This is a genomic window from Streptomyces sp. NPDC050211, from assembly GCF_040656035.1.
Lineage (GTDB): Bacteria > Actinomycetota > Actinomycetes > Streptomycetales > Streptomycetaceae > Streptomyces.
Genome location: NZ_JBFALC010000009.1, coordinates 1 through 112230 on the forward strand (window position 1 = coordinate 1; position 112230 = coordinate 112230).

Annotated in this window: 106 protein-coding genes (1 of these 106 only partly in view); 62 read left to right on the top strand and 44 right to left on the bottom strand. The window is 69.6% G+C overall.

The features are described 5' to 3' along the window. Positions 1-84 precede the first annotated feature (84 nt). Positions 85-909, bottom strand: a complete 825-nt coding sequence (locus tag AB0I98_RS11695) for a purine-nucleoside phosphorylase (RefSeq protein WP_362938911.1) — start codon at positions 907-909, stop codon at positions 85-87. Between the two features lie 116 nt (positions 910-1025). Continuing rightward, positions 1026-1463, bottom strand: a complete 438-nt coding sequence (locus tag AB0I98_RS11700) for a gamma-glutamylcyclotransferase (protein WP_362938914.1) — start codon at positions 1461-1463, stop codon at positions 1026-1028. Between the two features lie 97 nt (positions 1464-1560). On the opposite strand from AB0I98_RS11700, the gene AB0I98_RS11705 reads away from it, so the two are divergent. Then, positions 1561-3009: an NAD(P)H-quinone dehydrogenase gene (locus tag AB0I98_RS11705; RefSeq protein ID WP_328501823.1), complete on the top strand. Its 1449-nt coding sequence runs from the start codon at positions 1561-1563 to the stop codon at positions 3007-3009. Between the two features lie 166 nt (positions 3010-3175). Beyond that, on the top strand, positions 3176-4129 hold the full coding sequence (locus AB0I98_RS11710; protein ID WP_362938917.1) for a DeoR/GlpR family DNA-binding transcription regulator: 954 nt from the start codon (positions 3176-3178) through the stop codon (positions 4127-4129). A gap of 81 nt (positions 4130-4210) precedes the next feature. Here the strand turns inward: AB0I98_RS11710 and AB0I98_RS11715 are convergent, their stop codons facing one another. Together AB0I98_RS11715 and AB0I98_RS11720 are read right to left on the bottom strand one after the other, a co-directional pair. Then, a complete protein-coding gene (locus tag AB0I98_RS11715) occupies positions 4211-4795 on the bottom strand; it encodes a TetR/AcrR family transcriptional regulator (protein ID WP_362938920.1) in 585 nt (194 codons plus the stop codon). Positions 4796-4917: 122 nt separating this feature from the next. Next, entirely contained in the window at positions 4918-6690 is a 1773-nt protein-coding gene (locus AB0I98_RS11720; RefSeq protein ID WP_362938923.1) for an acetyl/propionyl/methylcrotonyl-CoA carboxylase subunit alpha, read from the bottom strand. A gap of 364 nt (positions 6691-7054) precedes the next feature. On the opposite strand from AB0I98_RS11720, the gene AB0I98_RS11725 reads away from it, so the two are divergent. Continuing rightward, entirely contained in the window at positions 7055-7534 is a 480-nt protein-coding gene (locus tag AB0I98_RS11725; RefSeq protein ID WP_362938926.1) for a hypothetical protein, read from the top strand. Here AB0I98_RS11725 and AB0I98_RS11730 read toward each other — a convergent pair. From AB0I98_RS11730 to AB0I98_RS11745, 4 genes are all read right to left on the bottom strand, one after another. Beyond that, positions 7503-8123, bottom strand: a complete 621-nt coding sequence (locus AB0I98_RS11730) for a nucleoside triphosphate pyrophosphatase (protein WP_362938929.1) — start codon at positions 8121-8123, stop codon at positions 7503-7505. The two genes, AB0I98_RS11725 and AB0I98_RS11730, sit on opposite strands and share 32 nt — an antisense overlap. A 31-nt stretch (positions 8124-8154) precedes the next feature. After that, positions 8155-8283, bottom strand: a complete 129-nt coding sequence (locus tag AB0I98_RS11735; protein WP_362938932.1) for a hypothetical protein — start codon at positions 8281-8283, stop codon at positions 8155-8157. Between the two features lie 105 nt (positions 8284-8388). Then, on the bottom strand, positions 8389-8598 hold the full coding sequence (locus AB0I98_RS11740) for an acyl-CoA carboxylase epsilon subunit (protein WP_362938935.1): 210 nt from the start codon (positions 8596-8598) through the stop codon (positions 8389-8391). A gap of 8 nt (positions 8599-8606) precedes the next feature. Further along, positions 8607-10226 carry an acyl-CoA carboxylase subunit beta gene (locus AB0I98_RS11745; protein ID WP_362938938.1) on the bottom strand — a complete coding sequence of 540 codons (1620 nt, stop codon included), beginning with the start codon at positions 10224-10226 and terminating at the stop codon, positions 8607-8609. Positions 10227-10336: 110 nt separating this feature from the next. Between AB0I98_RS11745 and AB0I98_RS11750 the strand changes: the two genes are divergently transcribed. Both AB0I98_RS11750 and AB0I98_RS11755 read left to right on the top strand, forming a co-directional pair. Continuing rightward, on the top strand, positions 10337-11206 hold the full coding sequence (locus AB0I98_RS11750) for a biotin--[acetyl-CoA-carboxylase] ligase (RefSeq protein WP_362938941.1): 870 nt from the start codon (positions 10337-10339) through the stop codon (positions 11204-11206). A gap of 361 nt (positions 11207-11567) precedes the next feature. Beyond that, positions 11568-12740: an adenylate/guanylate cyclase domain-containing protein gene (locus tag AB0I98_RS11755; protein WP_210582815.1), complete on the top strand. Its 1173-nt coding sequence runs from the start codon at positions 11568-11570 to the stop codon at positions 12738-12740. A gap of 76 nt (positions 12741-12816) precedes the next feature. On the opposite strand, the gene AB0I98_RS11760 is transcribed toward AB0I98_RS11755, so the two are convergent. Continuing rightward, positions 12817-13329, bottom strand: coding sequence for a hypothetical protein (locus AB0I98_RS11760; RefSeq protein WP_362938944.1), 513 nt, complete (start codon positions 13327-13329; stop codon positions 12817-12819). Positions 13330-13548: 219 nt separating this feature from the next. Here AB0I98_RS11760 and AB0I98_RS11765 point away from each other — a divergent pair, with 219 nt between their 5' ends. The 3 genes from AB0I98_RS11765 (at position 13549) to hutH (ending at position 17540) form a co-directional block, all read left to right on the top strand. Continuing rightward, positions 13549-14349 carry an enoyl-CoA hydratase-related protein gene (locus AB0I98_RS11765; protein ID WP_362938946.1) on the top strand — a complete coding sequence of 267 codons (801 nt, stop codon included), beginning with the start codon at positions 13549-13551 and terminating at the stop codon, positions 14347-14349. Positions 14350-14763: 414 nt separating this feature from the next. Beyond that, complete coding sequence (locus AB0I98_RS11770; protein ID WP_362938948.1) at positions 14764-15906, top strand: GGDEF domain-containing protein; 1143 nt, start codon at positions 14764-14766, stop codon at positions 15904-15906. A gap of 95 nt (positions 15907-16001) precedes the next feature. Further along, entirely contained in the window at positions 16002-17540 is a 1539-nt protein-coding gene (gene hutH / locus AB0I98_RS11775) for a histidine ammonia-lyase (protein ID WP_362939507.1), read from the top strand. 45 nt (positions 17541-17585) lie between these two features. On the opposite strand, the gene AB0I98_RS11780 is transcribed toward hutH, so the two are convergent. Together AB0I98_RS11780 and AB0I98_RS11785 are read right to left on the bottom strand one after the other, a co-directional pair. Beyond that, positions 17586-18371, bottom strand: coding sequence for a hypothetical protein (locus AB0I98_RS11780; RefSeq protein ID WP_362938951.1), 786 nt, complete (start codon positions 18369-18371; stop codon positions 17586-17588). Positions 18372-18412: 41 nt separating this feature from the next. Beyond that, positions 18413-18697: an LPXTG cell wall anchor domain-containing protein gene (locus tag AB0I98_RS11785; protein WP_362939510.1), complete on the bottom strand. Its 285-nt coding sequence runs from the start codon at positions 18695-18697 to the stop codon at positions 18413-18415. Between the two features lie 169 nt (positions 18698-18866). Here AB0I98_RS11785 and AB0I98_RS11790 point away from each other — a divergent pair, with 169 nt between their 5' ends. Both AB0I98_RS11790 and AB0I98_RS11795 read left to right on the top strand, forming a co-directional pair. After that, entirely contained in the window at positions 18867-19187 is a 321-nt protein-coding gene (locus tag AB0I98_RS11790; RefSeq protein ID WP_362938954.1) for a hypothetical protein, read from the top strand. 231 nt (positions 19188-19418) lie between these two features. Continuing rightward, positions 19419-20666, top strand: coding sequence for an Ig-like domain-containing protein (locus AB0I98_RS11795; protein ID WP_362938957.1), 1248 nt, complete (start codon positions 19419-19421; stop codon positions 20664-20666). Positions 20667-20755: 89 nt separating this feature from the next. Here the strand turns inward: AB0I98_RS11795 and AB0I98_RS11800 are convergent, their stop codons facing one another. Then, positions 20756-24049 (bottom strand): S8 family serine peptidase, encoded by a 3294-nt coding sequence (locus AB0I98_RS11800; RefSeq protein WP_362938960.1) that lies wholly within the window; start codon positions 24047-24049, stop codon positions 20756-20758. Between the two features lie 225 nt (positions 24050-24274). Between AB0I98_RS11800 and AB0I98_RS11805 the strand changes: the two genes are divergently transcribed. Next, positions 24275-25024: an SDR family oxidoreductase gene (locus AB0I98_RS11805; RefSeq protein WP_362938963.1), complete on the top strand. Its 750-nt coding sequence runs from the start codon at positions 24275-24277 to the stop codon at positions 25022-25024. Positions 25025-25096: 72 nt separating this feature from the next. Here the strand turns inward: AB0I98_RS11805 and AB0I98_RS11810 are convergent, their stop codons facing one another. Together AB0I98_RS11810 and AB0I98_RS11815 are read right to left on the bottom strand one after the other, a co-directional pair. Then, positions 25097-25777: an ABC transporter ATP-binding protein gene (locus tag AB0I98_RS11810; protein WP_362938966.1), complete on the bottom strand. Its 681-nt coding sequence runs from the start codon at positions 25775-25777 to the stop codon at positions 25097-25099. Between the two features lie 265 nt (positions 25778-26042). After that, complete coding sequence (locus AB0I98_RS11815) at positions 26043-27497, bottom strand: ABC transporter permease (RefSeq protein WP_362938969.1); 1455 nt, start codon at positions 27495-27497, stop codon at positions 26043-26045. Between the two features lie 161 nt (positions 27498-27658). On the opposite strand from AB0I98_RS11815, the gene AB0I98_RS11820 reads away from it, so the two are divergent. Beyond that, entirely contained in the window at positions 27659-28429 is a 771-nt protein-coding gene (locus tag AB0I98_RS11820) for an antibiotic biosynthesis monooxygenase (protein ID WP_362938972.1), read from the top strand. A gap of 4 nt (positions 28430-28433) precedes the next feature. On the opposite strand, the gene AB0I98_RS11825 is transcribed toward AB0I98_RS11820, so the two are convergent. Next, positions 28434-29348, bottom strand: coding sequence for a helix-turn-helix transcriptional regulator (locus AB0I98_RS11825; protein ID WP_362938975.1), 915 nt, complete (start codon positions 29346-29348; stop codon positions 28434-28436). A gap of 176 nt (positions 29349-29524) precedes the next feature. On the opposite strand from AB0I98_RS11825, the gene AB0I98_RS11830 reads away from it, so the two are divergent. Beyond that, on the top strand, positions 29525-30568 hold the full coding sequence (locus AB0I98_RS11830; RefSeq protein ID WP_362938978.1) for an NAD(P)-dependent alcohol dehydrogenase: 1044 nt from the start codon (positions 29525-29527) through the stop codon (positions 30566-30568). A gap of 143 nt (positions 30569-30711) precedes the next feature. Further along, a complete protein-coding gene (locus AB0I98_RS11835; protein WP_362938981.1) occupies positions 30712-31095 on the top strand; it encodes a VOC family protein in 384 nt (127 codons plus the stop codon). A gap of 23 nt (positions 31096-31118) precedes the next feature. On the opposite strand, the gene AB0I98_RS11840 is transcribed toward AB0I98_RS11835, so the two are convergent. Continuing rightward, positions 31119-32033: a DUF5829 family protein gene (locus AB0I98_RS11840; RefSeq protein ID WP_362939513.1), complete on the bottom strand. Its 915-nt coding sequence runs from the start codon at positions 32031-32033 to the stop codon at positions 31119-31121. A 93-nt stretch (positions 32034-32126) separates the two neighbouring features. Continuing rightward, complete coding sequence (locus AB0I98_RS11845) at positions 32127-32717, bottom strand: DUF4291 domain-containing protein (RefSeq protein ID WP_362938984.1); 591 nt, start codon at positions 32715-32717, stop codon at positions 32127-32129. A gap of 187 nt (positions 32718-32904) precedes the next feature. Between AB0I98_RS11845 and msrA the strand changes: the two genes are divergently transcribed. Then, entirely contained in the window at positions 32905-33417 is a 513-nt protein-coding gene (gene msrA, locus AB0I98_RS11850) for a peptide-methionine (S)-S-oxide reductase MsrA (protein ID WP_210577032.1), read from the top strand. 44 nt (positions 33418-33461) lie between these two features. Here the strand turns inward: msrA and AB0I98_RS11855 are convergent, their stop codons facing one another. After that, positions 33462-34580, bottom strand: a complete 1119-nt coding sequence (locus tag AB0I98_RS11855) for a hypothetical protein (protein ID WP_362938987.1) — start codon at positions 34578-34580, stop codon at positions 33462-33464. Between the two features lie 169 nt (positions 34581-34749). On the opposite strand from AB0I98_RS11855, the gene AB0I98_RS11860 reads away from it, so the two are divergent. Then, positions 34750-35907: a cystathionine gamma-synthase gene (locus AB0I98_RS11860; protein WP_362938991.1), complete on the top strand. Its 1158-nt coding sequence runs from the start codon at positions 34750-34752 to the stop codon at positions 35905-35907. A 230-nt stretch (positions 35908-36137) separates the two neighbouring features. Here the strand turns inward: AB0I98_RS11860 and AB0I98_RS11865 are convergent, their stop codons facing one another. The 3 genes from AB0I98_RS11865 to AB0I98_RS11875 form a co-directional block, all read right to left on the bottom strand. Continuing rightward, positions 36138-36386 carry a hypothetical protein gene (locus AB0I98_RS11865; protein WP_362938994.1) on the bottom strand — a complete coding sequence of 83 codons (249 nt, stop codon included), beginning with the start codon at positions 36384-36386 and terminating at the stop codon, positions 36138-36140. Beyond that, the gene (locus AB0I98_RS11870; protein ID WP_362938997.1) at positions 36383-36886 is read right to left on the bottom strand and encodes a sigma factor-like helix-turn-helix DNA-binding protein; all 504 of its coding nucleotides are present in this window, start codon (positions 36884-36886) and stop codon (positions 36383-36385) included. Before AB0I98_RS11870 ends, AB0I98_RS11865 begins: the two co-directional genes overlap by 4 nt. Before the next feature lie 115 nt (positions 36887-37001). Beyond that, positions 37002-37508 carry a MarR family transcriptional regulator gene (locus tag AB0I98_RS11875; protein ID WP_362939516.1) on the bottom strand — a complete coding sequence of 169 codons (507 nt, stop codon included), beginning with the start codon at positions 37506-37508 and terminating at the stop codon, positions 37002-37004. A gap of 163 nt (positions 37509-37671) precedes the next feature. Here AB0I98_RS11875 and ilvA point away from each other — a divergent pair, with 163 nt between their 5' ends. From ilvA to AB0I98_RS11890, 3 genes are all read left to right on the top strand, one after another. After that, entirely contained in the window at positions 37672-38901 is a 1230-nt protein-coding gene (gene ilvA / locus AB0I98_RS11880; RefSeq protein ID WP_362939000.1) for a threonine ammonia-lyase, read from the top strand. 195 nt (positions 38902-39096) lie between these two features. Further along, positions 39097-40107: an ATP-binding cassette domain-containing protein gene (locus AB0I98_RS11885; RefSeq protein WP_362939003.1), complete on the top strand. Its 1011-nt coding sequence runs from the start codon at positions 39097-39099 to the stop codon at positions 40105-40107. Beyond that, a complete protein-coding gene (locus AB0I98_RS11890) occupies positions 40104-40949 on the top strand; it encodes an ABC transporter permease (protein WP_362939006.1) in 846 nt (281 codons plus the stop codon). The genes AB0I98_RS11885 and AB0I98_RS11890 overlap by 4 nt, the downstream gene beginning before the upstream one ends. 91 nt (positions 40950-41040) lie before the next feature. On the opposite strand, the gene greA is transcribed toward AB0I98_RS11890, so the two are convergent. Together greA and AB0I98_RS11900 are read right to left on the bottom strand one after the other, a co-directional pair. Then, the gene (gene greA, locus AB0I98_RS11895; RefSeq protein ID WP_210577039.1) at positions 41041-41541 is read right to left on the bottom strand and encodes a transcription elongation factor GreA; all 501 of its coding nucleotides are present in this window, start codon (positions 41539-41541) and stop codon (positions 41041-41043) included. A gap of 168 nt (positions 41542-41709) precedes the next feature. After that, positions 41710-42108, bottom strand: coding sequence for a DUF4307 domain-containing protein (locus tag AB0I98_RS11900; protein WP_362939009.1), 399 nt, complete (start codon positions 42106-42108; stop codon positions 41710-41712). A gap of 142 nt (positions 42109-42250) precedes the next feature. On the opposite strand from AB0I98_RS11900, the gene mca reads away from it, so the two are divergent. Together mca and AB0I98_RS11910 are read left to right on the top strand one after the other, a co-directional pair. Beyond that, positions 42251-43111 (top strand): mycothiol conjugate amidase Mca, encoded by an 861-nt coding sequence (mca, locus tag AB0I98_RS11905; protein WP_362939519.1) that lies wholly within the window; start codon positions 42251-42253, stop codon positions 43109-43111. Next, positions 43104-43352 (top strand): hypothetical protein, encoded by a 249-nt coding sequence (locus AB0I98_RS11910; RefSeq protein ID WP_362939012.1) that lies wholly within the window; start codon positions 43104-43106, stop codon positions 43350-43352. The genes mca and AB0I98_RS11910 overlap by 8 nt, the downstream gene beginning before the upstream one ends. 81 nt (positions 43353-43433) lie before the next feature. On the opposite strand, the gene AB0I98_RS11915 is transcribed toward AB0I98_RS11910, so the two are convergent. Beyond that, positions 43434-46634 (bottom strand): tetratricopeptide repeat protein, encoded by a 3201-nt coding sequence (locus AB0I98_RS11915; RefSeq protein WP_362939015.1) that lies wholly within the window; start codon positions 46632-46634, stop codon positions 43434-43436. 125 nt (positions 46635-46759) lie between these two features. On the opposite strand from AB0I98_RS11915, the gene AB0I98_RS11920 reads away from it, so the two are divergent. The 6 genes from AB0I98_RS11920 to AB0I98_RS11945 all read left to right on the top strand — a co-directional run bounded on the left by AB0I98_RS11920 (position 46760) and on the right by AB0I98_RS11945 (position 56824). Then, complete coding sequence (locus AB0I98_RS11920) at positions 46760-48124, top strand: recombinase family protein (RefSeq protein WP_362939018.1); 1365 nt, start codon at positions 46760-46762, stop codon at positions 48122-48124. Next, positions 48102-50132 carry a thioredoxin domain-containing protein gene (locus AB0I98_RS11925; protein WP_362939021.1) on the top strand — a complete coding sequence of 677 codons (2031 nt, stop codon included), beginning with the start codon at positions 48102-48104 and terminating at the stop codon, positions 50130-50132. The genes AB0I98_RS11920 and AB0I98_RS11925 overlap by 23 nt, the downstream gene beginning before the upstream one ends. 200 nt (positions 50133-50332) lie before the next feature. Next, the gene (locus AB0I98_RS11930) at positions 50333-51595 is read left to right on the top strand and encodes a glycosyltransferase (protein WP_362939024.1); all 1263 of its coding nucleotides are present in this window, start codon (positions 50333-50335) and stop codon (positions 51593-51595) included. Next, a complete protein-coding gene (locus tag AB0I98_RS11935; RefSeq protein WP_362939027.1) occupies positions 51592-53238 on the top strand; it encodes a phospholipid carrier-dependent glycosyltransferase in 1647 nt (548 codons plus the stop codon). The genes AB0I98_RS11930 and AB0I98_RS11935 overlap by 4 nt, the downstream gene beginning before the upstream one ends. Continuing rightward, positions 53235-54410 carry a glycosyltransferase family 2 protein gene (locus AB0I98_RS11940; protein WP_362939030.1) on the top strand — a complete coding sequence of 392 codons (1176 nt, stop codon included), beginning with the start codon at positions 53235-53237 and terminating at the stop codon, positions 54408-54410. Before AB0I98_RS11935 ends, AB0I98_RS11940 begins: the two co-directional genes overlap by 4 nt. Positions 54411-54421: 11 nt before the next feature. Beyond that, entirely contained in the window at positions 54422-56824 is a 2403-nt protein-coding gene (locus tag AB0I98_RS11945; protein WP_362939522.1) for a galactose oxidase-like domain-containing protein, read from the top strand. 96 nt (positions 56825-56920) lie between these two features. Here AB0I98_RS11945 and AB0I98_RS11950 read toward each other — a convergent pair whose 3' ends face one another. The 4 genes from AB0I98_RS11950 to AB0I98_RS11965 all read right to left on the bottom strand — a co-directional run bounded on the left by AB0I98_RS11950 (position 56921) and on the right by AB0I98_RS11965 (position 60706). Next, entirely contained in the window at positions 56921-57652 is a 732-nt protein-coding gene (locus AB0I98_RS11950) for a Mut7-C RNAse domain-containing protein (RefSeq protein ID WP_362939033.1), read from the bottom strand. Between the two features lie 33 nt (positions 57653-57685). Beyond that, on the bottom strand, positions 57686-58315 hold the full coding sequence (locus AB0I98_RS11955) for a TetR family transcriptional regulator (RefSeq protein ID WP_362939036.1): 630 nt from the start codon (positions 58313-58315) through the stop codon (positions 57686-57688). Positions 58316-58320: 5 nt separating this feature from the next. Continuing rightward, positions 58321-59868 carry an MFS transporter gene (locus AB0I98_RS11960; RefSeq protein ID WP_362939039.1) on the bottom strand — a complete coding sequence of 516 codons (1548 nt, stop codon included), beginning with the start codon at positions 59866-59868 and terminating at the stop codon, positions 58321-58323. A gap of 124 nt (positions 59869-59992) precedes the next feature. Then, positions 59993-60706, bottom strand: coding sequence for a hemolysin III family protein (locus tag AB0I98_RS11965; RefSeq protein WP_362939042.1), 714 nt, complete (start codon positions 60704-60706; stop codon positions 59993-59995). Positions 60707-61044: 338 nt separating this feature from the next. On the opposite strand from AB0I98_RS11965, the gene AB0I98_RS11970 reads away from it, so the two are divergent. Beyond that, the gene (locus AB0I98_RS11970) at positions 61045-62868 is read left to right on the top strand and encodes a phosphoenolpyruvate carboxykinase (GTP) (protein WP_362939045.1); all 1824 of its coding nucleotides are present in this window, start codon (positions 61045-61047) and stop codon (positions 62866-62868) included. A 99-nt stretch (positions 62869-62967) separates the two neighbouring features. On the opposite strand, the gene AB0I98_RS11975 is transcribed toward AB0I98_RS11970, so the two are convergent. From AB0I98_RS11975 to AB0I98_RS12000, 6 genes are all read right to left on the bottom strand, one after another. Continuing rightward, positions 62968-63570 (bottom strand): hypothetical protein, encoded by a 603-nt coding sequence (locus AB0I98_RS11975; RefSeq protein ID WP_362939048.1) that lies wholly within the window; start codon positions 63568-63570, stop codon positions 62968-62970. Continuing rightward, positions 63557-65107 (bottom strand): VWA domain-containing protein, encoded by a 1551-nt coding sequence (locus AB0I98_RS11980; RefSeq protein WP_362939051.1) that lies wholly within the window; start codon positions 65105-65107, stop codon positions 63557-63559. The genes AB0I98_RS11975 and AB0I98_RS11980 overlap by 14 nt, the downstream gene beginning before the upstream one ends. Continuing rightward, complete coding sequence (locus tag AB0I98_RS11985; protein ID WP_362939054.1) at positions 65104-66279, bottom strand: toxic anion resistance protein; 1176 nt, start codon at positions 66277-66279, stop codon at positions 65104-65106. The genes AB0I98_RS11980 and AB0I98_RS11985 overlap by 4 nt, the downstream gene beginning before the upstream one ends. Before the next feature lie 15 nt (positions 66280-66294). Beyond that, positions 66295-67359: a substrate-binding domain-containing protein gene (locus AB0I98_RS11990; protein ID WP_362939057.1), complete on the bottom strand. Its 1065-nt coding sequence runs from the start codon at positions 67357-67359 to the stop codon at positions 66295-66297. A 306-nt stretch (positions 67360-67665) separates the two neighbouring features. Next, positions 67666-68088, bottom strand: coding sequence for a hypothetical protein (locus AB0I98_RS11995; RefSeq protein ID WP_362939060.1), 423 nt, complete (start codon positions 68086-68088; stop codon positions 67666-67668). Positions 68089-68190: 102 nt separating this feature from the next. Further along, positions 68191-69402, bottom strand: a complete 1212-nt coding sequence (locus AB0I98_RS12000; RefSeq protein WP_328438812.1) for a pyridoxal phosphate-dependent aminotransferase — start codon at positions 69400-69402, stop codon at positions 68191-68193. 126 nt (positions 69403-69528) lie between these two features. On the opposite strand from AB0I98_RS12000, the gene AB0I98_RS12005 reads away from it, so the two are divergent. From AB0I98_RS12005 to AB0I98_RS12015, 3 genes are all read left to right on the top strand, one after another. Next, positions 69529-70167 (top strand): hypothetical protein, encoded by a 639-nt coding sequence (locus tag AB0I98_RS12005; RefSeq protein WP_362939063.1) that lies wholly within the window; start codon positions 69529-69531, stop codon positions 70165-70167. Between the two features lie 68 nt (positions 70168-70235). After that, positions 70236-71447 (top strand): sialidase family protein, encoded by a 1212-nt coding sequence (locus AB0I98_RS12010; RefSeq protein WP_362939066.1) that lies wholly within the window; start codon positions 70236-70238, stop codon positions 71445-71447. Between the two features lie 218 nt (positions 71448-71665). Then, a complete protein-coding gene (locus AB0I98_RS12015; protein ID WP_362939069.1) occupies positions 71666-72592 on the top strand; it encodes a serine protease in 927 nt (308 codons plus the stop codon). 29 nt (positions 72593-72621) lie between these two features. Here AB0I98_RS12015 and AB0I98_RS12020 read toward each other — a convergent pair whose 3' ends face one another. Both AB0I98_RS12020 and AB0I98_RS12025 read right to left on the bottom strand, forming a co-directional pair. Then, positions 72622-74241, bottom strand: coding sequence for a D-aminoacylase (locus AB0I98_RS12020; RefSeq protein WP_362939072.1), 1620 nt, complete (start codon positions 74239-74241; stop codon positions 72622-72624). Between the two features lie 11 nt (positions 74242-74252). Further along, positions 74253-75518: an amino acid deaminase gene (locus AB0I98_RS12025; RefSeq protein ID WP_362939076.1), complete on the bottom strand. Its 1266-nt coding sequence runs from the start codon at positions 75516-75518 to the stop codon at positions 74253-74255. A 200-nt stretch (positions 75519-75718) separates the two neighbouring features. On the opposite strand from AB0I98_RS12025, the gene AB0I98_RS12030 reads away from it, so the two are divergent. The 5 genes from AB0I98_RS12030 (at position 75719) to AB0I98_RS12050 (ending at position 80298) form a co-directional block, all read left to right on the top strand. Next, positions 75719-76963 carry a sugar kinase gene (locus AB0I98_RS12030; RefSeq protein WP_362939525.1) on the top strand — a complete coding sequence of 415 codons (1245 nt, stop codon included), beginning with the start codon at positions 75719-75721 and terminating at the stop codon, positions 76961-76963. Beyond that, entirely contained in the window at positions 76960-77721 is a 762-nt protein-coding gene (locus tag AB0I98_RS12035) for an IclR family transcriptional regulator (protein WP_362939079.1), read from the top strand. The genes AB0I98_RS12030 and AB0I98_RS12035 overlap by 4 nt, the downstream gene beginning before the upstream one ends. After that, positions 77718-78128: a RidA family protein gene (locus AB0I98_RS12040; protein WP_362939082.1), complete on the top strand. Its 411-nt coding sequence runs from the start codon at positions 77718-77720 to the stop codon at positions 78126-78128. Before AB0I98_RS12035 ends, AB0I98_RS12040 begins: the two co-directional genes overlap by 4 nt. 119 nt (positions 78129-78247) lie before the next feature. Further along, positions 78248-79726, top strand: a complete 1479-nt coding sequence (locus AB0I98_RS12045; RefSeq protein ID WP_362939085.1) for a gluconate:H+ symporter — start codon at positions 78248-78250, stop codon at positions 79724-79726. 65 nt (positions 79727-79791) lie between these two features. Further along, positions 79792-80298: a hypothetical protein gene (locus tag AB0I98_RS12050; protein ID WP_362939088.1), complete on the top strand. Its 507-nt coding sequence runs from the start codon at positions 79792-79794 to the stop codon at positions 80296-80298. A 20-nt stretch (positions 80299-80318) separates the two neighbouring features. On the opposite strand, the gene AB0I98_RS12055 is transcribed toward AB0I98_RS12050, so the two are convergent. Then, on the bottom strand, positions 80319-81674 hold the full coding sequence (locus AB0I98_RS12055; protein ID WP_362939091.1) for a M14 family metallopeptidase: 1356 nt from the start codon (positions 81672-81674) through the stop codon (positions 80319-80321). Positions 81675-81996: 322 nt separating this feature from the next. Between AB0I98_RS12055 and AB0I98_RS12060 the strand changes: the two genes are divergently transcribed. From AB0I98_RS12060 to AB0I98_RS12080, 5 genes are all read left to right on the top strand, one after another. Beyond that, positions 81997-84315, top strand: a complete 2319-nt coding sequence (locus AB0I98_RS12060) for a LuxR C-terminal-related transcriptional regulator (RefSeq protein ID WP_362939094.1) — start codon at positions 81997-81999, stop codon at positions 84313-84315. Between the two features lie 40 nt (positions 84316-84355). Continuing rightward, positions 84356-85264, top strand: a complete 909-nt coding sequence (locus AB0I98_RS12065) for an MEDS domain-containing protein (RefSeq protein ID WP_362939097.1) — start codon at positions 84356-84358, stop codon at positions 85262-85264. A gap of 76 nt (positions 85265-85340) precedes the next feature. Continuing rightward, positions 85341-85817: an ATP-binding protein gene (locus tag AB0I98_RS12070; RefSeq protein ID WP_362939100.1), complete on the top strand. Its 477-nt coding sequence runs from the start codon at positions 85341-85343 to the stop codon at positions 85815-85817. 73 nt (positions 85818-85890) lie between these two features. Beyond that, on the top strand, positions 85891-87201 hold the full coding sequence (locus AB0I98_RS12075) for an Nramp family divalent metal transporter (protein WP_362939103.1): 1311 nt from the start codon (positions 85891-85893) through the stop codon (positions 87199-87201). A gap of 27 nt (positions 87202-87228) precedes the next feature. Next, positions 87229-87636, top strand: a complete 408-nt coding sequence (locus AB0I98_RS12080; RefSeq protein WP_362939106.1) for a hypothetical protein — start codon at positions 87229-87231, stop codon at positions 87634-87636. Here the strand turns inward: AB0I98_RS12080 and AB0I98_RS12085 are convergent. Beyond that, positions 87618-88874: a hypothetical protein gene (locus AB0I98_RS12085; protein WP_362939109.1), complete on the bottom strand. Its 1257-nt coding sequence runs from the start codon at positions 88872-88874 to the stop codon at positions 87618-87620. The genes AB0I98_RS12080 and AB0I98_RS12085 overlap by 19 nt on opposite strands. 61 nt (positions 88875-88935) lie before the next feature. After that, positions 88936-89454 carry a SigE family RNA polymerase sigma factor gene (locus AB0I98_RS12090; protein ID WP_362939112.1) on the bottom strand — a complete coding sequence of 173 codons (519 nt, stop codon included), beginning with the start codon at positions 89452-89454 and terminating at the stop codon, positions 88936-88938. A 320-nt stretch (positions 89455-89774) separates the two neighbouring features. Between AB0I98_RS12090 and AB0I98_RS12095 the strand changes: the two genes are divergently transcribed. After that, positions 89775-90512: a peptidase E gene (locus AB0I98_RS12095; protein WP_362939115.1), complete on the top strand. Its 738-nt coding sequence runs from the start codon at positions 89775-89777 to the stop codon at positions 90510-90512. Positions 90513-90816: 304 nt separating this feature from the next. Here the strand turns inward: AB0I98_RS12095 and AB0I98_RS12100 are convergent, their stop codons facing one another. From AB0I98_RS12100 to AB0I98_RS12115, 4 genes are all read right to left on the bottom strand, one after another. Further along, positions 90817-91842 carry a hypothetical protein gene (locus tag AB0I98_RS12100; RefSeq protein ID WP_362939118.1) on the bottom strand — a complete coding sequence of 342 codons (1026 nt, stop codon included), beginning with the start codon at positions 91840-91842 and terminating at the stop codon, positions 90817-90819. A gap of 321 nt (positions 91843-92163) precedes the next feature. Further along, positions 92164-92559, bottom strand: a complete 396-nt coding sequence (locus AB0I98_RS12105) for a hypothetical protein (RefSeq protein WP_362939121.1) — start codon at positions 92557-92559, stop codon at positions 92164-92166. A gap of 490 nt (positions 92560-93049) precedes the next feature. Beyond that, complete coding sequence (locus AB0I98_RS12110; RefSeq protein ID WP_362939124.1) at positions 93050-93241, bottom strand: hypothetical protein; 192 nt, start codon at positions 93239-93241, stop codon at positions 93050-93052. A gap of 10 nt (positions 93242-93251) precedes the next feature. Further along, positions 93252-94103, bottom strand: a complete 852-nt coding sequence (locus AB0I98_RS12115; RefSeq protein WP_362939127.1) for a helix-turn-helix transcriptional regulator — start codon at positions 94101-94103, stop codon at positions 93252-93254. Between the two features lie 249 nt (positions 94104-94352). On the opposite strand from AB0I98_RS12115, the gene AB0I98_RS12120 reads away from it, so the two are divergent. From AB0I98_RS12120 to AB0I98_RS12140, 5 genes are all read left to right on the top strand, one after another. Beyond that, complete coding sequence (locus AB0I98_RS12120) at positions 94353-94847, top strand: ATP-binding protein (protein ID WP_362939130.1); 495 nt, start codon at positions 94353-94355, stop codon at positions 94845-94847. A 657-nt stretch (positions 94848-95504) separates the two neighbouring features. Next, positions 95505-95912, top strand: coding sequence for a hypothetical protein (locus AB0I98_RS12125; RefSeq protein ID WP_362939133.1), 408 nt, complete (start codon positions 95505-95507; stop codon positions 95910-95912). Between the two features lie 78 nt (positions 95913-95990). After that, entirely contained in the window at positions 95991-97274 is a 1284-nt protein-coding gene (locus AB0I98_RS12130; protein ID WP_362939136.1) for a hypothetical protein, read from the top strand. A 53-nt stretch (positions 97275-97327) separates the two neighbouring features. After that, positions 97328-97873 (top strand): hypothetical protein, encoded by a 546-nt coding sequence (locus AB0I98_RS12135; protein WP_362939139.1) that lies wholly within the window; start codon positions 97328-97330, stop codon positions 97871-97873. Beyond that, on the top strand, positions 97870-98601 hold the full coding sequence (locus AB0I98_RS12140; RefSeq protein WP_362939142.1) for an ATP-binding cassette domain-containing protein: 732 nt from the start codon (positions 97870-97872) through the stop codon (positions 98599-98601). Before AB0I98_RS12135 ends, AB0I98_RS12140 begins: the two co-directional genes overlap by 4 nt. Before the next feature lie 177 nt (positions 98602-98778). On the opposite strand, the gene AB0I98_RS12145 is transcribed toward AB0I98_RS12140, so the two are convergent. Next, positions 98779-100464, bottom strand: a complete 1686-nt coding sequence (locus AB0I98_RS12145) for a glycoside hydrolase family 18 protein (RefSeq protein ID WP_362939145.1) — start codon at positions 100462-100464, stop codon at positions 98779-98781. A 233-nt stretch (positions 100465-100697) separates the two neighbouring features. Here AB0I98_RS12145 and AB0I98_RS12150 point away from each other — a divergent pair, with 233 nt between their 5' ends. The 15 genes from AB0I98_RS12150 to AB0I98_RS12220 all read left to right on the top strand — a co-directional run. Continuing rightward, the gene (locus AB0I98_RS12150) at positions 100698-101600 is read left to right on the top strand and encodes a hypothetical protein (protein ID WP_362939148.1); all 903 of its coding nucleotides are present in this window, start codon (positions 100698-100700) and stop codon (positions 101598-101600) included. Positions 101601-101655: 55 nt separating this feature from the next. Then, positions 101656-102363 carry a Flp pilus assembly protein CpaB gene (gene cpaB, locus AB0I98_RS12155; RefSeq protein WP_362939150.1) on the top strand — a complete coding sequence of 236 codons (708 nt, stop codon included), beginning with the start codon at positions 101656-101658 and terminating at the stop codon, positions 102361-102363. A 9-nt stretch (positions 102364-102372) separates the two neighbouring features. Next, entirely contained in the window at positions 102373-103626 is a 1254-nt protein-coding gene (locus tag AB0I98_RS12160) for an AAA family ATPase (protein WP_362939153.1), read from the top strand. Between the two features lie 5 nt (positions 103627-103631). Further along, positions 103632-104018 carry a TadE family protein gene (locus tag AB0I98_RS12165; protein ID WP_362939156.1) on the top strand — a complete coding sequence of 129 codons (387 nt, stop codon included), beginning with the start codon at positions 103632-103634 and terminating at the stop codon, positions 104016-104018. A gap of 1 nt (position 104019) precedes the next feature. Further along, the gene (locus AB0I98_RS12170; protein ID WP_362939159.1) at positions 104020-104391 is read left to right on the top strand and encodes a TadE/TadG family type IV pilus assembly protein; all 372 of its coding nucleotides are present in this window, start codon (positions 104020-104022) and stop codon (positions 104389-104391) included. 12 nt (positions 104392-104403) lie between these two features. Further along, positions 104404-105741 (top strand): CpaF family protein, encoded by a 1338-nt coding sequence (locus tag AB0I98_RS12175; RefSeq protein ID WP_362939162.1) that lies wholly within the window; start codon positions 104404-104406, stop codon positions 105739-105741. Positions 105742-105751: 10 nt separating this feature from the next. Then, entirely contained in the window at positions 105752-106693 is a 942-nt protein-coding gene (locus tag AB0I98_RS12180; RefSeq protein ID WP_362939166.1) for a type II secretion system F family protein, read from the top strand. Positions 106694-106711: 18 nt separating this feature from the next. Beyond that, a complete protein-coding gene (locus AB0I98_RS12185; RefSeq protein ID WP_362939169.1) occupies positions 106712-107599 on the top strand; it encodes a DUF5936 domain-containing protein in 888 nt (295 codons plus the stop codon). Between the two features lie 181 nt (positions 107600-107780). After that, positions 107781-109007 carry an ATP-binding protein gene (locus AB0I98_RS12190; RefSeq protein ID WP_362939528.1) on the top strand — a complete coding sequence of 409 codons (1227 nt, stop codon included), beginning with the start codon at positions 107781-107783 and terminating at the stop codon, positions 109005-109007. Beyond that, positions 109007-109786 carry a response regulator transcription factor gene (locus tag AB0I98_RS12195; RefSeq protein ID WP_362939172.1) on the top strand — a complete coding sequence of 260 codons (780 nt, stop codon included), beginning with the start codon at positions 109007-109009 and terminating at the stop codon, positions 109784-109786. The genes AB0I98_RS12190 and AB0I98_RS12195 overlap by 1 nt, the downstream gene beginning before the upstream one ends. A 112-nt stretch (positions 109787-109898) precedes the next feature. Next, positions 109899-110087, top strand: a complete 189-nt coding sequence (locus AB0I98_RS12200; RefSeq protein ID WP_328372764.1) for a Flp family type IVb pilin — start codon at positions 109899-109901, stop codon at positions 110085-110087. A 56-nt stretch (positions 110088-110143) separates the two neighbouring features. Further along, positions 110144-110707, top strand: a complete 564-nt coding sequence (locus AB0I98_RS12205; RefSeq protein WP_362939175.1) for a pilus assembly protein TadG-related protein — start codon at positions 110144-110146, stop codon at positions 110705-110707. Between the two features lie 16 nt (positions 110708-110723). Next, positions 110724-111308: a hypothetical protein gene (locus AB0I98_RS12210; protein ID WP_362939178.1), complete on the top strand. Its 585-nt coding sequence runs from the start codon at positions 110724-110726 to the stop codon at positions 111306-111308. Positions 111309-111316: 8 nt separating this feature from the next. Continuing rightward, positions 111317-111964, top strand: coding sequence for an OmpA family protein (locus AB0I98_RS12215; protein ID WP_362939181.1), 648 nt, complete (start codon positions 111317-111319; stop codon positions 111962-111964). Positions 111965-112009: 45 nt separating this feature from the next. Beyond that, positions 112010-112230, top strand: partial view of an Arc family DNA-binding protein gene (locus tag AB0I98_RS12220; protein ID WP_362939184.1) — the 5' portion only. It continues 61 nt past the right edge of the window; the window shows 221 of its 282 coding nt (coding positions 1-221); its start codon is at positions 112010-112012; its stop codon lies beyond the right edge, outside the window.

Genomic DNA, 112230 nt, shown 5'->3' on the forward strand with positions numbered 1-112230 from the left:
CAGGGGGCAGAGCCCCCTGGCGGGGTCGAAGGGGCGGAGCCCCTTCAGGATGGGACGGGTAGGGGCGGCGGGGGCGAGAAACGCTTACAGCCGGCCCAGCACCTGGGCCAGCAGTGACCCCATCTGCGTCGCCGAGTCCCGCCCGGCCTGCAGAACCTCCTCGTGGTTCAGCGGCTCTCCCGTCATACCCGCCGCGAGGTTCGTCACCAGCGAGATGCCCAGGACCTCGGCGCCCGCCTCACGCGCCGCGATGGCTTCCAGCACGGTGGACATACCGACCAGGTCCGCGCCGATGACGCGGGCCATGCGGATCTCCGCCGGGGTCTCGTAGTGCGGGCCGGGGAACTGGGCGTAGACGCCCTCTTCCAGCGTGGGGTCGATCTCCTTGCACAGGGCGCGCAGGCGCGGCGAGTACAGATCGGTGAGGTCGACGAAGTTGGCGCCGATGATCGGGGAGGCCGCGGTGAGGTTGATGTGGTCGCTGATGAGGACCGGCTGCCCGGGGCGCATGCCCTCGCGCAGACCACCGCAGCCGTTGGTGAGGACGACCGTCTTGCTGCCGGCCGCCACCGCCGTACGGACGCCGTGCGCGACGGCGGCCACCCCGCGGCCCTCGTAGAAGTGCGTACGCCCAAGGAAGACCAGCGTCCGCTTGTGCCCGATCTTGTACGAGCGGACCGTGCCGCCGTGGCCCTCCACCGCCGGCGGCGGGAAACCGGGCAGCTCGGTGACCGGGAACTCGGCGTCGGGTACGCCGAGGGCATCCACGGCCGGTGCCCAGCCGGAGCCCATCACAAGGGCGACGTCGTGGGTCTCGGCGCCGGTGAGTTCGCGCAGGCGCGCGGCGGCGGCGTCGGCGGCGGCGTGGGGGTCGCGCTGGATGTCGTCCGGAAGAAGAGATGCGTTCACGCGCATGAGGGTAGCCGGTCCGGGCCTACGCGCGTAGATGACGGAGCTCACGAGATGGCGATCGTTGTCTTGTTGTTTCCGACGAAGCCGGTCGGCGGAGTCGGCCGGCGGAGCGCTCAGCAGGGCCGCTTGCGCAGCTCCATCACGTAGTCGTGCGGCGCCCCGGCCGACTCGGCGGCGTCGGCGATCTCACCCAGGTAGCGGGCCGACGGCAGGCCGCCCTCGTAACCGTTCAGGACGTACACCCAGGCCGGCTCCTCGCCGTCCAGCGTGACCACGCGCACGCGGGCCCGGCGGTAGATGCCGAGGCCGACGCCCACCCAGCGGTCCAGGGACTCCTCGTCCATCGGCGCGATCTCGTACAGCGCCACGAAGACCTGCTCCATCGGGTCCTCGACGATCGTCGCGAGCGCGCCCTCCCAGCCCAGCTGCTCGCCGCCGAAGGTCAGCCGCCACCCGTTCAGCCAGCCGGTGGCGCGCATCGGCGAGTACGGTGCGCGGCGGGTCATCAACCGCGCGTCGAGATTGCCGGCGTAGGCGGCGTAGAGCGACATGGGTCGAGCGTACGGCAGCCGCATCGGCCGCCTCTCCCGTAACAGTGGTATCTCGGGCGGGCCCCCAGGGCAGGACCACCCGCAAGCGTGCGGGACAATGGAGTACGTGACTCGGATCGTGATCATCGGTGGCGGACCCGGCGGATATGAAGCGGCGCTGGTGGCCGCGCAGCTCGGCGCGGAGGTGACCGTCGTCGACTGCGACGGTCTGGGCGGCGCGTCGGTGCTCACCGACTGCGTGCCGTCGAAGACCCTGATCGCCACGGCCGAGGTGATGACCACCTTCGACTCCTCGTACGAAGAGCTGGGCATCATCGTCGCCGACGACACCCCGCACATCGACACGCCCGCCCAGGTCGTCGGTGTCGACCTCGGCAAGGTCAACCGGCGTGTCAAGCGCCTCGCACTCGCCCAGTCGCACGACATCACCGCCTCCGTGACCCGGGCCGGCGCGCGCGTCCTGCGCGGGCGCGGACGGCTGGAGGGCATGCAGGCCCTCGACGGTTCGCGGAAGGTCGTCGTACGGGCCGCCGACGGGACCGAGGAGACGCTCACCGCCGACGCCGTCCTCATCGCCACCGGCGGTCACCCGCGCGAGCTGCCCGACGCCCAGCCCGACGGCGAGCGCATCCTCAACTGGACCCAGGTCTACGACCTCGACGAGCTGCCCGAGGAGCTCATCGTGGTCGGTTCCGGTGTCACCGGCGCCGAGTTCGCCGGCGCCTACCAGGCCCTCGGCTCCAAGGTCACCCTCGTCTCCTCCCGCGACCGCGTGCTGCCGGGTGAGGACCCGGACGCCGCCGTCGTCCTCGAGGACGTCTTCCGCCGCCGCGGCATGAACGTCATGGCCCGCTCCCGCGCCGCCTCCGCCAAGCGCGTCGGGGACCGGGTGGAGGTGACGCTCTCCGACGGCCGGGTGATCACCGGATCGCACTGCCTGATGGCCGTCGGCGCCATCCCCAACAGCGCGGGCATGGGCCTGGAGGAGGCGGGCGTGAGGGTGAAGGAGTCCGGTCACATCTGGACCGACAGGGTCTCCCGTACGACCGCCCCGGGCGTGTACGCCGCCGGTGACGTGACCGGCGTCTTCGCCCTCGCCTCCGTCGCCGCCATGCAGGGCCGCATCGCCATGTACCACTTCCTCGGCGACGCGGTGGCCCCGCTGAACCTGAAGACCGTCTCGTCGAACGTCTTCACCGACCCCGAGATCGCCACCGTCGGCTACTCCCAGTCCGACGTCGACGGCGGCAAGATCGACGCCGTCTCCGTCAAGCTGCCGCTGCTGCGCAACCCGCGCGCCAAGATGCAGGGCATCCGCGACGGCTTCGTCAAGCTCTTCTGCCGCCCGGGCACCGGCATCGTGGTGGGCGGTGTGGTCGTCGCGCCGCGCGCCTCGGAACTGATCCACCCCATCTCGATCGCCGTCGACAACAATCTGACGGTCGAACAGATCGCGAACGCGTTCACCGTGTACCCCTCCCTTTCGGGGTCGATCGCCGAGGTGGCCCGCCAGCTCCACACCCGCAAGACGAACGGCGACGCCTGACGGCTTGAACCGACTCCCCGCTGGTCACGGGGAGTTGTCGAGCATTCGTACGGCATAGTCGGGGGGACTAGGCCCTATACCACTTCCCGCCTTCCTGTGCGAACAACTTCTGTTATTCGGCGCAAACTGCTGAAAGCAGACGGTCGTTGGGGTTACTGTCAGTTTCGTGTTCGCTGCAGAACGTCGCCAATTGATCCTCGAAATGGTGCGAGCGAACGGGGCCGTGTCGCTCCGTGAGCTCGCCCGCGTCGTCCAGACCTCCGAAGTGACCGTACGGCGGGACGTGCGCGCACTGGAGGCAGAAGGACTCCTCGACCGCCGGCATGGCGGTGCGGTATTGCCGGGCGGGTTCACGCGAGAGTCCGGCTTTCCGCAGAAATCACATCTCGCGACCGCCGAGAAGACGGCCATCGCCGATCTCGCCGCGAACCTCGTCGAAGAAGGCGAGGCCATCGTGGTCGGGGCGGGTACCACCACACAGGAGCTGGCCCGCCGGCTCGCCCGGGTCCCCGGACTCACCGTCGTCACCAACTCCCTCCTGGTCGCCCAGGCGTTGGCCCATGCCAACCGGGTGGAGGTCGTGATGACCGGTGGGACCCTGCGCGGCTCCAACTACGCGTTGGTGGGCAGCGGCGCCGAGCAGTCCTTGCAGGGGCTGCGGGTGTCGCGGGCGTTCCTCTCCGGGAGCGGGCTCACCGCGGAGCGCGGGCTGTCCACGTCCAACATGCTGTCGGCGTCCGTGGACCGGGCGCTGGTGCAGGCGGCGGCGGAGGTCGTCGTCCTCGCCGATCACACGAAGCTCGGTACGGACACGATGTTCCAGACCGTGCCGACGGATGTGATCACCCGGCTGGTGACGGATGAGCCGCCCGCGCATGACGACCGTGCGGCCACGGAGTTGCAGGCGCTTGCCGACCAGGGTGTGCAGATCGCTGTCGCGGGGGCGTCGGGAAACGCGGGGGGCGGTGAGCCGGCGCCGCCGCGTCAGCAGCGTCGGGATGTGCCGCTCCCTGGGCCGCGCCGCGGCGTCCCTGCGGGGCAGGGGTTGCGTACGGCCACGGTGTTGGGTGAAGCGGGGGCCGAGCAGCGGGCGCGGGTTGCGGATATGCGGCGGCGTTAGGGGCGCCTGGTCGCCGTAGTGCTTGCGGTTGTTTCGCGGCTGCGGGTGTGTGGGGGTTGTTCGCGCAGTTCCCCGCGCCCCTTAGGTCAGTCCTCGCAACGTCAGTTTCAGCAATCGGTCGGCCAAGTCCGGGTCCGTCGGTGTCTCTTCCGCTGCCAGTGCGATCGCGTGGGTCAGTTGGAGTAGGTCGTCGATCGCTACGTCGTCGCGGACCGTGCCCGCCTGCTGGGCGCGGGTCAGCAAGGCCTGGCCTGCCTTTCGCATCGGGTCGCTGCACCGGGCCAGGGCCGAGGTGTGGTCGTGGGAGACGGACATCAGCGCCTTGGCCAGGCCGCGGTACTCGCCGGCGTGGGTGACGATCTCGCGTAGCCAGGTGACCAGGGCCGTACAGGGATCCGGGGCGCCCAGCAACTCGCGGGCCCGCGCCAGCAGATCGCTCACGCCGTCCTCGAAGACCGCGCTCAGCAGGGCGTGGCGGTTGGGGAAGTGGCGGTAGAGGGTGCCGATGCCGACGCCGGCGCGGCGGGCGACGTCTTCCAGGGAGGCGTCGGTGCCGTGGGCGGCGAAGGCGGAGCGGGCCTCGGTGAGCAGGCGGTCGTAGTTGCGGCGGGCGTCGGCGCGCATGGGGCGCTGCGGGGTCGTCTCCTGCGAGGTCGCGGCCGCCATGGCTTCCACCTGTCCTCTCGTCCGCCCGCCCGGGTGTCTCTCCAGAATGCCATCGGGACATGAGTGCGCCCGGCGGGGTGACCGCTGTGGTCCCCGCCGGGCGCTTCAGGATGTCGTACGACTCAGTCCTTGATCTCGCAGATCACGGCGCCCGAGGTGATGGAGGCGCCGACCTCGGCGGACAGGCCCTTGATGGTGCCGGCCCTGTGGGCGTTGAGGGGCTGTTCCATCTTCATGGCCTCCAGGACGACGACCAGGTCGCCCTCCTTGACCTCCTGGCCCTCCTCGACGGCGATCTTGACGATGGTGCCCTGCATCGGGGAGGCGAGGGTGTCGCCGGAGGCGGCTGGGCCGGACTTCTTGGCCGCCCGGCGCTTGGGCTTGGCGCCCGCGGCGAGACCGGTGCGGGCCAGCGACATGCCGAGCGAGACCGGGAGGGAGACCTCCAGGCGCTTGCCGCCGACCTCGACGACGACCGTCTCGCGGCCCGGCTCCTCGTCCGTGTCCGCGTCGGCGGGCGCGGCGAAGGGCTTGATCTCGTTGACGAACTCGGTCTCGATCCAGCGGGTGTGGACCGTGAAGGGGTCCTGGCTGCCGGTGAGTTCGGGGGCGAACGCCGGGTCTTGCACCACCGCGCGGTGGAACGGGATGGCGGTCGCCATGCCCTCGACCTGGAACTCCTCCAGCGCACGGGAGGCCCGCTGGAGGGCCTGCTGACGGGTGGCGCCGGTGACGATCAGCTTGGCGAGCAGCGAGTCCCAGGCCGGGCCGATGACCGAACCGGACTCGACGCCCGCGTCCAGGCGGACGCCCGGACCGGCCGGCGGGTCGAACCTGGTGACCGTGCCCGGCGCCGGGAGGAAGTTGCGGCCCGGGTCCTCGCCGTTGATGCGGAACTCGAAGGAGTGGCCGCGCAGCTGCGGGTCGTCGTAACCGAGGGCCTCGCCGTCGGCGATGCGGAACATCTCGCGCACCAGGTCGATGCCCGTGACCTCCTCGGTGACCGGGTGCTCGACCTGGAGCCGGGTGTTGACCTCCAGGAAGGAGATCGTGCCGTCCATGCCGACGAGGAACTCCACGGTGCCCGCGCCGACGTACCCGGCCTCCTTCAGGATGGCCTTGGAGGCGCGGTACAGCTCGGCGTTCTGCGCCTCGGAGAGGAACGGCGCCGGGGCCTCCTCGACGAGCTTCTGGTGCCGGCGCTGCAGCGAGCAGTCACGGGTCGATACGACGACCACGTTGCCGTGGGTGTCGGCGAGGCACTGTGTCTCCACGTGCCGCGGCTTGTCCAGGTACCGCTCGACGAAGCACTCGCCGCGCCCGAACGCGGCGACGGCCTCACGGACCGCCGAGTCGTACAGCTCGGGCACCTCTTCGAGCGTCCGCGCGACCTTCAGACCGCGGCCGCCGCCACCGAAGGCGGCCTTGATCGCGATGGGCAGGCCGTGCTCCCGGGCGAAGGCGACGACCTCGTCGGCGCCGGAGACCGGGTCGGACGTACCGGCGACCAGCGGGGCGCCGGCGCGCTGGGCGATGTGCCGGGCGGCGACCTTGTCGCCGAGGTCCCGGATGGCCTGCGGCGGCGGGCCGATCCAGATGAGGTCCGCGTCCAGGACCGCCTGAGCGAACTCGGCGTTCTCGGAAAGGAAGCCGTATCCGGGGTGGATCGCGTCCGCGCCGGACTCCCGGGCGGCGTTCAGGACCTTCTCGATGTCCAGGTAGCTGGTCGCCGGGGTGTCACCGCCCAGGGCGAACGCCTCATCCGCGGTGCGGACATGCAGAGCGTCCCGGTCCGGGTCGGCGTATACGGCCACGCTCGCGATACCGGCATCCCGGCAGGCCCGGGCCACGCGGACAGCGATTTCGCCACGGTTGGCGATGAGCACCTTGCGCACGATTGAGGCTCCCTCCTTGAAACAAGCCGAGTTTAGGGACTGCCGACACGGCACTTCGACCCGTCCCCAATGGTGAGCTTGCCCACACGGAGCGTGATTCGAGGCTCGCTCGACCTGCGAAATCCCTTGTCGCACCTCGGTACGCAGGACTCCTCCGGGAAACCCTAGCCCCCCGATGTGGTCAAGGTCTCTGTGAGAGCGTGCTGCGCCCCACTCTGTTTCTTTGTGGAGTCCCTACGAATGGCCCAATGATTCTTTGCCCTCCGTCGAACCCTTGTCCCGGGGTTTACCCGTTAGTAGCGTTCACCGTGTATCGAACGTACTTGGGGTAACCAGGGCTCGGCTTGAGAGTGGGTGGGGACCGGTGGTGCGCAGACCGGTGGCATGGGTCGTGGCGGTCGTGCTGTTCGTGGAGGCGCTGTTCATCGCCGGCCTGAACTGGTTCCTGGGGGTGGTCGTCGACCGCCAGGACATGTCGCTTGCGGGCCTCGACCCGGACATGATGTCGGTGTCCTCGAAGGCCGGCGGCGTGGTCTTCGGCCTCTACTTCGCGTTCTGCGGACTGGTCGCCCTGCTCGTGGCCCTGCGCGACCGCCGCCCCGCCGGCTTCGGCCGCGTCCTGCTCATCAGCGGCGCCGTGGTGCACGGCCTGCTGGGCGCCTTCGCCTGGGGCCTGGTGGGCTGGCCGGCGTTCCTGTTCATGGTCCTGGTGCTCGGCCTCATCGTGCTGCTGCTGATGACGTACGACGCGGAGGAGCGGCCCGCCGCCCAGGAACCCGAGGACAGCAGGCCCGGCAACGGCGGCGCCCCGGTCAGTCCTCCGCCGACGCCCACAACTCCGTGATCTGCACGCCGAGTTCGGCCAGCAGGCGGCGTACGAGGGGCAGGCTGATGCCGATCACATTGCCGTGGTCGCCGTCGATGCCGTCGATGAACGGCGCCGAGCGGCCGTCGAGCGTGAACGCCCCGGCGACATAGAGGGGTTCGCCGGAGGCGACGTATGCGGCGATCTCCTGGTCGGTCGGCTCGCCGAAGCGGACGACGGTGGAGGCGACGCCGGAGACGTACCGGCCGGTGGCCGTGTCGTAGATGCAGTGCCCGGTCTGCAGCGTGCCCGCACGGCCGCGCATCGACTTCCAGCGGGCGGTGGCCTCCTCCGCGTCCGCGGGCTTGCCGAGGGCCTGTCCGTCCAGCTCGAGCACCGAGTCGCAGCCGATCACCAGCGCGCCTTTGACCTCCGGTTTCGCGGCGACGACGGAGGCCTTGGCCTCGGCGAGGGCGAGGGCCAGCTCGGCGGGGGTGGGGGCGGTGACGGCGTCCTCGTCCACGCCGCTCACGATCACTTCGGGGTCCAGGCCTGCCTGCCGGAGGAGGTTCAGGCGGGCGGGGGACTGGGAGGCGAGGACGAGGTGGCGGCGGCGCTGATCGGTCATGCGGTCAGGGTATCGACGGCGGTTCGCTCCGCTAGGGCAGGCCGATCACGAGCATGGCCAGGAGCATGGCCAGGGCCATGAGAAAGCCGAGCCGCCGGAGCATTCGCTGCGTTTCGCGCAGTTCTTTGGGCGGCTCGTTCTCGGGGTCGGACCAGAGCATGCCACTAGCGTGGGGCTGGGCGGTGGAGGGGCGCCTGAGTACGGGTACTCAAGTTGTGCCCCGGGTTCCGGTACTGTGCGCGGTTCCCCGCGCCCCTGAAGACCTTCAGCTGGGCCAATACGTACGTGCCCAAGTTGTCGGCCCGGGCTGGGGCACGCGGCGAGCCGCGAGCCTTGCCGGGTCCGACCAGGAGTCTCTGTCTTTCGTCGCGCCGGGCGGCTCTGTGGTTGCTGCCGCGGCGCGGGCTCGGACTACCGCCAGGGCGGCGGCGAGTTCCTCCGGGGTGGGGTTGCCCCGTACGACCTTGATCGTCATGACGGCTCCTAGAGGGGGATGTTGCCGTGCTTCTTCGGGGGCAGGGATTCCCGCTTGGTGCGCAGCTGACGCAGGCCGCGTACGACGTGGCGACGGGTCTCGGACGGCATGATCACGGCGTCGACGTAGCCGCGCTCGGCCGCGATGTAGGGGTTGAGGAGGGCGTCCTCGTACTCCTGGATCACGCGGGCCCGGGTCGCCTCCGCGTCTCCGGTGGCCTCCGCCTCGGCGATCGTGCGGCGGTGCAGGATGTTGACGGCGCCCTGGGCGCCCATGACGGCGATCTGGGCGGTCGGCCAGGCGAGGTTGAGGTCGGCACCCAGGTGCTTGGAGCCCATGACGTCGTAGGCGCCGCCGAAGGCCTTGCGGGTGATGACCGTGATCAGGGGGACGGTGGCCTCGGCGTAGGCGTAGATCAGCTTGGCGCCGCGGCGGATGATGCCGTCGTGCTCCTGGTCGACGCCCGGGAGGAAGCCGGGGACGTCGACGAAGGTGATGACCGGGACGTTGAAGGCGTCGCAGGTGCGGACGAAGCGGGCGGCCTTTTCGGATGCCTTGATGTCCAGGCAGCCCGCGAACTGCATCGGCTGGTTGGCGACGATGCCGACGGGGCGGCCCTCGACGCGGCCGTATCCGGTGAGGATGTTGGGGGCGTAGAGGGGCTGGGTCTCGAAGAACTCGGCGTCGTCCAGGATGTGCTCGATCACCGTGTGCATGTCGTACGGCTGGTTCGCGCTGTCGGGGACGAGCGTGTCCAGCTCGCGGTCCTCGTCGGTGAGGACGAGGTCCGCCTCCTCCGGGAAGGCCGGGGGTTCGCTGAGGTTGTTGGACGGCAGGTACGACAGCAGCTGCTTGATGTACTCGATCGCGTCCTTCTCGTCCCCGGCCATGTGGTGGGCCACGCCCGAGGTCGAGTTGTGGGTGCGGGCGCCGCCCAGCTCCTCGAAGCCGACGTCCTCGCCGGTGACCGTCTTGATGACGTCCGGGCCGGTGATGAACATGTGCGAGGTCTGGTCGACCATGATCGTGAAGTCGGTGATCGCGGGGGAGTAGACCGCGCCGCCCGCGCAGGGCCCCACGACCAGGCTGATCTGCGGGATCACACCGGAGGCGTGCGTGTTCCGGCGGAAGATCTCGCCGTACGCGCCCAGCGAGGCCACGCCCTCCTGGATGCGGGCGCCGCCGGAGTCGTTGATGCCGATGACCGGGCAGCCGGTCTTCAGCGCGAAGTCCATGACCTTGACGATCTTCTGACCGTAGACCTCGCCGAGGGCGCCGCCGAAGACGGTGAAGTCCTGCGAGAAGACGGCGACCGGGCGGCCGTCGACGGTGCCGTATCCGGTGACGACACCGTCGCCGTACGGCCGGTTCTTGTCGAGGCCGAAGTTGGTGGAGCGGTGCCGGGCGAACTCGTCGAGTTCGACGAAGGACCCCTCGTCGAGCAGCAGCTCGATCCGCTCACGGGCCGTCAACTTGCCCTTGGCGTGCTGCTTTTCGACGGCGCGTGCGGAGCCGGCGTGCGTCGCTTCCTCGATACGGCGCTGGAGATCCGCGAGCTTGCCCGCGGTGGTGTGGATGTCGATCCCTGAGGACTCTTGGATCTCGTGACGCTCTTCCGGCTCGGACATCGGGATGTGGCTCCCTGCCTGCTCAAAAGGGGGGACGGTTACTCATCCGTAGAGTAGTGGGGTGCCTACCAATCGGCAGTGCGGCGTTTACCACACCTAGGGTGGGTTGCATGACGCCGCGAGATGCAGCAGAGCCGAACGACAGCAGCAGGTGGTCCGACCTGGAGCGGCCGCCCCTCAACGCCACCGCCCTGCGCAAGGGGCTCGTGCGGGAGGGCGGGCTGTGGTCGGAAGTGACCGTCGTGCCGAGCACCGGCTCCACCAACTCCGACCTTGTGGCCCTGGCGAATGCGGGCAAGGCGGCCGAGGGCGCGGTCCTCGTCGCCGAGGAGCAGACGTCCGGGCGCGGCCGCCTCGACCGCCAGTGGACCGCTCCGGCCCGCTCCGGACTCTTCTTCTCCGTGCTGCTCACGCCCACGGAGGTGCCCGTGGAGCGGTGGGGGTGGGTGCCGCTGCTCACCGGTGTCGCGGTGGCGGCCGGGCTGTCGCGGGCCGCGGGCGTCGATACGGCACTCAAGTGGCCCAATGACCTGCTGCTGAATGTCGGCGGCGAGGAACGCAAGTCCGGCGGAATCCTGGCGGAGCGTGCGGGCGGCGACGGCGTGGTGGTCGGCGTCGGCATCAACGTCACCCTGCGCGAGGACGAGCTTCCCGTACCCGGTGCGGGGTCGCTGGCGCTGGCGGGGGCCGTGACGACGGACCGGGACCCCTTGCTGCGGGCCGTGCTGCGGTCGCTGGAGGAGTGGTACAGGCGGTGGCGCGCGGCCGAGGGCGATCCGGGCGCGAGTGGCCTGCAGGAGACGTACGCGGCGGGCTGCGCGACCTTGGGGAGGAGGGTGCGGGCCGAGCTGCCGGGCGATCGGTCGATCATCGGAGAGGCGGTGGCGATCGACGGGGACGGGCGGCTGGTGCTGGCGACCGGGGAGGGTGTGCAGGAGCCGGTGGGGGCGGGGGACATCGTTCACTTGCGAACGGCGTAAACGCTTCGGTGTGTGCGGTGCGTGGTGCGTGTTGGTGCGCGGTGTTTCTCGATGCCGGTCTGGGCATTTCAGCCCGTCGGGCGGTCGAGGGCGAGCCGTCCCGAGCCCCCACCCACCCGCTGAGGGCTCCCTCTCCGACGCCGGTCTGCACAATCCAGCCCGTCCGGCGTTTGAGGACGAGGCCGAAGGCCGAAAGCGGGGGTCTGGGGGCGGCAGCCCCCAGCAGGGCGGCACCAACGCCAGTGCCATCCCGGCCGCCGGTCACGACCGCATCCGGCGCCACGGAGTGACCTGCCGCACATCTGCCGTAAAGTTGACCGCGGTCGATACCTGACCGCGGCAGATCGGAAGGGCAGCAGGCGTGACCGTCGACGACACGGGCTCCGGCAGGGACCCGGACGGCCGGGTGGATGCTCTCTCGGCTTCGATCGAGCGGGGCGACCCCGACGACCGCCGGGACCCAGACGCCACCGACCCCGGCGAGGACCCCCTCGCCCTCCGCCTCGAACAGCTCATCCTCGGCGCGGAACGGCGTTACACCCCCTTCCAGGCGGCCCGTAGCGCGGGTGTCTCCATGGAGCTGGCCTCCCGTTTCTGGCGGGCGATGGGTTTCGCCGACATCGGCCAGGCCAGGGCGCTCACGGAGGCGGACGTACTGGCGCTGCGGCGGCTCGCCGGTCTCGTGGAGGCGGGGCTGCTGAGCGAGGCGATGGCCGTGCAGGTGGCGCGTTCCACCGGGCAGACCACCGCCCGGCTGGCCGAGTGGCAGATCGACTCGTTCCTGGAGGGCCTGACCGAGCCGCCCGAGCCCGGCATGACGCGCACCGAGGTGACGTACCCGATCATCGAGCTGCTCCTGCCGGAACTGGAGGAGTTCCTCGTCTACGTCTGGCGGCGCCAGCTCGCCGCATCGGCCGGCCGGGTCGTCCAGGCCGCCGACGACGAGGAGATGGTCGACCGGCGCCTTGCTGTGGGCTTCGCGGACCTCGTCGGGTTCACGCGGCTGACCCGTCGTATGGAGGAAGAGGAACTCGGCGAACTGGTCGAGGCCTTCGAGACCACCGCCGCCGACCTGGTGGCCGCGCACGGGGGTCGGCTCGTCAAGACGCTCGGGGACGAGGTGCTGTACAGCGCCGACGATGCGGGTGTCGCCGCCGAGATCGCGCTGCGTCTGATCGAGACGATGGCGAACGACGAGACGATGCCGGAGCTGCGCGTGGGCATCGCGTTCGGCACGGTGACCACTCGTATGGGCGATGTCTTCGGTACGACCGTGAATCTGGCGTCCCGGCTGACGTCGATAGCTCCGCGTGATGCCGTGCTCGTCGACAGTGCCTTCGCGGAGGACCTGATCCGGACCGGGGACGCGCCCGCGTCCGAGGCGGAGGCTGCCGAGGCGGCTGCCGCTGCGGAGAAGGAGGGGGAGGAGCCGCCGACGTATCGCTTCGCGCTTCAGCCGATGTGGCAGCGGCCGGTGCGGGGGCTGGGTGTGGTGGAGCCGTGGTTGCTTACTCGGCGGGCGCCGTCGGGGTGACGGTTGTGGGTCGGCTGCGGGGTCGTTGTGGCTGGTCGCGCAGTTCCCCGCGCCCCCTTTCGGCGCTGTAGTTCTGTCAGTCGTTGGTGGCGAGTGGGTCCACGCAGAGGCCGATGACCGGGACGCAGATGCCGGGCTGACTCGGTGTGGGGGCCGGGGAATTGCTGGGCTGGGCGGGCGTCGGCTGCGGGGCTGTGCTTGTCGTCGGGGGCGGGTCGGGCGTCTCGGGGACGGTGGTGGGCGCTCCCGCGGGGGCCGGGGTTGTCGTCTTGGTCGGCGTGTGCACGTATGGCGTCTTCGTGGGGCCGGGCGGCGTGGTGGGTGCGCCCATCGCTGAAGCCGCTGTCGGGATCGCGGTGGGGGTGGCCGCCGTGGTTGCTGCTGTATTCGTCTTGCGAGCCTCGCCCGGATCCGGACGAGGCTCGGTCTCCGCGGTTTCGAGATGGCTGACGTCCGAGTCGGGGGTCAGGCGTACGAGGCTCAGTACGCCGGCGGCGACGGCGAGGCCTCCGGCGGCGAGGAGCAGCTTGCGGGGGCGGGGTTTGCGGTGGCGGCCTCGTTGACGTGCTGGTGTGTTCTGGTCCGTCACCGCGATCCTCCCCGTTGCGCGTGGCGCTGCGCACGTTATGCGCTGGTGTGGGCGGTCGGGTGGGAGTCGGGCGGGATGTCACTCGAAGGGGGAGTTCGGGGGCGTGCAGGGAACCGGCGTCGGCCTTTTCCCGGCCTTTCCCCGCCTTTTCCCGGCCCGGGATGGCTGCGATGATCGGGGCGCATGCTGTTGTTAACCCGCGTTAACCCGGAGGGTGTCATGAGCGAGGAACGGTTCGGGGAGTTCGTGCTGGTGCGGCGGCACGGGGAGGGGTATGTCGCCGAGCTGGCCCTCGACCGGCCCAAGGCCATGAACGCCGTGTCGACGGAGATGGCCCGCTCCATCGCGGCGGCGTGTACGGCGCTGGGGGGCGACAAGGGCGTACGGGTGGTCGTGCTGACGTCGACCCATGAGCGGGCGTTCTGTGTGGGGGCGGATCTGAAGGAGCGGAACTCCTTCACCGATGCCGAGCTGGTGCGGCAGCGGCCGGTGGCGCGGGGGGCGTACACCGGGGTGCTGGAGCTGCCGGTGCCGGTGATCGCGGCGGTGCATGGGTTTGCGCTGGGGGGTGGGTTCGAGCTGGCGCTCTCGTGCGACGTGATCGTGGCCGACCGGACGGCGGTGGTGGGGTTGCCGGAGGTGTCGGTGGGGGTGATTCCGGGGGGCGGGGGGACCCAGTTGCTGCCGCGGCGCGTGGGGGCGGCGCGGGCGGCCGAACTGATCTTCTCCGCGCGGCGGGTCGAGGCGGTTGAGGCGCGGGAGTTGGGGTTGGTCGATCAGCTGGTGGAGGCGGGGCGGGACCGGGAGGAGGCGCTGGAGTTGGCGTCCCGGATCGCGGCGAACTCTCCCGTTGGACTCCGGGCGGCCAAGCGAGCGCTGCGGGTGGGCTTCGGACTGGACCTGCGGGCCGGGCTGGAGGTCGAGGACTCGGCGTGGCGCGCGGTGGCGTTTTCCGGCGACCGGGCGGAGGGAGTAGCGGCGTTCAACGAGAAGCGCCGCCCTGAGTGGCCGGGAGAGTAACCCGCCCCCGCCGCCCCTACCCATCCCATCCCCAGGGGCTCCGCCCCTTCGACCCCGCCAGGGGGCTCCGCCCCCTGGACCCCCGCGGGGCTGCGCCCCTGCACCCCACCGGGGCTTCGCTTCCGGACCCCGGCAGGGCTGCGCCGCCGGACCCCCGCGGGGCTGCGCCCCTGCACCCCACCGGGGCTTCGCCTCCGGACCCCGGCAGGGCTGCGCCGCCGGATCCGTGCGGGGCTGTGCCCCTGGACCCCTGCGGGGGCTTCGTCCCTGCACCTCAGTGGAAGCTGCACCCCTGCACCCCACCGGGGCTGCGCCCCCAGGGGTCGTCACCCGCCACGCCCCGCAGGGACCCGGCGCCCACCTGTTCGCCGCAACAATGTCCCGGTTCGTCTATTTCCTCCCTAGCCTGGAGTGATGGGTGAGGACATCCGGCTCGCGGCGGTCGTGGCGTTGGCGCAGGGTATGGCGGCTGCGCATGGGTCGCGGGAGGCGTGGCGGGCGGCGGCTGGTGGGGCGTGTCGGGCCTTGGGGGGGAGTTTTGCGGCGCTGTCGGTGTGGGAGCGGGATCGGGGGCGGCTGAGGGTGCTGGTGAATGTGGGGGAGCGGGCCGCGGGGGAGGTGGAGTTTCCTGAGGATGAGGCTTATCCGGTGCATCAGTTCCCCGAGATCACCGAGTTCCTGCATGAGCGGTGGGCCGGGGGTGGTGAGCCAGATGCGTGGGTTGAGACCGCTGATGGGCCTACTACAGGGCGGCCCGGTTATGTCCATCAGCGCGTTGCCGCCCTGCGCCGCCGTGGCCGCGGCTGCTGTGTCGTCGCCCCGATCGTGCTGCACGGGCGGGCCTGGGGCGAGCTGTATGTCGCCCGGGCCGTCGGGGAGCCCGTGTTCGACCGGGCCGACGCCGACTTCGCCACCGTCCTCGCCGCCGTCGTCGCCGCCGGGATCGCCCAGGCCGAGCGGCTGGAGGAGGCGAGGAGGCTGGCGTACACCGACGCGCTCACCGGGCTCGCCAACCGCCGTGCCGTCGACGTACGTCTCGAAGAAGCCGTCGAGCGGCATCGCAGCCAAGGGGTTGTCGTCAGTCTGGTCGTCTGCGATCTCAATGGGCTCAAGCACGTCAATGACACACGCGGGCATGCCGTCGGCGATCGGCTGCTCGAGCGGTTCGGGTCGGTGTTGTCGTTGTGCGGGGCCATGCTGCCCGGCGCGCTTGCCGCCCGTCTCGGCGGTGACGAGTTCTGTCTGCTCGCGGTCGGGCCGCCCGCCGACGAGGTCGTCCGGGCCGCCGATGAGCTCTGCCGCCGGGCCGCCGAGTTGGAGCTGGGCGAGGGGGTCGCCTGCGGGGTCGCGTCGACGGGGGATCCGATCGGGCCCGTTCGCTCCGCCCGGCGGCTGTTCCGGCTCGCGGACGCCGCCCAGTACCGCGCCAAGGCCGTACGGGCCACCAAGCCGGTCGTCGCCGGACGCGAAGGGCCGGACGATCCCGTCGTACGGCTGGCCGACGAACCGTCCCGCGACACCGGTGCCGAGCGGCGCCGGTTCCGGGGGCGGCGCTGACGCCCGCGTGCCGGTGTGACCAAATCGGTAAGGGGTGAAACCTCCACCCACTCGTGACATCTTCGAATTCACTCACTACTCTCCTGAATATGGATATGCACACTGTGGTGGTGGGGACGTCCGGGGTGACCGCGTCCGACGTTCTCGCCGTGGCGCGCGACGGCGCCCGGGTCGAGCTCTCCGCGGAGGCCGTGGCCGCGCTCGCCGCGGCCCGCGAGATCGTGGAGGCGCTGGCCGCCAAGCCCGACCCCGTCTACGGCGTGAGCACCGGCTTCGGCGCCCTCGCGACCCGGCACATCAGCCAGGAGATGCGGGCCCAGCTGCAGCGCAACATCGTCCGCTCACACGCCGCCGGCATGGGCGAGAGGGTGGAGCGGGAGGTCGTACGAGGCCTGATGTTCCTGCGACTGAAGACGCTCTGCTCGGGGCACACCGGTGTCCGGCCCGAGGTCGCTCAGACCATGGCCGACCTGCTCAACGCCGGAATCACCCCGGTCGTGCACGAGTACGGCTCCCTCGGCTGCTCCGGCGACCTGGCCCCGCTGTCCCACTGCGCCCTTACGCTGATGGGCGAGGGCGAGGCGGAAGGCCCGGACGGGACCCTGAGGCCCGCCGCCGAGCTTCTCGCCGAGCACGGGATCCGGCCCGTCGAACTCCGTGAGAAGGAAGGCCTCGCCCTCCTCAACGGCACCGACGGCATGCTCGGCATGCTGGTGATGGCCCTCGCCGACCTCGACACCCTCTACAAGTCCGCCGACGTCACCGCCGCCCTCAGCCTCGAAGCCCTCCTCGGGACGGACAAGGTCCTCGCGCCCGAACTGCACGCCATCCGCCCGCACCCGGGCCAGAGCGCCTCCGCGGCCAACATGCTGGCCGTGCTGAAGGGTTCGGGCCTGACCGGGCATCACCAGGACGACGCACCCCGCGTCCAGGACGCGTATTCCGTGCGGTGCGCTCCGCAGGTCGCCGGCGCCGGACGCGACACCATGGCCCACGCCCGGCTGGTCGCCGAACGTGAACTCGCCTCCGCCGTCGACAATCCCGTCGTACTGCCCGACGGACGCGTCGAGTCCAACGGCAACTTCCATGGCGCGCCCGTGGGCTATGTCCTCGACTTCCTCGCCATCGCCGCCGCCGACCTCGCGTCGATCGCCGAGCGCCGTACCGACCGGCTGCTCGACAAGAACCGCAGCCACGGGCTGCCGCCCTTCCTCGCGGACGACCCGGGGGTGGACAGCGGGCTGATGATCGCTCAGTACACGCAGGCCGCGCTGGTGAGCGAGATGAAGCGGCTGGCCGTACCGGCGTCGGCCGACTCGATTCCGTCCTCCGCGATGCAGGAGGACCACGTCTCCATGGGCTGGTCGGCGGCTCGTAAGTTGCGTACGGCCGTCGACAATCTCACCCGGGTCGTCGCCATCGAGCTGTACGCCGCCACGCGCGCCGTCGAGTTGCGCGAGGGGCTGACCCCGGCGCCCGCGTCGCGGGCCGTCATCGAGGCCGCACGGGCGGCGGGTGTGGCGGGTCCCGGTCCGGACCGGTTCCTGGCGCCCGACCTCGCGGCGGCGGACGCGTTCGTGCGGGACGGGCGGCTGCTGGCGGCGGTGGAGGCCGTCACCGGGCCGCTCCAGTAGGACGGGTGAGGGGGCCCTGCCGTACGACCAGCAGGGCCCCGGCGGTCACTTGAGCTTGGCCGCCTGCGCGTCGACCACGGCCGACGGGACCTCGGCCGCCTTGCCGGTGCCCATCTGCGCGAAGTCCACCGTGTAGTACGTCGAGACGGTGCCGCCGTGGCGTACCACCTGGGTGTTGAAGGTGGCCGTGCCCTCGCCGTCCATGTCGGAGTCCACGGAGAACGCGACGGACTCGTCGCCGCCCGTGGGGGCCTGCTGGGAAGAGACCTTGGTGATCTTCTGGGTCTCGCCCTGGGCGGTGATGGTGAACCCGCCGGAGCAGGCCGCGATGCCGTCGGAGACGGCCTTGACCGCCTGCGCGGCGCCGTCGCCCTCGTACAAGGAGAGGCCCACGAAGGTCATGTTGACCGAGAAGGCGTTCTCGATGTCGGCCTCGGTGAGGTCCTCGGCGGGCTTGGAGGCGGCGTCCGACGACGGGTCCGCGGTGACCGTGTTGCTCGCGCTCGCGTCCGTGTCGCCCGGCGCGAGGCCGGCCATGGCCCAGGCGAGCGGCGCGCATGCGGCCTTGTCGGTCTTCACGACGCTCTTGGACTTCGGCAGGGTGTCGTCGCCGGCGGCGACCTTGTAGCCCTTGATCTCGCCCTCGGCGAGCAGCAGCTTCTCCAACTCGCCCGCGCTGCGCGCCTTGGCGGCCTGCGTCGGCGCGGCCGACTCGGAGCCGAGCGACTTGGAGCCGCCCGACTCCTCGGTGGAACAACCGGTGACAAGGGCGAGCGACAGCGTGCTCACGGCGACCGCGGCGGCTGTGCGCGCGCCCGATGATCTCTTCATGGGCGGACTATGCGGCCCAAGTCAAAGACGCGTCAAGTGGGTTAAAAACCCAGTCGCTCCCGCCGTACCGAATACACCACGAACCCGGCACCGAGGGCGAGGAAGAACGTCCCGCCGACGACATACGGCGTGGTGTCGAAGCTTCCGGTGTCGGCGAGTTGCGTGCCGTCGGAGGAAGCCTCCGTGGTGACCCGCGCCTGTGTGGTGACCTGCGACGTCGGGGTCGCCGAAGGCTCCGTTCTGGCCGGGCTTTCCATCGTCGCGTTGGCGGACGGGACGAACCACAGGGCACCCAGCAGGGTGCCCGCGGCAGCGGCGGTCAGCAACGGACGGCGAGCGGATGACACGGAATATCGATCCCCTTGTGGCGCTGGCGAATTGGCCGTGTGAGGCGATGTTAGTGAACAGCGCGGGTCACGGGAAAGTCACGGGAGCTGTGGGTCGTACGCTCCGGGCATGAGCACTCCAGAGACATCACGTTTTGTACGGCTTCGCGTGGAGCTGGTGATCGAGGTCGACGATGCCGGCGGCCTCACGAAAGCGGCACTTCAGCGCATCGCGGCTGACGCTGATATGCCGCAGGACGAACGGGTACACGCACAGAGCGCTGTGACGGAAGACACGGCGGAGGCCCTCGCGTATCTCGTGGACCCGTTCGACCTGGTCAGCGAGGTGCCGGGAATCGAGCTCCAGCAGGCCTCCTGGAGCAGTGAGCAGATCGAATACGACCCGGAGTCGCCCGAGTGGGACCTCGACGAGGATGATGGCGAGGACGGCGACGGCGACGAGGAAGACGCCGAGAAGGCGGTCGGCTGACGCTGCTTGGGAAATTGATGGCCCTGGGCGGCAACCGCCGTCCGGGGTTTCGTCGTCTCAGGGGGCGCACTGACCGACATGGACACCACCCGCCCCGCGGACGTGGTGTGCCCCACACATCCGACGGATGTGGAACGGGAGGAACCGGTCTGAGCGTTGAGGTTTCTTGCGGATGTTTGTTAACGGGGACACTCGGGGTTTGGGGATTCGGCAGCGATGGAGAAGCGTGTGATGACGGACAGTAAGCGGCGCAGGGGCCTGATGGCCGCGTCCGCACTGCTCGGTGGTGTCCTGGTGCTCTCGGCCTGTTCCGGCGGCGGCGACGACGCCTCCGGCGGGGGCAACGACACCTCGCAGGCGAAGGTCGACGAGGCGGCGGCCAAGAAGACCTCCGAGGCCCAGATCAAGATCACGCCGAAGGACGGCTCGGACAACGCCTCCATCAACAAGGGCACCGCCGTCACCGTGAGCAAGGGCACGCTCACCGAGGTGAAGATGACCACGGAGGACGGCACCGCGGTCGAGGGCGAGATATCCGCCGACAAGACCAGCTGGAAGCCCAGCGTCCAGCTGGAGCGGTCCACCACCTACAAGGTGACGGCTGAGGCCAAGGACTCCGAAGGCCGCGTCGCCCACGAGAACGCCTCGTTCTCCACGGTCTCCCCGGACAACAGCTTCCTCGGCTACTTCACGCCGGAGGACGGCTCCACGGTCGGTGTGGGCATGCCGGTGTCGATCAACTTCGACAAGGCGATCACCAACAAGGCGGACGTCCAGAAGGGCGTCACCGTCACCTCCAGCAGCGGCCAGGAAGTCGTCTGCCACTGGTTCAACGAGACCCGCATGGACTGCCGGCCGGACGAGTACTGGAAGGGCGGCTCGACCGTCACGCTGAAGCTCGCGCTCGACGGCGTCGAGGGCTCCGAGGGTGTCTACGGCGTCCAGCAGAAGACGGTCACCTTCAAGATCGGCCGCAACCAGGTCTCCTACGTCGACGCCAACTCCAAGCAGATGAAGGTCACGCAGGACGGCAAGACGATCAAGACGATCCCGATCTCCGCCGGTTCGCCCGAGAACAAGACGTACGAAGGCGTCATGGTGATGTCCGAGAAGTTCAAGGAGACGCGCATGAACGGCGCGACCGTGGGCTTCACCGACGACGACGGCAAGGGCGAGTACGACATCAAGGACGTCCCCCACGCCATCCGCCTGTCGACCTCCGGCACCTTCATCCACGGCAACTACTGGGGCGACGACTCGGTCTTCGGCAACAGCAACACCAGCCACGGCTGCGTCGGCCTGAACGACACCAAGGGCGCCAACGACAAGGGCACGGCGGGCTACTGGTTCTACAACAACTCGATCGTCGGCGACGTCGTCGTCGTCCAGAACACCGGCGACAAGACCATCGCCCCGGACAACGGCCTGAACGGCTGGAACATGGACTGGGCACAGTGGAAGGCGGGCTCGGCGCTCTGACGCCGGTCCTCACCTGACACAAAGGAAGCGGCCTGTCCGGGACTCGAGGTCCCGGACAGGCCGCTCACTTGTGCCGTGCTACTCGCGTGCTACTTGGCGTAGTACGCGTTGTAGATCGAGATCGTCGACTTGTTGTTCTTCTTGTCGGTGATCTTGGCGTGGAAAGAGATGGCCTTCCCCTTCGCCGGGTTCTTCACGGTGATCTTGCCGCCCGAGACGGTGACCTTCTTCCAGGTCTGGCCGTAGTCGTACGACACGTACACCGTCAGGGACTTGAGGTTGCTGCCCTTGGCCGCGCCCTGGACGGTGACCGGGATCTTGACCGTCTTGTCGGCCTCGACGCGGCTGTCCGGGCCCGTGGCCGCGCTGAAGCGGACCGAGGACGCCGGGAGCTTGGCGAGGTCGCCGGACGGCTTCTTGGAGCGGAAGGTCCAGCTCGCGTCGATCCGCGTGGACGCGGCCGCGACCTTGACGCTCCGCTTGACCGACGTCGTCAGCTTGTACTCGGCGTCGCCGGACGGGACCTTGAACGCCTTGTTGCCGAACAGCGGGTCGTCAATGGTGCCGACCTTGGTGCCGTTGCGGTAGAGCGAGGTGTTCACCGAGGTGAACAGCGACGAGCCCGCGTGTCCCACACTGTCCGCGAACAGCGGCAGGTACCCGTAGATCTGGTTGCCCTCGCGGAACAGCCCGAACTGGGAGTTCAGATGCGGGCCGAAGACCGCCCGGTTGAAGGTCTTCTTGTAGGTCTTGCCACCCTCGAACTTCAGGAAGTTGCCGAGCGTGTAGGACGCCTCCAGGATCGGGAAGCCGTCCGGGTCCGTGCCGCCGTACTGCTCGACGTCGTACGTCCACTCGATCTTGTCGGACGTCGACAGGTACAGCGTCCGTGTGCCGGGCAGCTTCTGCTCGACCGGGCTGCCGAGGACGACGTCCTCGGGGAAGGCGCCGACCGTGAGGATGCCGCCGGTCTTTCCGGCGGTGGCGGCGCCGATGTCGTTCTTCACCTTGGCGAGTTCGCCCGCCTTGAAGTGGCGGACCTTGTCGCCCTGGATCTTCTTTACCTTGGCGGTGGTGGCGACGTCGTACTCGGTGTCGTCGCCCTTGGTCCACTGGCCGTTCCAGGTCTGCGTGAGACCGTTGGTCTCCCCGCCGAGCGGCGCCATGCGCACGTTGGCGAAGGTGTCGAGGCCGACGCCGATGCCGATGCCCGCCGGGTCGTAGAAGTAGCCGATCATGCCGAAGGTCTGCTTCGCCGCGGCGTCCGGCACCGTGATGTCGGCCGCCTTGGTCTTACGGGCGTCGATCGTCACCGAGGTGTTCTTGGTGACGGTCAGCCTCGGCTGGACCAGCCAGTCGATGCCGCCCTCGAAGGTCGCGAAGTCCTCGGCGATCCAGGCGTCCAGCAGGTAAGTGCCCTTGGCCACGCGCATCGTGGTCGTGCCGGACGCGGCTGCCGGGACCGAGTAGACGCGGTTCTCGCCCAGGCCCGAGTAGCCGAGCAGCACGGTGTTGTACTCGGACGGCTGCCCGTCCTTGCCGATGTGCTTGACCGTGAGGTCGTACGACTCGACCTCACGCTGCACCGCCGCCGCCGTACGGACGCTCTGGCCGCCGCCCGTGGCCGTCACGTACGCCGAGTACGCACCGTCGACGGTGCCGCCCAGCTTGGTGTTGACGGTCATGTCGACGCTTGCCTTGCCGCCCGCCGGGACGGTCACCGTGGTGGCGCCCAGCTTGAAGAAGCCGGCCGGAGCGGCCTGCCCCTTCGGGTTGGTCCCCGTGGAGGTCAGCTTGAGCGTGACGTCCGTCGTACCGAGGTTGCGGTACGTCAGCTTCTTGGTGACCGGGGTGTCGTCGGTGTGCGGCCACTGCTGCGTACCGAAGCTCACCGACACCGGGTCGGCGATCACGGTCTGCTTGATGGCCTTGTCGACCTGGATGCGGCCCGAACCCTGCTGGAACGGCGTGTACTTGCCGCCCTTGGTGGAACCGGTCAGCGCGCCCTTGATCTCGGTGTAGGTCCACTCCGGGTGCTGCTGCTTCAGGATCGCCGCCGCGCCCGCGACATGCGGGGTCGCCATCGACGTACCGGAGATGGTCAGGTAGCCGGCCGGGTTCTCGCCGACTTCCTGCTCGATGATGCTGCCCTTGGCCGAGGCGGCCGTGGTGTCCACGCCCGGCGCGGTGACGTCCGGCTTGATGGCGCCGTCACCGATGCGCGGGCCGGTGCTGGAGAACGGGGCGAGGACATCCTTGTCATCGACGGCGCCGACGGTGAGGGCGGCGTCCGCGGAGCCGGGCGAACCGACCGACTCCGGGCCGGAGTTGCCCGCAGCGATGGCGAAGAGCGTGCCCGTCTCGGCGGAGATCTTGTTGACCGCCGCCTCCAGCGGGTCGATCTCCGGGGTGTCGCCGCCGCCCAGGCTCATGTTGATGACGTCGGCGCCCTGTGCGGCCGCCCACTCCATGCCGGCGAGGATGCCGGAGTCGTCACCGAAGCCGGTGTCGTCGAGGACCTTGCCGTTGAGGATCTTGGCGCCCGGAGCGACGCCCTTGTACTTGCCGCCCGACTTGGCGCCGGTGCCCGCCGCGATGGACGCGACGTGCGTGCCGTGGCCGTAGCGGTCGTGTGCGTCGGCGGCCGTGGTGAAGTTCTTGGACTCCACGACCTGGTTCTTCAGGTCGACGTGGGTGGCGTCCACGCCGGTGTCCAGGACGGCGATCTTGACGCCCTTGCCGTCGTAGCCGGCCGCCCATGCCTTGGGGGCGCCGATCTGCGGCACGGACTTGTCGAGGCTGGCCTTGCGGACCCCGTCGAGCCAGATGTGCGCGATGCCGGAGGCCGTCTTGTCGCCGTTGGTGACGGCGTCCCACAGCTCCGGCATGTCCTTCTGCGACGTCTGTACGGCGTCCGCGTTCAGGGTGGTGAGGGTCCTGCGGAGCGTGCCCGCGTCCCGGACGTCGGACTTGGCGGCGGTGGCGGCGCCCTTGTAGCCGACGATGACCTTCAGGCCGTTCTTCTGGGACGAACGGGTCGCGGTCTTGTTCAGCTCGGTGATGTCGAACAGCCGCTGGTCGAGCTTGCCGTCGGCGACCAGACGGGCCGCGTCGGCGGGTATGACGAGCGTGTGCCCGTCGGATTCACGGACCTGCACGGGTATGTGCTTGCGCCCCTCCGCCCGCTCCAGGCCCACGACTTGGCCCTTGGCGTCCACGGCGATCCGGTCACCCGTGATGAGGGTGATGCGGTGGGGCGCGGCGAGCTTCGCGGAGCCGGTGGCCCCGCTCTGCTCCGGTTCCGCCGACGCCGGGCTGGTCATGCCCGCGGCGAGGGCGACGGCGGCCGCTGTGGCGACGGCGGCCGCGCCTGCTCTTTTCACTTGTCTGCGCAAATTTCCCCCTGCCTGAGGTACCGGGTGAATTCCCCTTCACCCGGCGGGGGGTCATCTCGTACGCATGTGCGCGCTCCCCCCGGATGACGCAGTATGCCGGTGAGTGATCAGGCCCTCAATAGAGATCTCAAGAGGTCCCAATAGTTGTGTCGAATTCCGGCCGCCTGTCTCGACGTACCCGAGGAAGGACGTACCCAGGGAAGGGAGCGGGACATGCTGCTGGAGAACAAGGTGGCCGTGCTGTACGGGGCCGGGGGGCCGATCGGAGGCGCGGTGGCGCGCGCCTTCGCCCGCGAGGGCGCGCGGGTCCATCTCGCCGGACGCACCGCGAAGAAGCTCGACGAACTGGCCTACGAGATCCGTGCGGAGAACGGTGTGGCGGAGCCGGCCGTCGTCGACGCGCTCGACGAGCGGGCGGTGGACACGTACGCCGACGGCGTCGCCGCGCGTGAGGGGCGGATCGACATCTCGTTCAACGTCATCGGCTACGGCGACGTACAGCAGCCGCTGACCGAGATCACCGTCAGCGACTTCCTCCAGCCGATCACCAACGCGATGCGCAGCCAGTTCCTCACCACCAGGGCCGCGGCACGCCATATGACCCGGCGCGGGTCGGGCGTGATCCTCGCCTTCGGCGGCGGCGGTCCGCAGACCTTGCCCGGACTGGGCGGCTTCAAGATCGCCCTCGACGCACTCGAAGGGCTGCGGAGGCAGTGGGCCGTCGAACTCGGCCCGCACGGCATTCGCGTCGTGACCCTCAAGACGGGCGGCGTGCCGGAGACGCTGCCCGCGGGGTTCGACGGCGCCGAGGAGATCGTCGCCTCCATCGAGCGGGAGACGCTGCTCGGGCGTGCGGCGACGCTGAGGGACGTCGGGGACGTGGCGGCGTTCGTGGCCTCGGACAAGGCACGGACGCTGACGTCGACGGACGTGAACATCTCGTGCGGGGCGATGGTGGATTGAGGGCGCTGACGCAGTGAGCGGACCGCCGGGTCCCCCTCCGGGAAACGGCGGTCACACTCAGCCGTCGGGGCCCTAGAGCGCGTTCTCCTTGATCGTGATGCGGCCCTTCTTGATGGTGGCCAGGCGGGGGGCCTTCTTCGCGATCGCGGAGTCGTGGGTGACCATGATGAAGGTGAGCCCGAGGTCCTTCCACATGGATTCGAGTACGTCCATGATCTCGTCGCGCATCGACTCGTCGAGGTTGCCGGTGGGTTCGTCGGCGAGCAGCACCTTCGGTTGCTTCACCAGCGCGCGGGCGATCGCCACGCGTTGCTGCTGGCCGCCGGACATCTCGCCGGGCAGATGCGTGAGGCGTTCGCCGAGGCCGACGGAGTTCAGCGCGTCCGCCGCGCGGTCGCGCCGCTCGGCCGCCTTCACGCCGAGGGGGACGAGGGCGGTCTCGACGTTCTCCTGTGCGGTGAGGGTGGGGATCAGGTTGAACGCCTGGAAGACGAAGCCGATGTTTTCGCTGCGGACCTTTGTGAGGCGGGTTTCGGGGAGTTTGGCCAAGTCGGTGCCGTCCAGGACGACTTCACCTGCGGTGGGCCGGTCGAGGGCGCCGAGCATCTGGAGGAGGGTGGACTTGCCGCCGCCGGTGGGGCCCTGGATGACGAGGCGGTCGCCGTCGGGGATGGTGAGGTCCACGGCGTCGAGGGCGTTGATGGACTCCTTGCCGCGGGTGTAGCGCTTGGTGACGCCTCTGAGTTCGTACATGGGGTGGCTCCTGGGTGGGGTGGGGTTCGGGGGTGGTTCGAGTTGTGGTCGGCTGCGGGTGGGCGGGGGCTGGTCGCGCAGTTCCCCGCGCCCCTTAGGGGTTGCAGTCCCGTTGGCCGGTTTGGTCCGCCCGCTCAGCTGCGGGCACCGTCCCGCCCAAGCTGCGGGCATGCGTGCCGCCTGGGGCGGCACGGGTGGGCGCAGGCGGCGCCCCGTCAGCGCCGGGCTGCGCGACCCACCCCGCCTCAGCCACAGCCGGCGTCAGCTACTCGACGCGGCGCAGTGCGTCCGCCGGGCGGAGCCTGGACGCTCGCCAGCCGCCGAACGCTCCCGCGATCAGGCCGCCCGTCACGGCTAGGGCAACGGCGAGGGCGACGGTCGTAAGACTGACGGGTGCGGTCAGTGCGACGTCGAGTGTCGTGGACGATGTCTGCCGCGCGGGGCCGCCGCCCATACCGCCGCCGCCACCGCCGCCCATACCGCCGCCGCCACCGCCGCCCAACTGCGCCTGCAACGTAGGGCTGATGGCCGTCACCACATACGCCCCCGCCAAACCCAGCGCGATCCCCAGCGCACCGCCCAGCAGCCCGTTGACCATCGCCTCGCCGACGACCTGCCGGGTCACCCGCCCCGACTTCCACCCCAGCGCCTTGAGCGTGCCGAACTCCCGCACGCGCCGGGACACGGCCGACGATGTGAGCAGCCCGGCGACCAGGAACGCGGCCACCAGCACCGCGATCGACAGCCACTTGCCGACGCTGGCCGCGAGGTCCGACGCGGTGGACAGGGAGCCGGACACCGTGTCCGCGAGGTCCGCGGAGGTCGTCACCGTCGTACCGGAGATGTTCTTCTGGATCTCGGACTTGACGGCGTCGATCTGCTGGGAGTCGGTGGCCTGGACGTAGATCGTGGTGACCTTGTTCTTGGAGTCGCTGAGGGTCTGGGCCTGCTTCAGCGGGATGTAGAGGTTGGCCGCCGCGTCGCCGCTGTCGGCCGTGGCGATGCCGATGACCTTGAACTTGGTGCCCTTGATGGTGACCGTGGAGCCGACCTTCAGCGACTTCTCCTTGGCGTAGGCGGAGTCGGCGATGACGACCTTCGCGTTGGTCTCCGACGCCGTGAATGTACGACCGCTGGTGATTTTCGAGGAGGTCAGCGGACCGAGCGCCGGCTCGGTGACGTCCGTGCCGTAGACCGAGTAGCTGTCGACGTCGAAGTCGGCGCCGCCGCCGCGCACTTCGCCGCCCGGCGGCTGGCTGCCGCCGCCGCCGCCACCGCCGCCACCACCGCCGTCGCCCTGCTGGAACTGACCGGGGGTGAAGTTGCCGTTCACCTTGAGGACCTGGAGGCTGAGGCCGCCGACCGCGTCGGCGACACCGTCCTGGTCGGCGACCTTGGCGATGGTGGAGTCGGCCAGGGTCTCGAAGCCCTGCACCATGACGCGGTCGCTGCTCTGCTCCTCCTCGCCGTCCTGTGCGTCGAACCGGAAACGAGGCGCCTGTTGTGCACCATCCGATGATGCCGGGGCCGCCTTGGTGACGGTCATGTCCGTGCCGAGCCCGTACAGCGACTCGAGGACCTTGTCCTGCGCCTTCCCCATGCCGGACGACACGGAGTTGACCACGATGACCAGCGCGATACCCAGCGCGAGGCCGGAGGCGACGACGAGGGCCGCCTTTCTGCGGCGGCGCAGCTCGCGCCTCAGGTAGGTGAAGAACATGTGCCGCAAGCTAGGTACGCACCGTGATGAAGGGATAAGCCCGGGATAAGAGATGCATGAGAAGGCTGTACGTAGCCCAGGAACCAACTTTCGCTGAGCGCTGAGCCGACGCCCTGCCGGAGGAGCGGCGTCCGCTGTACCGCCGTGCTTGTGTGGGTTCCATGAGCGCACACAGCGTCGAATACATCCGGTACCGCATCCCCGAGCAGCAGTCGGCGGAGTTCCTCGCCGCCTACACCCGAGCCGCGGCCCAGCTGGCGGCGGCCCCGCAGTGCGTCGACTACGAACTCGCGCGCTGCGAGGAGGACTTCGAGCACTTCGTCCTGCGCATCACCTGGACCTCGACCGAGGACCATCTGGAAGGCTTCCGGAAGTCGGAGCTGTTCGCCGACTTCCTCGCCGAGATCCGCCCGTACATCGGCAGCATCGAGGAGATGCGCCATTACAAGCCGACGACGGTACGCGGCACGGGCGCGTCCGTCCCCACGCTGTACGCCTGGGCGGGCGGCACGGAGGCCTTCGCCCGGCTGACCGAGGTCTTCTACGACAAGGTCCTCAAGGACGACCTCCTCGCCCCGGTCTTCGCCGGTCTCGCGCCGGAGCACGCCGAGCACGTCGCCCTCTGGCTCGGCGAGGTCTTCGGCGGCCCGCCCGCCTACTCCGAGACCCAGGGCGGCCACGGCCACATGGTCGCCAAGCACTTCGGCCGGAACATCACCGAGCCGCAGCGCCGCCGCTGGGTGAACCTCATCCAGGACGCCGCGGACGAGGCGGGCCTGCCGACGGACGCCGAGTTCCGCTCGGCGTTCCTGGCGTATGTGGAGTGGGGGACGCGGCTGGCCGTGTACTTCTCCGGCCCGGACGCCAAGCCGCCCGCGGAACAGCCGGTGCCGAGGTGGACCTGGGGAGCGGCGCCGCCGTATCAGGGGTGAGCGGTCAGCCGGTCGCCGGCCGGCCCGTACCGGCCTTCGTCGCGTCGGCTCCCCAGCTGGCCAGCAGCCGCAGCGCCTCCGCCGACGGTGAACCCGGCTCCGCGTGGTACGTGATCAGGGTCTGCTCCGTGCCGTCGATGAGGCGGAACGACTCGAAGTTCAAGGTCAGCTCGCCGACCAGGGGATGCCGCAGGCGCTTGACGCCGTAGCTCTTCTCCTTGACGTCATGGGTGGCCCACAGCCGCCGGAACTCCTCGCTCTTGACGGAGAGTTCGCCGACCAGCGCGGACAGACGCGGGTCGTCCGGGTGGCAGCCCGCGTCCATGCGCAGATAGGCGACCATGTCGAACGCCTTCTGGTCCCACTCCACGAACAGATCGCGGTACTCCGGCCGCAGGAACACCAGCCGCGCCCAGTTCCGCTCCTGCGCCGGCAGCTCCGCCCAGTCGCCGAAGACCGCCGCCGCCATCCGGTTCCAGGCGAGGATGTCCGAACGCCGGCCCGTGATGTACGCGGGCACCCCGTCGATCGAGTCCAGCAGCTGCGCCAGCGCGGGCCGCACCTGCTCCGTCCGCGCGGCCTGCTTCTTCTTGTTCTGCTTGGGCTTCGCCAGGTGGGTCAGATGCGCATGCTCGGCGTCGCTCAGCCGCAGCGCCCGCGAGATCGCGTCCAATACCTCCGCCGACACGTTCCGCCCGTTGCCCTGCTCCAGGCGCGTGTAGTACGCCACGGACACCCCGGCCAGCTGCGCCAGCTCCTCGCGGCGCAGCCCCGGCACCCGGCGGTGCCGCCCGAAGTCCGGCAGCCCGACGTCCTCCGGCTTCAGCCGGGCACGCCGGGTGCGCAGAAACTCACTGAGCTCGGCGCGCTGGTCCAGGGCCCCCCGGGTCTCGGGCACGGGTTCGGGCTGTTCGTCCATGCCTCAAGTATTCACGGTCGTACGCACCGGAGCCTGACCCCAGCAGTAGTAGGACCAGTGAACGTACACAGAACGGTGGCCTGGGTGAATGTCGCCGCGTTCGGCACGCTGGACGACGTGCCCGGTCAGAACGAAGAAGGCAGCCGGGCACGCTATCCCCCTAGGAGAACCCCGGCATGACCACTGTTGCTGCATACGCCGCACCCGGCGCCAAGGCTCCGCTCGAGCGCACCACGATCGAGCGGCGCGCGGTCCGCGAATTCGATGTGCTGATCGACATCAAGTTCGCCGGAATCTGCCACTCGGACATCCACCAGGCGCGCGAGGGCTGGGGCGAGGCCATCTTCCCGATGGTGCCCGGCCACGAGATCGCCGGAGTCGTCTCCGAGGTGGGCCCCGGTGTCACCAAGTTCGCCGTCGGGGACCGCGTCGGCGTCGGCTGCATGGTCGACTCCTGCCGCGAGTGCGACAACTGCAAGGCCGGCCTGGAGCAGTACTGCACCGGGGGCGGCATGATCGGCACGTACAACGCCGTCGACAAGGACGGCGAGCCCACCTACGGCGGCTACTCCCAGCAGATCGTCGTGGACGAGAACTACGTCGTCCGCATCCCCGAGGGCCTGTCCCTCGACGAGGCCGCGCCGCTCCTCTGCGCCGGCATCACCACGTACTCCCCGCTCAAGCACTGGAACGCCGGCCCCGGCAAGAAGGTCGCGATCCTCGGCATGGGCGGCCTCGGCCACATGGGCGTCAAGATCGCGCACGCGCTCGGCGCCGAGGTGACGGTGCTGTCGCAGTCCCTGCGCAAGAAGGACGACGGCCTCAAGCTGGGCGCCGACCACTACTACGCCACCAGCGACCCGAAGACCTTCGAGGACCTCCAGGGCACCTTCGACCTGATCCTCTCCACGGTCTCGGCGCCGCTGAACCTGGACCAGTTCCTGTCCCTCCTCAAGACGGACGGCGCCTTCGTGAACGTGGGCGCCCCCGAGGAGCCCGTCGCGCTCAACCTGTTCTCGGTGATCATGGGCCGCAAGACCCTCGCCGGCTCCGGCATCGGCGGCATCCAGGAGACCCAGGAGATGCTGGACTTCTGCGCCGAGCACGGCTTCGGCGCCGAGATCGAGCTGATCGACGCGGACCAGATCAACGACGCGTACGAGCGGGTGCTGGCGAGCGACGTCCGGTACCGGTTCGTGATCGACACGGCGACGATCTGACGTCCGTCCGACGACTGAGGGCCCCGGAGCCGCACGGCTCCGGGGCCCTTGACGCACTCAGCCTTACCGCGAGTGACCTCGGAGTATGTTGATGGGTGCAGGTTGCGTGAGACTGCGTGAGGTGGCTTGAGGAGGCCCACACGATGACTGTCGAGCTGAACCACACCATCGTCGCCGCACACGACAAGAAGGCCTCGGCCCGGTTTCTTGCCGACATCTTGGGATTGGAAGTCGGCCCGCCGTACGGCCCGTTCATCCCCGTCGCGATCCCCAACGGCGTGACGCTCGACTACATGGACACGTCCGGAGAGATCACACCCCAGCACTACGCGTTCCTGGTCTCCGAGGACGACTTCGACACGATCTTCGCCCGCATCCAGAACGCCGGCCTGCCCCACTGGGCGGACCCGCACCACACCCGCCCCGGCGAGATCAACCACAACGACGGCGGCCGCGGCACCTACTTCGACGACCCGAACGGCCACAACCTGGAGATCATCACGCGGCCGTACGGGAGCGGGGGTTGAGGCGTACGGCAGCGCGGACGCCGCTACTCGGCGTCGCCGAAGTTCCACACGGCGCGGCCCCCCGGGCCGACGACGAGCGTCGACCGCCCGATGCGTTCTTCGTGCCGGTGACCCACGGGCCGGTTGAGTGACATCTCGACCTGCCGCAGTCCTACGTCCTCGCGCGGGACGGCGTCGAACCGGATCGTGGTCCCGCCGCCCTTGGCCAGGACACCGCCGCCGGTCACCGGCTTGACCACGAACCCGCCGGCCCGCAGCAACGGCACCGTGGCGGCGAGATCGCGTGCGGTGACCGCCAGCCGGACCGAGGTCACATCACGCATCAGACGGTCGCGGTAGCCGTCGGACAGATAGCGCTCACGGCCGACGTCACCGGGGTGCGCGGCCGGCTCGGTGTTGCTGCGCGGGTCGGCGAAGTACTCCGGCAGATACTCCATCCCCCAGGCGCCGAAGGCGTCGTACTCGGTCGTCGTGAAGACGGCGTCGAACCACGGCACCGGTACGCCGTCCCCGAAGTCACGCGTCTGCCGGAACTCGACCGGCTCGGCGACGCCCTGCTCCCGCAGCCGCTCGGTCACTGTCGGCAGATCCCCGGTCCGCTCGGTCGACACACCCATCCCGGCGGAGCCGAAGCTGCCGTCCTGGCCGGGCAGATCGCCCACCCCGAACAGCTCGAGATAGGTCTCGCGCCCCATCAGATAGCGACCGGTCCAGGTGACCCCGCCGGCACCGGTCGTCGTACGGACCTGGAAGTTGGCGAAGTCCCGCAGATAGGCCGAGTGCTCGATGGCGTCGGCGGTCTCCCGGTCGAGCACACCGTAGGCGTGGTTGTAGAACAGCAACTGTCGCTCTGCCCCTGGCCGGTCGTCCTCGGCCTGCGCCATCCCCGCACTCCCCTGGATCGCCGTCACAAGCGCCACGGCCAACACCATCACCATTCGCACCATACGGCGAAGCAGCATGCGAGCGATCGTAGGCCGGAGCCTCGGCGTCCGCTGCGACGCCGACAAAAATGCCGGAGCACGGTGCTCTCAGCGCAGGTGCCCCATGAGGTCGTCTCCCGCCGGATACGACCGCTCCTCGGGCAGCCGTCGTGCCGCGGAGTCCAGGTCGCCACTGCTGACAAGCGCGTGGATCTCACGGGCGAGCGGAGTCACGTCGCTGATGGAGACCGTCCACTCGTCCGCGTAACGTCGCACGGCCTCCCCGGAGAGCCCGAGTTGCAGCGAGCGGTGCGGCAGGGGCCGCAGGCGCAGATCACGCTCGGGGTCCCACTGGACGCGGGTCGGCGCATGCTTCAACTGGCGTTGCCAGGTGTCGCGGTCGGTGTGCAGGCCACGTGTGTAACTCGACAGGCACGCATGGCGCAGGGCCCACTCGAAGCCGTCGCGCGTGATCTCGACAGCAAGAACGGTTTCCTGCCCCGCCTTCGTGGCCCAGCCGCAGCGGTACATCATCCACAGGAACGACGGTTTGATCCACGTCATGCGGTCCCGCTTCCATGCGGCGGGGAAACGGCCCTGGCGAACCGCGGGCACGCCGATCTCGGGGGTGTACGCCTGGTAGACGGTGATCGTGGTTGCCGTGTGGAGCGCGCGGACGCTGTGCTGCGGTTCTTCCATGCAGCACAGGGTGAAGGGGATGGCCCCACGTCGGCCATTGATTTTCCGGCTGCCGCGAGGCCGGTCGGACGGGTACGGAATCGCTGGGAACTCTGCCGCGTTGAGGCGGGTGGGTAGGGGATGCCGGTGGTGTGCGCGCCGAGCTGCCGCCCGAGTGACCGAGCTGACCGATATGAGAGGGGTCGCAATGGCTTCGCAGACGCAGAGGGCCGTGCTGGCGGGCGGATGCTTCTGGGGGATGCAGGACCTGATCCGCCGGCTCCCGGGCGTGACGGCGACCCGGGTCGGATACACCGGGGGTGACGTGCCGAACGCGACGTACCGCAACCATGGCACGCACGCGGAGGCCATCGAGATCCTTTTCGACCCCGAGAAGACCGACTTCCGTGCGCTCCTGGAGTTCTTCTTCCAGATCCACGACCCGAGCACCAAGAACCGTCAGGGCAACGACATCGGCCTCAGCTACCGCTCGGCGATCTACTACGTGGACGACGAGCAGAAGCGGATCGCCGAGGACACGATCGCGGACGTGGACGCCTCCGGACTGTGGCCGGGCAAGGTCGTCACCGAGGTGGAGCCGGTCGGCCCCTTCTGGGAGGCCGAGCCCGAGCACCAGGACTACCTGGAGCGCTACCCCGACGGCTACACCTGCCACTTCCCGCGCCCGGGATGGCGGCTCCCCGCCCGCGCGGAGGGCTGACCGCGCGAGGCGGCCCGGAAGCGGCCCGGAAGCGGGCGGCGGCTTCAGTGCGGCAGCGTCGCCGGGCTGCCGCCGTTCGCCTCGTACCCCGCGACCGCCAGCGCGCGGTACACCGCGAACTCGGCCGCCGGGTCGGGGGACAGGGTCCAGGGCAGGGCGCCGACGTGGCCGTCGACGTGTATCAGCTGGTTCATCGCCTCGGCCCAGCGCTCGGAGCGGACCAGGAAGAAGACCAGAAGGTGGCGGACGTGGGCCAGCATCGGGTCGTCGGGGCGGGCCGCGTGGACGGCGAAGAGCGCGCCGTGGACCGCCTTCGTCACGACCTCGCTCTGGTAGAAGCCGCTGACCAGGTTCACCTCGGGCAGGTGCTCGAAGACCGCGAAGAGCGGCATCGCGGCGAGGAGAGATCCCCGCGGCGCCCGGGCCGCTGCCGCCTCCGCGAAGGACATCGCCAGCTCGCGCGAGCCGTGCCACTTCTCGCACCAGTAGTGCAGGGCGGCGAGATGCGCCCCCATGTGGGCCGGCGCGCGGTCCAGGATCTTCAGCCAGAGCTGCTCGAACTCCGCCCGGGGGTAGGCCAGTCCACGGGCCACCGACAGCTCGATGATGTACGGGATCGGATCACCGGGAGCCAGCAGCGCGGCCTCGCCGCACGCCGCCTTCGCCTCCTCCATGATGATCCGGAACTCGTCCGTGCCGGGCGCCGACGTCCGCCACGCCTGCTGCACCAGGAACTCCGCGTGCACCGCGGCGCCGCCCGCGTCCTTGGGGGCCTCGGTCCGCCACACCCGCAGCCACTGCCCGCCCGGCGTCTCGCTGACCCCGCCCGGCCGCCGGCTGAGCTCCAGCGACGCGGCGCCCGCGAAGGCCTGCACACGCTGCCAGCGCCGCTCGCCCTCCGCCTCCGTGCCCGCGAGGAGCTGCGCCGCCGCCCGGTAGTGCTGCGTGTGCTGCACCACGTCCAGGACATCCAGCAGGTCCTGGTCGGGGCCGGGCATACGGATGTCCAGCTCCTCCTGCAGTACGAACCCGTAGTTCGCGGGGTCCGCGGCGTCCGGGTGGCCCGGCGCCACCTGCTCGATCACGCCCCGCCTGCGCCGCAGGAAGGGCAGCAGCACGAAGCCGAGCAGCACCAGCGCCATCAGGACCCAGATAATCTCCATACCTCCAGCGTTCCAGACGCCGCCGACAATTGGCCAACGCGGTCCTTAGCGCCCCGCCAGGGGCGCGGGGCTGTATTCGATTTGCGGCTCCGCCGCGGGGCGCGACCAGCCACAGACGGACCCGCAGACAACACACGGCATTCCAGCGGAGCGCTTAGGCTCGGTGCCCATGAGCGACAGGCACATCAGTCAGCACTTCGAGACCCTCGCGATCCACGCGGGCAACACCGCCGATCCCCTCACCGGCGCGGTCGTCCCGCCGATCTACCAGGTCTCGACCTACAAGCAGGACGGCGTGGGCGGCCTGCGCGGCGGCTACGAGTACAGCCGCAGCGCCAATCCGACCAGGACCGCCCTGGAAGAGAACCTCGCCGCCCTGGAGGGCGGACGCCGAGGCCTCGCGTTCGCGTCCGGACTGGCGGCCGAGGACTGCCTGTTGCGTACGCTGCTCAGCCCCGGCGATCACGTGGTCATCCCCAACGACGCGTACGGCGGCACGTTCCGCCTCTTCGCCAAGGTCGTCTCCCGGTGGGGCGTGGAGTGGTCGGTCGCCGACACCAGCGACCCGGCCGCCGTACGGGCCGCGATCACCCCGAAGACCAAGGCCGTGTGGGTGGAGACCCCCTCCAACCCGCTGCTCGGCATCACCGACATCGCCGCCGTCGCCCAGATCGCCCATGACGCGGGCGCCCGGCTCGTCGTGGACAACACCTTCGCCACGCCCTATCTGCAGCAGCCGCTCTCGCTCGGCGCCGACGTCGTCGTGCACTCGCTGACCAAGTACATGGGCGGTCACTCGGACGTCGTCGGCGGCGCGCTGATCGTCGGCGACCCGGAGCTGGGCGAGGAGCTGGCGTACCACCAGAACGCGATGGGCGCGGTCGCCGGGCCCTTCGACGCGTGGCTGGTGCTGCGCGGCGCGAAGACGCTGCCGGTGCGCATGGACCGGCACAGCGAGAACGCCACCAAGGTCGCCGAGATGCTGACCCGGCACGCGCGCGTGACGCGCGTCCTCTACCCGGGCCTGGAGGACCACCCCGGTCATGAGGTCGCCGCCAAGCAGATGCGGGCGTTCGGCGGGATGGTCTCCTTCCAGGTCGAGGGCGGCGAGGAGGCGGCCGTAGAGGTCTGCAACCGCGCCAAGGTGTTCACGCTCGGCGAGTCCCTGGGCGGCGTCGAGTCGCTGATCGAGCACCCGGGCCGGATGACGCACGCGTCCGTCGCCGGCTCGGCCCTGGAGGTCCCCGCCGACCTCGTACGCCTCTCCGTGGGCATCGAGAACGTCGACGACCTCCTGGAGGACCTCCAGCAGGCGCTGGGCCGATAGGGCCTGTCCGGCGGATCATGCCGCCGTCGCGGGGTCTGGCACGCACATCTGCGGCGTTGTCGTCGGTCTCCCCCACTCTCGGCTTCGCTCGAGCGGGAGGGACCCCCACCGGCTCCGCCATGACTCCCTCCTCCGCCTTGCAGCTGCACGCACCAGACCCCGCTCACCCGTACTGACGAGGTGCCGTTCCTTGCAGCCAGCCTGATCCGCCGGACAGGCCCTAGGCCAGGTCACCAGCCCGTGAGCGGTGGGGTCGTCTCCGACGGCGGCTCCACCCACGGGCGGGCCGTCAGGGACCACACCAGGAAGGCCACCGACGCCGCGAACAGCAGCAGCCACAGCAGCCGGCGGGCCGCTGTTCTGCGGCGCAGCATGCGGCCGCCGCGGCGCACCGCATCCGCGTAGAGGTCGGGCGGGACGGGCGGCGGGGTCTGTTCCAGGAGCTGCCGTACGAGGGCTTCACGGTCGGGCCGGTTCATGACGGGGCCACCCCCGCCTCGACCACGGCCGGTGCCGGGCCCCGCGGCGGATGCAGCAGCGTCGTCGTCGCGCGGTTGCAGATCGCGCGGACCCGCTCGACGGACAGGCCGAGCAGGGCCGCCGTCTGCTCCTCGGCGACCCCCTCGTACAGCCTCAGCACCAGGATCAGCCGCTCCTGCGGCGAGAGCCGGGCCAGCGGGCTGCCGGGGTGCGGACGGGCACGGCCGAGTCCGCCGTACTGGTGCCAGGCGGCGCGGGCGAAGCGGCTGGCGAGGTACTGGCGGGTGTGGTCGTACGGGTCCTCGCCGCGCAGCCGGTCCCAGGAGGCGTAGGTGTGGGCGAGGGCCAGGGTGAGCAGGCGTCGCGCGCGGGGGTTGTCGCCCCGGGGCTCCGCCGTGAGGAGCGTGGCGGCATGCAGCAGCCGCCCTGCCGCGCCCGCCACGAACGCCTCGAACTCCCGGGCCCGGCGGGCGCCCTGGGACGCCTGCCGACTGCGCACCACGCCTCCCGCCCCTGAGGAATGACGGGGTCCGGACCGCGTACGGCGGACGAAACCGGGTACGACGACTGGCCCCGGTCTCATATGAGGCCAGGGGTGGCCCCACGGTCAAGACTCAGGAGGCCGTCGGGGGCTCCGCGCCCGGCAGGCCATGGGCGGCCATCCGCTCGGAGAGCGCGGTGTTGAAGCGGGTGAGGAGCGTGCAGAACGCCTCCCGCTCCTCCGGCGCCCAGTCGTGTGTCAGCTCGGCCATCAACTGACGCCGTGACGAGCGCACTTCCTCCAGCCGCGACAGCCCGCGCGGGGAGAGCTGGAGCACCACGGCCCGCCCGTCCTCCGGATGCGAGGTGCGCTTGACCAGCCCGGTGTCGACGAGCGGGGCCACCTGCCGGGTGACCGTGGACGAGTCGATCCCCATGCTCGCGGCGAGCGCCTTGACGCCCATCGGGCCTTCTTTGTCGAGGCGGTTGAGCAGCAGGTATGCGGCGCGGTCCATGGAGTTGCGCACCTGCCCGACGCCGCCGAGCCGGGTCTGTTCGGCACGGCGTGCGAACACCGCCACCTCGTGCTGCAGCGCGTCCAGGAGACCGCGGTCACCGACGGTCGTCATGTCCATCGACATTTCAGGTGTTGTGGGCATGGCCGGGGGCTCACTTCATGAAGGGGGTGCTGGGTTGGGGGACAGGGTACGCGGCCGGGAGGCAGGTCGTACCGGCGCTGCGCAAACCGGTCTCGGAGGTTGGTCACAGCGGTGTCCGACGGCTGTGAACTGCGATGCTTGAGTCATGAGCTACAGCACGGCTGACTCCTTGCGGCCCGTCACCCTCGACGACGTACGCGGCGCCCAGAAGATGCTCACGGGCGTGGCGCGGGTGACCGCGATGGAGGGCAGCAGGCATCTGACCCAGCTGGTCGGCGCTCCGGTGCACTTCAAGTGCGAGAACCTCCAGCGCACCGGGTCGTTCAAGCTGCGCGGCGCGTACGTCCGTATCGCCGGGCTGCTGCCGGAGGAGCGGGCCGCCGGTGTCGTCGCGGCGAGCGCGGGCAACCACGCCCAGGGAGTCGCCCTGGCCTCCTCGCTGCTCGGGGTGAGATCGACGGTGTTCATGCCGAAGGGCGCCCCGCTGCCGAAGATCAGCGCCACCCGGGAGTACGGCGCCGAGGTGCGGCTGCATGGTCAGGTGGTCGACGAGACGCTGGCCGCCGCGCAGCGCCACGCGGCCGAGACGGGCGCGGTGTTCATCCACCCCTTCGACCACCCGGACATCATCGCGGGCCAGGGCACGGTCGGGCTGGAGATCCTGGAGCAGTGCCCCGAGGTGCGCACGATCGTCGTCGGTATCGGCGGCGGCGGGCTCGCGGCCGGTATCGCGGTCGCGGTGAAGGCGCTCCGTCCCGACGTGCGGATCGTGGGCGTGCAGGCGGCGGGCGCGGCGGCGTACCCGCCCTCGCTGGCGGCGGGGCGGCCGGTGGCGGTGGAGAACCCGGCGACGATGGCCGACGGCATCAAGGTCGGGCGGCCCGGCGACGTGCCGTTCGGGATCATCGGAAATCTGGTGGACGAAGTCCGCACGGTCACCGAGGATGAGATCGCCACCGCGCTGCTGCTGTGCCTGGAGCGGGCCAAGCTGGTCGTCGAGCCGGCCGGGGCCAGCCCGGTCGCGGCGCTGCTGAGCGATCCCGGGGCCTTCGAGGGCCCGGTCGTCGCGGTGCTGTCCGGGGGGAATGTGGACCCGCTGCTGCTGCAGCGCGTGCTGCGGCACGGCATGGCGGCGCAGGGCCGCTACCTGGCTGTACGGCTGCGGTTGACGGACCGGCCGGGGGCGCTGGCAACGCTTCTGGGGGTGTTGTCAGTGGTGGACGCTAACGTCCTCGATGTGAGCCACGCACGGACCGATCCACGGCTCGGGCTCACGGAGGCGGAGGTCGAACTGCATCTGGAGACGAAGGGCACGGCGCACTGCGCCGAGGTCGGCCAGGCCCTGCGCGAGGCGGGCTACACGGTCATCGACTGAGGTCGCAGCGGTCGCTCACTCGGCCGAGTCAATCCTCTTGAGAGACGCGATACATCGCGTTATGGTGTGTCTCGGGTCACTCGCCGGGCGCCTGTCAGTCATCCAACAGGCGGAACGAAAGGCGCAAACCCCGTCTCCCCGAAGAACGTGAACTGACGATTTCCTGACCTGTCCCCAACGACGTGGAGAACTCACATGCCAGGCGCCATCTATGCCGAAGGCCTGGTGAAGACCTTCGGTGACGTAAGGGCACTGGACGGCGTCGACCTCGATGTCCCCGAGGGCACGGTGCTGGGCCTGCTCGGGCCGAACGGCGCGGGCAAGACGACGACCGTCCGCTGTCTGACGACCCTGCTGCGCCCCGACAGCGGTTCGGCGGTCGTCGCGGGCATCGACGTGCTCAAGCACCCCGACGCCGTGCGCCGCTCGATCGGCCTGTCCGGCCAGTTCGCGGCGGTCGACGAATACCTGACCGGCCGCGAGAACCTCCAGATGGTCGGCCAGCTCTACCAGATGAAGGCCAAGGCGGCGAAGGTCCGGGCCGCCGAGCTGCTCGAGCAGTTCAACCTCGCGGACGCCGCCGACCGGACCGCGAAGACCTACTCCGGAGGCATGCGCCGCCGCCTCGACCTCGCGGCCGCCCTGGTCGTCTCGCCGCCCGTGATGTTCATGGACGAGCCGACGACCGGCCTCGACCCGCGCAACCGCCAGCAGCTGTGGGAGGTCATCAAACAGCTCGTCTCCGGCGGTACGACGCTGCTGCTGACCACCCAGTATCTGGAGGAGGCCGACCACCTCGCGCACGAGATCGCGGTGGTCGACCACGGCCATGTCATCGCCCGCGGCACCGCCGACCAGCTCAAGGCCCGCACCGGCGGCGAGCGCGTCGAGGTCGTGGTGCACGAGCGCGACGACATCGCGACCGCCGTCCAGGTGCTCACCGGCTTCGGCAAGGGCGAGACCACCGTCGAGGAGCACACCCGCAAGCTCACCGTGCCCGTCACCGGCGGCGCCAAGCTGCTCGCCGAGATCATCCGCGAACTGGACACCCGCGGTGTCGAGATCGACGACATCGGCCTGCGCCGGCCCACCCTCGACGACGTGTTCCTGTCCCTCACCGGCCATGTGGCAGAGGTCAAGGACGAAGAGGATGGCACGGCGGCCAACCCCAAGGACCGCCGGCAGAAGAAGGAGACAGCCAAGTGAGCGCCGTCACCGACGCCGCGCCCGTCGCGGCGCCCACCCACCCCATCGGCCAGTCCATCCGGGACTCGCTGGTCGTCGGCAAACGCAATCTGATCCGGATGTCCCGGATCCCCGAGATGGTGATCTTCGGGCTGATCCAGCCGATCATGTTCGTGGTCATGTTCAGCTATGTGTTCGGCGGCTCCATGAACATCGGCGGCACCACGGACCCCGGTGTCTACCGCGAGTTCCTGATGGCCGGCATCTTCGCCCAGACCGTCACGTTCGCCACCGCGGGCGCGGGGGCGGGCATCGCCGACGACATGCACAAGGGGCTCATCGACCGCTTCCGCTCCCTGCCCATGGCGCGGGGCGCGGTGCTGACCGGGCGGACCTTCGCCGACCTGGTGCAGACGGCGCTCACGCTGCTCGTGCTCGCGGTCGTCGCCCTGCTGGTCGGCTGGCGTACCCACACCAACATCGGCGAGGTGCTCGGCGCCTTCGGGCTGCTGCTCCTGCTCGGCTACGCGTTCACCTGGATCGGCGCCTTGATCGGCCTCTCCGTGAGCACGCCCGAGGCGGCCACCTCCGGCGGACTGATCTGGCTCTTCCCGGTCACGTTCATCTCGAACGCGTTCGTGGACTCCAGCAGGCTGACGCCCTGGCTGCAGCACGTGGCCGACTGGAACCCCTTCAGCGCCACGGTCCAGGCCTGCCGGGAGCTCTTCGGCAACCCGGGGGTCTCCACCTCGGACGCCTGGCCCATGCAGCACCCGGTGTGGGCGTCGCTGATCTACTCGGTCCTGATCATCGTCGTCTTCCGGACGCTGGCGGTGCGCAAGTACCGCTCGGCCACCGCCTGATGACAAGGCCCCCGGCGCCGCAGGGCAGCCGGGGGCTCGTCGGACATCCGGTCCTGAAAGTATCCGGTCCTGAGGGGGCGATCCGGCCGGGTCAGCCGCTGTACGGCTCGGCCTTGAGGATCGTCACGGAGGCCTTCTTGCCGTTCGGCAGCTCGTACTCCGCGTCCTCGCCGACCTTGTGGCCGATCACGCCGGAACCCAGCGGGGACTGCGGGGAGTACGTCTCGATGTCGGAACTGGCGTACTCGCGCGAGGCAAGCAGGAAGGTCGTCGTGTCGTCCTCGTCGCCGTCGAAGGCGATCGTGACGACCATGCCGGGCGCCACCGCACCGTCCGCCGAGGTCGGTGCCTCGCCGACCTTGGCGTTCTCCAGGAGCTGGGTCAGCTGGCGCACACGGAGCTCCTGCTTGCCCTGCTCCTCCTTGGCCGCGTGGTACCCGCCGTTCTCACGCAGGTCGCCCTCCTCGCGCGCGGCGGCGATCTTGGCGGCGATCTCCGTGCGCGCAGGACCAGACAGGTACTCCAGCTCTGCCTTGAGCTGGTTGTACGCCTCCTGGGTCAGCCAGGTGACGTTCTCGCTGGTCTGGGTCACAGGTGCTCCTCGTCGGTACTGGGAATACAAAGCATCGCCCTACCCAGAAGAATGTTCCTTCACGGATGGGCGAAACCACGAGCCTAACAATTCAGCGGCGGAAGGGGGAGGACATAAGCCATCAGAATCACGTCAACGCAGGTCAGCCACTACGTATTCCGGCTGATCTCAGTCGGCGTGGCAGCCCAGCAGCTCCGCCGTGGTGCCCGGCGAGGTGGTACGGAGCGTGACTACCCTGTCGATGCGTGTGGCGTCCCCGTCGAAGTGGAAGTCCGCCCGGCCGACCTCGGCGCCGTTCTCCGCCTGAGAGCGCACCGTGCAGTAGCCGCTGGCACCGGCGTCCTTACGGACCTCCAGATGCACCTGCACCGAGTTCTTCGACTGCTCGAACTCGATCACTTCAGCACTGATCTTGTTCTGGCCGACGTAGTAGTAGGCGAAATACCCGATCAGGGCGACCAGCGCCACCCCGAGCACGATGGCGGCGACCCTGAGCCTGCCGTCGGCACGCTCGTCCGAGGAGCGGCCGTAACGGCCCTCGGGCAGCCGCGTGCTCGCCGTACTCATGATCGTCCTCTCGGCAGGACCGGAGCGCCGGAATTTTTCGCCCCCATCGTCGGTCACTATAGAAGCCGCCGATCGCGCCCTCCCACACCGGGCCGGGCGCCGACTGACGAGGATTTGAGTCTTGACTGACCAGCTGCGACTGATGGCCGTCCACGCCCACCCCGACGACGAGTCGAGCAAGGGTGCGGCCACGATGGCGAAGTACGTGTCCGAGGGGGTGGACGTGCTGGTGGTGACCTGCACGGGCGGGGAGCGCGGCTCCATCCTCAATCCGAAGCTCCAGGGGGACAAGTACATCGAGGAACACATCCACGAGGTACGCAAGAAGGAGATGGACGAGGCCCGGGAGATCCTCGGCGTGAAGCAGGAGTGGCTCGGCTTCGTCGACTCCGGCCTGCCCGAGGGCGACCCGCTGCCGCCCCTTCCCGAGGGCTGCTTCGCCCTGGAGGACGTCGACAAGGCGGCCGGTGAGCTGGTGAAGCAGATCCGCTCGTTCCGTCCCCAGGTCATCACGACGTACGACGAGAACGGCGGCTATCCGCACCCCGACCACATCATGACCCACAAGATCTCGATGGTGGCGTTCGAGGGCGCGGGGGACGCCGAGAAGTACCCGGAGCAGGAGTTCGGCCCGGTGTACCAGCCGCGGAAGCTCTACTACAACCAGGGCTTCAACCGCCCCCGCACCGAGGCGCTGCACCAGGCCATGCTCGACCGCGGCATGGAGTCGCCCTACGGCGACTGGCTCAAGCGCTGGGACGAGTTCGGCATGAAGCAGCGCACGCTCACCACGCACGTCCCCTGCGGTGACTTCTACGAGATCCGCGACAAGGCCCTGATCGCGCACGCCACGCAGATCGACCCCGACGGCGGCTGGTTCAAGGTGCCGCTGGAGCTCCAGAGGGAGGTCTGGCCGACGGAGGAGTACGAGCTCGCGAAGTCCCTCGTCGATACCTCCCTCCCCGAGGACGACCTCTTCGCGGGCATCCGCGACAATGCCTGACATGAGCGCAAGCGCAAGCCTGGCAATGACACAGCTCGCCACCCTCGCGAAGGAGGTGGACGAGGACAAGGTGACCCCCGGGGTCCTCGGGTTCATCGTCTTCGCGGTGATGGCTCTGGCCGTGTGGGGTCTGATGAAGTCGATGAACCGCCACATGGGCAAGGTCGACTTCGAGGAGGCCAAGGGGGCGGGGACGCCGGAGGCCTCCTCGGCCGACCCCAAGGCCGAGCAGCGGGGCTGACGGGCGCTCCGCGGAAGTGCCGGTATAGGCGGTCGATCGTCTGCGGATCCGTCGTGGCTGGTCGCGCAGTTCCCCGTGCCCCTAACGGGGCGCGGGCACAGCGACTCCCATGACCTCCCGCGCATGCCTCCCCGGCACCATCCCCAGCCGCCAGGCCTGCCAGCCGGCCTCGAGGTTGACGCCTCGCTCCAGTAGCAGCGCATACGCCTCGACGTAGTCGTCCAGCTTCTCGTCCCGGGCCGAGTGACCCGAGTGGGACAGCTGTGCCAGCTCCTCCTGAGCCACAGCCGTCCCGACCTCCACCCCGCCCGGGGCGGCGTACGGCAGGAGCGTGCAGCGCAGGAAGCGGGCCCAGTCCTCGCCGCGGCGATCGCCGTACGACGTGAACAGCCCGACCGCCTCGTCGCACAACGCCAGCGCCTGCGCCGTACGCGTGTTGCCCGCGTCCACCACCGCCAGCTCCAGGCAGGTCCACGCCTCCCCGTGGGCGACCCCGATGCGCTGGAAGTCGGCGCGGGCGTCCACCAGCAGCTGTCGGGCGAACCCCGAGTTCCTGAGCGACCCCGTCTGCGCGGCCCGCTGATCACGGGTGGCCCGCGCCGAGTGGTGCCGTGCGCAGGCGAGCCCGTAGACATCGCGCATCCGGGAGAACATCGTCCGGGAGCGCTCCAGTTCACGGACCGCGAGGTCCAGGTTGCCGGTCTCCTCCAGGGCCTGGCCGAGGTAGTACACCGACCAGGCCTCACCCCGGGCGTCCTCGTTGTCCCGGTGCCGGGCCGCCGCCTGGCGGAGCCGGTCCACCGCCTGCGACGGGTCGCCGGCGACGAGACGGGCGCGGGCCAGCTGGGTCAGGGCCCACGCCTCGCCGCGGGCGTCGCGGGTACGGCCGTAGAGATCGAGGGCCGTGGACAGTTCCGACTCCGCGCGCGGTACGTCGCCCATGCGCAGCGCCAGCTGGCCGAGCTGGAAGTGGGCCCACGCCTCGCCGTGCACCGACTCGCCGGCGCGGTGCAGGACGAGGGACTCGTTCAGCAGCTCCAGGGCCTGGGACAGATGCGCCCGGTCCCGTTCCACCGCCGCCAGCGCGTGCATCGTCCAGGCCCGGTCCGTCGCCAGCTCGGGAGAGGCCTGGAGCTCCAGGGCCTCCCGGAGCTTCGCCGCGGCCTCGATCAGGTTGCCCTGGTGGTGGAGCGTGATGCCGAGGGAGCACAGCGCGCGGGCCGCGCCCGCGTCGTGATGCGCCTCCATGTAGAGGTCGACCACCGAGGCGAGGGTGGTGCGCGCCTTGTCCAGCTCGCCCAGCTGACGGGCCGCGATACCGGTGCGCCACTGCACCGAGCGGACCAGCAGGCCCTGGTCGACGGCCTGCGCCAGCTCGCTGATCTCGCCCAGGCGGTAGAGGTCGCCGCGCAGCAGGCAGTAGTCGCACAGCGCGCCCAGCAGATTGAGCACCGCCGCCTGATTGACGCCCTCCGCGTGCCGCAGCGCCGCCGTGATGAAGCTCGACTCGTCGTCCAGCCAGCGCAGCGCGTCGTCGAGGGAGGTGAAACCGTGCGGGCTGAAGCGGTCCGAGCGGGTCGACATGTTGCCGTCGACCAGGCGCAGCACCGAGTCGGCGAGGTCGGCGTAGTTCACGATCAGCCGTTCCTGCGCCGCCGTACGCTCGGCGGGTTCCTCCTCGTCGAGGAGCCGGGCCTGGGCGAAGGCGCGGACCAGGTCGTGCAGGCGGTAGCGGTTGCCGCGTACATGGTCGATGAGGCCCGCGTCGGAGAGAGTGACCAGGTGCCGGGTCGCCTCCGCCTCGTCCGTGGCCAGCAGCGCCGCGGCCGCCGCCGCGCCCAGCGAGGCACGGCCCGCCAGCGCGAGCCGACGCAGCAGCCTGCGCGCCATCTCGGGCTGGTCGGTGTAGCGCAGCCACAGCACGCGCTCGACCGGTTCCACCGGGCCGTACGCCCCCAGGTCCGCCGCCAGCCGGCGCGGTGAGCGCGGGCCGAGCGAGGAGCCCGCGATCCGCAGCGCGAGCGGCAGCCCGCCGCACAACTCCCGTACCTGGTCGGCGGATTCGGCATCATACGGACCCGAGGCGTCCTGCGCCGTCGCGCCCAGCAACTCCTCCGCGCCCGCCGCGTCCAGCGCCTCCACCGGCAGCTGATGCACCCAGGCCGGCAGATCCGCGGGCAGGTCCAGCGACGTGCGGGCGGTGACCAGGACCAGGCTGTCGGAGCGCTCCGGGATCAGCGTGCGGACCTGCTCGGGGTCCGAGGCGTCATCGAGTACGACGGTGACGGGCAGGCCCGTCAGATGCTGGTGGTACAGCTCGGTCAGCCGCTTGAGGTGCTGGTCGGGAGAGGAGCGCTCGCGGAACAGCAGCTGCTCGCGCGGGGCGCCGAGACGATTCAGCAGATGCAGCAGGGCGTCCCGCGTCGACAGCGGCGACTCCTCCGGGCTGTCGCCCCGCAGATCCACCACGCACGCCCCGCGGAACTGGTCCTTCAGGTCGTGCGCCGCACGGATCGCGAGTGCGCTGCGGCCGCTGCCGGGCGCCCCGTGCAGCACGACCACCGTCGGCCGGGTCTGCGTACTCGCGCGGGCCGCCTGCACCCACTGCCGGATCCGCGCCATCTCCGCCCGCCGGCCCGCGAACGGACCGTCCGGCTCCGGCAGTTGCCCGAAGGACTGCTCCAGCACGCTCCGTCCACGTGCCGCCGCGCTCTTGTCCGTGCCGCGCAGCTGCGGCCCCTTCTTCTTCGGTCCCGTGGACGCGGTGATCACCCGTTGCTGATCGAGCCACGGACGGATACCGCGCACCTCCAGCGCCGTCAGCCACTGCAGCCGCAGCTGCTCGGGCCCGCCCGGCTGACCGACCTCACCCGCGCGACGATGCGCGGCCGGCAGATGCGACCCGGCGACCTTCACGACGGTGGCCGCCGCGCCGACGACCCCCGCGGCCACACCGGCACCCACCGCCGTCCCCGCATCCGTGCCGAGCGCCAGGTCGGCCACCGCGGCGGCGACCGCGGCGACCCCGGCCACCATCAGCGGCGTACCGCCGCCCTCCCGCGCATACCGCTTCCCGAACCCGATCTGCCCGGCCTCTGCCTCGTCCAGCGCACGCGTATAGGCCTCGTACTCCTCCGCGGCCTTCTGCGCCATGGCATCCAGTTCCGCACGCGCCCGCGACAACAGCACCTGACCGTCGGTACGGCCGCCCGAACGCCGTACCTCTTCCTCCACGGCCCGTGCCAACAGCCGCTCGGCATCCGCCCGGTGGCTGTCCCGCATGTCATGTCCCCCTCCGGCGGCAATGGTTCTTGGTCAAGTGTGCTGCGGACCGGGCTTGAGCGCGAGAGGGAGGCGATCACCGACGCCAGTCCGGTAACCACGCGATCACTCGATCGTTTTTGTGGATGTCGGGCGAATTGTCGAGTGGGGGCGATGTGAACAACCTTGGAGCGGGCGAGACAGGCGGGTTGGTGCCGGTTGTGGCCTACGCGCGCACATCGGATGACTTCCGGCAGCGTGATGGCCACGGCGTGCGCTACCAGTTGCGGATCATTGAACGGACTGCGCATCAGTACGGCTGCACGGTGGTTGCCGCATACGTCGACAACGGCCGCAGCGCGTCCAAGGTGGGAGCGGCAAGACTCGGGTTCGACTTGCTGCTCGCCGACCTTGGACATGGGTACACCGATAGCGGCCACCGGATCGCGGGCGTCGTCTGCGTCGCTGACGACCGGTTGTACCGCCGTGCAGAGGACCTGGCACGCTTCTTCGCCGCGCTGACCAGTTGGCCGGGACGGATCTACGTCGACCCGCAGGGCGTTCGAGATCCGTACTCGCAGGAGGGGCTGTTGCAGGCGGTGCGATCGCTGGACGTGGCGGTCACGGAAACACGAGTCAGGAGCCGACGCGTGTCGGACTGGCACTGGGCGCGTGCCGCAGAAGGTGTACCGCACAGCGGGCCGAGGCCCTTCGGCTGGCAGGAGGACAGGCTCACGCTTCATCCAGAAGAGGCAAAGCTCGTTGAGCAGGCGATCAGCGACCGCATCGCGGGCAAGGCGGTCCGGGCCATCGCGGCAGACTGGTGTGATCTCGGGGTCACGGGCACCCGCGGCGGCAGACCCAACGCGCAGACTGTCACTCAGATCATCACCGCGCCGAGGGTCTGCGGCTATCGGGCCAACCGAGGCGAGTTGCTGTTGATCCCGGAGACGGGGCAGCCCGTGCATGGTCAGTGGGAGCCCATTGTGATGCCGGATCAGTGGCACTCGGTGTGCGCCACGTTCTCGCCTGGGAGCCTGTACCTCCACAGGGGAAGTGGTGCTCCCAGACTGACGGGGCAAAAGCGCCCGGCTCCCCGCCACCTGGCTACTGGGTTTCTGCGCTGCGGGGCGCGACGTCACGACGGCGCGATGTGCCTAGGCGCGCTGTGCGCTCAGAAGGGCAGGAGCAAGACCAGCCCTTACGTCTACTCCTGCCGTAGCTGTGGTCGATGCAGCATCAGCGGGCCGCTGGCTGACGAGGCCCTTGAACGGCTGGTCTTCTCCGAAGTTCGAGGAGTGGCGAAGCCGCCACAGCTCCTGCGTGACCGCTGGCGGTCCGGGGAGATGGGCCTCGAGGAGAAGAGGAAGGTCGTCGCGTCCGTCGTCACGCGCTGCATCGTCCGCCCCGGGGTGAAGGGATCTGCATCCTGGGATCACTCGCGGGTGGAACCCCTGCTGGAGCGCCCCGGTCAGGCAGGATGGAGTCATGCCGAACCGACTGGCCCATGAGACATCCCCGTATCTCCTCCAGCACGCCGAGAACCCCGTCGACTGGTGGCCCTGGTCGGAAGCGGCCTTCACGGAGGCACGTCGGCGTGGTGTTCCCGTGCACCTGAGCGTCGGCTATTCCAGCTGCCATTGGTGTCATGTCCTAGCCGCGGAAAGCTTCGAGGACGAAGCAGTCGCCGCGTACATGAACGCCCACTTCGTCAACATCAAAGTCGACCGCGAGGAACGCCCCGATGTCGACGCCGTCTACATGGAGGCCGTCCAGGCGGCCACCGGTCAGGGCGGCTGGCCCATGACCGTGTTTCTCACGCCGGATGCCGAGCCGTTCTACTTCGGCACCTATTTCCCGCCGGCGCCGCGGCACGGGATGCCGTCGTTCCGGCAGGTGCTGGAGGGGGTGCACAGCGCGTGGACGGACCGGCGGGAGGAGGTGGCCGAGGTCGCGGGGAAGATCGTGCGGGATCTCGCCGGGCGCGAGATCTCCTACGGTGGCCCCGAGGCACCGGGTGAGGAAGAGCTCGCGCGGGCTCTCCTCGGCCTCACCCGTGAGTACGACGCACAGCGCGGCGGGTTCGGCGGGGCGCCGAAGTTTCCGCCGTCCATGGTCATCGAGTTCCTGCTGCGGCATGCGGCGCGCACCGGTTCGGAGGGCGCGCTGCAGATGGCCGCCGACACCTGCGAGCGGATGGCGCGGGGCGGCATCTACGACCAGCTCGGCGGCGGGTTCGCCCGGTACTCCGTCGACCGCGAGTGGGTCGTGCCCCACTTCGAGAAGATGCTGTATGATAATGCCCTTTTGTGCCGCGTCTACGCCCACCTCTGGCGCACCACCGGCTCCGATCTGGCCCGGCGCGTCGCGCTCGAGACCGCTGACTTCATGGTGCGCGAACTGCGTACCAATGAAGGCGGGTTCGCCTCCGCGCTCGACGCCGACAGTGACGACGGGAGCGGCAAGCATGTCGAGGGGGCGTACTACGTCTGGACGCCGGAGCAGCTTCGGAACGTCCTCGGCGATGACGCCGAACTCGCCGCCGACTACTTCGGCGTGACCGAGGAGGGCACCTTCGAGGAGGGCGCCTCGGTGCTGCAACTCCCGCAGCGCGAGGGTGTGTTCGACGCGGAGAAGGTGGAGTCCATCAAGCGGCGGCTCCTGGACGCCCGCGCCGCCCGCCCGGCCCCCGGCCGCGACGACAAGGTGGTCGCCGCCTGGAACGGGCTCACGATCGCCGCGCTCGCCGAGACCGGCGCCTACTTCGACCGCCCTGATCTGGTCGAGGCCGCGGTCGGGGCCGCCGATCTCCTCGTACGGCTGCATCTGGACGACCATGCGCAGATCGCCCGTACCAGCAAGGACGGGAAGGTCGGGGCGAACGCGGGGGTGCTGGAGGACTATGCGGACGTGGCCGAGGGGTTCCTCGCGCTCGCGTCCGTCACGGGGGAGGGGGTCTGGCTGGAGTTCGCCGGGTTCCTGCTCGATCATGTCCTCGCCCGGTTCGTCGACGAGGAGTCCGGCGCGCTCTACGACACAGCCTCCGACGCCGAGCAGTTGATCCGTCGTCCGCAGGATCCGACCGACAATGCCGCTCCCTCCGGCTGGACCGCTGCCGCCGGTGCGCTGTTGAGCTATGCCGCGCAGACCGGTGCCGAGCCCCATCGCACGGCCGCCGAGCGGGCGTTGGGGGTCGTCAAGGCGCTGGGGCCGAGGGTGCCGCGGTTCATCGGGTGGGGGCTGGCCGTCGCCGAGGCGCTGCTGGACGGGCCGAAGGAGGTCGCGATCGTGGGGCCGTCCCTCGACGACAAGGCGACAAAAGCCCTGCATCGTACGGCGCTTCTGGGCACCGCCCCGGGCGCGGTCGTCGCCGTGGGGACTCCGGACAGCGATGAACTTCCGCTGCTCGCCGGGCGACCGCTCGTCCAAGATGAACCGGCGGCGTACGTCTGCCGTAACTTCACGTGTGACGCCCCGACGACCGACCTGGAGCGGTTGCGCACCGCGCTGAACGGCTGAAACGCAGCGGCGGGGCCGGATTTCGACGTGCAAAAATTGCGTATGTGTTGGGATGTGTCCGGCAAGTAGTGCCCCGTTCTGAAACAAGCTATTTAACGGAAACGCTCCCGCGCTTCACAGTTCCCCCCTAATCTCCCCACAGTGTCGCGATGGTGATGGGTCACCGTCGCGAGGGGGTTTTGGGGATCTGGGGGGATCTGTTGCTGACGTCTGTCTTCATCGCTGCCGTTTCACTGGCCTTGTTCTGGATGGCGGCCTTCACCTTGTGGTGGCAGATGCACGCGTGGCGTACGCCCGACGTGCTCGCCTCCACCCGATTCAGCAGCCCGGACGGCGGCGAACACCGCTCGTTCTCGCTGCTGCTGCCCGCACGGCATGAACAGGCCGTGCTGGACCACACGATCCAGCGGCTGCTGGAGTCCACGCACACCGACTTCGAGATCATCGTCATCGTCGGGCACGACGACCCGGAGACCACCGAGGTGGCCCGGAACGCGGAGGCGCGCGATCCGCGCGTGTGCGTGGTCGTCGACACCCATGAGAAGAAGAACAAGCCGAAGGCCATGAACACGGCGCTGCCGCACTGCCGCGGCGACATCGTCGGGGTCTTCGACGCGGAGGACCAGGTCCATCCGGAGCTGCTCGCTCATGTGGACCACGCCTTCCGGACGACCGGAGCGGATGTCGTCCAGGGCGGCGTCCAGCTCATCAACTTCCACTCCAGCTGGTACAGCCTGCGCAACTGCCTGGAGTACTTCTTCTGGTTCCGCTCCCGGCTGCATCTCCATGCGCAGAAAGGTTTCATCCCACTTGGGGGCAACACCGTCTTCGTGCGGACGGAGGTCCTGCGGGAGGCCGACGGCTGGGATCCCGACTGCCTCGCCGAGGACTGCGACCTGGGTGTGCGGCTGTCCAGCGTCGGCAAGAAGGTCGTCGTCGCCTACGACTCCGAGATGGTGACCAAGGAGGAGACGCCCGGCAGTCTCGTGTCGCTGCTGAAGCAGCGCACCCGCTGGAACCAGGGCTTCCTCCAGGTGTACCGGAAGAAGGACTGGAAGCAACTCCCGGGCTTCGGGCAGCGGTTGCTCGCCCGCTACACCCTGATGACGCCGTTCATGCAGGCCTTCACCGGCGTCATCATCCCGCTGAACGTGGCGATCGCGCTCTTCCTCGATGTCCCGGTCGCCATCGCGTTCATCACCTTCCTGCCGGCCGTGACGGCGATCGTCACCTTCGTCTTCGAGGTCGTCGGACTGCACGACTTCGGCAAGCAGTACGGGCTACGCGTCCGCTTCGTCCACTACGTGAAGCTCGTCGTGGGCGGCCCCTTCTATCAGGTCCTCCTCGCCGGGGCCGCCGTCCGCGCCGTATGGCGTGAGCAGCGCGGCCGGAACGACTGGGAGCTGACGACTCATGTCGGCGCACATCTCACCGAAGTGATCCGAGAGGACGTTCCTGCGTGACCTCCACTCTTCCCGCGGTGACCAGCACCAAGGTCCCCGCGCAGCGGCAGCTTGCGCCTGTAGCCGGTTCGACCGGTCGAACAACGCCGCCGAAGAGGCTGCGTTCCTCCCGCCCCGACCTCCTCCTGTGCGGTGTGCTCCTGGTGGCGATCCTCGTCGTCCAGGGCTGGAACATCGCCGCCTACCCGACGCTCAGCGACGACGAGGGCACCTATCTCGCCCAGGCCTGGGCGGTCCAGCAGGGCGAGGGCCTCGCCCACTACACGTACTGGTACGACCACCCGCCGCTCGGCTGGATCCAGATGGCCCTGCTCACCTGGATACCGGCCGCGCTCAGCCCCGAGTCGATGACGGTCGGCTCGATGCGCGTGATGATGCTGGTGATCAGCGGTATCAGCGCGGTCCTCTTGTACGTGCTGGGCCGCCGCCTCTCGCTGCCGCGCTGGGCCGCCGGGCTCGGCATGGTCCTCTTCGGGCTCTCGCCGCTGTCCGTCGTCCTCCAGCGGGAGATCTTCCTCGACAACCTCGCGGTGATGTGGACGCTGCTGGCGTTCTGCCTCGCCGCATCCCCGGGCCGTCACCTCTGGCACCACTTCGGCGCGGGCATGGCCGCCGCGACGGCCGTGCTCACCAAGGAGACGATGCTCGTCATCCTGCCCGCCTTGTTCATCACCATGTGGCGGCACAGCCACCGCGACACCCGCAAGTTCGCCCTCACCGGAGCCGTCACGGCCTGCGCCCTGATCGGCTTCGCGTACCCGCTCTTCGCCCTGCTCAAGGGCGAATTGCTCCCGGGCAGCGGCCATGTCTCCCTCTGGGACGGCATCAAGTACCAGATGACCAGGCCGGGTTCGGGCTTCATCCTGGACCGGGGCACCGGCTCGTACGGCGTCCTGCAGTCCTGGCTCTACTACGACCGTGTCCTGCCCCTCGGCGGCCTCGCGGGCGCGCTGCTCCTGCTGGCCACCTGGCGCTGGTCGGTCACCGCCCGCGCGCTCGCCGGACCGGCGCTCACCGTGGCGATCCTGGCCCTGCTCGCCCTGCGCCCCAACGGCTATCTGCCCGCGATGTACGTCATCCAGGCCCTGCCCTTCCTCGCCCTGGTCCTCGCCGGAGGCACCGCGTCCGTCGCCCACGCCGTACTCCGCAGATGGCGCCTGCCGGACGAACAGCGCTATCTGACCAGGGGCCGGTACACACTCGCCGTCGTCCTCGCACTCGCCGCCGGTGCGTACGTCGTGCCGCGCTGGTACGAGGGTGACCGCACCGCCGTCACCGCCGACGCCAACGCGCCCTACCGGGCCGCCTCGAAGTGGCTCGGCAGTGAGGTGGCGGACCCGGAGAAGACCCGGGTACTCGTCGACGACGCGCTCTGGCTGGACCTGGTGCACTCCGGATACGAGCCCGGGCTCGGCGTCATCTGGTTCTACAAGGCTGACCTCGACCCGGCGGTGACGAAGACGATGCCGCGCGGCTGGCGGGACCTCGACTACGTGGTCGCCTCGCCGACGGTACGGCGCGACGCGGTCGACCTGCCCAACGTCAAGGCGGCCATCGAGCACTCGACCCCGGTCGCCGTCTTCGGCACCGGCGAGGACCGCATCGAGATCCGGCAGATCCAGTCGGCGGGAGGCGTCCGATGAGCCAGGAACACACCGCACCGGTGTCCGTGCCGGATTTGGCGGCTTCCGAGGTCCCGGAACCCGGTGCCGTCACCATCGTCGTGCCTACCTTCAACGAGGCGCAGAACATACGGGAGTTGCTGCACCTGATCACCGAGTCGGTGCCGTCCCGGCTGCCCTGCGAAGTCCTCTTCGTGGACGACTCCACCGATGACACGCCCCAGGTGATCAGGGAGGCGGCGCAGGACTGTCCGTTCCCGGTGGCCGTGCTGCACCGGGACGAGCCGGTCGGCGGGCTCGGGGGCGCGGTCGTCGAGGGGATGAAGGCCGCCACGTCGGACTGGATCGTCGTGATGGACGGCGACTGTCAGCATCCGCCGTCCCTGGTACCGGATCTGGTGGCCACCGGCGAGCGGTCGAACGCCGGTCTCGTCGTCGCCTCCCGGTACATCAAGGGCGGCAGCAGAGCGGGACTGGCGGGCAGCTACCGCGTGGCCGTGTCGCGGGCGGCGACCTGGCTGACCAAGTCCCTCTTCCCGCGCAAGCTGCACGGCATCAGCGACCCGATGAGCGGCTTCTTCGCCATCCGCCGCAGCCACATCACCGACGGGACGCTGAAGCCGCTCGGCTACAAGATCCTGCTGGAGCTGGCGGTCCGGAGCCGTCCGCGCACGGTCACCGAGGTGCCGTTCGTGTTCCAGGAGCGCTTCGCCGGGGAGTCCAAGTCCACGGCAACGGAGGGACGGCGCTTTCTGCGGCACCTCGCCGGGCTGCGTACGGCCGACCCGCTGGCCCGGATGGTGGTGTTCGGGCTGATCGGGCTGACGGGCTTCGTACCGAACCTGCTCGCGCTGTGGGCGCTGACCGGAGCGGGGATGCACTACCTGCCCGCGGAGATCGTCGCCAACCAGTTCGGCGTGGCCTGGAACTTCCTGCTCATCGAGAAGCTGCTGTTCCGCGACCGGCGCGGGCACCGCCACTGGGCCGACCGCACCATCCGGTTCGCGCTGCTCGCCAACGCCGACCTGGTGCTGCGCATCCCGCTGATCGCGCTGCTCGTGGGGCAGTTCGGCCTGGCCGTCCTGCCCGCCACGGCGCTCGCCCTGGTCATCACCTTCGTCCTGCGCTTCGTCGGAACCGAAGCGCTGGTCTATCTGCCTCGCACGAGCCGCACAGCAAGGAGTGCAGCATGAGATTCAGCCGCATGAGATCCCGACGGAGACCGGCCCTGCTGGCCGTCATGGGCCTCACCGCAGGCCTGCTGCTCAGCACGCCCCAACCCGCCTTGGCCGCCAACCTCATCAAGAACCCCGGCTTCGAGACCGCCGGCACCGACGGCATGCCGTACTGCTGGTCGAAGTCGGGCTGGGGCGACAACGACTTCAGCTTCACCACGACGGCCGACGCCCACTCCGGCACCAAGGCCATGAAGGTCGAGCTGACCCGCCGGGTCTCCGGCGACCGCAAGGCCCTGGTCACCGAGTCGACGGCGTGCGCGCCGGTCGTGACGGTGGGCAAGCAGTACGACCTGGGGCTCTGGTACAAGTCGACCACCCCGGACACGTCCCTCACCCTCTTCCGGCACGACACCACGGCGGGCTGGCAGTACTGGACCGACCTCAAGACACTGGAGCTCGCGGGCGCCTGGACGCAGGCGTCGGTCCGCACCCCCGCGGTCCCGGCCGGCACCGACCGCATCTCCTGGGGCGTCTCCGTCTACGGCACCGGCTCGGCCACCACCGACGACTACACGATGGACCAGGTCGCCGACCCGGTACCCCAGCCCGTGTGCACGGGCACGCCCGCGGAGTGCGCCAACGGCAGGTGGGACGTGCTGCCCACGAAGAACCCGGTGCGCTCCATGCACTCCGTCGTCCTCAACAACGGCAAGGTGCTGCTGATCGCGGGCTCCGGCAACAGCGAGGAGCAGTTCAAGGCGGGCACCTTCACCTCGGCGGTGTACAACCCGGCCACCGGCACCTACAAGGTCATCCCCACGCCGAAGGACATGTTCTGCGCCGGGCATGTACAGCTCCAGGACGGGCGCGTGCTGGTGATGAGCGGCAACAAGGGCTATCCGACGGCGGACGGCACGATCGGCTACCAGGGCTACAAGGACTCGTACATCTTCGATCCGGTCAGCGAGACGTACAGCAAGACCAACGACATGAACGACGGCCACTGGTACCCGTCGGCGACCGCCCTCGGCAACGGTGACGTCATCTCCTTCGGCGGACTGAAAGAGGACTCGACCGGCTCGGTGACGGCGGAGCTGTGGTCGGACGCGCAGCAGAAGTGGCTGCCGACCTGGCAGGTCAACCAGACCTGGTCGTACTGGGGTCTGTACCCGTCGATGATCCTGATGCAGGACGGCCGCCTCTTCTACTCGGGCAGCCACACCTTCGGCAACAACATCCCGGGCACCGGATCGGCGATCTACGACTACGACGCCAACACGATCACGCAGACGCCGGGCCTGCAGAAGAAGGACGAGCGCGACCAGTCGGCGAGCGTGCTGCTGCCCCCGGCGCAGGACCAGAAGGTCCTCACCCTCGGCGGCGGCAACATCGACTCCAACCCGGACGCCAACCGGCTGACCGACGTCATCGACCTCAAGACCGCCAACCCGGCCTACGTGGCAGGCCCGCCGATCCCGCAGGGCACGGTCGACCTCGGCAACGGCCCGGTGCCGCAGACCGGCAACCAGGGCAAGATGTACGTCTCCGCCGTCCTCCTGCCCGACGGCAAGGTCCTCGAGACGGGCGGCGCGCTGCACAACCGGGCCGACCCGGTCTACGAGACGTCGATCTACGACCCGGCGACCAACACCTTCGATCCGGTCGCCGTCGATCCCGAGGCCCGCGGCTACCACTCCTCCGCGTTCCTGCTGCCCGACGGCCGGGTGATGACCACCGGCGACAACCCGGGCAACGGCACCTGGAACCACGACGTGTCGATCTACACGCCGCCCTATCTCCTCAAGGGCGCACGTCCGGCGATCACTTCGGTGATCGACACCGAGTGGACCTACGGCGACACCCAGCGGATCACCGTCGACCGTCCCATCGCCAAGGCCGAGCTGATCCGCCCGGCCGCGGTGACCCACTCCTCCGACCCGAACCAGCGGTTCGTGGACCTGCCGCTGTCGGTGGACGGCAACAACGTCGACCTGAACGTGACGAGCAACCCCAACATGGCCCCGCCCGGCTGGTACATGCTCTTCGCGGTCGACGCCAACGGCGTGCCGTCCGTGGCCAAGTGGGTGCACCTCCAGGGTCCGCAGGCCCTGAGCGCCACCGACGCCTCGGCCCACGTCCACTCCTTCGCCGACTCCCTGGAGGGCACGGTGCATGAGCCCGGCAAGAAGCGGACCTCGCAGAAGGTCAGCCCCACCGTCTCCGGCTGCGACCGGCACTACGGCTCGATCAACGTGTGCGTGCCGACCGCCTTCCCGGACGAGGTGAAGAAGACGACGGCGGCCCGCTGTGCCTGGCTCAAGTCGAACGACTACGGCCGCCTGAAGGTCAACGGCAAGGACGACCCGCTCCGGCTCGACCGCAACAAGGACGGAGTGGCCTGCGGCAAGAAGGATCTGACGAGGCGCTAGGCGCCCCCGAAGGGGCGCGGGGCTGTATCGATATGCGGCTCCGCCGCGTGGGCGCGACCAGCCACAAACGGCCCGCAGTTCCCCGCGCCCCTTCCCTCAACGGCGCTCCGAGCGCAGCGCAAGCGCCCGCTCCACGATGGCCTGCAACTGCTCGTGATGCGCGCCCTTCCAGTAGGCACGTCCGCATTCCTCGCACCGGGCGAAGACGTCGTACGACCGGTGCGTCCCGTGCTGCAGCTGGTCCGCGACCTCGGCCTTCGTGGCCTCCTTCAGCAGGCCGTTGCACGCGATGCACCGAGTCCAGGGCCGCAGCTCGGGGCGGAACCGGTCGAGGATGCCGGGGAGCTGTTCGTCGGGGCGGGTGCTGTAGACATACGCGCCGGCCCACAGCTCCCGGCGCCGCAGCAGACCCCGGTCACGGCTGAGCATGACCCGCTTCTCGGCGGCCGAGCGCGCGGCCAGTGCCCCGTCGCCGATGTCCGTCGACTCGTACGCCGTGTCCACGCCGAGCAGGCGGAGCCGGCGGGCGAGGGTGCCGAGATGGACGTCGAGGAGGAAGCGCAGGGGAGCGCCGGGAACCTGCTGGGGGCGCTCGACGGGCTGGACGCTCACCGAGTCGCCGGCCTTCGGGACGTACGACACCGGCACCTCGCGGTCGTCCACGACGAGTGCGCCGACCTCGGTCAGCGGGACGCCGAGGGACTCGATGACATGGCCGAGGGTGGAGACGCCGTCGGTGGCCACCGGGGTGGCGCCGCGGCGTCGGGCCTGCGGCACGAACAGGGCCAGTCCGGGGTCGAATTCGACGTGGATCTCGGGACCGTTCACCTGGCCAGGATGACACGCGGGAGGGGTGTGGCCTCAGGCGTTTTTCGGGGGGAGGCCATGCGCGAAGACGTCCATCGCGCGGTCGACCAGGTCTTCGAGCTCGTCCTCGAAGTCGTTCTCCGCCCAGTACAGCGCGACCTCCGTCAGCCCGCCGATCAGGGACATCGCGTAGACGCGCACCTCCAGATCGTCGGCGGCGCGGCCGGTGCGCTCCGCGATGACCCGGCGCAGCAGCTCGGCAGTGATGGACATGCTCTCGATCATCCGGGAGCGCACGGCCGGTACCTGGACCATCAGATGCGACCGCAGCCGGGTCACCTCGGGCTCCTCGGCCATGGCGAGGACGATGCCCGTCTTCAGCGCGTACCGCAGCGAGTCCAGCCAGGGCTCGTCCGCGGGCCGCCGCAGCAGTTCCTCCTCGATCAGCGGGTCGTACTCGTCCGTGAGGACGATGTCCTCCTTGGTCGGGAAGTAGCGGAAGACGGTCGACGGCGACACCTCGGCGCGGTCGGCGATCTGCTCGATCGTGGTGGCGTCGTACCCCTGCTCCTGGATCAGCTCGTACGTCGCCGTACGGATCGCCATCCGGGTCTTGGTCTTCTTCCGCTCGCGCAGCCCCGACTGGGGGCGGTCGGCGGAGGTGGGGGTACGTGCGGCCGTCATGGAGGTCATTGTCGGGCATCCTCCTGAGGAAGGGCCACGGGCGGGTCGGGCTCCTCCTCCGCCTCGGGGGTGCCGGGCAGGAACGCGGCGGCCAGCAGTGCCGATACGAGCGCGGCGATCCCGCACACGAGCAGGACCAGGCCCATGCCGTGGACGTACGCGCCGTTCGCGGACGCGATGAGGTCGGCCGAGCCCGTCCGTTCGGCGACGACATGCGCCGCGACCACGGACTCCCCGGCGGTGTCGGCGGCCGGGGCGGGCAGGCCGGTGACGTCGAGCCGGTCGCGGAAGACGCCCGAGAGGACGCTGCCGAGCAGGGCGATGCCGAGTGCGGCGCCGACCTGGCGCAGCGTCATCAGCAGCCCCGACCCGCTGCCCGCGCGGTCGCGCGGGAGGGTGCCGAGGGCGCCGGACATGGCCGGGATCACGGAGAAGCCGAAGCCGACGCCGGCGATGGAGAGCCACAGCGCGGTGAAGCCGTAGCCGGAGTCCACCGTCGTACGACTGCCCAGCAGCGCGGCGAAGGCCAGCACCACCAGGCCCGCGCTCACCACCGCCCGGGCCCCGAACCGGGCGATCACCGGCTGGGCGGCCCGGGTGGCGACGAGGAGACCGCCCATCATCGGCAGCAGCCGCACGCCGGTGCCGAGGGCGTCATGGCCGAGGACGGCCTGGAGGTAGGGCGGCAGCACGAACAGCAGGCCGGAGAGGATGAACATCACCAGCGTGGCGGCCAGGGTGTTGAAGAGGAAGCCGCGGTGGCCGAGCAGCGCCATGTCGAGCATCGGCCGCTCCGCCCGCCGCTCGCGCACCACCAGACCGGCGATGAGCAGCAGGCCGGCGCCGGACATCCCCAGCACCAGCGGGTCCCCCCAGCCACGCGTCGGGGCCTCGATGATCGCGTAGATGAGGGCGCCGAGCCCGGCCGCGGTGAGCGCGGTGGAGACCGTGTCGACCTTGGGGGAGGCGGGGTCCCGGGTCTCCGGGAGCAGGAAGACACAGGCGGCGATGCCGACCGCGGCCATGGGCACGTTGACGAGGAAGACCGAGCCCCACCAGAAGTGGTCGAGCAACCAGCCGCCGATGATCGGCCCGAGCGGCAGGCCGAGCGCGGACGCCGCGGACATGATGCCGACGGCCTTGGTGCGCTCCTGAGGCGCGAACAGCGCGGGCAGGACGGACAGCGCGAGCGGCGTGACCAGTGCCGCGCCGATGCCCATGACCGCGCGGGCCACGATCACCCACGTCACATCGTCGGCCAGCGCGCCGATGAGCGACCCGGCGAGGAAGACGCCGAGCCCGGTGATCAGCATCAGCCGCCGTCCGAACCGGTCGCCGAGCAGTCCGGCGGGGAGCATCAGCGCCGCGAAGACGATGACGTACGCGTCCGCCATCCATTGCTGCTCGCCGGTACTGGCGCCGAGGTCGGCCGCCATCGTCGGCAGCGCGACGTTGAGGATCGTCATGTCGAAGCCGAGCGTGAGCATGCTCGCGACCAGGGCGGCGAGGGCCCACCAGCGGCGCGGGTCCGGAGTATGGGTGACAGTAACCATGAAATGAGAGTAACTCTCAAAAGATGGAAGCTGTCAATATGTGGCTGTCCCTGTACCCGGTGTGCGGGCATGAAAAAGGGCCGCGGCTTGAAGCCGCGGCCACTGCGATGAGCTCCCCGAAGGGCTATGCGTGCTGGTACGCCACCAGCGAGATCCCCACGTAGTGCACGACGAACGCCGCCAGCGTGAAGGAGTGGAAGACCTCGTGGAAGCCGAACCACCGCGGGGACGGGTTGGGGCGCTTGATGCCGTAGATGACGCCACCCGCGCTGTAGAGGAGGCCGCCCACGATCACCAGGACCAGGACGGCGATCCCGCCGGCGCGCATGAAGTCCGGCAGGAAGAAGACCGCCGCCCAGCCCATCGCGATATAGCACGGGGTGTAGAGCCAGCGCGGGGCGCCGACCCAGAACACCCGGAAGAGGATGCCCGCGACCGCGGCTCCCCAGATGCCCCACAGCAGCACCTCCCCCTTGGCTCCGGGCAGCAGGAGCATCGTCAGCGGGGTGTAGGTGCCGGCGATGATCAGGAAGATGTTGGCGTGATCCAGCCGCCGCAGGACGCCGTCCATCTTGGGGCTCCAGTTGCCCCGGTGGTACAGCGCGCTGACTCCGAACAGCAGACAGGCCGTCAGGGCGAAGATGCCGCAGGCGATGCGGCCTCTCGGCGAGTCGGCGAGGGCGGTGAGTACGAGACCTGCGATGAGTACGGCCGGAAACATGCCGAGATGCAGCCAGCCCCGAAGCTTGGGCTTAATGGGATGCGGCAGTGCGAGCGCGTGAGGACGGAGGCCGTCGGCCGGCGTGTCCAAGGGCGCGTCGGAGGCGGACGCAGTCATGCGGGCCATCGTACCTACGTAACCGTAAGTTACGTATCAGTCTGCCTGGATGACCCGCACAGAGTGGCCATCGTCTCACGGGAGTTGGCGCCTCCCGCGTGCATGGTCACGCAAAGAGACGGTCTGCTGAACCCAACGTGCACGCAAAGCGACGGGTTCAAGCGTGGCGATGCTCACTCCGCTCACCTGTGACGCCCTCTGGACAGATGGGCGCTCCCGTCGGATGATCAAATGAGTGCGGTCGGCACCGGATGAGCGCCAGCCAAGCCGCTGGGATGCATCCGGGTCGCAGCCCCCACGGGGCCTCCAACCAAAAAATCCCTCATCTAGGAGCAATCGTGGCGCGCGACATCGCGGCTCCCCCCGTCGTTCCCACCCACCACAAAGAACTGGTCTCGTGGGTGAACGAGATCGCTGAACTGACGCAGCCGGACAGCGTGGTCTGGTGTGACGGATCCGAAGCCGAGTACGAGCGACTGTGCGAGGAGCTCGTGGCCAAGGGCACCTTCAAGAAGCTCGACCCGATCAAGCGCCCGAACTCGTACTACGCGGCCTCCGACCCGACCGATGTCGCCCGGGTCGAGGACCGCACCTTCATCTGCTCCGAGAAGGAAGAGGACGCGGGCCCGACCAACCACTGGAAGGCCCCCGCCGAGATGCGGGACATCTTCGCCGGCGAGCAGGGCCTGTTCCGCGGCTCCATGCGCGGCCGGACCATGTACGTCGTGCCCTTCTGCATGGGCCCGCTGGGCTCGCCGCTGTCCGCGATCGGCGTCGAGATCACCGATTCGGCGTACGTCGCCGTCTCCATGCGCACGATGACCCGGATGGGGCAGCCGGTCCTCGACGAGCTGGGCACCGAGGGCTTCTTCGTGAAGGCCGTCCACTCGCTGGGCGCCCCGCTGGCCGAGGGGGAGGCGGACGTGGCCTGGCCGTGCAACCAGACCAAGTACATCTCCCACTTCCCGGAGTCCCGCGAGATCTGGTCCTACGGCTCCGGCTACGGCGGCAACGCCCTGCTCGGCAAGAAGTGCTACGCCCTGCGCATCGCCTCCGTCATGGCGCGCGACGAGGGCTGGCTCGCCGAACACATGCTGATCCTCAAGCTCACGCCGCCGCAGGGTCAGTCCAAGTACGTCGCCGCCGCCTTCCCGAGCGCCTGTGGCAAGACCAACCTCGCCATGCTGGAGCCGACGATCTCCGGCTGGACGGTCGAGACGATCGGCGACGACATCGCGTGGATGCGGTTCGGCGAGGACGGCCGGCTGTACGCCATCAACCCCGAGGCCGGCTTCTTCGGCGTCGCGCCCGGCACCGGTGAGCACACCAACGCCAACGCGATGAAGACGCTGTGGGGCAACTCCGTCTTCACCAACGTCGCGCTGACGGACGACGGCGACATCTGGTGGGAGGGGATGACCGAGGAGACGCCCGCCCACCTCACGGACTGGAAGGGCCGGGACTGGACGCCGGAGTCCTCGGAGCCCGCCGCTCACCCCAACGCCCGCTTCACCGTCCCCGCCTCGCAGTGCCCGATCATCGCGCCCGAGTGGGAGGACCCCAAGGGCGTGCCGATCTCCGCGATCCTCTTCGGCGGGCGGCGCGCGACGGCCGTACCGCTGGTGACGGAGTCCTTCGACTGGAACCACGGTGTCTTCCTCGGCGCGAATGTCGCCAGCGAGAAGACCGCCGCCGCCGAGGGCAAGGTCGGTGAGCTGCGGCGGGATCCCTTCGCCATGCTGCCGTTCTGCGGGTACAACATGGGCGACTACATGGGGCACTGGGTCGAGGTCGCCAAGGACAAGGACCCGGCCAAGCTGCCGAAGATCTACTACGTCAACTGGTTCCGCAAGAACGACGCGGGCAAGTTCGTCTGGCCCGGCTTCGGTGAGAACAGCCGCGTCCTGAAGTGGATCGTGGAGCGGCTGGAGGGCAAGGCCGAGGGTGTGGAGACGCCGATCGGGATCCTGCCGGCGAAGGGTGCGCTGGACACGGACGGGCTTGAACTGGGCGAGGAGGAGCTGGACTTCCTGCTCACCGTGGACAAGGAGGTCTGGCGTGAGGAGGCGGCGCTGGTTCCCGAGCATCTGAATACGTTCGGTGAGCACACGCCGAAGGAGCTGTGGGATGAGTACCGGGCGTTGGTGGAGCGCCTGGGGTAAGGGTCCCCCTTCGTCGTTGGCGGGTGCGGGGGCGTGGGGGCTGGTCGCGCCCACGCGGCGGAGCCGCAAATCGATACAGCCCCGCGCCCCTATCGGGCGCTACTGCTGGCGGTCCTCCAAGTAGCGGGTGTGGGTTTCCTGTCTGCGGGCCTCCGCCTCCCGCAGCGTTGCCGCCAAACTCTGGGCTTCCTTCTTCAGGAAGCCCAGTTGGCGTTCCAGGTGGAGTTCGGGGGAATCGGTGCCGGGGGACATGCGGGTCCACCAGCGGGTTCGGGCGAAGGTGTCCACGGCCTCGGGGAGGTCGCGGCGGACTATGCGGGAGAGGGCGTGGACGGCCTCCGGGTCGTGGGCGAGCAGTTCCTTGCTCCAGCCGTGGTCCAGCAGGGCGGTGAGCAGCTCGGTCAGTTCGCGGAGGCGGGCCGCGGCTGTGACCGACAGGTCGATGTCCGTGAGGTAGCCGCGGAGCTTGTCGAAGTCCTGGCGCAGTTCGTCCAGTTGGGCCGACGGGTCCGGGAAGTCCGGTAGGGGTGGGCGTTCCGGTGGGGCGATCAGGGCGCCTGCGCCGTAGAGGCCGGCGACGACCGCCGGCCAGTACGGGCCCGCGACTCCCGTGAAGGTCAGCACCACGCCGGCCAGCCCGCATGCGCTGCCCGCGATGTTCTTGCGGGACTCCAGGTAGCCGAGGAATCTACTGGTAGCCACGGATCTCCTCGAAGGCGCCGTCCAGTGAGCCCTGCTGGGCGTCGAAGAGGCGGCCGCCGGTCAGGTCGGCGATGTGTTCCAGTTCTGAGCGGTCGGAGTCGCCGAAGAGGATGGGGAAGACGGGGATCTCCTTGCTGTCCCGGTCGAGCCCGGCGTAGAAGGCGTCGAACTCGGAGGCCTTGGCGCCGGTCGTGTTCTCGCCGTCCGTCATCAGCACGATGGACGTGAACGTGTCGCGGTCGGTGCCGAGGTGGTCGTACGCCTTCTCAAGTGACGTGAAGATCGCGGTGTCGCCCTCGGCCGTGAGGGATGCGGTGTCCTGGCGGATCCCGTTGAGGCCGGTCTCTGGGTCGGCCGGCTCGACGACGTGGGTGCGCACGCTCTTCACGTCGGAGCCGAAGGGCATGAGGGTGACTTCTTCGCGGTCCCGGAAGTCGGCGGTGAGGGCGGTGAGGGCCTGCTTGAGGTCGGCGAGCCGGTCGCCCTCCATGGAGCCGGAGGTGTCGAGGACGTAGACGGTCCGGGACGGGCGGCGCAGCTCGTTCTCGTACGAGTCGAGGAGGCCGTCGGCGACGGACCGGCTGCCGGGGAAGGGCAGTTCGCGGCGTCGGTCGGTGTCGAGTCCGGCGGCGGGTTGTACGTCGGCGACGACAGGTCGGCGGTGGGTGCGCTCGGTGATCGCGCGCTGGGTCTCCGGCGTGCGCAGGGCCTCGGTGAGGCGGCGGACGTCGTCGCGGGTCTCGGTGTTCGTGGCGGCGAGGGAGGAGAGCGGGTAGTCGGCGGTGACGACGCCGTCGCGCGGGCGGATCACGGTCAGGCCCGGGATGCCCTTGAGGACGGACTCGTAGTTGAGGAGCGCGTCGATGTCCCCGCGCCGGTCGTAGGCCGCCGCCAGCCAGCCCGACGAACCCGACGTCAGCTTCTGCCCCTTGAAGAACTCCTTCAGCCGCGGGGTCGCCTTGGTGACGTCCGCGTCCGTGAGGGCGGACTGGGCGCCGGAGAGCGCCGAGGCGACGGAGACGAGCGTCGAGAAGCCGGAGTTGGAGCGGGCCGGGTCGGTCATGCCGTACGTCAGTTTCCCGTCCCGCACGGCCTGCTCGACCTGGGACCAGGTGACGTCCTCGGGCTTCCAGCCGAGCTCGTCGACGGTCGCCGCCTTGACGCCGATGGCGACCGGGCTGGACATGACGGGCGTCTCCGACACGACCTTCTTCGCCGCGTCGGGCCGTAGCCGCAGATAGTCGTTGGAGGACAGCCACAACGCGTCGAACTGGCCGTCCGCCTTCCCCTTCGCCACCAGGTCCACGGCGTCCAGGGTGCCCATGTACGTCGGCCGGACCTTGATGCCGGTGTCCTTCTCGACCTCGGCGAGGACCGGAGTCATGTCGCTCAGCTCACTGGAGGCGAGGACCCGGAGGGTGCCCGGCTCGGCGGGTCCGGGGACGCCGGGCGTCGGGAAGTCTGTCGAGTCTCCCTGAGTCGTGCAGGCGGTGAGCAGGGCGGCGGCCATCAGGGTGACAAGTGCGCCTCGTCTCATCCGAGGCCTCCTTCCAGCGCGCCCCGGGACCGGCTGCGCTCCAAGTACACGGACGCGTGCTGGAGTTCGGAGGTCAGGGACTCGACCGTCGCCGCCATCGCCTCCGTCGCCTGGACCTTGTAGGTGTCGATCGTGTCGAGGGTCCGGTAGATCTGCTGGAAGGCGTTGCGCAGCGTCTCCGCTCCGACAGCCGGGTCGGCGGCGATGCGCTGGATCTCGCCGCTCTGTGTGGCCAGCATCTCCGCGTTGCCCCGGATGAGGTCCTCGGTGGTGCCGCGCAACGCGTTGACCTGGTCGACGACCTTCTTCTGGTTGTCGAGCGCGGAGGCGAGCATCACCGAGATGCGCAGCGCCGAGACGGTGGTCGTGGCGGCGCGGTCGACACCCTTGATCAGCTCTTCGTTGTTGCGTCGTACGACGTCCATGGCGAGGTACCCCTGCGCGCACACCGCGAGCTGGGTGAGCAGGTCCTGGTGCTTCTGCCGGACGGGGAAGAGCACATCGGCACGGAGACTGTCGGCCTGCTGCGGATCGGTCGCTTCCACCCCGCCGATGTGCTGCTCGACGGCCGCGTCCAGCGCCTCGGTGAGGACGACGTACTCCTGGAGCTTGCCCATCGTCTCCCACAGCCGGACCCGCTCGGTCTGCAACGCGGCGTTGTCGCGGCGCAGTTCGTCCTGGCCGCCGCGCAGCGAGCCGACGATCTTGTTGAGGGTGTTCTGCGAGGAGGCGTACTTGGCGACGTGGTCGCGCAGCTTGTTGCCGCCGGGCAGCTTGGACAGGAACTTGCGGCCCTTGCTCGCGGGCAGGTCACGCGGGTCCAGGTCCTCCACCACCCGCCGCAGCTCGACGAGCGAGCCCGCCACCTTCGACTGGGCGTCACCGCCCTTGTCGGGGAGGCTGCGCACCGTGCGCTCCAGCATCCGGTTGGACTGGGCGGCGGCGCTGCGCATCTCGCCCGCGCCGAGATTGGTGATCTCCCCGACCTTGCCGGCGAACTCGGGCGAGCGCGCGTCGAGGGAGGCGAGCCCTTCGATGTAGGCGGAAGCCTTGTTCGCCATGTCGTTGCGGACGCTGTCGTCGACGGGCACGAGCCCGCCGGCCTTCTCCCGCGGCACGGCGGCGACGGGCTCGGGCGGAGTGAGGACGAACGTCTCGTCGTTGCTGGTCATGTACTGCTTCCCCCCTTATCCGCGCGCCCGTCGCGCCAGCTCGTGCAGCACCTTGGAGGTGGGCACGGGCGCCTGGCGGACGCCGGTCAGTTCGTGCTTGAGATAGGTGGTGTCCGCGGCGAACTCGGTGGCCTCGCCCTGCGGGCGGAACCCGTGCCGGGCCTCCAGCTTGCGCAACTGTGGGTCCGTGGAGAGGAGTTCGGCGAGGGCCTTGCCGTTGTCGGTGAGCGGTACGACGGTGTGGTCGCTGTTGACCGTGGTGTCCGGGTAGAGGACGACCAGGTCGTCGGGGGTTTGTCCCTCCGTCAGCAGGGACGCGACCTGGGACTCGTAGACCACCACGAGCGGGTTGCCGGCGCCGCTGACGAAGTCCCGGAAGACGGCGTCACTGCTGGACTGCTGGGCGCCCTGCACGCTGACGAGCTTGTGCAGCAGCGGGGCGGTGCGGTCGATCTCGGTGCCGGAGGCGACGACCTTTCCGCCGTTCTCGACGTAGGAGGCGGCGGCGAGGTAGAGGGCGCCGGAGTTGGAGCTCTCGGGGTCGGTGCTGGACAGATACAGCGTGCCCGTCAGCTCTCCGTACTTGCCGGCGCCCTTGAGCTGCTGCCAGGTGCGGTCCGCGCGGGCGGCGTCCAGATAGGCGCTCATCTTCAGCGTGCCCCGGTGCGACTCGTCCAGCGTGGCGAGACCGTTCGCCTCGAGCACCTCGGCGGCGTTCTTGTGCGCCACTACGACGAGGGGGGAGTAGAAGGGGCGCGGAAGGGTTCCCGACACCTTGTACTTCGCGGCCAGTTCGACGGCCGGTGCCTGGCTCGACGGCAGCGCGAGGTCGTACCCCTTGAGGTTGAGCCCTTCCATGGCCCAGGACCCGGAGGTCTCGGCCTTCACGGTGTAGCCCTTGGCGGCAAGGGCGTCCACCACCTCGGGATCGGCGAAGAACTCTGCCTTCTCCGACCCGATCACCGCGCGCACGGTCTTCGTTGCCGTGCCCTTGTCCTCGCCTTGTCGGCCTGCCACGACGGCTGCCACCACTCCGCCGATCAGCAGCACCGCGAGGAAGATTCCTGCGATACGTCTCACGCCCGGAGCGTGCTCGCGGAATCCAACGTTCCCCGTTGCCTGCGATGAACAGAAGGTGACACGGCCGTCCCGGTACACAACGGGAATCAGCCACGCCGCGAACTTCTTGTCCTGAGCATCCGAGGCAGGCGTCAAGCGAACGCCCCGAAGGGGCGCGGGGAACTGCGCGACCAGCCACAACGGACCCGCAGCCGCCCACCACAAGGCCCCCCACGACGAACCGCCCCGGCCCAAGCCGACGCAGTGCTATGGCACCCGGTCCGCGCGTCGCTGCGGGTGCACGCGGACCGGGGCCGTTCAGGGGGATCAGCCGACGCCGGTCAGTTCCTGCGGCTCGGCCTGTGCGGCGGCATGCGCGTCCATGCGCTCCGCGGCCAGAATCGCCGCCGCCGTATCGGCGCGGGCCGCGGCGACGACCAGGGCGCGGCCGGCGAGCGCGTGTGCCCGTTCGTGCAGGGTGGTGACATGCCGTCCGCCGCCGGCGGGCACCGCACGGACCGGCGGCCTGCCTCCCCGAAGCCGGGCCACCTGCTCCACGAGCCGCTCCGCAGCCGTGTCCAGATCGCCGGACGGTGCTTGCGCGCGCAGTTCGTCGGTGATCGCGAGGAGCGCGGCGAGATGGCCCGCGAGCTGGATGTCCAGCTCCTCCTCACGGGACCGGTGGGGGAAGTCCGAGGACGTGCCGGCCATCGAGCTGTGGACCGACTTGGTGCGGATCGGTTCGTACATGGGGATGGCCTCCTGTGCTCTGACAGAAGTCATCCTAGCTTAGATTTCGTCTAAAGTTGAGCGCTTCACAGAACCGGATCACGCATCCACACTGCGTGAGCGTCAGGTCTGGCTGTAGCCGTCCAGGAAGTTCCCGATCCGCCCCACAGCGTCCCGCAGATCCCCGACCGTCGGCAGCGTCACCACGCGGAAGTGGTCCTGCTCGGGCCAGTTGAAGCCGGTGCCCTGGACGACCATGATCTTCTCGCGCCGGAGCAGATCCAGGACCATTCGCCGGTCGTCCCTGATCTTGAAGACCTTGGGATCGAGCCGCGGGAACAGATACAGCGCCCCCTTCGGCTTCACGCACGTCACACCCGGGATCTGCGTCAGCAGCTCATACGCCACGTCCCGCTGCTCGCGCAGCCGTCCGCCAGGCAGCACCAGGTCGTTGATGGTCTGGCGTCCGCTCAGTGCGGCGACCACACCGTGCTGCCCCGGCATGTTCGCGCACAGCCGCATGTTCGCCAGGATCGTCAGACCCTCGATATAGGAGTCGGCGTGCGCGCGCGGACCCGAGATCGACATCCAGCCGACCCGGTAGCCGGCCACCCGGTACGCCTTCGACATGCCGTTGAAGGTGAGCGTCAGCAGATCCGGGGCCACGGCCGCGGTCGGCGTGTGCGTGGCACCGTCGTAGAGGATCTTGTCGTAGATCTCGTCGGAGCAGACCAGCAGATTGTTGCGGCGGGCGATGTCGGTCAGGCCCTTGAGGACGGCCTCGTCGTAGACCGCGCCGGTCGGGTTGTTCGGGTTGATGATCACGATCGCCTTGGTGCGGTCGGTGACCTTCCGTTCGATGTCCGCGAGGTCGGGCATCCAGTCGGACTGCTCGTCGCAGCGGTAGTGCACGGCCGTACCGCCGGAGAGCGAGACGGCTGCCGTCCACAGCGGGTAGTCAGGAGCCGGGACCAGCACCTCGTCCCCGTCGTCCAGCAGGCCCTGCATCGCCATGACGATCAGCTCGGAGACGCCGTTGCCGACGAAGACGTGCTCGACGTCCGTCTCGATGCCGAGGGTCTGGTTGTGCATGACGACGGCCCGGCGTGCCGCCAGCAGGCCCTTCGCGTCGCCGTAGCCATGGGCCGACGACACATTGCGGAGGATGTCCTCGAGGATCTCGGGCGGGCACTCGAAGCCGAACGCCGCCGGGTTGCCCGTGTTCAGCTTGAGGATCCGATGCCCGGCCGCCTCAAGCCGCATCGCCTCCTCGAGCACCGGGCCCCGGATCTCGTAACAGACGTTGGCGAGCTTGGTCGACTGGATCACCTGCATGTCTGGGAGCTTACGGCCCGGTAACGCGGTCGCGGCCGTGTTTTCCGCCACGTGAGACGAGCGGGTTTGGACTGTTATCGCCGGTAGCTGTCCCAGGGGTCCCTTGCGTCCCTACAATCCACGGTCATGTCCAGGCCATCGGAACAGGCAAGCGCGCACGCGGAGGACGGCGACCCTCACAGACCGCCGAACGTGTACCTCCCGCAGCCTCCGCAGTCCCCGGTCTACGACGCATACGCCGACCCGGCCGCCGCGCACGGCTGGCACGACACCGCCTACGACGACACGGCCCAGTTGCCTCCGGTGGCGGCCGAAGTGCCCGCGCAACGGTCGGGCCACCGCGGCCGCCACCGCCCCCTCGGCCTCCGCTCGCGCCGCGTGATGCTCACCGCCGGCGCGGCGGGCGCCGTCTCGGTGGCCGCCGTGATCGCCGCGCTCTCCTTCTCCGGCTCGCCCTCGGGCGGCGCACGGGGCGGGCCGGAGCGGACCGGCCCGACGGCCGGTGACTCCGTGTCGCCCACGGGTACGGAGTCCTCCCCGGGGACGCTCGCCGACCGGCCGGGGTCCTCCGGTGCGGCTTCCCCGCGTAAGAGCGCTTCACCGAGCGCCACCGCGCCCGCCACCGGCAGCACACAGGAGCCCTCGAACGCCACCACGAGTACGGCCCCACCGAGTTCCGCCGCCACGAACACCGCGGCTGCCGCCCCCAGTTCCTCCCGAGACCACCCGGGAAAGGGGCAGGGAACCACCAAGAAGCCAAATTGAGGGCACGGTGCATACCCGCCATGATGAGGAGACCAACGAGCCGCCCTTTCCCGAGTCGCCGCTTATTCGTGCTCGGCGCTGTCGCGATCGTCGTCGCCGCACTGGTGGTCGTCGCCCGGCCAGGGGCGGATCAGGCCGACAGTGCGGATGGCGAGCCGGAGGGAAGATGCGCATCGTCGGTGCCGTACACCTCGGGCACGGGCGGCTACGCCAGTTACCGCATACCCGCCGTCGTGCGGACCTCCGCCGGGACCTTGCTCGCCTTCGCTGAAGGGCGGTCAGGTGGCAAGGAGGACCACGGCGACATCGACATCGTGCTCAGGCGGTCGCGCGACGGTGGGTGCACGTGGGGGCAGTTGCAGATCGTCGCGGCCGGCGACGGGGACACCCGGGGCAATCCGGCGCCGGTCGTCGATCCCCGGACCGGGAACGTCGTGCTCGTCACTTCGTACCACAGCGGTGACGTCACGGAAGCGCGGATTCTACGCGGTGAGGCCACGGACGAGCAGGGCCGCCGGGTCTTCGTGCAGACGAGCAAGGACGACGGGCGGTCCTTCTCCGCGGCCCGGGAGATCACGTCGGCAGTGAAGCGGCCCGGCTGGCGCTGGTACGCCACGGGGCCGGGGCACGCCGTCGCGCTGACACGGGGTGACCACGCGGGACGCCTGGTCGTGCCCGCCAACCACTCCTCCGCGCCGCCCTCGGGGTCGCCGGACACCGGCCAGGAGCCCAAGTACTACGGGGCGCACACGATCTACAGCGACGACGGAGGGCGGTCCTGGCGCCTCGGTTTCGTCGAGGACGCCTACGAGGGCGTGCACAACGCCAACGAGTCGACGGCGGCTCAACTGCCGGACGGGCGGCTGTACTTCAATGCCCGGAACCAGAAGGGGACGAGCCCGGGGAACCGCCTCGACACCTACTCCAGCGATGGGGGCGCGGGCCTCGACCGAGGCTATGCGGAGCAGAGGTCGCTGAACGACGTGCCCTTGGTGGAGGGCAGCGTGCTGCAACTGGCCGGGGAAAGGGGGAACCTGCTGTTCTCGGGGCCCTCCGTGCCGACCGACCGTGCGGCGATGGCGCTGTGGAGCAGTACGGACGGCGGCCGGTCCTTCGGCAAGGCGCTGACCCTGTCCTCCCGGAAGGCCGCGTACTCGGACCTCGTGCAGGCCGATGCCGAGACCGTGGGGATCCTGTACGAAACAGGTGTCGAGACGGCGTACGAAGTGATCGAGTTCCGGCGCGTCCCGTTGCGGGAGTTGACGACAGACGGCGACTAGAAGTGTGCCGGATGTGGTGACCTGACCGCCCTCCCGTGAACGTCCTGCGCGGCCCGCCCAACACCCCCGCCCCGCGGTGATAGGGAAACCCCTACGGACTGAACTCGCCAGTAGGTAAGTCCTTGTCCGCACCCCCCTCGTACGTGAGTATGTGCATGACAACAACGTGGGTGACCGGAGATTCTTCGGTCACCTTCTCCGTATGAGGGGACCCCCACATGAGAAAACCTCTGGTCGTCGGGCTCTGTGCCCTGGCGCTTGCCGGAGTGGGCGCCAGCCCCGCCGTCGCGGTCGAGCCCACCCCCACGGGCTCGGTCACGGGCGGGGAACCGGGCACGCTCTCGGGCGCGGTCCACGACGTGGTCACGTCCGCCACGGCGAGCGTCTCCCGGCTCACGGCGCCGAAGGCGCAGGCCGTCACGTTCGCCGGCACCGTCGCGCTGAGCAACTGCTCCGGCTCGGTCGTCCGCTTCCCGGACTCGGAGGACAACGACCCGGCGCTGGTGATGTCCAACGGCCACTGCCTGGAGTCCGGCTTCCCCGAGCCCGGCGAGGTCATCGTCGACCAGGCCTCCAGCCGCACCTTCAGCCTGCTGAACTCCGCCGGTTCCCGCGTCGCGACGCTGCGGGCCAGCAAGATCGCGTACGCGACGATGACCGACACGGACGTCTCGATGTACCAGCTCACCACCACCTACGGTGCGATCAAGAGCTCGTACGGCATAGACCCGCTGACGATCAGCGAAGCGCGCCCCGCCGCCGGCACCGCCATCACCGTCGTCTCCGGCTACTGGAAGCAGACGTACGCCTGCGACATCGACGGCTTCGCCCACCGCCTCAAGGAGGGCGACTGGACCTGGAAGGACTCGGTCCGTTACACCGACTCCTGCGACACCATCGGGGGCACCTCGGGCTCGCCGGTGGTCGACAACGCGACCGGTCAGGTCGTCGCCGTCAACAACACCCTCAACGAGGACGGCGCGCGCTGCACCGTGAACAATCCCTGCGAGGTCGCCGAGAACGGCACGGTCACCGTCCACACGGGCATCGGCTACGGCCAGCAGACCTACCAGATGGCGCCCTGCTTCGGCGTCGACAACAAGCTCGACCTGAGCGCGAGCGGCTGCACCCTGCCCAAGCCGTAGGGCAGGGGAAGTAGCTCGAGCGACGTGACTCAAGCGAGGGCGGGCGGAGTTCCACGGACCGCCCGCCCCGCGAGTACGTCCGTCCGCCGCCCGTCCTCGATCACGAACCGGCCGTCGATCAGGACGTGCGGAATGCCCGTCGGCAGCGCGCGCGGTCGCTCGAAGGTCGAGCCCGCCGCCACCGTCGCCGGGTCGAACAGCACCAGGTCCGCCCGGTAGCCCTCGCGGACCAGGCCCCGGTCCGGCAGCCGCAGCCGCGCGGCCGGGCGTGAGGTGAGGTGGGCGACGCACTCCTCCAGGGATAGCACGCCCAACTCCCGTACATACCGGCCGAGATACTGCGGAAACGTCCCGTACGCGCGCGGATGCGGCTTCGTCCCCTGGAGGATGCCGTCCGAGCCGCCCGTGTGGACGGGGTGCCGCATGATCGCGCGGACGTTCTCCTCGTGGCCCACGTGCTGAAGGATCGTCGAACCGAGCCGGTCCTCCAGCAGCAGACGCCGCGCGGTCACCCAAGGGGCCTCGCCGCGCAGGTCCGCCGACTCCTGGACCGTACGGCCCACATAGTCGTCCAGGCCCGTCTCGCTCACGCCGGAGATCTCGATCGTGTCCCACTCGATCGGCACGCCATGGCACCCGTCCGCGCCCACGACCTCCATGTGATGGCGGATCCGTTCGGCCGTCTCCTCGTCCGCGAGCCGCTTGAGGATCGCCTCCGGGCCGCCCTCGCTCGCCCAGCTCGGCAGCATGGCGGCCAGGGTGGTGCAGCCGGGTGTGTAGGGGTACGTGTCGAGGCTGATGTCGGCTCCGGCTGCCAGCGCGTCGTCCAGCAGCGTCAGCAGCTCCGGCGCGCGGCCCTTGTTCACGCCGAAGTTCATGGTGGCGTGGGCGAGATGGAGTGCGCAGCCCGCCTCCCGGGTCAGGGCGACCATCTCCTCGTACGCCTCAAGGGCGCCCGCGCCGTACGAGCGGTGGTGCGGGCAGTAGTAGCCGCCGTACTCCGCCACCACCCGGCACAGCTCGGTGAGTTCGGCGTCCTTGGCGTACATGCCGGGGGTATAGGTGAGCCCCGACGACATGCCGACCGCGCCCTGCCGCATCCCCTCCGCGACCAACTCCCGCATCCGGTCCAGCTCTTCGGGCGTCGCCTCCCGGTCCTCCCAGCCGACGGCGAGCATCCGGACCGTGCCCTGCGGGATGAGATACGCGGCGTTCACCGCGATCCCGCGGTCCAGCCGGTCCAGATACTCGCCCACCGACCGCCAGTCGAAGTCGATGTCGTCACCGTTGCCGTTCCAGCCGGTGATCGCACGGCGCACCTCCGCGAGCGTGCGGCCGTCGACCGGCGCGTACGACAGCCCGTCCTGGCCGATGACTTCGAGCGTGACCCCCTGTGCGGCCTTGGCGCTGTGGTCGGGGTCGCGGAGCAGGGCGAGGTCGCTGTGGGCGTGCATGTCGATGAAGCCGGGGGAGAGGACGAGCCCTTCGGCATCCAACGCCCGGGTCGCCTTGGGCCGTTGGCAGCCGGCCGCCGCGGCCTCCTTGACGATCGACACGATCCGGCCGTCGTCGACGACCACATCGGCGCGGTACGCGGGCGCGCCCGAGCCGTCGACCACGTCCGCGTCACGGATGACGAGATCTGCCATGACCGGGCCTCCTAGAAGAAAGTACGGATGTAGTCGACGACCGTCCCGTCCGCCTCCGCGACCGGGATCAGCTGCCACTTGTCGAAGGACGTGCACGGGTGCGACAGGCCCATGCCGAGCCAGTCGCCCACCTCCAGGTCGGCCTCCGGGGCCGTGCGGATCCAGGCGTGCTGGTCGGAGAGGCTCGTGACCTCGATGCCGGTCGCCGGGCGCTCGGGGCCGTCCCGCCGTACGACCTGCGCGAAGGGCAGATCCAGGTCGTACGCCGCGTCCCGCTTGCCCGCGTTGGCGAAGGCCTGGTCGGGCGAGGGGCGGGAGACGATCTGCGCCCACAGGCGGAACGCGGGCTCCAGCGCGCCCTCCTCGGGGACACGGGTGAAGGGGGTCAGCTTGCGGTAGTGGCCGTCGTCGTGCGAGACGTAGGCGCCCGAGCGCAGCAACTTCAGTACCGGGCCGCCGAGTTCCGGGATCTCCGCGAAGACGTCGGCCACCGCGTCGAACCAGGCGCTGCCGCCGGCGCTGACGACGATCTCGTCCGTGCCCGTGAACCGGCCCGCCTTGTCGAAGTCGCCGGCCAGCGCGACGAGCCGCCGCAGCCAGGCGCGCACCCGCTCCGGATCGGCCTGCGGGACCTCGCCCTCGTACCCGGCGACACCGACGAGACGCAGGGTGCGGGTGGCCGCGACGGCGTCCGCGACCGCCGCGCACTCCGCCTCCGTACGCACGCCGGTACGGGCGCCCTCGCCGGCGGCGAGCTCGACGACGACGTCCAGCGGACGCGACGCGCCTCGCAGCGCGGCGTCCATCTGCTCGACGCCGCGCACGGAGTCGACGTAGCAGATGAACCGGAAATCCGGGTCCGAGTCCAGCTCGGCGGCGATCCACCGCAGAGCCGCCGGATCGACGACCTCATTGGCCAGGAAGATCCGCTGAATGCCGAAGGCCCGTGCCACGCGCACCTGGTGCGGCACGGCGAGGGTGATGCCCCAGGCACCGTGCTCGATCTGGCGGTGGAAGAGCTGCGGGGCCATGGACGTCTTGCCGTGCGGGGCGAAGGCGAGACCGTGGCGGGTCGTGTACGACTCCATGAGCGCGAGATTGTGTTCCAGCCGCTCGGCGGACAGCGCGAGCACCGGCGTGGCGAAACCGCCGGTGAAGAGGTTGCGGCGCTGGGCCGTCAGCTCGGCGACGGTCAGGCCGCCGGCGTCCGGCGGGAGGCCCTTGAAGCGGTGGTCGACACGTTCCTCGGCCAGGCGGGCGAGCGCTTCAACGGCCATCGGGCCTCCCTGATCGGCGGTGTTGCATGTACTGCAACGTTCATTGCGTATATCGCTTACCGCTGTCTAACATCTCGGCCAACGCGGGGTCAACGGAGCCGCCGACTTCCCGCACCACCCGAGGAGCTACGACCATCGTGACCGTCACCGGACCCTGCAATGCCCCCGACGTCGTGGACGTCGTCGCGCTCGGCGAGTCCATGGTCACGTTCCTCCCCACCCGCCCGGGCCGCCTCGCCGACGTCCCGTCCTTCGACCGCGGCATCGGCGGCGCGGAATCCAACGTCGCGTGCGTGCTGGCCGCCGCCGGGCATTCCGCCCGCTGGGTGAGCCGCGTCGGCACGGACGGCTTCGGCGACCACCTGACGGAGGCGATCGGGGGGTACGGCGTCGACGTGTCGGCTGTGCGGAGGGACCCGGAGCGTCCGACGGGCGTCTACTTCCGCACGGCGGGCGACCGGGCGACCGATGCGCACGAGGTCGCGTACTACCGAGCGGGGTCGGCGGCGTCGGCGATGGCCGTGGAGAACGTGGACATGGGGGCGGTGCGGGCGGGGAGGGTGCTGCACTTGTCGGGGATCACGGCGGCGCTGTCCGACGAGTGCTTCGGCCTGCTCTGGCAACTCACGGCCCCCCGCCCGGACCGACCGCTCATCTCCTTCGACGTCAACTTCCGCCCCGGCCTCTGGCACGACGCCGACGGCCCCCGCGTCCTCCTCGACCTCGCCCGTCGCGCCGACATCGTCTTCGTCGGCACGGACGAGGCCCGCACGGCCTGGGGCATCACCGGCGGCCCGGAAAAGATCCGCGAACTACTCCCGGAGCCGGGGGTGCTGGTGGTGAAGGAGGGGGCGAGGGGGGCGACTGCGTTCTCACAGACGCAGCCTGCGGGCAGTCGTGCCGCGGGGGCGGCCGAAGGCGGGCCGGCGGACAGCTGGCACCCATCCCACCCAGCTGCGGACAGTGCGCACCCATCCCGCCCAGCTGCGGGCAGTCGTGCTGCGGGGGCGGCCGAAGGTGAGCTCGCGGACAGCGCGCACCCCTCCCGTCCAGCTGCGGGCAGTCGTGCCGCTGGGGCGGCACGGGTGGGCGCAGGCGGCAACCCGCAAGCGCCGGGCAGCGCGACCCACCCCCGGCCCACCGCAACCCCGGTCACCTTCGTCCCCGCCCTCAACGTCACCCCCGTAGCCGCGGTCGGCGCCGGTGACGCCTTCGCCGCCGGATTCCTCTCCGGCACGCTCCGTGAACTCCCCGTCCGGGACCGGATCAGGCACGGTCACCTCATGGCCGCCGCCACCCTCACCGCCCCCGGCGACCTCGCCCCACCCCCCGCCCGCGACACCGCCGACCGCCTCGCCGCCCTCGACGACGAGGCGTGGGGGACACTTCGACTCGGCCCCGGCTGGACGACCCAGCAGGCCGAGGAGGAGGTACGCACCCCATGAGCCAGACCGTCGACCGCGCACTGAGCATCCTGCCGCTGCTCGCCGAGGGCCCCGCCGACCTCGGCCAGGTCGCCGACCGCCTGGGCGTCCACAAGTCCACGGCGCTGCGCCTCCTCCGCACGCTCCACGAACACGGCATGGTCTACCGCCAGTCCGACCAGCGCTACCGCCTCGGCGCCCGCCTCATCGCCCTCGCCCAGGAGGCGATGGAGAACCTCGACATCCGCGAGATCGCCCACCCCCACCTCGTACGCCTCAACGAGCAGTGCGGACACACCGTCCACCTCGCCGTGTACGAGGAGAACGAGGTCCTCTACATCGACAAGGTGGAGAGCCGCTACCCGGTGCGCATGTACTCCCGGATCGGCAAACCCGTGGCCATCACCGTCGCCGCCGTCGCCAAGCTGCTGCTCGCCGACCTCCCCGAGCACGAGCGCCGCGCCCTCGCGGAGAAGCTCGACTACCCCATGTACACGGCCCGTTCGACGCCCCACCCGGACGCCTTCCTCAGGGAACTGGCCAAGGTGCGCGAACAGGGCTGGGCCACCGACCTCGGCGGCCACGAGGAGTCCATCAACTGCGTCGCCGCACCGATCCGCGGCGCGGACGGCCGGGTCGCCGCCGCGATGTCGGTGTCCGCGCCCAACGTCGTCGTCACCGCCGACGAACTCCTCACCCTGCTCCCGCTGGTCCGCCGCACCGCGGACGCGATCAGCGGCGAGTACTCCGGCAGGACCCCGACGAAGGATGTCGTATGACCGACAAGATCGCCCTCACCCCCAAGACCCACACCACGCCGCCCGCGAAGTTCTCGCACGGAGTGAAGAAGGGCAACATCCTCCAGGTCGCCGGCCAGGTCGGCTTCCTCCCCGCCGTCGAGGGACAGCCCCCGACGCCGGCCGGCCCGACCCTGCGGGAGCAGACCCTCCAGACGCTCGCCAACGTCAAGGCGATCCTGGAGGAGGGCGGGGCCTCCTGGGACGACGTGATGATGATCCGCGTCTATCTGACGGACGTCGCCCACTTCGCCGAGATGAACGAGATCTACAACGCGTACTTCGGGGAGCAGGGCCTGACCCAGCCGCCCGCCGCGCGCACGACCGTCTACGTCGGTCTGCCCGCGGGGCTCCTCATCGAGATCGACGCGCTGGCCGTCCTCGGCTGACGCCGCCCCCTTAACTCCCGCACGCCGTAAACGGCTCGGCATCCCCCGGGGCGCCGAGCCGCGATCCCCCCTGCCCGAAAGCCTCATGCACTTACCGCATTTACGAAGAGGACCCCCAAATGTCCTATCCGCTCGCCGCCACCGCCCCCGCCGAAACACCACCCCACACCGGAGGCCTGCTCCTCCTCATCGACGGCACCGCCGGACTCCTCACCGTCGCCGCCATCGGCATCGCACTGCTCCTCTTCCTGATCATCAAGGCGAGGCTGCAGCCGTTCGTCGCGCTGCTCGCGGTCTCCATAGCCGTCGGCCTGCTCGCGGGGCTCTCGGTCACCGAGCTCTTCGGCACGGTCCAGCGCTCGGACGCCGTGTCCACCATCGAGTCCGGCATGGGCGGCATCCTCGGCCATGTCGCGATCATCATCGGCCTGGGCACCATGCTCGGCGCGATCCTCGAAGTCAGCGGCGGCGCCGAGGTGCTGGCCTCCCGGCTGCTGAACCTCTTCGGCGAGAAGCGGGCGCCGCTCGCCATGGGCGTCACCGGCGTGATCTTCGGTATCCCGGTCTTCTTCGACGTGGGCATCTTCGTTCTGGCGCCGATCGTGTACGCGGCGGCGAAGCGGAGCGGCAAGTCGATCCTGCTCTACTGCCTGCCCCTGCTGGCGGGCCTGTCGATGACCCACGCGTTCCTGCCCCCGCACCCCGGCCCGGTGGCAGCGGCGGGTCTGCTCCACGTCGACCTCGGCTGGGTCATCCTCATGGGCGTCGTCTGCGGTGTTCCCGCGGTGCTGGCCGCCTGGGTGTTCTCGGACTGGATCGGCAAGCGGATCTTCGTCGCCGTACCGCAGGACATGGTGGAGGCGGCGGCCGAGGCGAAGCTGGCGGTCGTCAACGAGCAGCGCGAGGCGGGCGTCGAGCCCCCGGAGAAGCCGGTGCCGCTCGGTACGGTCCTCGCCATCATCGGTACGCCCCTGGTGCTGATCCTCGCCGCGACCTTCTCCTCCATCGCCCTGGACCCGTCCACGGCCCGCTCGGTGATCGAGTTCTTCGGCAGCCCCTTCGTCGCCCTCACCATCGCCCTGCTGCTCGCGTACTACCTGCTCGGCATCCGGCGCGGCTGGTCCCGCAAGTCGCTGGAGAGGGTGTCCACGTCGTCCCTCAAGCCCGTCGGCAACATCCTGCTCGTCGTCGGCGCCGGCGGGATCTTCGGCGCCGTCCTCAAGGCCAGCGGCGTCGCCCAGGCCCTCTCCGACACCTTCAACGACGTCGGCCTCCCCGTGATCGTCCTCTCCTACCTGATCTCGGTCGTCCTGCGCGTCGCCCAGGGCTCGGCCACGGTGGCGATCGTCACGACAGCCGGCATCGTCGCCCCCCTCCTCTCCGAGGGCAACCACTCCCAGGCCTTCATCGCCCTCGTCATCATGGCCATCTCCGCTGGCTCCATCTTCGCCTCCCACGTCAACGACGGAGGCTTCTGGATGGTCGCCAAGTACTTCGGCATCAGCGAACGCGACACCCTCAAGACCTGGACCGTCCTTGAGACGGTGTTGTCGGTCGTGGGGTTCGTCATGGCGGCCGTACTCAGTCTGTTCATGTAGGCGTCTGATAACGAAGTCGGGGCTGGCTGTGTACGACACAGGATCGTCGACCATACTGCTGCGCTGTGGAGCAGCGCATAGGTTCGAGCAGCCAGCCCCTGGACGGCGCCGGGGTCGACCCGGCCTTCATCCCCGGGATCACCCCACCCGTGTCCGAAGAGCCGGAGGACGTGAAGCCGGAGGACACGGAGGCGGAGGAGCCGGTCGAGGAGGAGACTCCTGACGAGCCTGCCGCCTCCGAAGAGGAGGAGCAGGAGCCCGAAGAGGAGGCCGAGGAGGCCCCCGACGGGCCCGTCTTCGAGGCCTCCGACCGCCGCGCCAAGATAGTCGCCGACCACCGTGGCGTACGACTGTCCCTGGACGACCAGGAATGCGAGTTCCGCTGGGACGAGATCGGCGCGGTCGAGACGGAGTCCCCCCGCTTCGGCAAGCGTTTCACCATCACGGTGCACACCCCTGACCGACGCTGGTACCCGATCGAGATCGAGGCGTCGGCCAGGAGCAGCTTCAAGGAGTGGGAAGAACAGCTAGACGCTGTCCTGGACACCTACTTCGACGAGAACGCCGCGTAGGGGCGCGGGGAACCGCGCACCTAGCTGCAGTACTGGGCCTCTTTCCCAATAGACCTGTACATACAGTCCGCGTTCTCCAGCAACTGCAAAACGGCATCCCGGTTCCGGGACGTCTCCCGCTCGATCACCTCGTCGGGCGGGTAGAACCCACCCCCGGAACTCGACCGCGGATACATCTCGAAGGTGTACCCGAAGATCTTCTGGTTGCCCCACAGCCAGTCGTCGATCGACCCGTCGGTGATGTACAGGTCACTGGACTGCTCGGGCGTGTAGCCGTTGCTGGCGGCCATCTTGCCGCCCACCGTGGCGAAGGCGTTGCGGTCGTCGGCCGTCATGCCGGTCGTCGTGTCGGCGGTGGTGTACCCGAAGGGCCACAGCACCAGCTCGCTGTACGTGTGGAAGTCGACCCCCGCCTTGATCTGCTGCACACCGCCGACGACCCGGCTGCGCACGAAGTTGGCGACGACCTTGACCTCCGGTGCCGACTCGGCGGCAGTACCCCGGTACGTGTCCGAGGACGTCGACCCCGACGACCCACCGCAGCAGCCCCACCGGTAGTTCCAGTTCCGGTTGAGGTCGGTACCGACGTACGACGAACCGGAGTTGGGCTGCCGGTTCTTCCGCCAGGAGCGGTAGGAGCCGCTCGCGATGTCGTACTCGCCGCCGTCGGGGTTGAGGTCGGGCACGATCCAGATCTCACGGTTGTTCACCATGCTGGTGACACGGGAGTCGGTGCCGTAGTCGGACGTCAACTCCCGCAGCAGATACAGGGCCATCTCGACGGTGAGATGCTCACGCGCGTGCTGGTGGTGCGTGAACAGCACCTCCGGCTCGGACTCGTCCGTGCTGACGTTGTCGCTGATCTTGATGGCGACGATGTTCCGGCCCTGGTACGACGTGCCGATGGTCCGCTGGCTGGCGATGCTCGGGTTGGCCGAGACGAGGGAGTTGATCTCGCTCGTCATCTCCGCGTAGTTGTGGTACCTGGAGTCGGCCGACGGGAAGTCGAGCAGCCGTACGTCGTCCTCGTCGGCCGAGCGGTCCGGGACTGCGCCCAACGGCGTGACCTCGTAGCCGAGTTGGCGCAGCTTCTTGATCTGGTCGGCGCGGCCCGAGACGACCAGGCCGTGGTCGTCGGCCTCGTCGACCGTCACGCCGGACTGCTGGATCGCCGTACGGTCCTTGACCGTCGAGTGCATATGGACCTCGTACTGGCGGATGTCGTCCGCCGAGGCCGTGGGGCGGGCGCCGCCGTCCGCGGTGGCGTTCGTTGCCGTCGCGGCGAGGGGGGCCGCGAGCGCGAAGGCGGCGAGGGCGGCCAGCGCGGCGGTTCGTCTGCCGCCTCGCGCGCCTGAGCCGCGTATGCGAAGTCGCATGAAATCTCCTTGTTTCTCCAGTAATTCCGGGGTCTCCGGAGTGGGGAGTGGAGCTGGGGGGTGTCTCTCTGCGACGTACGTGTGCGGGGTGTGGCGCTCATGGTGGAGGTATGGCATGGCCCGGTCAAGAGTTGGCCGGGAGTCAGTGGCCGAAAATCGGCCGCGCAGTGTACGCGCGCCCGCCCCGGCAGACCCGGACCCCGGCGAAGTGCACCCGACGGTGTGACCGCGGCGTGCAAATATGCAATCCGCCGGGGGAGGGTGGGGGATCTCACCCCCCGGCTTTCCTCGGACCCCCACACCCCCCAAGGACTGGCTGATCATGGGCGGATCAGCGCCACGACGGGACCGTCACCTGCCGGCCGAGACGACCAGCTTCGTCGACCGCCGGGACGAACTGGCCGAAGGCCGCGAGCTGTTGGCCCGCGCCCGGCTGGTCACGCTCACCGGCCCCGGCGGCGTAGGCAAGACCCGGCTCGCCGCGCGCCTCGCGGCCCGGGTGGCCCGTGCCTTCCCGGACGGCGTGCGCTTCGTGCACCTGGCGGGCCTGCACGACCCGGCGCTCGTCCCGCTCGCCGCCGCCGACGCGCTCGGCCTGCACGACCACTCCACGCAGCCCCCGCTGGACGCCCTCGTGGACCAGGTACGGGACCGGCGGCTGCTGCTCGTCGTCGACAACTGCGAGCATCTGCTGCCCGCCTGCGCCGAACTCGCCGCCGCCCTGCTGCACGGCACCACCGGCGTCCGCGTCCTCGCCACCAGCCGCCACCGCCTCGGCCTCACCGAGGAACACCTCCTGGACGTACGGCCCTTGCCGGTCCCCGACCCCGACGGTGACCTCTCCGCCGCCGACGGCTACCCCGCCCTCGCCCTCTTCGCCGACCGCGCCGCCGCCGTCGTCCCCGGCTTCCGCCTCACCGCCGCCAACCGGGCCGCCGTCGCCCGGCTGTGCCGCCGCCTCGACGGCCTCCCGCTCGCCATCGAACTCGCCGCCGTCCGGATGCGCGTCCTCGGCGTCGAGCAGCTCCTCGACCGCCTCGACGACCGCTACCGCCTGCTGAACGCCGGCAGCCCGGCCGCCCTGCCCCGGCACCAGACCCTGTGCGCCGCCATCGACTGGAGCCACGAACTGTGCACCGAACGCGAACAGTTGGTGTGGGCGCGCGCCTCCGTGCTGGCCGGCAGCTTCGACCTGGACACGGCGGAGGCCGTATGCGCGGACGGTGAGAAGGTCGGCGCGCACGACGTCCTCGAAGCCGTCGCCGGACTTGTCGACAAGTCGGTGCTGTGCCGCGAGCCCGGCCCTGACGGGGTGCGCTACCGGCTGCTGTTCACCCTGCGCCACTACGGCCTGGAGCGGCTGCGCCGGCTGCCCGGCGAGGAGACCGCCGCCCGGCGCCGCCAGCGCGACTGGATGCTGGCGTGCGCCGCCGCCCACGAACGCGCCTGGTTCGGTTCAGGACAACGCGAGACCGTCGCCCGGCTCCGCGCCGACCAGGACAACCTGCGCGCCGCCCTCGACTTCTGTCTCACCGCCCCCGGCGAACGCCTCGCCGGACTCCGGCTCGCGGGCACCCTCTGGTTCTACTGGCACGCCTGCGGCGCACCCCGCGAGGGCCGCTACTGGCTCGACCGCGCCCTCGAAGCCAACCCCGAGCCGACACCCGAACGCGCCCGCGGCCTGTGGGTCGCCGGTCTCCTCGCCGCCGCCACCCAGGACCTCACCCGAGGCCTGGGCCTCGCCAGGGACGCCCGCCGCCTTGCCCGTCACCTTGGCGACCCGGCGGAAACCGCCCACGCCGAATACGTCATCGGCGTCCTCCAGCTCTTCGGCAACGACCTCCAGATCGCCCTCGCCCACTTCGAGACCGCCGTCGCCCGCGGCCGCGCCCCCGGCCAGCACCTCAGCATGCACGGCCTCGACAAGGTCGAACTCGCCTGCGCACTCGCCCTGCTGGGCCAGGCCGACCGTGCCGTCGCCGTCTGCGAGGCCGCGCTGCCCGAATGCGCCGAGCACGACGAGGACTGGGTGCGCTCCTACCTGCTGCGGATCCTCGCCCTCGCCCACACCGTCCGCCAGGACTGGCCACGCGCCGAACGGCACGCCCTCGACGCGCTGCGCCGCAAGCTCGACGTCCACGACGTCATCGGCATCGGCCTCACCCTCGACCTGCTCGCCGTGATCGCCGCCGAACGCGGCAACCCGGAACGCGCCGCCGTTCTGCTCGGCGCCGCCGACCGCGTCTGGGCGGACATCGACAAAGGCCGCTGGGGCTCGGACGCCCTCAACTCCGCACGAAGACAGTGCGAGGAGCGGGCGCGCGCCAAGCTGGACGAGTCCGCGTTCCAGCGGTCGTACGAACGCGGCAGTGCGTACGGCCTCACCGAGGCCGTCGCCTACGCCCTCAGCGACGAACAGCCACCGGACGACACCAGCGAGCGGCCCTCCAACGGCGTCCGCCTCACCCGCCGTGAGACGGAGGTCGCCGCGCTCGTCGCCGAAGGGCTCGCCAACCAGCAGATCGCCGACCGACTGGTGATCGCCCGCCGAACCGCCGAAGGCCATGTGGAACGCATCCTCAGCAAGCTCGGCTTCAGCAACCGCAGCCAGATCGCCGCCTGGGTGGCGGCCCAGCGCTGAACCCGTCAGGCACCTCCCTCCCCGACCTCGAAGGGAACCCGTGACCAACCACTCCGCCCCAGCCCACGGGGCGTTCGACCACCGTATGGCCGTCTTCGGCACGGACGACGCATTCGTCGCCGCCGCCCTCCCGTTCCTCACCGAAGGCCTCGGCGCCCCCGGCGAACCCCCGCCCGTCGCCATCGCCGCCCCCGGCAAGCTGGACCTGCTGCGGGACGCGCTCGGCGGCGACGCCAAGAGCGTCGGCCTGATCCCGCAGACCGACTGGTACACCGGCAATGCCGCCAACGCCGTCGCCCAGGGCGCCGGTTACCTCGCCGCGCACGCCGGACCCGGCGGCCGTATCCACCTCCTCATGGAACCCGTCTGGGACGGCCGCGCCGGACGCTCACCCCGCGAGACCGCCGAGTGGATCCGCTACGAGGCACTCGCCAACCTCCTCTTCGCGCCGCTCGCGACCACCGCCCTGTGCGCGTACGACACCCGCACCGCCGGAGCCGCCATCGTCGCCGCCGCCCGCCGCGCCCACCCCGGCACGGGCGCCTACGTGGACCCGGTCACGCTCGCCGCCGAGCTGGACGCCGTACCGCTGCCGGAGCCTCCGGCGGACGCGCAGCACCTCCACCACCCGGACCCGGACGCGCTGTGCGCCGGCGCGGTCGCCCGTGGACTGTCCGCCGCGGACGCCGAGTTGTTCGCCGGCTCCGTCCTCGCGGCGGCGGCCTCCCTCGGGCCGGTCACCGGTGCGCTGCTGTGGGGCGCCGCGCCCGCCTGCGTCTGCGAGCTGCGCACCACACGCCGCGTCGCCGACCCGCTCGCCGGGTTCGTCCCGCCGCCCGACGCCGAACTCGAGCCGGAGCAGGGGCTGTGGTTCGCCCGCCAGGTGTGCGCGTACGTCGATGTGCGCGACGACGCGGAGGGGGCGACCGTCCGCCTGCAGTACGGGTAGGCGTACGTCGACGCAGGTACGGAAACAGGTAGTCCTCCCCGTGTGCGGTACACGCGGGGAGGACACCGTAATAACCATGCTGCAACTCTCCGGGGGACGCCTCCCGGAACCCGGTCCCAGGTACGGCGCCTACCCCCAACCGCCCTTGGGGGCGGGCCACTTGAGCGTCGAGTACGAGCCGCGTGCGACTGCCGTCGGCGAGGCGCGCAGGGAGGTTCGCCGGCAGCTGGAGATATGGGGACTGGGCGAGCGGGAGGACGTTGCCGACACTGCCGAACTGCTCGTCAGCGAGCTGGCGACCAACGCGCTGCTGCACTCCGAGAGCCGCTTCACGCTCACCATGACCGCCGCACATGGTGTTCTGCGGTGCGAGGTCACTGACGAGGGTGATGGGCAGCCGCGAGTTCTGGACGCGGGGACGTCGGAGAGTGGTCGGGGGATGTTTCTGGTCGATTCCCTTGCCCGGCGCTGGGGCTGCCACCAGGACGGGACGGGCACAACAGTCTGGTTCGAGTTGGGAACCTGTGGATGCAACGGCTGTGGCCGGCTCTAGCCGTGTGCGCATCGGGTGCTGATCGGCGCACGCCCCCTTGTGCCGTCGTACGCTTTGCGCTTTCTTGATCGGCATGGCGGAGACGACGGGAAACCAGGCGACGGGTCAGGCCACCACCCCACCTCGCAAGTCCAGTTGGAAGTACATCGGCCCCGGCATCGTCGTCGCGGCGACCGGTGTCGGGGCCGGTGACCTGGTGGCGACGCTGATCGCGGGCAGCAACTTCGGGTACACCCTGCTGTGGGCCGCCGTCATCGGCTGCCTCGTCAAGATCTCGTTGGCGGAGGCGGCGGGGCGCTGGCATCTGTCCACGGGGCGGACTCTGTTCGACGGGTGGGCGAGTCTGGGGCGCTGGACGACGTGGTTCTTCGTCGTCTACGTCGTGATCTGGGGCTTCGTCTATGGCGCGGCGGCGATGTCGTCCAGCGCGCTCCCCCTCCAGGCGCTGTTCCCGGACGTGATGGACCTCAAGTGGTGGGGCATCGCGTGCGGGCTGGTCGGGCTGGTGTTCGTCTGGTTCAACAAGTACGCGGTGTTCGAGAAGGTCATGACGGTGCTGGTCGGCGTCATGTTCGTGGTGACGGTGTATCTGGCGATCCGGGTCACGCCGAACCTCGGCGACGCCTTCGCCGGTCTGCTGCCGGTCCTCCCCGACGAGAAGGACTCGATCCTCAACACGCTGGGCCTGATCGGCGGCGTCGGCGGAACCATCACGCTGGCCGCGTACGGGTACTGGGTCAACGCCAAGGGGTGGACGAACACCGGGTGGATGAAGGTGATGCGCCTGGACAACCGGGTCGCCTATGCCACGACCGGCATCTTCGTCGTCGCCATGCTCTTCGTCGGCGCGGAGATGCTGCACTCCGCGAACATCGCCATCGCCAGCGGCGACAAGGGCCTCATCCAGCTCGGCGACATCCTGGAGGACGAGTACGGCTCGGCGACGGCGAAGTTCTTCCTGATCGGCTTCTTCGCCACCTCCTTCACCTCCCTCATCGGCGTCTGGCACGGCGTGAGCCTGATGTTCGCGGACTTCGTGGCCCGGCAGCAGAAGCGCGAGAAGGCGACGGGCGAGGAGGTGGCGTCCGGCGAGCGCGAGCGGTCCTGGCCGTTCCGCGCCTACCTGCTGTGGCTCACCTTCCCGCCCATGGTCCTGCTCTTCGAGGGCCAGCCCTTCCGTCTCATCATCATCTACGGCGTCCTGGGCGCGGCCTTCCTCCCCTTCCTCGCCGGCACCCTGATCTGGCTCCTCAACAGCTCACGGACCCCGCGCGAATGGCGCAACGGCCCGGTGAGCAACGCGATGCTCGCGATCGCCGGTCTGCTGTTCCTGGTGCTGTGCGTGAAGCAGGTCTGGGACCAGCCCTGGTCGGAGTTCTTCTAGCTCGGTGGGCCGCGTTACCGTGCGCTCATGCAGCAGCCCGATCCCGGCCCACCGCCGTCATCACCGCCCGGCTTCGGCCCGCCCCCGCAGCCGTACGTCCCCGCGCCGCCCGGTCCACCGCCGTACGCCCCACCGTCGTACGCCCCGCCCCAGGCTCCCGCGGGCCCGGAGTTCCTGGCCGTGGACCGGCGCAACGCCGTCGTCGTGGACTCCTCAGGGGTCTCCTTCGAGAACCACGGCATGAACCTCGAGCTGACCTGGCCCGAGATCCGCAGCGTCCACTACAAGGCGAACGGCAACGTCCTCGTCGTCGGGGTCGTCCACGTCGACGGGCGGTTCTTCGAGTGTGCGGTCGACGCCAGGCGCGGCGACCGGCTGCGGGAGTGGTTCGGTCAGCTGGCGGGCGTGCTGGGGTACTACCGGCCCATGGGCTGAACCCACTCCGGGCTGAGGGCGATCTGCCGCAGCTCGGCGATGGTCAGTGCCGGGGTGTCCCGAGTGGCCGCAGTGTCCTGGGCACCGGAGTTGAACGCGCTCACCACGACCCTCAGGCCGTCCGTGCGGATGGTGTCCACGGTCCACATGACGACCCCCTCGCCGCCCTTCTCGCCGGGGCCCTGGTGCACGGCTACCTTCGTGCCGTCGTCGAGGACCTCGGCGTCCGCACCGAAGAGCTGGCCCTCGACGTCGCTCATGTCGGGCTGCACATTGATCTGGACGAGGCTCAGCCCGTTCCCGTCGTCGGCCACGACATAGCCGTACTCGCCCTCGCCACCGCGGGAGACGACCTCGGTGTCCTTCGGCAGCAGGGCCGCGAGGGTCTTCTGCACCGCCTCGCCCGTGGGGGCGGCCGGCGGGGCCGAGGCCGTGGTCTCGGGGGACGCCTTCTTCTTCTCGGTACTCCTGTCGGCGGTGTCGATGGCGATCGTCCAGAAGTCCTTGGTGACGATGTCCTTCAACTGCGCGGGTGACAGGGGCGGTTGGTCACGGGTGACCGGAGCGTCCATCTCGGCCTCGGCGTTCCACTCGCTCAGCGTGACGTGATGGCCGTACGGCGTGACGAGCGAGGCGTACCACCGCTTCGTGTCCACGCGGCGGTCCGGGTACTGGTACCCCTGGTAGATCATGAGCGTGCCGTCGTGCACCTTGCTGGTGGTGCAGGCGTCGTACTTCATGAGGGCCTTGTCCGGGCAGGTGGTCAGCCGCTCGGCCTCCTTGCTGCCCGCCTCGACCCTGCCCAGGTCGACGTTGACGCGTGCGCCGCCCTTTCCGTCGTCGTAGACGAGCGAGGCGTACGGCGCCCCTCCCACGGTGCCTTGGCCCCTCTGCATGCTGTACGTCCCCTTGGGGAGCATCTCCTCAAGGGCCTGGATGAGGGTGTCGTCGGACAGTTGACCGTCGGGGCGCGGGCTCGGTGTGGAGCTTCCGGCGGCCACGGAACGCCGTCCGCCGGCATCGTCCGCCGGCAGCAGCAGCGCCCCGCCGACGCCCACCAGTGCGATCCCGGCGACGCTGCCGACGAGGGCCGCACGGCGGCGGTTGTGCAGTCGGCGGCCACGTGCGGCGCCGGCGGCGACGAGGGCGGAGCGCTCGGTCTCGAAGTGGTCGCCGGCCTCGATCAGGGCGGTGGCGAGCTGGTTCTCGAAGCGGTCTTCCTGGTGTTCGGAGGGCATGACGAACCACCGTTTCTACTGAGGTGTCGGTCGGTGAAGTGAGTGGGGCCGGGTGGGTGGCTCAGGTCGCCGCGTACTCGCCGAGATCCTCGCCGAGGAGTTCGCGCAGCCGGGCCAGCGCACGGGTGCACCGGGTGCGGACCGCGGCCGAGCTGGCGTTCATCGCGTCGGCGGTCTCCTCGATGGAGCGGTCCTCCCAGTAGCGCAGGACGACCACCGCCCGGTCCTTGGCGGGCAGCCGGGAGAGCGCCTCCAGCAGGGTGAGCCGGAGGGACGTGTCGCCGTCGGCTGCGTACGGCAGCTCCGGCAGGACGTCCGTGGCGCGCTCGGTGCTGCTGCGGCGGCGCTGATGGGCGAGGAAGGTGCGGGTGAGGACGGTCTGCGCGTACGCGGCCGGGTTGTCCACCCGGGCGACGCGGCCCCATCTGACGTACAGCCGCCCGAGGGTCTCCTGCACCAGATCCTCGGCGAGGTGCGTGTCTCCGGCGGTCAGCAGACATGCGGACCGGTAGAGGTGCCCCGCGCGTGCCGTGGCGAACGCCGCGTACTCTTCGTACCCGCCCGCGCGGACCTGTCTCATGTACGCCCCCATCGTCGGCCTTCACCTCATTGATGCGGTGGGCCCGGGGAAATGTTTCACAGCGGATCGAGAGCGGGCGCTGGGTCGACCGAAACCGAAACCATTGGCACAGGAGACGGGCGAAGTGAGCTGACCCCGGTTTCGTGGAGTCCCGGGGCAGCTCAAGGTCTGGCCTGCTTCGAAGGCTGGCCGTATTGGGTCTCGTCTCCGGCGAGGACCTCGGGCAGTCAGAGGGGCTATTCGATTGCGGACGTAGCCGATGGCTTGGCACGGTTCAGGGCATCATGCGCGTCTGAATCTTGATCTGAGGAGGCACCCTCGTGGCTGTCGTTCCGGAACGTCGTTTGGCTCTCCTTGGAGGCGGCTTCTCCACCGACGATGGTCTGCTGGATGACTGGGTGCTCGATCAGGTGCCCGTTCCGCGCCCCAGGGTGTGCTTCATTCCGACAGCCAGTGGCGACGCCCCCGGCTACATCGAGCAGTTCTTCGGGGCGTACCAGTCACGTTCCTGCGAGCCCAGCGTCTTGCATCTCTTTCGGCGGGAGCTCGATGACGATGCCCTGCGCACGTTCCTGCTCTCTCAAGACGTCGTCTATGTAGGTGGGGGCAACACCGCGAACATGCTGGCGGTCTGGCGCGCGCACGGCGTGGACCGGCTACTTCGCGAGGCTTTCGACCGGGGGACCTTGCTGTGCGGCATCAGCGCTGGTGCCAACTGCTGGGCCGAGGGCTCGCATACCGACTCTTTCGGGCCGCTGACTCACCTCTCGGACGGGTTGGGCCTGTTGTCCGGCTCGGTCTGCCCGCACTACGACAGTGAGCCCGGTCGGCGATCGTCCTATCAGGCAGCCGTGGCGAACCGCGCGCTTCCGGCCGGCTGGGCAGTTGAGGACGGTGTCGGCGTCCTCTTCACAGGCGGTCTGCTGACGGACTCTGTGACGCGTACGCCTCGGGCCTGTTTCTATCGGGTAGAGCCCGGCAGGGATGGCGGAGTCGACGAGCAGGCCATGCAATGTCGCCTGCTCGTCGCAGCACAACCGCCCACTTCAACCGCGTGAAGTGGTGAGAGAGCGGCATCCGCGCCACCGCGGCCGGAATACCCGAGGTACCGACGAAATGGGCCTCGCCGAGTGACGAAACGCAGGCATGGGCCGGTCGGGCACCGTCAGGATGTGCCTACCTTCGTCTACCGACCCTCGTGGAAGGGAATGCGGGCTCACCTGCGCGGGAACTCCACGCGTCGGAGGTCACGTTCCTGCAGGTCAACGAAATCCGTCGGTTGTCCGGGACCCTGAGCCTCGCGGCCACCCGGCGTCACGGCATGCCCGCACCGTGACGCCCCGGCTGCACACCGCGGACGGGCTACGTCATCAACTCGATGTGCGGATGCTCGGGCTTCGCCGGGCAGACGAACAGATGCTGCCGGTAGCCGCTGCCTATCTGGACCCCGGTCGCGTTGTAGCCGCGGTGGCCGGGGTACGGTCCAGCACCTGGGTGGGGGTACGGAGACCAGCTGTTCCCGGAGTCGTCCCCTTCCTCGAACGTGGCGACGGTCATCAGGAGCTCCATGCCGGTGCCGCACTCGGAGCAGGACTGCGGGCTGGGGTCGGTGGAGTTCCAGGCGGGCCAGCCGCCGACCTTCCAGCCGGGTGCGTTGGACAGCACACAGTCGTAGTACGTGTCCGGGTCCATGTCTTCCGCTGCTGCCTGCGGCACACTCCACTGCTTGAGCTGCTCCTGCAGTTCTTCGCTCAGCTCCAGATGGTCGGGGTACTCGGTGATCTGCTCCGGTTCGAGCACGCACGGTTCCGGTAGATAGCCGTCGAACTGCACTGCGGGCGGCTCGGGGGGCGTGTCGAGGATGTCGGTGACGGCGGCTGCGGAACGCCAGAAGAGCAGGGTCCTGGGCATGATCGGATGATCGAAGGGGCACCACAGAACCTGCAGCAGGTCCTTGCCCTCCGGCGGGCTCAGATCGGGCACATCCCCTACGTACAGCTGCGCGACGGGCAGCATCGCTATGGGGCCGTCGTACGACTGGACCGCCAGCCTCACCGGATACGTCCGAGGGGGCAGGATCCGCTCGAGAGTCTCCCGTTCCTCCGGAGTCAGGTCCCGGCCGTGCGAGGCGGCGAAGATCCGTCGTTCCAGCCGCAGATCCGCCGGGGACTGGGCTGGGTTGATGCCGTCCACCACATGCGGTTCCTCGCAGTGCGGCCACGGCTCCTCAGCGGGCCACAGCAGCGGCCCGCCGATCGAGCTGTCGTGCCACGTCGGCGCCCCAGGGCGGGGGTGCAGGCGGGTCGCCGTGCGGGCCAGCGGGGCCAGTTGGGGAAAGACCGCGACAACGTCGATCGGCCGTGGTGGAGTGACAGGAGTGACATTCATGGCCGCAAGCTTGCCAATCGCCTCTGACAACGGCCCTCGTGGCCGCCCCACGAAGAGCTCCGGCACGGGCGCCACCCGGGAGAGCCCTACCGCCGGTCCGCCGCCGGCAGATGGCCCGCGAGCAGGTCCACGATCGCCGCGTGGATGTCCGTCCACGCGCGCGGTTCGTCGCCACGTACCACTTCCATTCGGGTGTTACGAGTTACCTTGGCGCACCGCAAACCCGGCCGGGAACTGCATCCACGGAGCTCGGGATCCCACACGCGTGACCGGAGCCGTCACCGCAGGTCAGCGCATTTCGTCGGTGGCCCTATCCCGTTGTCAGGTGCTGTTCCGGCGGCTGACCTCGGCTGCGTAGGCGGCCCAGTCTCCGGCGGCGGCTCGCTGCCATTTGACGGCGACGGTGATGTCGATGCCGAGGGTGCGGGCGAGGACTGCGGCGGGCAACCCGGTGGCGAGCTGGAAGAGCGCGGTCGAGCGGGATTCGGCCAGGCGGATGCCGAGTTTGCGGAGCCGTTCACCCATGGCCCAGGCGCTGATCGGGCGGCCTGGCTGGCCTCCGGGGAAGAGCCAGGGCGAGTTCGTCCGGGCCAGTGTGGCGTGGCTGCGGCGGACCGTGACTTGTTGGAGGGCGAGTTCAGCGACGGGGGCCGGGAGTTCGACGGGGACGGCGCCGAGGTGAATGCGGGCGCCTGTGTCCGTCTCCGAGGGCATCATCGCGCTCTTGAGCTGATGCTTGAGTTTTTGCGACGAGCGCGCCGCCTGCGACGGGCTGGGTTGACGTGGAACGGCCATAGCGCGAATCGGCCGTTGGCCGCACGTTCAGTAAGGCCGGGAACCGGCAGGATCAGAAATCAAGGGCTGGTCGAGTGGAGGCGGGATGCTGCCGGAGCCGCTGCCTCGCTGAACGCGGGGTTGCTCCCAGCCTCTTCGAACTTGGCAGCTACCCGGACCGGACTTCCACCGGCAGGCGACGACGAGCTGCCGAACAGAGAGAGCACCGCTGCGTCACGGCGTCACCACCTGTTCCGCTGGGCGTACGAGAAGACCTCGGTGTTGGGAATCAGTGCGAAAACATGGCAGGGCCGCACGCATTCCAGGGTCGCTGTGACGCTGCGGTCAGGAAGGACCACGGGGCTGGGGCTCGCACCTTGGGGCTGGCGTCGGTGTGGCTGACTGCCGGTCGATGGGGTAGGTGACAGCGGGCTCAGAGCAGGTGGTCCGCCTTGCCCGCCTTGATGTCGAGGATCATCGTGCGGAGCGCTTCGCGGGTGTCGGTGAGGTAGGTGTCTTCGGAGCCGGATATGGCGATGTAGGCGTTGCCTTCGGGGTCGGTGCCGAGGCGGAAGCAGGCCGATCCCTCGGCGCAGAACGGTTCTTCCCAGGTGATGTCGGGCACGGTCGTCTCCTCAGAGGTGGCTGGCGATGTCCTGGATGAAGGCGTACGACTCCGTGGGTGACAAGGCGTGGCGTTCCATCCAGTCGAGCTGGGCTCGGTACTTGGACAACTGGGTTTCCTGGTAGAGGAATTCCGGTCCGTGTGCGCTGTCGATCTGCACGGTGTCGAGCTGCGGCACAGGTCCCTCCATGTAGACGGCGGTCTGTCCGGCACCGGGGAACGATCCCGCGGTGAACGGGATGACGCACAGTGTCACGTTCGGCCGCTCTGACGCACCGAGCAGATATTCCAGTTGTGCTCGGGCCACCTTGCGTCCACCGAACTGCATGCGCAGCGCCGCCTCGTGGACTATCCCGACGTACTCGGTCGGGTTGTCGCGCTCCAGAACCCGCTGCCGCTCCAGGCGATGGGCGAGCCGTAGGGCGACCTCATGGTCGGGCAATGGTGGCAGCCCTGCCTTGAATACGGCCTGGGCGTGATCGCTGTTCTGCAGGAGCCCGGGCATGTGGATCAGATGCACGCTGCGCAATCGCACCGCATAGTGCTCCAACTCCGCGATGTCGAGAAGCCCGGCCGGGAGACTGCCGCGATACCGCTCCCACCAGCCTCGCTCAGAGGGCTGGGCCATCTCGACCAAGGCATCGACGTACGCCTCGTCGTCGCAGTCACAGTTGCAGGCCAGGGTGCGGAGCCGCTCGGCGCTGATGGTGCGCGTGCCTGACTCGATGTTGGAGATCTTGCCGCGGTCCACACCCAGCAGTCCGGCGGCGTACTCGCCTGTCAAGCCGGCGGCCGTACGCATCCTCCGTACCTCGGCCCCCAACCTCTTCTGGCGCTCCGTCGGAGACGTCCTCGCGGCCATGCCGTTCCTTCCTCGAAGCCAGCCACACCCTACGCGGTGCTTATGTTCTTCCGAACTAGGGGCAACATAACCCCGTGGTGCTCTACAGTCGGTAATGCACAAGCTACACAGAGCAGTTGGCAGTGCATCGCGTAAGCCTGCCCGCAGCCTCCTTCCCTGGGAGGGGCGGGTTTGCGCCCCCAGGGAGACGAGCCACCGGCTGCTGCCGAACGACACAGTCCACGCACGCACACCTATACGGGAGACCTCATGCTCTTCTCTCGCTGCCCCGTAGCCCCCACCTACACGGCCAACCCCACCGCCCCCACCCCCGAAACCCTCGCCTACAGCTTCACGCTCCCCGCGGCCCTGACCAGCCCCGCCCTCGCCCGCGCCGCAACCCGAGAGGTCCTGAAGGCCCACAACCTGCACGACATGCTGGACCTGGCACTCCAAGCCATCAGCGAACTCGCCGCAACAGCAGCCCAGTTCACGGAGTCAACGGATTTCTACCTCTCCCTCCGTTATCGATCCTCCACCCTCCGTCTGATCGCCTACGACAGCCATCCCTGCCACACCCAGCCCCACCTCGCCGCAGCCTGCGACACCCGCCGCCGCGCCTCCCTCCGCGTCCTCGCCTGCGTCTGCCGGGCCTGCGACGGAACCTGGGGCTTCGGCCCGGCCCGAGAGCCGGACGGCGGAACCCGCACGTGGGCAACGCTGCCGAGGGCGAGCGCGGCGACTTACGGCGCGAAGCATCCCTGACCGGCCTGCAATTGGCAGATCTGAGCCGCAGGAGAGCTGGACCGCTCAGGAAGATCGTGAGTCGGCCGATGCGCTCGCCCCGCTCACATTCGCGTGATGCCGTTGGTGAATCCAGCGAGGCGAGGGCCAGTCCCCCCGGCAGGGCTCGTGCGTTCTCGGGCGGTGAGATGTCCTGAACTGCCGGGTGAGGGCAGGTTGTCGGGGGTGGGGATAGGCAATCAAGGTCACCCGCCGCCGACGCGACCTGAACAGCGGGAAGATCCAGATCGAGCACGTCTCTGCCGTCACCAGCCAGGACGCGTTCTCGGCGACCGACGCCCGGCTCGCCCGAGCGGTGCGCGAGCACTGGCACGTCGAGGGTCAGCGTTCGGCCGTTGCCGAGACTGCTGCCGGTGTCGGGCTGGATGCGTGGCCGCGGTGGGCAGTCGGAGGCGTACCGCCACCATCCGCGTCGTCGGCGTGCGGCGGGTGCGAAGCGGCTGGCTGGTTTGCCACGAAGCGGTTGGCTGGATTTCATTGACTTCAAGATCAACTGTTCGATAACTTCAGCGCCTCGCCTGATGTGGACAGGCCTCATGGGGGGGCCGAATCGGGTGGGAGATTCGGAGTTCCCGCATGTCGGGCAGATCTTCCAAGCGCATATCCGCCGTGGTTGCGATGGCGTCAGCCTTCGTTCTCGCGATGTCCTCCGGTGCCTGGGCCAACTGGTCGAGCAGCATCAGCAGTTGGACGGACGGCGGCGGGGACAACGGGCAGTCCCGCTACTGGGCGGACGAGAGCTACACGGAGATCATCTTCAAGGGTTGCAGCGTGCAGGGCGGCAGTAAGACCACCGGTGTCGAGTTGTGGGACTTCGACGCACTGTCGAGGAACGACTTCTACGGTGAGAAGACCTTCACCAACTGCTTCAACGGCACGACCTCCGCGAGCCGGGGCGAATACAACGGCCTGCCTCAGGAGTCGGACTACTTCTTCCAGCTCGACAACGTAGGCGGCGGGACTAACGCGTGCTGCCTGCTGTGGGCGACCTACGCGGGAGTTGACACCACTCTCGCCGATTCCTGATCAGTGTTCTGCAGCGTGGTGCCTCGCCGTCAGCGAGGCACCACGCCCCCTGTTAAGACCGCTCCAGGAAGCCAAGAAGTGAAACCCCTCACACTCATCAGATCCAGCAGTGCGCTGCGAGTCGCGCCCGTCGCCCTGCTTCTCGTGTTCGCCTACTACGCCACCGATCTCGGTGACGACCTCCGCATCGATCCGCTGGGCTACTCCGCCACTGTGGTCGACGCGGTGCTGCGCAACCTGCTGCCTGTGGCCTTCGCGGTTGCCTCGAGTCTCGCCGCGTGGGAGGCGCGGAAGCTCGGAGTCGCCGACATCTGGCGGCTGGGGGCGGTGCGATCCCGCTACACCATCGCCGCACAGCATCTGACTCCCGTCATCGCACTGGCCTGGTCGCTCCTGATCCTTCCCACGGTGTGCGCCCTTGTCCAAACGCAGACTGCGCCCGACCTGCCCGGCATCACGCTGCTGGCCTTCGGACTGGTGCTCTGCGTCGCTCACGGCGTCGTCGGATTCGCCGCCGGAGCCGCCATTCGGCACATCGCCGTAGTGCCGATCATCGCGGTCACCGACTTCCTGGCCGTCGGCTGGTCCACCGGACTGGAGACACCGTGGCCCCGGCACCTCTCCGGCCTCTTCGCCGGAAAGATGATGTTCGGCGAACTGCCCACCGCCGCCGGCCTTGTGGCACCTCTCATGCTCGCCGTCGGCTCCGCCGTCGCCGTGGCTCTGCTCTGGACACCTGTTTCCCGCTGGCTGCGAGGAGCCATCGCGGGAGCACTCGTCTTCGCCTGCGCGTTCGGATCGTTCTCCTTGGTCAGCAACTGGAGCTACATAGGCCCACGGAGCACCGGTCACGGCTCGATCGCCTGTGCCGGGCAGTCCCCCCGCATCTGTCTGCCCGAGGCGCGCGCCGAGCGCATCTCCGCTCTCGCCGAGGAAGCGGAGGCGACGCTGGAAACCCTGCGCCGAGCCGGGCTGCCCGCCGAGCCGACTTCCCTCACAGACACGTCTCTCAGCCTCCGGTACCCGGAACCGTCCACGGAGGATGACTGGACCGTCCCGCTCGGGGTCGGCGAGGCGACCGGCACCGTGCGCTACCAGATCGCCCGCGAAGTGGTGCGTTTCGAATGCGCCCCTCCCGCCACCGGCCCCGCCCGCCAGGTGTACTACTGGGTGTCCTCCAAAGTCGGGCAGGCCGACACCTACTTGAGACGGCTCAGCTCCGAACCCGATTTCACTCCCCAGGAACGCAGCCGTCTCCAGGAGCGAGTGGGGAAGGTTCTGCGGTTGAGCGAGGCCCAGCAGATGGACTGGTACGAGACGACCGTGTCGGAGGCCTGCGAGGAAGACGGGAATACAACGTGATGTGGTGGCTGCGTGCCCGCCGCGCTCACACTCGACTGCCCCTGGGATTCCTGGTGTTCGCGCTTCTGGCGGCGATCGTTCAGGACACCCCCCTCTTCCTGCCGTCCCTCTGGGCCAGCGGTGGCTCTGAGCTCGTGCAGGCTGCCACACTGGTTCCGCTCGTCCTGACCTCGGTCCTCTTCGACTGTCTGCACACCCGGCTGGACGCCGCCGAGACCACCGGAATCCGATCCGTCAGGTTCTTCGATGTCCTGCTCACACTCGGCGTGGTGGTACTCGCAGTTGCCGTGGGACAGGTGATCGCCATGGCCACCGGGGCCGCATCGGCCGAGACACTGGGCCGCAACACGGCCTTCCTCGCCGGCCTCACCCTGTTGTGCGGGGCTCTCTTCGGGAGATCCGCGGTCCTCGTTCCCGCACTGTGGCCGCTGATCGGCGTACTTTTCGGCATGAGGGCGGCCGGCGATCCCTACCCGTGGACCGTACTCCTCGAACCGCCTGGCACCTGGTACGCCTCCGTGGGAGCCCTCTTGATGCTCACCGTCGGCGTTGCTGCCCACCTCCTTTCACCGAACCGCTTCGCACGGAGAGCCGCATGACCCTTGTTCTCGATTCCTGCACCTTCGCCTACGGCCGACGGCGGGCTGCCGTGCTGCAGGACTTCAACTACCGCCTTCCGGACGGACTGACCATCCTTCTCGGACCGAACGGGGCCGGAAAGTCCACGATGTTGCAGCTGGCCGCTTCCGTCACCGCGCCCCAGCGGGGAACCGTGACGTGGGACGGACTTGACGCGAAGAGCAAGGACTACCGGCGGTCCGTGGCCTGGATGCCGCAGAACATCACCCCCCTGCCCTCACTCACGGCACGGGAGTACGTCGCTTATGTGGGCTGGCTGAAGGGAATGAGCAGGGACGATGCCTGGGACAACGCTCCTCGAGCGCTGTCCCGCGTCGAGATGTCGGAGCACGCCGACACCCGCACCAGCCAGCTCTCGGGCGGCCAGCTGAGGCGTGTGGGCGTGGCCTGTGCCCTGGTGCACGATGCACGGGTGCTCCTCCTGGATGAACCCACGGCCGGCATGGACCCACGTCAGCGACGGGTCTTCCGCGACCTCCTTGCCGCGGTCAAGGGCGAGGTCCGCATCCTGCTGTCCACGCACGACGTGACCGACCTCGCCGAAGAGGCCGATCACGTGTCCGTTCTGGTTGGCGGACGTCTCGTGCAGAGCGGGTCGACCAGCGAGTTCCTCGCCCACACTCCGCCGGGTACGGCGCACGGCCGGGCTGCCGAAGGGGCTTATACGACCCTTCTCGAGTCGGCCTGACCCGTTCGGGCGAGCCCGGTCATGGATTAAGGCCAAGACGCCCATCGTGAGTCGGCCGAAGCGCTCGCCCCGCCCACATCACATCCATGTGGGCGGGGGTGGCACCCCGACAACTTCCACTGCCCGGCGGACCCCGCCCACGAGCGCAAGGTCAGCCGTCAGAGGCGGACCGTCCAATTACGGCAACCCGTGCACATGCGGCCCCACCGCGTTGGACCACGCGTTCCCGGCCGCCGCGTCCCAGTTGGTGGACCAGGTCATCGCGCCCCGCAGGTCGGGATAGGTCCTGGACGGCTTGAAGGAGCCGCAGTTCGTGCCCCTCGCCAGACAGTCCAGCGCGTTGTTCACCACGGAGGGCGAGACATACCCGCTGCCCGCGCCGCGCGTCGAGGCCGGAAGACCCAGGCCCACCTGCGACGGTGCCAGGCCGCCCTCCAGCTGGATGCAGGCAAGGGCCGTCAGGAAGTCCACCGAGCCCTGGCTGTAGACCTTGCCGTCGCAGCCGAGCATCGAACCGCTGTTGTAGTACTGCATGTTGACGACCGTGAGGATGTCCTTGATGTTCAGGGCCGTCTGGAAGTAGGAGTTCGACGTCGACTGCATGTCGATCGTCTGCGGGGCCATCGTGATGACCAGCGACGAGCCCGCCTTTGACGACAGGGACCGCAGCGCCTGTGTCATGTAGGTGGCGTTGAGGCCGTTCTCCAGGTCGATGTCGACGCCGTCGAAGCCGTACGTCTGCATCAGCGAGTACACCGAGTTCGCGAAGTTGGCCGCCGATGCCGCGTCGTTCACGGCCACCGTGCCGCGCTCACCGCCGACCGAGACGATGACCTTCTTCCCGGCCGCCTGCTTCGTCTTCACGTCCGCCTTGAACTGGTCGACCGTGTAGCCGCCGAGCCCCGCCGAGTCCAGGTTGAAGGTCACCGCGCCCGGCGTCGACGTCGCGTCCGCGAACGCCACCGCGATGATGTCGTACTGGGACTGGACGTCCGCGAGCCTCTGCACCGTGGCGCCGTTGTTGAAGTTCTGCCAGTAACCGGTCACCGCGTGCTTCGGCAGGGCGGGGCCCACCGGGGTCGCCGTCGTTCTTCCCGTCACCGCCGCCGACTTCACCGACTCACCGGCCGAGTTGACCGCCGTGACCTGGAAGGAGTACGAGGTGGAGGCGGCGAGGCCGGTGACGGTGGCCGACGTTCCGGTCACCGCCGTCACCTTCGTGCCGTCCCGGTAGACGTGGTAGCCCGTTGCTCCCGCGACCGTGTTCCAGGCGAGGGACACGGACGAGGACGTGGTGCCCGACACCGACAGACCGGCCGGCGCACCCGGAATCGTCGGCGCCGGATCGGTCCCGCCGCCCCCGTCAGGGCCGTACACGGAGAGGTCGTCGGCGTAGTACGCGGGCTGGCCGTACCAGCCGTGCGTGTACACCGTGACGGATGTCGTCGAGGCGCCCGTCGTGAAGGACGTCGTCAGCTGCTTCCAGCTCGTCGAGTCCGGGGTCCAGGTCGACACGTCCGTCGTGCCGGTGCCGGTCACGCCCAGGTAGGCGTACCCGCCCTGCACCCAGGCGCTCAGCGCGTACGTCGAGTTGGGCTTGACCGCGACCGTCTGGGTGCAGCGGGCGTTGTCCTGCCCGGCCGGGGTCGCCTTCAGCGCGGTCGTGCCGGTGCGCACGGGGGAGGTGACCGTCGTACCGCTGTTCGCGGAACAGGTCCAGTTGCTCAGGCCGGACTCGAAACCGGCGTTCTTGGCGTTGTTGACGTCGGCGGCGGACGCCTGGCCGGCACCGGTGAGGGAGAGAGCCAGGGCGGCGGTGACGGCACCCGCCCAGAGTCGTATCGATCTTTTCTGTGGGGACATGACAACACGTTGGTCCAGACCAATTCTGTTGTCAAGAGATGCTGCCGAGATGCTCAACCTGCCCCGTTTTGACAGCTCTTGTGCAGCGCCGGATGCTTCGCAGCTACAGAAACGCTGTTCTCCGGTCATTGAGGCGTGGTTACAGTGCTTTGGTAGTCACGCTGTGAAGTCGACTCGGTGCGTCGGGGTATCACCGGCGGGCCGACAGGGGCGGGTGAACCGGGGAGCTGCACGTGCCAACTGCCATTGCCGTGACCAGTGCCGACCTGGCGCTGCCGCCGCACGACGAGCGCACCGTGCCCGCGGTGGTGCTCCAGGACCTGGACCGGCAACCGCTCGACCAGTCGCTCGCCGCCGTTCAGGCGCTGATCGACCAGCACGGTCATGTCATCGTCGTGTGCTCACAGGCGGTTCCCGCGGCCGTGACACAGCGGCTGCACACCGTACGGTCCCTGCTGGAGAGCGACCGGATCGCCCTGTTCCGTCCGTCGCTGCCCCCGCTCGGACTCGCCGTCCTGGCCCGTCAGTTGAGACAGCTCGCCTCCTGCGACCTCAGTCCCGGCGTGCTCGCCTCCGCCGGCCGGCTGCTCACGCACTACATCCACGCCGGCGCGCTGCTCGGCTCGGTCGCCCGCCTCGACCGCGTCCCCGTCGGCCTGAAGTCGCACGCCAAGTCCTGGGTGCCCGGCACGCACTTCGGGGTCGTCGCACATCCCGAGCCGCAGCTGGTGAAGCTCCAGCCCGGAGCCGCGCTGACCGGCCCGGAGTTCGCGACCTGGATGCTGTTCGCCAAGGGCCAGCTGCAGTCGGACTGGGTCACGGAGAGCCTGGCCAACTCCTGGCGGGTGCACGGGCTGCGGGAGGCCGCGCTGCCGGCCGAGTCCCCGCAGTGGTGGGGGACCGGCAAGCTGATCGAGTTCTGTTCCTACCTGCCCGACCTCTCGGTCCTCTACCAACTGGTCACGTCGGTACGGCAGAACGTCTGCCACTGGTGCGGCATCGACGTCATCGGCGACCGCTGCGTCTTCTGCTCCGCCACCCCGCCCGTCCTCGAGGAACCGCACAAGAGTCTGCAAACGCCTCGGCAGCACAGGCAGATTCAGTACCAGAACCGGAAACAGATAACAGCCGGATGAGCCCGCACCACCCGACACCGCTCGACCCCCACCCCCCAATGAGGTTCTACGGTTCATGAACTCCCGTCAGCGCCGCGGCGTGATACTCCTGCTCCTGTCGGTCCTGTGCGCCCTCGGCGCGTTCGCCGGCGTCCTCTCCGTCGTCAACGACGTGGAGTCCAAGGTCGGCCCCGAGGTGACCGCCTACCGGGTCAAGTCGAACGTGGAGCCCTACGAGACCCTCGGCGCGGGCCAGTTCGAGAAGGTCGAGATGCCGGAGCGCTGGCTGTCCGACACCGCTGTCACCGATCTGCGGCAGATCGAGGGCAAGATCGCCGTGACGACCCTGAAGAAAGGCTCCCTGCTGCAGAGCGACATGATCGTCGACCAGCCTGCCCTGCAGGCCGGGCAGCAAGAGGTCGCCATCATGATCGATTCAGCGACCGGTGTGGCAGGCAAGATCACGCCGGGCTCGACGGTCAACGTGTACGCCACCTTCGAGGGCGAGCGTGAGGGCGACCCCGATCAGTCCAAGATTATCGTGACCAACGCCAGGGTCCTCGACGTCGGCGATCTCACCCCACTCGAGCCCGACGCGAACGACCGCACCCGGGAGGCCACCAAGGCCGTCCCCATCACCTTCGCGCTCTCCGCGCTCGACGCCCAGCGCATCACGTACGCCGAATCCTTCGCCCAGCGGGTCCGGCTCGCGCTGGTCGCGCCGGGGGAGACCGGCACCATTCCCGAGCAGGACCGGACGTACGAACTCGCCAAGGACAAGTGAGAGGCCCCCATGCCCACGAGGATCCTCCCGGCGGTCGGCGATCCGGACGCGGTCCGGTCCCTCACCACCCTGCTCAGCCAGCTCCCGGACGCCGAGCCGGTCGCCCCGGTGGTCGACTCCACCCAGCTCGTCGACACCCTCTCCCGGCTCGCCGCCGAGTCGGTCGACGAACTGCCCGAGGTCGTCGTCGTCCACGAGCGCATCGGCCCGGTCCCCGCCCTGGAGCTGATCCGTGACGTCGCCCTGCGCTTCCCGGCCGTCGGCGTCATCCTCGTCACCTCCGACGCCAGCCCCGGCCTCTTCCAGGCCGCCATGGACTACGGCGCCCGGGGCCTGGTGGCGCTGCCGCTGAACTACGAGGAACTGGCCAGCCGTGTCCAGGCCGTCGCCCAGTGGTCCACGGGCGTACGGCGCCATCTGGGCGGCGCAGTCGACGTGTTCACCGGTGTGGGCGGCACGGTGATCACGGTGAGCGGCGCCAAGGGCGGGGTGGGCGCGACCCTGACGGCGATCCAACTCGCCCTCGCCGCCCAGGCGTCGGGCCGGTCGGCCGCCCTGGTGGACATGGACCTCCAGGCCGGCGACATCGCCTCCTACCTGGACATCCAGTTCCGCCGCTCGGTCGTCGACCTCGCCACCATCACCGACATATCCCCCCGCGTCCTCGCCGACGCGGTCTTCCGCCACGACACCGGCCTCGCGCTGCTGCTCGCCCCCGGCGAGGGCGAACGCGGCGAGGAGGTCACCGACCGCGCCGCCCGGCAGATCGTCGGCGCCCTGCGCTCCCGCTACGAGGTCGTCGTCATCGACTGCGGCGCCCAGGTGAGCGGCGCCAGCGCGGCAGCCGTCGAGATGGCGGACCGGGCCCTGTTGGTCACCACCCCGGACGTGGTCTCCGTCCGCGGCGCCAAGCGCACCGTCCGCATGTGGGACCGGCTCCAGATCCGCAAGGCCGAGGAGACCACGGTCGTCGTCAACCGCCACACCCGCGGTACGGAGATCCAGCCCCCGCTGATCCAGAAGATCACCGGCACGGCGGTGGCCGCCACGGCCGTCCCCGCCAACTTCAAGGAACTCCACGCCGCCGTCGACGCCGGCCGCGTCCACGAACTCGACGGCAGGAGCACGGTCAAGCAGGCCCTGTGGGCGCTCGCGGCCGAACTCGGCTTGGTGAACGCCCCCGAAGGCGACCGTCGGGGCGGGCGGTTGAGGGGGGACCGGGGCGCGGTGAGCTTCCGGAGGCGGCGGGACGGAGGGGGGTGAGGGTGATGAGGGTGAGGAGGGTGACGAGGGACAGAGCGCGGGACGAAGGTCAGGTCACCATCGAGTTCCTCGGGATGACCCCGCTGATCATCCTCACGCTGGTGCTGGTGTGGCAGTTCGTGCTGCTGGGGTACACGTTCACGCTCGCGGGGAATGCTGCGGACGAGGCGGTGCGGGCGGGGACGGCTTCGGAGGGGCAGGCGGCTTGCGAGGAGGCGGGGCGCCGGAACCTCCCGAGCGCGTGGCAGGGAGGTGCGACGGTGGCATGCAGCGCGAGCGGCGGGTATGTCACGGCCGATGTGCACCTTGAGGTGCCCGTCCTCTTCCCGGGCTCGATCGGCTTCCCGGGCTCGGTGGATGGCCACGCGGGTGCCGTGCAGGAGGAGGACTGAGATGTCGTACCGACTCTTCTACGGCCGTAAAGACCGCGATCGCGACCGCGGCCAAGTCGCCATCGAATACCTCGGGTTCATCCCCATCCTGCTCCTCGTCGCACTGGCCGGGGTGCAGGTCGGGTTGATCGCCTACGCCGCCCAGCAGGCCGGTACGGCGGCGCGGGCGGGGGCGCGGGCGGCCTCGCTCGACTCCGGTGCTGCCCAGACCGGCTGTGGGAACGCGATCAGCGACTGGTTGTCCGTCTCCTGTTCTGAAGCGCGCGGTGGCGACGAGGTCACCGTCACCGCCACGGTCCAGATCCCGTCGATCGTCCCCGGCTGGGACTTCGACCCGGCCACCAAGACCGCCACCATGCCGGTCGACCACTGAACGAGGTATCCCATGAGCCTGCGGTCCCGCATCAACACCCCGGAGGAGAACGGCAGCCGGGGCGAGGACGGGCACCTCGTCGCCTCGTACCGGGCCAAGCTCCTGGAGGAGATCGACCTCGCGGAGATGAGCTCGCTGGCGGCGGCCGAGCGCCGGGCCCGCCTGGAACGCGTCCTCGGGCACATCATCAGCCGCGAGGGCCCGGTGCTGTCGACGGTCGAGCGCTCGCAGCTGATCCGGCGGGTGGTCGACGAGGCGCTCGGGCTCGGCATCCTGGAGCCGCTCCTGGAGGACGCGTCGATCACCGAGATCATGGTGAACGGCCCGGACGCGATCTTCGTAGAACGCGGCGGCCGGGTCGAGCAGTTGCCCCTGCGCTTCCCTTCCCACGACCAGCTGATGCAGACGATCGAGCGGATCGTGTCCACGGTCAACCGGCGCGTGGACGAGTCGAATCCGATGGTCGACGCCCGCCTGCCGTCCGGCGAGCGCGTGAACGTGATCATCCCGCCGCTGTCGCTGACCGGCGCCACGCTCACCATCCGCCGCTTCCCGCGCTCCTTCACGCTCCGGGAACTGGTCGGCTTCGGCTCGCTGGACGAGCACATGGTGTATCTGCTGGCGGGGCTGGTGCAGGCCCGGTGCAACATCATCGTGTCGGGTGCGACGGGCACCGGAAAGACGACGCTGCTGAACGCCCTGTCGGGGCTCATCCCCGAGAGCGAGCGCATCATCACCATCGAGGACTCGGCGGAGCTCCAGCTCCAGCAGTCGCATGTGATCCGCCTGGAGTCCCGCCCGCCGAACGTGGAGGGCCAGGGCCAGGTCACCATCCGCGATCTGGTGCGCAACTCGCTCCGTATGCGCCCGGACCGCATCGTCGTCGGTGAGGTCCGCGGCGGCGAGTCCCTGGACATGCTCCAGGCGATGTCGACGGGCCACGACGGCTCGCTCGCGACGGTCCACGCCAACAGCGCGGAGGACGCGCTGATGCGGCTGCAGACCCTCGCCTCCATGTCGGACGTGGAGGTCCCGTTCGTGGCGCTGCACGACCAGATCAACAGCGCCGTGGACGTCATCATCCAGCTCACCCGCTTCGCGGACGGCGCCCGCCGCGTCACCGAGATCGCGATCCTCGACAGCCACGGGGGCGAGCCGTACCGCATCGCGACCGTGGCCCGCTTCGACGCCCAGCCGATGACCCACGACGGCCGGGTCCACGGCAGCTACGCCCACTTCCCGCTCCCGCGCCGCACCGCCGACCGCCTCTACATGGCGAGCCAGCCCATCCCGCAGGCCTACGGCGTCGCCCACACCCCAGCCCAGCTGTCCACCCGAGAAGCCAGGTAGGACCACCCCGATGGAACTCGACAACCTCGTCACGCTCACCACCGGCATCACCCTGCTGACCTGCGTCCTCTTCGTGGTGGGCCTGCACTCCTACGCGGCGGGCAGGGCGCAGCGGGCGGCCCTCGTGGAGCGCCTGTCGGCCGCCGGTCAGGTCCCCGTCGGCCGCCGGCGCCGCTTCCGCAACCTGGACCGCCGGCTGCGCGGGACGAAGGTGGGCAAGGATCTGGAACTCCGGCTGGCGGCGACGGGCCTGGACGTCACCCCGGGCGAGTTCTTCGCCTACATGCTTGCGACGGTCGCGGGCCTGTGGCTGATCGGCCAGGCCACCCTCGCGCCCTTCTTCGGCCCGCTCGCCGGTGCGCTGGGCATATGGGTCGCGATCCAGTTCCTCAACTGGCAGCGGCAGAAGCGGATCGAGAAGTTCATCAACCAACTGCCCGAGCTGGCCCGCATCCTGGCGAACGCGACGCACGCGGGACTCGCCCTGCGTACGGCCATCGGGATGGCGGCGGAGGAGCTGGAGGCACCGGCCGGGGAGGAACTGGCCAAGGTGGCCAACCAGTTGGCGGTGGGCGCGTCGATGGACGACGCGCTGGGAGAGCTGGCGGACCGGTTGCCGTCGCGGGAGCTGGTGGTGCTGGTGACGACCCTGGTGCTGTCGAACCGGGCGGGCGGACAGGTGGTGACCGCGTTGCGGAATCTGACGGAGACGCTGGAGGAGCGGAAGGAGACCCGCCGCGAGATCCGCACCCAGCTGTCCCAGGTCACCATGACGTCGTACGCCGTCCCCGTGCTCGGCGTGGGCTCGCTGCTCCTGATGAACGGGGTGCAGGAAGGCTCCCTGGACCGCATGACGGGCTCGCCGGTGGGGCAGGGGGCGGTGATCCTCGCGTTCGCGCTGTACGCGATCGGCTTCATCATGATCCGCCGGTTGTCCCGGATCGACGTCTGAGGCGGGGGAGAGACGGACATGGCACTCCTCCTGGCCTTGGTGATGGCCCTCAGCGTCTGGGGCATCTTCGCCGGCATCCGCATGTACCGCGCGGACGCCAAGCTCCCCAGCGACCTGGTGCTGGCCCTGGAGGTCGGCGCGACCCGGACGGGCGCGGTCGACTCCCTGATCGACCGCATGGGCATGCGGTACGCGCCCGCGGTCCTCCGGCTGATGGGCCCGAAGCAGGTCGCCAAGTACCGCCGCAAGATAGACCTGGCGGGCAACCCGGGCGGCCTGACGATCGACCGCTATGCCGCACGCCGGGCGGTGTACGGCGCGCTGGGCGGCGTGGGCTGCCTGGTGTTCGTGCTGCGCGGCCAGTACCTGGTGGCGCTGCTGCTGCTCGCCTTCGGGGCGTTCTGGACGGAGGTGGGCATCTGGTCGGCGATCCGCATCCGCAAGGACGTGATCGAGCGGACCCTGCCCGACTTCCTGGACGTACTGGCCGTGGTGGTCAGCGCGGGCCTGGGCTTCCGGCAGGCCCTGGACCGGGTCGCCTCGAAGTACGAAGGCCCCTGGGCCGACGAACTGCGCATCACGCTGCGCCAGATGGACCTCGGCATGAGCCGCCGCCAGGCCTTCGCGGAACTGCGGCGGCGCAACGACTCCGAGCAGGTCGCGATGTTCGTGACGGCCTTGCAGCAGGGGGAGGAGCTGGGCGCCCCCATCGTCGACACGCTGGTCGCCCTGGCCAAGGACATGCGCCGGACCGACGCGCAGAACGCCCGCCGCAAGGCCGCGCGGGCCGTCCCCAAGGCCACGCTGATGATCACCACCTTCATGGTGCCGGCCACGATGATCCTGCTCGTCGCCGGGCTGCTGCTGGGGTCGGGGACGGACTTCGGGACCCTCACGGGGGAGTAGGGGGGAGGGAACAGCGATGGCGATGACCAGGGCGGGCAGGCCGGGCCTGGCGTACAGGCTGCGGCGACGTTCGGTGGGCGAAGTCGGTGAGCTGCCGGTTGGAGAAGCCGGTGAGCTGCGTCCTCAGGGGCGCCGACTCTCGGCCCCCGCACTCCCGCTCCAGGTGAACGCCCTTCAGGCGATGTGCCGCCAGGTCTTCGGCTTCCGCCTCGCCATGATCGCCCTGGCCGCCCCCTCAGCACTCCTCAACGCCAACCCGGGCTGGGGCACCCGCCTGGTCGGCATCGCCGTGGTCGTCACCTTCATGGTCTCGTACGTCCTCTTCCGGGACTGGGAACGCTTCGGCCCCCTCCTCCTGCGCCACCCCACCCTCCTGGCCCTGGACACCCTCTTCGGCTCGCTCCTCCTGATCTCCGCGGGCCCGGACACCACCCTCGCCTACGTCAGCGTCTGCACGCCCCTCCTCGCGGGCATCGTCTACGGCTGGCGCGGCGCCGCCGTGTTCGCATCGCTCCAGTCCCTGATCCTCCTGCTGGCCCACACAACCCTGCAGAAGGGCCAAGCGGACCTCGCGGAGTCCCTGCTCCTGCCCGGTTTCTGCGTCATCAACGGTGCGCTCGGCTCCGCCCTGCGCAACCTGATGCTCCGCTTCGGCACCGCCACCCAGGCCCTGACCACGGTGAAGGCCCGCCTCGCCGTCACGGAGGCGGTCGACGCGGAACGCGCCCGGCTGGCACGGGAGATGCACGACTCGGTGGCCAAGACCCTGCACGGCGTGGCCCTGGCGGCGGACGGCCTGGCGAACTCGGCGAGCGCACGGGACACGGACCCCGCCCTGATCAAACAACAGGCGGAACTGATCGCCCGAGCGGCACGCAGGGCAGCGGCCGAGTCCCGCGAGCTCCTGGAGGACCTGCGCCAGGAATCCGACCCGAGCCCGACGACGGAAATCCTCACCGAACTGGCGGCCTACACCCGCGACTTCACGAGGCGTACGACTCTCCCGGCGACGTTCCATCCGACGGCCGGTGCCGACGATCAGCCACTTCTCACTGCGCACGCAGTGTCCCGCCAGCTCCTCACGATCGTCGGCGAGGCCATGGAGAACGCCCACCGCCACGCGTCCGCGACCCAGGTGACCGTACGCGCGGGCGTCCACGATGGCGTGCTGCGCATCAGCGTGTACGACGACGGACGCGGCCTGCCGCCCGGCTCCACCGTCGAACAGCTCCGCGGCTCCGGCCACTTCGGCCTGCTCGGCATGGTCGAACGCGCGGAGTCGATGGGAGCGCGTCTCCACATCGGCCGAGGCGACCACGCACGAGGCACAGAGATCCGCCTCGAACTCCCCTTGGCGGCCCTGAAGCCACACAGCAGCAACAGCAGCAAACGAAAGGAGGCCGCCTGATGCCCCAAGACCTCCCGCAGGTACGGGTATTGGTCGCGGACGACAACCCAGTGGTCCGAGCAGGCCTCACCGCGCTGCTGTCCGGCCGCGAGGACATCACCGTGGTCGCGCAGGCCGCCGACGGGCGCGAGGCCTGCGAGGCGGCGTCTCGGCACCGCCCCGACGTGATCCTCCTGGACGTCCGCATGCCCGAACTGGACGGCATCTCGGCACTGCCGCACCTGGCCTCCATCGCCCCGGTCATGATGCTGACGTACAGCACGGAACCGGCGACCGTCCGGGAGGCCCTGCGCCAAGGAGCGGCCGGTTATCTGGTCCACGGCGAGTTCACGGCGGACGAGCTGGTCACCGCCGTGCGGGACATCCGGGAAGGCCGACGGCACTTCACCCGCACGGCGGCGAATGCGACTGCATACGGTGAGAGTTCACCTGCCCGTCGCCCGAAGCTACCGGAACAACTCGCTCCACCAGGCCAGTTAGCCAAGGCGGGCAGCCCGCCCGCGCCCACTTTCGGGAAAGGGCTTTCGCAACTGCAATCGTATATGGGACAGTCGATGGACCGGTCGCGGTTCCGACTGAGCATGAGGGAGGCGGAGATCATGGACCTCATCGCAACTGGCCTGAACAACCAGCAGATCGCCGCCGCCTGCTTCATCAGCGAGAAGACCGTCAAGAACCACATCAACCGCATTTTCGCCAAACTCCACAGCACCAGCCGCGCCCAAGCCGCCGCGAAGTGGCTGGGCACGGCACCGAGTTCCGCGACAGGACTGGGGTGACCTGCGGTGACGTCTGGGCGGAACGACAAGACGAGTGGCCGGCTCCCCAGCCAGGTCCGGATTTGGGCCCTGGGGCCCTCGGCAACCCGGGGTGTTCCTGCATACACTCCGCGTGCCGAAGGCGACGACACCGGAGGGGTGCGGCATGCGGATGCGCGACAACGACAAGGGGCAGACTGCGGTCGAGTACCTGGGGATCATCGCGGTGGTTGTGGCGATTGTGTTGGCGATCACCGGGACGGACATCGGTACCACCATCTACGACGCCATCACCGCGCAGATTGCAAATCTCACCGGCTGAGGTCGGCGTACAGGTTCCGCGACGCAGGGCAGGCTTTCCCCATCTACATCACGGTGGTGGGAGGTCTGCTCTTCCTTGCGTTCGTTTACCTGGCGGTAGGCCAGGCCGCCGCGAACCGTAACGGCGCCCAGACGGCAGCGGACGCGGCAGCACTAGCGGCTGCCCTCGACACCCGTGACAAGCTCACGGACGAGTGGGTCGACAACGTTCTCGACCCGACGAAGTGGCAGGACATCTTCAACGGCGAGGTCGAAGTCTTCGGCGGGTGCGAGCGGGCCAACCAGTTGGCAGCGCAGAACGACGCAACGGTGACGGCTTGCGGGGGACCGGGCGGGTTCCCTCTTGGCTACGACGTCACTGTCCAGAGCACGGAGTCCGTCGGCGACTCCATCGTGCCCGGTACAGAGGACACATACTCAGAAGCCTCCGCCACCGCCGTGATCGATCGGCTGTGTGAGTTCGAGCTCCCGGGTGAGGATGCCGGGGACGACGTGCTGCCGGAGCTCAAGTGTGAGGGTGGCATCAGCTGGCCTCTGAACCCGGACGATCTCGACGATCTCCCGGGCCCCGAGGATCTCTTCGACGTCCATCTGGCCGACGGGCAAGCGAATGACGAGTGACGAAGGAAGCAGAGCGATGAGCATTCGGTTCACTGCGAAGGCCCGCAGGAGGATGGTCGCGTTGACGCTGGCGGCCGGTCTGGCCGTCGGTGTGGCCGGTTGCGGCGGCGGAGGTGGCGGCGACGACGAGAAGCCGCAGGCGTCCGCGTCGGCCTCCAAGGACGGCGGATCCGACCCGAGTACTCAGGAGGGGCAATCGGAGACGCCTCTGGCCGAGATGAAGGGCTCGGACGGGCTGCTCCTCCAGATCACCTCTGCTCAGCGTGACTCCGGCGGCTTCCTCACGGTGAACGGGAACCTGAAGAACGACGCCGACAAGAGCGTCCAGGTGCCCGGGGCGGTGCGGGGTGACGAGACGGAGATCATCCAGCACGGCAGGTCGCTCGGCGGCGCCACCCTCATCGACTCGAAGAGCAAGAAGCGGTACTACGTGCTGCGCGACACAGATGGCCGTCCGCTGACGACCACAGGCTTCTCGATCCTCAAGGCCGGCGACAGCCTGGCAGTGTTCATGCAGTTCCCGGCACCCCCCGCCGACACGACCGAAGTGGCGTTCCAGTTGCCGACGTTCGCCTCAGCCACCATCCAGATCTCCGGGTGAGGCCGACGATGACCGCCACCTCGACCTGGAGCGTGCCTCCCCGTCTGGCCCTGACCCTCGGCGCCACGTCCGTCATGGTCGCGGCCACCCTGCTGGCCCCGACCCATGCCCGTGCCGCCGACGGCCCCAGCGTCCCTCCGGGCACCGAACCCTCCGCTTCCGCCCCCGTCGAGGTCGACCCCAACGACCCCGACCTCAAGCTCCCCGAAGGGGCCACGCTCGCCGCACCCAAGGTGCTGGACATCAAGCAGGTCGTCGAGGACCAGAGCGGCGACGAACGCCGGGAAGACACCAACGCGGACGTGAAGTTCGCGCTCCAGGCGGAGGTCCTGTTCCCGAAGGACAGCGCGAGACTGACGGGCGAGGCAAGGTCACGCCTCTCGGCGATCGCGGACGAGATCAAGACCCAGAACGCGACACGCATCCGTGTCTTCGGCTTCACGGACAACCTCGGTTCCTCCGCCCACGGCGACGTCCTCTCCAAACAGCGTGCCAACGCCGTACAGAAAGTCCTGGACGAGGAACTGAACGACCCCAACATCACCTTCGAGGTCCGCGGCTACGGCGAGCAGTACCCGATCGCCTCGAACGCCACGGAAGAGAGCCGCAGGAAGAACCGAAGGGTGGAGGTCACTTTCCCGCGCTCCGAGAACTGACCGTGACGAGAAGCGTGAGGCGTATACGTCACGTATACTTGCCCCATGTCTGACGTCATGATCCGCGTGCCCGCCGAAGTCCGTGACCAGCTTGCCGCAGTGGCGGAGGCACGTGGGACCAGTCTCCGTGCCCTGATGCAGGAAATAGCGGCTCAGACGCTGACCCCCGAGCAGATCAATGAGCGGGCCGATCGCACCCGCGCCCTGCTCGCCGAGCGGTTCGGCCATTACGTGACGGACGAGGAATCCGCGGACATGCGGCGCAA

What these genes read in the sequence shown, in the direction of transcription:
- AB0I98_RS12025 (WP_362939076.1), bottom strand. Translation starts at nt 75,518, where the DNA reads ATGGCCGTTGAAGCGCTCGCCCGCCTGGCCGAGGAACGTGTCGACCAC.
- AB0I98_RS11715 (WP_362938920.1), bottom strand. Translation starts at nt 4,795, where the DNA reads ATGGCGGCCGCGACCTCGCAGGAGACGACCCCGCAGCGCCCCATGCGC.
- AB0I98_RS11740 (WP_362938935.1), bottom strand. Translation starts at nt 8,598, where the DNA reads ATGACGATCAAGGTCGTACGGGGCAACCCCACCCCGGAGGAACTCGCC.
- AB0I98_RS12140 (WP_362939142.1), top strand. Translation starts at nt 97,870, where the DNA reads ATGACCCTTGTTCTCGATTCCTGCACCTTCGCCTACGGCCGACGGCGG.
- AB0I98_RS11915 (WP_362939015.1), bottom strand. Translation starts at nt 46,634, where the DNA reads ATGCGGGACAGCCACCGGGCGGATGCCGAGCGGCTGTTGGCACGGGCC.
- AB0I98_RS11900 (WP_362939009.1), bottom strand. Translation starts at nt 42,108, where the DNA reads ATGAGTACGGCGAGCACGCGGCTGCCCGAGGGCCGTTACGGCCGCTCC.
- AB0I98_RS12125 (WP_362939133.1), top strand. Translation starts at nt 95,505, where the DNA reads ATGGCGTCAGCCTTCGTTCTCGCGATGTCCTCCGGTGCCTGGGCCAAC.
- msrA (WP_210577032.1), top strand. Translation starts at nt 32,905, where the DNA reads ATGGCTTCGCAGACGCAGAGGGCCGTGCTGGCGGGCGGATGCTTCTGG.
- AB0I98_RS12115 (WP_362939127.1), bottom strand. Translation starts at nt 94,103, where the DNA reads ATGGCCGCGAGGACGTCTCCGACGGAGCGCCAGAAGAGGTTGGGGGCC.
- AB0I98_RS11745 (WP_362938938.1), bottom strand. Translation starts at nt 10,226, where the DNA reads ATGTCCGAGCCGGAAGAGCGTCACGAGATCCAAGAGTCCTCAGGGATC.
- AB0I98_RS11960 (WP_362939039.1), bottom strand. Translation starts at nt 59,868, where the DNA reads ATGGTTACTGTCACCCATACTCCGGACCCGCGCCGCTGGTGGGCCCTC.
- AB0I98_RS11995 (WP_362939060.1), bottom strand. Translation starts at nt 68,088, where the DNA reads ATGTACGAACCGATCCGCACCAAGTCGGTCCACAGCTCGATGGCCGGC.
- AB0I98_RS12090 (WP_362939112.1), bottom strand. Translation starts at nt 89,454, where the DNA reads ATGAGACAGGTCCGCGCGGGCGGGTACGAAGAGTACGCGGCGTTCGCC.
- AB0I98_RS11920 (WP_362939018.1), top strand. Translation starts at nt 46,760, where the DNA reads ATGTCGGGCGAATTGTCGAGTGGGGGCGATGTGAACAACCTTGGAGCG.
- AB0I98_RS12035 (WP_362939079.1), top strand. Translation starts at nt 76,960, where the DNA reads ATGAGCCAGACCGTCGACCGCGCACTGAGCATCCTGCCGCTGCTCGCC.
- AB0I98_RS12180 (WP_362939166.1), top strand. Translation starts at nt 105,752, where the DNA reads ATGGAACTCGACAACCTCGTCACGCTCACCACCGGCATCACCCTGCTG.
- AB0I98_RS12100 (WP_362939118.1), bottom strand. Translation starts at nt 91,842, where the DNA reads ATGAATGTCACTCCTGTCACTCCACCACGGCCGATCGACGTTGTCGCG.
- AB0I98_RS11855 (WP_362938987.1), bottom strand. Translation starts at nt 34,580, where the DNA reads ATGGAGATTATCTGGGTCCTGATGGCGCTGGTGCTGCTCGGCTTCGTG.
- AB0I98_RS11875 (WP_362939516.1), bottom strand. Translation starts at nt 37,508, where the DNA reads ATGTCGATGGACATGACGACCGTCGGTGACCGCGGTCTCCTGGACGCG.
- AB0I98_RS11780 (WP_362938951.1), bottom strand. Translation starts at nt 18,371, where the DNA reads ATGAAGAGATCATCGGGCGCGCGCACAGCCGCCGCGGTCGCCGTGAGC.
- AB0I98_RS12215 (WP_362939181.1), top strand. Translation starts at nt 111,317, where the DNA reads ATGACCGCCACCTCGACCTGGAGCGTGCCTCCCCGTCTGGCCCTGACC.
- AB0I98_RS12000 (WP_328438812.1), bottom strand. Translation starts at nt 69,402, where the DNA reads ATGCAGGTGATCCAGTCGACCAAGCTCGCCAACGTCTGTTACGAGATC.
- AB0I98_RS11795 (WP_362938957.1), top strand. Translation starts at nt 19,419, where the DNA reads ATGACGGACAGTAAGCGGCGCAGGGGCCTGATGGCCGCGTCCGCACTG.
- AB0I98_RS11770 (WP_362938948.1), top strand. Translation starts at nt 14,764, where the DNA reads ATGGGTGAGGACATCCGGCTCGCGGCGGTCGTGGCGTTGGCGCAGGGT.
- AB0I98_RS11945 (WP_362939522.1), top strand. Translation starts at nt 54,422, where the DNA reads ATGAGATCCCGACGGAGACCGGCCCTGCTGGCCGTCATGGGCCTCACC.
- AB0I98_RS12060 (WP_362939094.1), top strand. Translation starts at nt 81,997, where the DNA reads ATGGGCGGATCAGCGCCACGACGGGACCGTCACCTGCCGGCCGAGACG.
- AB0I98_RS12055 (WP_362939091.1), bottom strand. Translation starts at nt 81,674, where the DNA reads ATGCGACTTCGCATACGCGGCTCAGGCGCGCGAGGCGGCAGACGAACC.
- AB0I98_RS11825 (WP_362938975.1), bottom strand. Translation starts at nt 29,348, where the DNA reads ATGGACGAACAGCCCGAACCCGTGCCCGAGACCCGGGGGGCCCTGGAC.
- AB0I98_RS12045 (WP_362939085.1), top strand. Translation starts at nt 78,248, where the DNA reads ATGTCCTATCCGCTCGCCGCCACCGCCCCCGCCGAAACACCACCCCAC.
- AB0I98_RS11705 (WP_328501823.1), top strand. Translation starts at nt 1,561, where the DNA reads ATGGAGTACGTGACTCGGATCGTGATCATCGGTGGCGGACCCGGCGGA.
- AB0I98_RS11700 (WP_362938914.1), bottom strand. Translation starts at nt 1,463, where the DNA reads ATGTCGCTCTACGCCGCCTACGCCGGCAATCTCGACGCGCGGTTGATG.
- AB0I98_RS12210 (WP_362939178.1), top strand. Translation starts at nt 110,724, where the DNA reads ATGAGCATTCGGTTCACTGCGAAGGCCCGCAGGAGGATGGTCGCGTTG.
- AB0I98_RS11810 (WP_362938966.1), bottom strand. Translation starts at nt 25,777, where the DNA reads ATGTACGAACTCAGAGGCGTCACCAAGCGCTACACCCGCGGCAAGGAG.
- AB0I98_RS11885 (WP_362939003.1), top strand. Translation starts at nt 39,097, where the DNA reads ATGCCAGGCGCCATCTATGCCGAAGGCCTGGTGAAGACCTTCGGTGAC.
- AB0I98_RS12080 (WP_362939106.1), top strand. Translation starts at nt 87,229, where the DNA reads ATGCAGCAGCCCGATCCCGGCCCACCGCCGTCATCACCGCCCGGCTTC.
- AB0I98_RS12105 (WP_362939121.1), bottom strand. Translation starts at nt 92,559, where the DNA reads ATGATGCCCTCGGAGACGGACACAGGCGCCCGCATTCACCTCGGCGCC.
- AB0I98_RS12185 (WP_362939169.1), top strand. Translation starts at nt 106,712, where the DNA reads ATGGCACTCCTCCTGGCCTTGGTGATGGCCCTCAGCGTCTGGGGCATC.
- AB0I98_RS12165 (WP_362939156.1), top strand. Translation starts at nt 103,632, where the DNA reads ATGAGGGTGAGGAGGGTGACGAGGGACAGAGCGCGGGACGAAGGTCAG.
- ilvA (WP_362939000.1), top strand. Translation starts at nt 37,672, where the DNA reads ATGAGCTACAGCACGGCTGACTCCTTGCGGCCCGTCACCCTCGACGAC.
- AB0I98_RS11820 (WP_362938972.1), top strand. Translation starts at nt 27,659, where the DNA reads ATGAGCGCACACAGCGTCGAATACATCCGGTACCGCATCCCCGAGCAG.
- AB0I98_RS11830 (WP_362938978.1), top strand. Translation starts at nt 29,525, where the DNA reads ATGACCACTGTTGCTGCATACGCCGCACCCGGCGCCAAGGCTCCGCTC.
- AB0I98_RS11925 (WP_362939021.1), top strand. Translation starts at nt 48,102, where the DNA reads ATGCCGAACCGACTGGCCCATGAGACATCCCCGTATCTCCTCCAGCAC.
- AB0I98_RS12070 (WP_362939100.1), top strand. Translation starts at nt 85,341, where the DNA reads ATGCTGCAACTCTCCGGGGGACGCCTCCCGGAACCCGGTCCCAGGTAC.
- hutH (WP_362939507.1), top strand. Translation starts at nt 16,002, where the DNA reads ATGCACACTGTGGTGGTGGGGACGTCCGGGGTGACCGCGTCCGACGTT.
- AB0I98_RS12145 (WP_362939145.1), bottom strand. Translation starts at nt 100,464, where the DNA reads ATGTCCCCACAGAAAAGATCGATACGACTCTGGGCGGGTGCCGTCACC.
- AB0I98_RS12160 (WP_362939153.1), top strand. Translation starts at nt 102,373, where the DNA reads ATGCCCACGAGGATCCTCCCGGCGGTCGGCGATCCGGACGCGGTCCGG.
- AB0I98_RS11730 (WP_362938929.1), bottom strand. Translation starts at nt 8,123, where the DNA reads ATGACCGATCAGCGCCGCCGCCACCTCGTCCTCGCCTCCCAGTCCCCC.
- AB0I98_RS11815 (WP_362938969.1), bottom strand. Translation starts at nt 27,497, where the DNA reads ATGTTCTTCACCTACCTGAGGCGCGAGCTGCGCCGCCGCAGAAAGGCG.
- AB0I98_RS12170 (WP_362939159.1), top strand. Translation starts at nt 104,020, where the DNA reads ATGTCGTACCGACTCTTCTACGGCCGTAAAGACCGCGATCGCGACCGC.
- AB0I98_RS12030 (WP_362939525.1), top strand. Translation starts at nt 75,719, where the DNA reads ATGGTCACGTTCCTCCCCACCCGCCCGGGCCGCCTCGCCGACGTCCCG.
- AB0I98_RS11965 (WP_362939042.1), bottom strand. Translation starts at nt 60,706, where the DNA reads ATGACTGCGTCCGCCTCCGACGCGCCCTTGGACACGCCGGCCGACGGC.
- AB0I98_RS11940 (WP_362939030.1), top strand. Translation starts at nt 53,235, where the DNA reads ATGAGCCAGGAACACACCGCACCGGTGTCCGTGCCGGATTTGGCGGCT.
- AB0I98_RS12085 (WP_362939109.1), bottom strand. Translation starts at nt 88,874, where the DNA reads ATGCCCTCCGAACACCAGGAAGACCGCTTCGAGAACCAGCTCGCCACC.
- AB0I98_RS12195 (WP_362939172.1), top strand. Translation starts at nt 109,007, where the DNA reads ATGCCCCAAGACCTCCCGCAGGTACGGGTATTGGTCGCGGACGACAAC.
- AB0I98_RS11845 (WP_362938984.1), bottom strand. Translation starts at nt 32,717, where the DNA reads ATGGAAGAACCGCAGCACAGCGTCCGCGCGCTCCACACGGCAACCACG.
- AB0I98_RS11735 (WP_362938932.1), bottom strand. Translation starts at nt 8,283, where the DNA reads ATGCTCTGGTCCGACCCCGAGAACGAGCCGCCCAAAGAACTGCGCGAA.
- AB0I98_RS11750 (WP_362938941.1), top strand. Translation starts at nt 10,337, where the DNA reads ATGACGCCGCGAGATGCAGCAGAGCCGAACGACAGCAGCAGGTGGTCC.
- AB0I98_RS12175 (WP_362939162.1), top strand. Translation starts at nt 104,404, where the DNA reads ATGAGCCTGCGGTCCCGCATCAACACCCCGGAGGAGAACGGCAGCCGG.
- AB0I98_RS12005 (WP_362939063.1), top strand. Translation starts at nt 69,529, where the DNA reads ATGTCCAGGCCATCGGAACAGGCAAGCGCGCACGCGGAGGACGGCGAC.
- AB0I98_RS12190 (WP_362939528.1), top strand. Translation starts at nt 107,781, where the DNA reads ATGTGCCGCCAGGTCTTCGGCTTCCGCCTCGCCATGATCGCCCTGGCC.
- AB0I98_RS11980 (WP_362939051.1), bottom strand. Translation starts at nt 65,107, where the DNA reads ATGAGACGAGGCGCACTTGTCACCCTGATGGCCGCCGCCCTGCTCACC.
- AB0I98_RS11835 (WP_362938981.1), top strand. Translation starts at nt 30,712, where the DNA reads ATGACTGTCGAGCTGAACCACACCATCGTCGCCGCACACGACAAGAAG.
- mca (WP_362939519.1), top strand. Translation starts at nt 42,251, where the DNA reads ATGGCCGTCCACGCCCACCCCGACGACGAGTCGAGCAAGGGTGCGGCC.
- AB0I98_RS12020 (WP_362939072.1), bottom strand. Translation starts at nt 74,241, where the DNA reads ATGGCAGATCTCGTCATCCGTGACGCGGACGTGGTCGACGGCTCGGGC.
- AB0I98_RS12075 (WP_362939103.1), top strand. Translation starts at nt 85,891, where the DNA reads ATGGCGGAGACGACGGGAAACCAGGCGACGGGTCAGGCCACCACCCCA.
- AB0I98_RS12120 (WP_362939130.1), top strand. Translation starts at nt 94,353, where the DNA reads ATGCTCTTCTCTCGCTGCCCCGTAGCCCCCACCTACACGGCCAACCCC.
- AB0I98_RS11865 (WP_362938994.1), bottom strand. Translation starts at nt 36,386, where the DNA reads ATGAACCGGCCCGACCGTGAAGCCCTCGTACGGCAGCTCCTGGAACAG.
- AB0I98_RS11985 (WP_362939054.1), bottom strand. Translation starts at nt 66,279, where the DNA reads ATGACCAGCAACGACGAGACGTTCGTCCTCACTCCGCCCGAGCCCGTC.
- AB0I98_RS11955 (WP_362939036.1), bottom strand. Translation starts at nt 58,315, where the DNA reads ATGACGGCCGCACGTACCCCCACCTCCGCCGACCGCCCCCAGTCGGGG.
- AB0I98_RS12040 (WP_362939082.1), top strand. Translation starts at nt 77,718, where the DNA reads ATGACCGACAAGATCGCCCTCACCCCCAAGACCCACACCACGCCGCCC.
- AB0I98_RS11765 (WP_362938946.1), top strand. Translation starts at nt 13,549, where the DNA reads ATGAGCGAGGAACGGTTCGGGGAGTTCGTGCTGGTGCGGCGGCACGGG.
- AB0I98_RS11805 (WP_362938963.1), top strand. Translation starts at nt 24,275, where the DNA reads ATGCTGCTGGAGAACAAGGTGGCCGTGCTGTACGGGGCCGGGGGGCCG.
- AB0I98_RS12015 (WP_362939069.1), top strand. Translation starts at nt 71,666, where the DNA reads ATGAGAAAACCTCTGGTCGTCGGGCTCTGTGCCCTGGCGCTTGCCGGA.
- AB0I98_RS11910 (WP_362939012.1), top strand. Translation starts at nt 43,104, where the DNA reads ATGCCTGACATGAGCGCAAGCGCAAGCCTGGCAATGACACAGCTCGCC.
- AB0I98_RS11860 (WP_362938991.1), top strand. Translation starts at nt 34,750, where the DNA reads ATGAGCGACAGGCACATCAGTCAGCACTTCGAGACCCTCGCGATCCAC.
- AB0I98_RS11840 (WP_362939513.1), bottom strand. Translation starts at nt 32,033, where the DNA reads ATGGTGATGGTGTTGGCCGTGGCGCTTGTGACGGCGATCCAGGGGAGT.
- cpaB (WP_362939150.1), top strand. Translation starts at nt 101,656, where the DNA reads ATGAACTCCCGTCAGCGCCGCGGCGTGATACTCCTGCTCCTGTCGGTC.